The sequence below is a fragment of the Enterococcus sp. SB12 genome, from assembly GCF_030910025.2.
Classification (GTDB): Bacteria; Bacillota; Bacilli; order Lactobacillales; family Enterococcaceae; genus Enterococcus_B; species Enterococcus_B faecium.
Genome location: NZ_CP175675.1, coordinates 1,942,501 through 2,057,843 on the forward strand (window position 1 = coordinate 1,942,501; position 115,343 = coordinate 2,057,843).

The window sequence follows — 115,343 nt, forward strand, 5'->3', positions numbered from 1 at the left end:
GAGCTATTACGCACTCTTTAAATGGTGGCTGCTTCTAAGCCAACATCCTAGTTGTCTGTGCAACCCCACATCCTTTTCCACTTAACATATATTTTGGGACCTTAGCTGGTGGTCTGGGCTGTTTCCCTTTCGACTATGGATCTTATCACTCACAGTCTGACTCCCGGATATGAATGAATGGCATTCGGAGTTTATCTGAATTCGGTAACCCGAGATGGGCCCCTAGTCCAAACAGTGCTCTACCTCCATCATTCTCAATTCCGAGGCTAGCCCTAAAGCTATTTCGGAGAGAACCAGCTATCTCCAAGTTCGTTTGGAATTTCTCCGCTACCCACACCTCATCCCCGCACTTTTCAACGTACGTGGGTTCGGTCCTCCAGTGCGTTTTACCGCACCTTCAACCTGGACATGGGTAGATCACATGGTTTCGGGTCTACGACTACATACTCAAACGCCCTATTCAGACTCGCTTTCGCTGCGGCTCCGTCTCTTCAACTTAACCTCGCATGCAATCGTAACTCGCCGGTTCATTCTACAAAAGGCACGCCATCACCCATTAACGGGCTTTGACTTGTTGTAGGCACACGGTTTCAGGTTCTATTTCACTCCCCTTCCGGGGTGCTTTTCACCTTTCCCTCACGGTACTGGTTCACTATCGGTCACTAGGGAGTATTTAGCCTTGGGAGATGGTCCTCCCGGATTCCGACGGAATTTCTCGTGTTCCGCCGTACTCAGGATCCTCCTAGGTGTCTTCCACATTTCGTCTACGGGGTTTTTACCCTCTTTGACTGACTTTTCCAAGTCATTCGACTATCTGAAAGAACTACCATATTGGAGTCCTACAACCCCAACAAGCAAGCTTGCTGGTTTGGGCTTTTCCCGTTTCGCTCGCCGCTACTCAGGGAATCGAATTTTCTTTCTCTTCCTGCAGGTACTTAGATGTTTCAGTTCTCTGCGTCTACCTCGAATGTGCTATGTATTCACACAATCGTAACATCCTATTAAAGATGTTGGGTTCCCCCATTCGGAAATCTCTGGATCATAGCTTACGTACAGCTCCCCAAAGCATATCGGTGTTAGTCCCGTCCTTCATCGGCTCCTAGTGCCAAGGCATCCACCGTGCGCCCTTATTCACTTAACCTTATCAACCTTACGGTTGGGTTTTGATCCTTCTTCTAGCGATAGAAGTTAGATCAAGAAAATAAGCAATTGAACTTATTAAAAAACTCTATCCAGCTCACAAATCAGCCTGTACGGCAAAAAGATCGATCGTCTCATAAAATCAAAGATTTTATGGCCGTCCGCCTATTTTGCTTCAGGCTAAACAATTTGTTCAGCTTTCAAATTCAACGCGGTGTTCTCGGTTTGTATTACTTACATTTACTTCAAATATCCAGTTTTCAATGAACAAAAGTGTTTGAGAGTAAACCTCTCAAAACTGAACAAAGTAAAAACAAATTGTGTAGTCTCCGTAATATTCCTTAGAAAGGAGGTGATCCAGCCGCACCTTCCGATACGGCTACCTTGTTACGACTTCACCCCAATCATCTATCCCACCTTAGGCGGCTGGCTCCAAAAGGTTACCTCACCGACTTCGGGTGTTACAAACTCTCGTGGTGTGACGGGCGGTGTGTACAAGGCCCGGGAACGTATTCACCGCGGCGTGCTGATCCGCGATTACTAGCGATTCCGGCTTCATGCAGGCGAGTTGCAGCCTGCAATCCGAACTGAGAGAAGCTTTAAGAGATTAGCTTAGCCTCGCGACTTCGCAACTCGTTGTACTTCCCATTGTAGCACGTGTGTAGCCCAGGTCATAAGGGGCATGATGATTTGACGTCATCCCCACCTTCCTCCGGTTTGTCACCGGCAGTCTTGCTAGAGTGCCCAACTGAATGATGGCAACTAACAATAAGGGTTGCGCTCGTTGCGGGACTTAACCCAACATCTCACGACACGAGCTGACGACAACCATGCACCACCTGTCACTTTGCCCCCGAAGGGGAAGCTCTATCTCTAGAGTGGTCAAAGGATGTCAAGACCTGGTAAGGTTCTTCGCGTTGCTTCGAATTAAACCACATGCTCCACCGCTTGTGCGGGCCCCCGTCAATTCCTTTGAGTTTCAACCTTGCGGTCGTACTCCCCAGGCGGAGTGCTTAATGCGTTAGCTGCAGCACTGAAGGGCGGAAACCCTCCAACACTTAGCACTCATCGTTTACGGCGTGGACTACCAGGGTATCTAATCCTGTTTGCTCCCCACGCTTTCGAGCCTCAGCGTCAGTTACAGACCAGAGAGCCGCCTTCGCCACTGGTGTTCCTCCATATATCTACGCATTTCACCGCTACACATGGAATTCCACTCTCCTCTTCTGCACTCAAGTCTCCCAGTTTCCAATGACCCTCCCCGGTTGAGCCGGGGCTTTCACATCAGACTTAAGAAACCGCCTGCGCTCGCTTTACGCCCAATAAATCCGGACAACGCTTGCCACCTACGTATTACCGCGGCTGCTGGCACGTAGTTAGCCGTGGCTTTCTGGTTAGATACCGTCAAGGGATGAACAGTTACTCTCATCCTTGTTCTTCTCTAACAACAGAGTTTTACGATCCGAAAACCTTCTTCACTCACGCGGCGTTGCTCGGTCAGACTTTCGTCCATTGCCGAAGATTCCCTACTGCTGCCTCCCGTAGGAGTTTGGGCCGTGTCTCAGTCCCAATGTGGCCGATCACCCTCTCAGGTCGGCTATGCATCGTGGCCTTGGTGAGCCGTTACCTCACCAACTAGCTAATGCACCGCGGGTCCATCCATCAGCGACACCCGAAAGCGCCTTTCAAATCAAAACCATGCGGTTTTGATTGTTATACGGTATTAGCACCTGTTTCCAAGTGTTATCCCCTTCTGATGGGCAGGTTACCCACGTGTTACTCACCCGTTCGCCACTCTTCTTTTCCCGGTGGAGCAAGCTCCGGTGGAAAAAGAAGCGTTCGACTTGCATGTATTAGGCACGCCGCCAGCGTTCGTCCTGAGCCAGGATCAAACTCTCATAAAAAGTTCGAACAATCTTGCGATTGTTAAGCTCAATTTGTTTGCTAGCATATTGCTTGCTTGTTAAAAATGTTTGTTGTCTTGAATTGAATCAAGACGCCCTACACATTTGGTTTGTCTTACTTTGTTCAGTTTTCAAAGGTCTACTTCATCGGGAGTGTTTCCCGATTCGTTTTTTGCTGCCGTAGCAACTTTTATATCATATCAGAGAGACAAGTGATTGTCAACTCTTTTTTAAAAGTTTTTTCAATTTCGTTTTTCGAAATCTTTCAGCAACTCATTTATCATAACTTATCGTTTGTTATTTGTCAAGAACTTTTTTGAATTTTTTTTCAATAGAATCAAGCTTCGCAAGTGGTTCTTTTTTAACGACTCAGTTATCTTATCATGTCATTCCCAACATGTCAATAACTATTTTTTAATTTTTTTTAGAAATGTGATATAATATCCACTTCAGAATCAACGCTGTTAAATTTATCATGTATTTCTTCCTTGGTCAACTATAAATTAAGCATTACTTTGTGAAATGATTTTTCGATCAATTATTATTATTCGTTATACAACCGTTTTCTACATATTTTGAAAATAAAATGCACTAAAAAACTATCTTTAGCAGAACATTTCATTGTATTTTTTGGACCAAACAATAAAAAAAGAAGTTTGAAAAAAATTCAAACTTCTTTGTTCGCTTAATCTGTATTTTAGAAGAAAGGCACTCCCTCTACTTCGTAAGTTCCAAGAACAGAGCGCATTTGACCTGGTTCTTCCCAAATATATCCTTCGCCTAATTCTTCTCTTTGATTCTTTTGTTCAGTTTCAAAGACAAACAACGGAACATTTTCCTCTTTAATATGTGTATTTGTCAATTCCATCAAACTAATCTTGCTAACATCGATATGAACTATTTCTTTTAAGAAATTAAGTATATTCGCTAAACCAGTCTTTCCTTCAGAAAGTTCCGCTAACGCAAATTCCAACTTGTCATCAATTGAATGGACCAAAAATTTTTTAGTACCATCCTCCAAATGCAACATAATTGTACCAGCAACTCTTTTGCTTGCCAAAATTTCCACCTCGATCAACTTGTTCTATGGCTTACATAAAAATTCTAGCACATTTTCAGAAAAAATACACTTTTTATTTCTTATTTTCTTTCCGTTCTAGTTCAGATAATGCTTCTTCTATCCAAATAGGTAACTGCTCCGCAATAGTGGTAAATCCGATCTTACGATTTTTATTCGTGAAATACCTTTTTCTGCGATATGGAACAGCTGGATTTGTTTTTTCTAACGTTCTTAAAGATAAACTGATTTTTTTGGAATATTCATCAATGTCGATGATCTGAACTGTTACTGGCTGTCCGACTTTTAACAATGAATGGATATTTTTCGTATAACCGGATTGTACTTCCGAAACATGAATAAGTCCTTGCGTCTCGTTATCAAGAGAAACGAATGCGCCATAAGGCTGTATCCCTGTCACTTTTCCTTCAATTATTTGTCCAATTTTATAAGTCATCTACTTCCCTCTCTTCGCATTTATCATTATACTGTAAATAGCTCAAAAAAAGAAGCGAAGAAAATGACTGGAGGTCTTAAGATGATCGAATTTGATAAACAGATTTCAAGAAAAGATACAGAAAGTGTAAAATGGGACGCAATTGCTGAGACATATCAAATGGATGACTTACTTCCTTTGTGGGTAGCAGATATGGACTTCTTGTCTCCCGGTGGGGTAGCTAAAGCGTTTAGTGAATACATCAAACATGGAATCTTTGGTTATGCCACTCTGTCTGATAAACTATATCAGGCTATCATTCATTGGGAACGCCAACACCATGCTGTGGAGTTGACGAAAGAAAATATCGTTTTTACAAGTGGTGTGTTAACTAGTTTAGCTGCAGCAGTACAAACTTTTACAAAACCAGGCGATTCTATTTTGATTCATGACCCAGTTTATCCTCCATTTTCCTCTATTATAGAAACAAATCAACGTCACATCGTTCGAAGCTCTTTGCTAGAAAAAAATAATCATTTCATCATGGACTTGTCTGACATGGAGAAAAAAATCGAAGAAAACAATGTAAAAGCAATGATTTTATGCAATCCTCACAATCCTGGAGGGCGTGTTTGGAGCAAAGAAGAATTGAAACAGTTAAGCGAATTGTGTTTAAAACATCAAGTGATTCTGTTTAGTGACGAGATCCATCAAGATTTAACTTTACTCGATCATACATTTACTTCCATGCTAACGATTGATCCTAATTTAGATGATCTACTAGTTGCTTTTACTTCCGCAACCAAGACTTTCAATCTAGCTGCAATCAAAAATTCAATGGTATTTATCAAAAATCCAGAGATGAAAGCTGATTTTGAAAAACATTTAGTGATGAACCAACAGCACGAAATCAACACTTTTGGACTGATTGGAACCCAAGCGGCTTATGAGACGGGTGGAGAATGGTTAAGCCAACTGATTCCTTATCTAGAAAAAAATGTTCAAACAGTTAATCAGTTTTTTGAACAGTATCTTCCGAAAGTGAGAATAATGAACCCTGAAGGAACTTACTTAATGTGGTTAGATTTTACCGCCTATATTTCAGACGACCAAGAATTGGAGAACACTCTTGTTCGGAAAGGAAAAGTCGTATTAAATCCTGGCATCACGTTTGGTCCTTCCGGTCATGGGCATATGCGCTTGAATATTGCTTGTCCAGAAGAAACTTTACTGGAAGGACTTAATCGAATCAAGTATGCTTTAGAGACAATCGATTAAATCATTTATTCAAAATAAAAGGACGAGACCTTACTAGGTTTCGTCCTTTTTCATAATTACTCCGTACCATACCAAACTATTCTGAAATTTCAATTGTTTCAATCACTACATCATGTACAGGTCGGTCTTGTGGACCACGTTGTACATTTGCGATTTCATCTACTGTGTCCATCCCTTCTAGTACATGTCCAAAGACTGTATGTCGGAAATCTAGCCAAGGAGTTCCGCCACCTTTATACGCTTCAATGATTTCTGATGGGAATCCAGCACCTTCTAGTTGTCCAAGCATATTAGCTGGCACATTTGTGTTATTTACAATAAAGAATTGGCTTCCGTTTGTGTTTGGACCTGAATTTGCCATAGATAAAGCTCCGCGAAGGTTGAACAGTTCACGACTGAATTCATCTTCAAAACTTTCGCCATAAATACTTTCGCCACCCATTCCTGTTCCAGTTGGATCGCCGCCTTGGATCATGAAATCAGGAATAACGCGGTGAAAAATCACGCCATCATAATAACCTTTTTTGGAAAGTTCAATGAAATTTTGAACCGTCTTCGGTGCTAGTTCAGGGAATAATTGAACAGTAATGTCACCACGGTTTGTTTTGATAACAGCTTTTGGTCCTTTTTCACTTTTTAAATCTAGTTGTGGGAATGCCATATTGTTTCCTCCTAATATTTGCATACTTCATAATAATAATAACATAATACCTAACCTCTCGTAAAAATACTAGATTTGTTTTCTTTTATTTTTCATCACTAGATACATTCTATAACTTACCGTTTCGATTTCGAATTCAAACATTTTTGAGAAGCATTCTCAATTAAATTCTGCTATAGTGTGAAAAGGGAGGAATTTTTATGGAAATCTATGACATTACAATCATCGGTGCAGGTCCTGTAGGGATGTTTGCCGCTTTTTACGCAGGAATGCGCCAAGCTAAAACAAAAATCATTGACAGTCTACCTCAACTTGGTGGTCAATTAGCAACTTTGTATCCCGAAAAATATATTTACGATATTCCTGGGTATCCAGCAATAAAAGCAAGTGAATTAATCGATCAATTAGAAAAACAATTAACTACTTTTAACCATACATTCCATTTAAAAGAAGAAGTTCTCTCGCTTACTCGTGAAGACGAAGTTATCGAGATTACTACAAATAAAGGCATCCATTATTCCAAAGCAGTCATTTTAGCTTTAGGAAATGGTTCATTCCAGCCAAGAAAATTGAATTTAGATAATGCTGAATCATTTGAAAACCACGGATTGGATTATTTCGTGAATGATTTGATGAAGTATGCTGGAAAAAAAGTCGCTATTGCTGGAGGTGGTGATTCTGCTATCGATTGGGCGTTGATGTTAGAGCCTATTGCAAGCGAAGTTTACTTGATTCATCGTCGCCCGGAATTTCGTGCGCACAAACATAGTGTATCACGCTTGAAATCTTCATCTGTCAACTTGCTTACTCCCTATCTCATCGATGGATTATCAGGCAATAATGGGGAACTGACAGATATCCGGTTAAAAAAAGTGAAAAGTGACGAGACGATTGATTTGATGATTGATTCTCTGATCGTCAATTATGGATTCTCTTCTAATTTAGAACATCTTTCTTCTTGGGGACTTGATAGTACCAGAAATGCCATTACTGTAAAATCAGATATGTCTACTTCTATTCCAGGCGTTTATGCAGCTGGTGACATCTGTACCTATGAAGGAAAAGTGAAATTGATTGCTACTGGGCTCGGTGAAGCACCTACTGCAGTGAACAATGCTTTACACTATATTAATCCAAAAGAACGAACTCAGCCTGGTCACAGCACAAGCTTATACGATAAAAATCTTCGTCCTAGTTGATTTTTTATATCTCTTTGCATTTCAAGTTAAACCCGAAAGCAGTTTCTTGCATTTTTTTCATGTTCCGTTAACATGAAATAGAGAAAGAAAAAATAAAGGGGGAGCAATAATATGGTCGTCAAAACTGAGACTTTAGAAGAAAAGGCAAGAGAACTATTGAAGGAACGTGGCGTAACTGTAGAAGATATCGCACAACTTGTCATGTTTTTACAAAAAGACTATATTTCTGATTTGACTTTGGCGGATTGTACTGAAAGTGTCAACAGCGTGCTAACAAAGCGTGAAGTACATAACGCCATTATCACTGGAATCCAATTAGATATATTAGCAGAAAAGAAAAAATTGATGAGTCCGTTGCAACATATTATCGAAGATGACGAAGGCCTTTACGGTATCGATGAGATCCTAGCCTTGTCAATCGTGAATGTTTACGGTACGATCGGCTTTACGAATTATGGTTATATCGACAAGGTGAAACCTGGTATTTTAAAAGAACTAAACAGCCGCGATGGCGTTCATGTCCATACCTTCTTAGATGATATCGTCGGAGCGATCGCCGCTGCTGCTGCCAGTCGATTAGCACACAAAGAACCAGAAAAAAGAAGTCGCCTTACTCAATAATTCAACAAAAAAAGAAAGAAAACGTCTATTTAGACGAGTTCTTTCTTTTTTGTTTGTTTCAAGCTATTTTTTCCTAAGAAAAGAAAAACAGCAAAAAATAATTCTAATAATACAAAAAATAAGATAAAGCTATGCATGAAAAATTCTTCTGGAAGTACATTGATGATTGGATCAGTAACGGGATCGAATAACCAGTCATCGTTCTTGAAAAACGTTTCATGAAAAAGGATAAAAAAGCGATCAAATCCTACCATCATGAAAAAACCGAAAACAACTGGCAGTAACATGCCGATTTGAAACGGACGAATCAACCGCCAAAGCCGATCATTCTTTTGCAAATATTTGATAAACAAAATACTCGGGATCAAAGTGATGAAAAACACAGCATAATCCACTAAAAACAAAATTTTCACTTCATAAAAGTGATGGGCTCCGCTAGCAGAAACTGGGAAATCTGGCAAGCTTAGGATGGTTTTGAAGGGATTATTGAGATAATTCATTAGGTGATCAAAATTTTTCAGTAATGTCTCTTGATCTAAAGAAGTATAATCCAAAATTTGCAAATGTCCGATATCAAATACGTATAGTGGTCGAAAGTTGATCGTCACACCAACTGCCAGACTGATCAGTGTCAGAAATAGGCTGAACAATCCAGCATATTCCATCCACTGCCATCTCGAATTTTTCATATTAAAAGCTCCATTCATCCAGTGATTGTTTCACATAGGTAGCTGGGATAGGCAACCCAGGTACATCTTCTTCTTTTGTAAAACCTGATAAAACGAGCAAAGTATCTATATTATTGCGTATCCCAGCTTGGATATCTGTTTCATAGTTATCTCCAACCATGATTACTTCTTCTTTTTGCAGCCCTAATACTTCAACGGCTTTATCCATAATGATGGCTTCTGGTTTTCCGATGTAGATCGGCGGCGTTTGGGTTGCTGTCTCTACAAAAGAGATGACTGACCCTGCTCCAGGAAGAAGGCCGCGTTCAGTAGGTATATTCTTATCTGGGTTCGTTCCAATGAAAGTAGCACCTTTTTGAATAGCAAGTGTTGCTTTAACTACTTTTTCATAGGTCAGATAATTATCTAAGCCTACCACTACATAGTCAGGAGCCTCTTCTTCCCATGTAAATCCGGCAGCTAAAATCAAGTCAATCAATCCTGCTTCTCCGATAACATAGACTTTTTTCCCTTTTCCATCTGCTTTCATAAAATCGATTGTTGCCAAAGTAGCTGTGTAGACTGTCTCTGGAGCTACATGAATGTCAAACTCATCTGCTAGACGATTAGCTACTGTTTCTGGTGACTTAGTCGTGTTATTGGTAACAAACAAGAAAGGTAATTTTCTTTTTTGCAATTCTTCCACAAATCGTTTACCGGCTGGTATGGGTTGTGTCCCACGATAAATCGTTCCGTCTAAATCAATTAAATATCCTTTATAGTCCATTCATCCACTACTCTTCCCTTTTTCTTATCGTAAATGCTGTTTTTGTTTTTTCTACTTGTTTAGGTTGTTCTTGTTTTTTTACTTTTTCAGAGGTTTTTGCTGGCTCTGTTTTTCGATTTTTAATAACCGGTTTTTTGCGATTAGATGCGACTGGTCCTTTTTTCTCATCGATATACGCACGATTATGGTTTTTTTTCTTTTTTCGGCGCTGAGTTGTCTTTTCTTTTTTACCGCCGATTCTCTCGATGACAAAATACGCACAACCAAAATTGCAATATTCGTAAAGATAGTCTTCCAAGGAATCGATTCGCTGATCTGGATGCGCCCGTCGATTATCCGCTTGGAAAAATCCTTTTAGGCGTAGTTGTTCATAACCCCAATCTCCTACGATATAATCATATCGGGCTAGTACATCACTGTAACGTTCTCCAAGCTTTTCTGCATTAAATCCTTCACGATAATCGGACACAAGCCGATAATGTCTTTCACCTATCAAAAAATTACTGTCATCTAACAGTGTCACTAGCTCGCCTTTGACTTTTTCTGCTTTAGGCTCCTCAACGATTTCTTCCAAAGCAGCTGTCAGTTCTTCGGTGACTGTTGTTTCCTGTTCAGCTGATGATTTTTTCTTAGCAATTTCTTTTTTATGCTCAACGTTCTGCTGTTCATTTTGTTTTGCAGACATACGTTCACCACCTATCTTTTTTATTATACCTTGTTTTTATTTGATTGGGTAGTGAGCTTTCAAGTAATCTCCTACCACACTTCGGATAAATTCAGGGAACAAAAATTCATTTTTTCCAGCAATCTCAATCGTTGGAAAAAATGGAACAAACATCAAATGATCTACGGTAGTAAAAGTATAATTTTTATTCAGATCGATTGGCTTGTTCTTCCAAAAGACTTGATGGTTAATAGAATCATATGTGATTCCATTATAGACCATCTGCCCAAAAATCTTACCGCGAAATCCCATTCCCTTCATAGGATAGTTACGTAAAAAGTTACGATTTTTTTCTATTTCTAAAACTAAGCGAATCAGATCATTTCCATCCAATGTGACATTTAACAAGTGCATCGGATGTGGCAACGCAGTGTGAAGCTGATCCTGATTGACCCGCCCTTTTGGAATTTCAGTTAAAAACAGACCACTGTTTAATATTGATGCTTCCGTCTTTCCTCGTTCTTTCACCGCCTCAAGGGCGACTTGGATAAACGAATGCTCATTGAAGATATCTAGACTCAGAGAAAATGGCAAATCTGCTACTTCTTTTTCTTTTAATAATTCATGCCCACGTTCTAGATAACTATTTATTTCTTGTTCATCTTCTGTAAAAGCTGTCATTGTTTCGGTAGGGATGGCTTTGGCTGAATGCTTAAGGATTTTTTTCTCTTCATCGATGGTTAAATGGACTTCACCGACATACTGCCCGTACTTTCCAGCGGCTGCTATTTGGACATCATTGATTACGTGACCTTCTCTGAATAAATGATGGGTGTGCGATCCTAAAATAACATCAATTGCTGGTATTTCTTTTGCAATTTGGAAATCATCCTGAATCCCGAGATGACTCATCAAAACTAAAACATCCACTTGTGAACGTAAATCTTCGACTAATTCTGGCAAAATATCATAAGGATTGCGTATGTCCCAGCCATTCGGATTATAAGTAAGCGGAAATGGAGCAGTAAATGCAATTAGTCCGATTTTCGTCTGGTGTTTCGTTGTAATAATTTTATATGGTTTCGTCCATGCCGGTGGCTGGAGCGTATTTTTATCGAATAAGTTATCCAGGATGATATCAAACTCAGCATGATCGTATAAATGATTCAGCTCTTCTTTGGAATTTCCTACGCCTTCATTGTTTCCTATCGTCGCTGCATCATAACCAACTTCATTCATCAGCAAGATATTTTCCTGTCCATTCGTTGCTTCTGACAATGGATGCCAACGATCCACAAAATCACCTAGATCTACTGCAATCGTTGTCGTTTTTTCTTTCTTTTCGTTTTCTCGTTTACGTTGATCCAAAAACCTTCTGATCCTTGGCCAATTTTCTAAATGAGAATGCAGATCATTCGTATGTAAAATCACTATTTTTTCCATGTACCCTCTCGCCTCTCTTTATCTTTATCATACCATAGGCAGCTTTTTCTTCCATTGAAACAAGCTCTATTTCAGAGTTTTTCCTGCCTTGAAGCAAATTGTATAAGTACAATATTCGATAAATCAGTCTGGCTAAAAAATCAGGAACATTCATTTTTACAGTACTATAAAAATAAAAAAAACAGACCCGAAAGTCTGTTGTCGTTTCATTATAATCAGACACATGGCGGAACCTGCTTAGTGCTGCTTCCTTCCAGACCTGACACGCTTCACAAGCCCACCATTGTCCTAGCCTTTCGGCAAAGAATAGTATACCTTATTTTTCATTCGTTGACCAGTCTTTTTTTAATTTCTTTTTTCGCTGGCGGAGCTTTCGGAAAAAGTCAGTCAAAATCATCCCACATTCGTCTTCTAAAATGCCACCTTCTACATATGCTTGGTGGTTAAACCGCTCGTCCTCCAAAAGATTCATCAAGGTACCGGCTGTTCCGCCTTTTGGATCATACGCGCCGAAATAAACTTCTGCTACACGAGACAAAATCATCGCGCCGCTGCACATAGGACAAGGCTCTAAGGTAACAAAAAGCGCAGCATCTTCCAAGCGCCAGCTTCCCACTTTTTCACAGGCTTCCTTGATTGCAAGCATTTCTGCATGTGTAGTAGCATCTTGCGTGGTTTCTCTAAGGTTATATCCTCTTCCAATCACTTTTCCATCCAATACAACCACTGCTCCAATCGGAACTTCATGAAGCATTTCTGCTTTCTTTGCTTCTGCCAATGCAAGGCGCATCCATTTTTCTTTTTCTACTGCATCAAGATTTGTATTTACCAATTACCCTTCCCTGCCTTTGTTTTTTCTTGTTTTACTTTAGCATATGATAAAAAGGCTGTAACTAACTTTTTTTTCTATGGTAAAATAAATACAAGAGGTGAACAAGATGAAAATGGATAAATTACTTGCTCTTTACCCACAAGCACAGAAAAAAAACTCTCCAGCATCAGAAGCGGATATCCTTTCTTTTGCAATTGATGATGCTTTTATCTGGATCAAACAAGATTCATTATCTCAACAAGAAACCAGCCTTTTGAAAGCGTTATTCCCTGTAATCAACGATCAAAAAAAACACCCATGGTATCACTATCTTTTTAAAGATGCTTCTTGTGTTCAAGAAAAAAGTTTTCGTTTGATCCAGCTTCACGTCGAATCAAAAGGAGAATTCTTAAAAAAAGAATGGCAAGATACTATTTTGGAATTATTTCGCTATTCTGCTGATTTCTTTTTTTATACAGACACAGATGCGCTCTTAGTCGAACAAATAAACCGTGATTATCTTGATGCTACTGAAATCAACGGTATTTTTCTATCTTTAGATGCTGATTTTGATACGACAACGTCTGTATACGTTGGTTCTTTCCATTCACCTGGCACCGACCTCGTCCCTTTGTTTGCTGAAGAAAGAAAAATTTTTTTAACAGAGCAAAACAATCTTTATACTCACAGCCGTACTTTTTCTATGCAAGATGTGGCTTTACATTACTATACAAAAGATACTGTAAAAGATAGTAAGTTGATCAAAAGTTACATAGAACTGATCAAACAAAATGAAATGGAAGTGATCATTCAAGAATTATGGAATGAATTAGGCAATGTCAGCTCTGCTGCAAAAACACTGTTTCTTCATCGTAATACTCTAAAATATCGAATCGAAAAATTTCAAGAACAGACTGGTTTCAATCTAAAAAAAGCCAACGATTTACTGTTTTGCTATCTTTTATTGATTCATGAACATAATTAAAGATAGATTAAAGGGGTTGTGACAATAATTTTGTCACAACCCCTTATTTCGAATGAATAGTGTTCAAAAGCTAGTTTCTCTTACATCATTTTTTCAACAAAATGCATTAGCCGGTCTTTTACATCTTCGGTTGAATCTTTGATCGAATCACCATAAACAGAGATTTTCTTTTTTCCTGATTTGATTTTTGCTAACATTCCCATCAAAGAATCCAAGTCACTATCTGAAAGACCATCTACGATTTCTAGTAATTTTTCATTTCCATCAAATTTGTCATAGACGAATTTTTTTACTTTCGTCCGAGTAGTCATATGATGGATCTTTTCCATTACTTTTCCCGATACAACGACTGCTGTCGCTACACTGGCAGCGGCTGCTACGCTTAATCCGATTGTTACTTTTGTTGATGTTTTCATAAGTATCAGCTCCTTTTTATCTATCTCCATCATAGCATAGACAAAAAAATAAACGAACTAATCCACTCAGTGAAATCTCAATCCTTTAGGGAAAAAGTTCTTTACTGTTCCTTTTACTTGTTTCCCAAATCCGACAGGTATCTTATCTAATACTAGCAAAACCCATCCTTGATTCCCATCACGTTGAAATGTTTCTCCTGCTGTGTAAGATTGCCATTCCTTTTGAGTGATCGGCAAGCAAGGTATATTCTCTATCTTTTTTGTAGCAAGCGCTAATGCATAGCTAGGTTCAAATCGATTCTTTTTGAAATCTCCTAAATGCAAACCTGTACGTACGACTTTTAAACCATCAAGAGAAGGGGCTAACTCAGGAACTTCCCAAAGATGGTCGTTGAACACTAAAAGTCTTCCAGTAGCTTCATAATGAAAATCATTTGAAAACTCCGTCCAGAGTTTTTCCTGCTCTTTTGTCATTTGCACTTTACTTTTTTTTCGTGTCTTCTTTTCTTTATGCATCTGATTTTGTCCATGAAAAGTCAGCTTTGCAACAAAATGTCCTTCACCCTGATCTTTATGAGGCCATATACGTATTGTTTTTTCCAAACCAGCTACGCTTCCCCATTCAGACCGTCCTGAACTAACGGATTGAGTCAAAGGAATCTCCTCAATCGTTACTGGATAATTTTCTACAAGCCAGCTAATGATCTCTTCATTTTCTTCTGGTGCAAACGTACAAGTCGAATAAATCAGTTGTCCTTTATTTTTTAGCATTTTTATTGCTGAAGACAAAATCTCTTGCTGACGTTTTTGACAGTATAGCGGAGATTCTTCTGTCCACTCTTTTATTGCATTTGGATCTTTTCGGAACATTCCTTCTCCTGAACAAGGAGCATCAACCACGATCCGATCAAAAAAGCCCGAAAAATGAGGGACAAGTTCTGCGGGTGCATGATTTGTCACCAGTGCATTCGAAACTCCCCATCTTTCTATATTTTCTGATAAAATCTTCGCACGTTTCGGAAAGATCTCATTCGTCACTAATAACCCTTTCCCCTTCATTTGAGCAGCTAATTGGGTTGATTTACCACCGGGAGCCGCACACAAATCCAAAACTTTTTCGCCGGGTTTTGCTGCAGCAGCTGTTCCAACGATCATTGCACTTGGTTCTTGGCTATATTCATACCCAGCTTGATGGAGGAAAGACTTTCCATTGACAGTGCCAAGAAATCCCTCATTGTTGTAGGGAGCGGGTTGTAATTCTTCGCTATGGTAAGTTTGGACCATGTCCAATCCTGCCGGTTTTAGTGGATTCCACCGAAATCCTTTTTTCACGCTTCCTTGTTCAAGCGCAGAAAGAAAATCGGATGCTTCTTCGCCTAAAAGAAGACGATATTTTTTGATAAATTGCTGTGGTAACGTTGTCGCTTCCTCCTTCATTCCAATGTTTCGTTAGACATTTTACAATCTTTTTTACGAAAAATAAAGGTGGCTGATCTACTTTTTCATGTTGCTGCCTAAGGTGACTGTTCCTTTAAGATATTTTCCAAGTATTCATCCGTCACCTCGTTTTTATCCCAAACAGCGTTCATCATTTCAAGAAAATCTTGAGAAGAATCATCTGAGCGCAAACTTCCCAATGCATTAAGCCATACCAATTCAAGCGACTTTTCTTCTTTGATCTTCGTGTGACCTTTGACATATGAGAAAAATGGCCGCTTAAATAGCGAATCCATGTCTAAATCAGATTTTGCAATGATTTCACGAATACTTTCATGGATAGAAAAAAATCTTTCAATAAGTAGACAATGCTTAAAACATCATCGGAACTGCATTCAGCTAAGTAGTTTTCAAAATAAACAGTGATTTCTTCTAATATCTTCTCTTTTAACCCGCTGATTGAATTGAAATGTGTATAAATCGGGTATGTAGAACAACCGCAGAACTCTGCTAACTCTCTTGCAGTAATTGACTTCATTCCATATTCTTCCACGTATACCATACTTTTGAACAGCAAATATTCTTTACTATAATTTGTTACTCTCCCCATCATTCTTACCTCCATCTCTTTTCATCTACCCACAAATAAATAACATAAATAATTCTAAAAATATTATTGATAATTATCAAAATATATTTAGTTATATCCATTAAAAATCAATTTTTTCGCCTTAAAAAAGAATATCTTGACAAAATACCCTAGGAAATAAACAATAGAATAAACAAGGTAACAAAAAAATTAAATAACGTTATATAAAAAAGAAGGCGACGCTCTGTGAGAATAACACAGACTGAAATGACTTTCCACTCACAGTTTTTGTCTAACTATATACAAAAACAGAATAAAAAGGAGGTATTTATGCTAATTGAAGCAAGAAAAAAAGAGTTACTTGTTCTACAAATGGTCATTCAAAAAAATAATTGTTCTTTACAAGAATTATCCAATGACTTACATATTCCAAAACGGACAATCAAAGAACTGATCCGAAAAATAAATGTATCACTCAAGCAATTTTTATTGATTGATGAATTTATTTATTCTAATCATAAAGGAGAGATCCAAACCAAAGAAACTGATCAACCTAAAAAGTTAGCTGTTTTTTCTAAGTTAAAATTATGCTACCTAAAAGAATCCAATCGTTTTAACTATTTGATGTTACTAATCAATTATCCACAAACTGCTGTACCAAAAAAATATTTACTTGAACAACTTTATATATCGCCCTCCTATCTCGAAAAATTGACAAAACAGCTCAATCATTCCTTAAAAAAATTCCATTTACGGATCCTATCTGTAAAAAATTGCTGTACTCTTGAAGGAAATGAGTTATCTATCCGTCTCTATCTTTACTTTTTTCTTTCAGATACATTTGGAGGTAACGATTGGCCATTTTCCTCACTTGAATTAAATGCACTAAAAATGAACAGTACAGATGAGCAAATAGAAAAAATTTCAAAACAAGAAAAAAATATCTACTTGCTGTTAACTTTATTCATATTACGAAACAAACAACAGGCATATTTTCCAAAAACTTCTTCTGAAATCACTGAATTGATGGACTTATTGCAGCATACACATGATTATTCAGAATACTTTACTTCTTTTTCAGTGAGTTGTCCTTGTGAAGAGACAGAAACAGAGAGAGCCTACTTTAATTATTTTTTCTATTGTTTTTTTCCAAATCAAATCTCTTTTCGACAAAAACAGGAGATTGGTTTCTTATTTTCCACAAGCAAAAACCTTATTTGTCGACAAGTCGGTCAATTGATGACTTACTTAACTCAACAGTTTCCTCTCAACCATTTAGAAAATAAAATACCAATTTATTTTTATTTTCTTGTGTTGGCAGTTGTTTTTTTCGAACTGTTGGGTGAATCCAGCAGTAGTTTTTCTACACTTTGCTTTCCAGAAGCCACGTCCAATCATTCTAGTTCTTTTATACAGGAAAAGAAATTAAGAGAAAAAATCGATACAATTTTTTCAAAAAATGGGGAAAGAAACCAAATCAGTCAATACCTTAGTCAATTGATCCAACACTTACTACAAACAGAAACGAAAGAGCAGTTACTCGTCCATTTACAGATAACCAAACAGTTTACAGGAAATTATCATCTTCAAAGCCATTTGCAGCAGTTATTTCGCAAAGATGCTGTTAAAATTACCGCATATTCAGAACATGCTGATTTGATCATTACAGATCAGCATGAGAAAATTTCAGATGAAACGGAGACTTTCTATCTGGATAAAACGCACAATACAGTGTTATTTGGCGAGTTAATAAAAGCGGTTCATGAACTGTATATGAAAAAAGGTTATGAGAACAAAACAAAGAGGATGTGACAAAATTCTTGTCACATCCTCTTATTCCAAATAAACGGTATTCAATCAGCTAACTCTCGGTATTAGCTCAGATCAAAGCACTGATTTCACAACTTCTTTATTTTAATCTCTTCGGTTGCCGCCGAACAATAAGATCAAGCGCAACAGCTGCAGGAATGTCGAAAGTGCTGCTGCAACATAAGTCAGTGCTGCTGCAAATAATACGTGTCTTGCCATCGGTACTTCTTCTTCCGTCAGTAGTCCGCCTTCACTCAAAATTTGGATTGCTCGCCGAGACGCGTTAAATTCGACTGGTAATGTCACCAATTGGAACAGTAACGCTAAAGAAAAAGCGAAAATCCCGATATTGATTAACGTAGAGTTCCAGCTAAGCAATACACCTACCATAATCAATGGGAACGAAATCATCGAACCAAAGTTAGCTGCTGGAACAAGTGCTGCACGAATCTTCAATGGGACATAACCCGAAGCATCTTGCACCGCATGTCCGCATTCATGAGCTGCTACACCTATCGCAGCAACTGAAGTAGACTGTGCAGTTGCTTGAGACAAACTCAACATCTTATTACCTGAATTGTAGTTATCTGTGAGATCTCCGGCAATTTGTTGAACACCGACATTATTTATCTGTTGACTTTGTAATATATATTGTGCTGCTTGTGTACCAGTCACATTGTTTTTGCTTCTCACTTGATCGTATTTTCGGAAAGTACTATTGACGTACGCTGACGCAATTCCGGAAATAACTAATCCAAGAATGACCAAAAGAAATGTCGGATCTAAAAAACCATACATTCCATAACCATACATTGTCGTTTCACTCCTTTTCGTTTACTTTATTTTATCATTAGTAGCAGGAAAAGAATGTGAAAAGACCTTGAATATTCTTTAATTCTTTTTCACAAATTCCGATTTCAGTTTCATCGGTCCAAATCCTTCTACCTTGCAATCAATATTATGATCGCCTTCTACTAAACGGATGTTCTTGACTTTTGTTCCTTGTTTAATGGCACCTGACGCACCTTTTACTTTCAAGTCTTTAATCACTGTCACGCTATCGCCCTCTAACAGACGGTTTCCATTTGCATCTAATACCACTAATCCGTCTTCTATGACAGTTTCTTGTTCTTCTTTGTTCCATTCGTTCCCGCATTCTGGGCAAATCAACAAGCCTCGATCTTCATATGTGTACTCTGAGCCACATTCTGGGCAATTTGGTAATGTCATCTTCTTTCTCCTTTAAAATCTTTAGTGAGCACTATTGTAACGGAAAAAGAAGATCTTGAAAAGATACATTTGTGATTTTTACTACAAAAGGCACGTTTTCGAACGAAGTATCATTCTGTTTTTCTGCTCTTATACGATTGGCATATATCTTGGATCTCTTTATAGATTTCCTCTACTTCTGCTAAATCTTTTGCATTCGCACCACTTGCTAATGGATGGCCTCCTCCATGATGGCGTTTAGCCAATTCATTGATGATCGGCCCCTTAGAACGTAAACGTACGCGGTAATACCCTGAAGGCTGCTGAACAAAAATCCCCCAAGCCAGCACTTCATCAATCACTCCAGGAAGTGAAACGATCGAAGCTGTCTCTGAATCATCGATTCCATATTTATCAAGAATTTCTTGCGGAAGGATTATTCTTCCTGCACCATTTTCATCCACCTGGATATTTTGATAAAGATAACCGGAAAGTTTAGCGACTTTCATCGGCATTTGTTCAATCTCTCTGTTCAAAGCACTTGCATCAAATGGATAATTTCTCAATATCGAAGCAATCTCTAATGTACGGGACGTCGTGGAGGGATACAAAAAGCGCCCTGTATCTCCGACGATTCCTGCATAAAGTAACCGTGCAGCCTTAACGTTCATCTTTAAAGATTCAGGAAACATCAAAGCAAATTCTGCAATCATCTCACTACAGCTACTTGCTTTTGTATTTACCCACACAAGATCTCCATAAGGGTCATCATTGGGATGATGGTCGATTTTGATCAGTTTTTCTGCCAACTGATATCTTTGATCACTGATTCTGGGTGAATTAGCTGTATCAGTCACGATGACTAGCGCTCCTTGGTAGAAGACATCTTCAACTTCTTGCATTTCTGCTAAAAAGCGAAGCCCTTCAATCGTTTCACCTACTTGACGTATTTCTTTTTCTGGGAAACTTTCCCGTAATAGTTCGGCTAATCCTACTTGTGATCCTAATGCATCAGGATCAGGGCGCAAATGCCTGTGGATAATGATTTTATCGTATTTTTTTATTGTATCTACTATTTCTTGCTGTACTGTCATTTCACTCCTGCTTTCTAAGAACGTTCCATTACTTGACAAACAACGATTGCTTTGGAAACGATGGTGTTTTCAATAAACACTTCGATATCCAGTTTAGCGGAACGTCTGCCGATTTCCAATACACGTGGACGAATGTCTAATTCGCTTTCCAATTGGATCAGCCGCAAATAATGTAGGTTCACTTGTTCAATCAAGATATTTCGTTTTTGGTTCATCACCATTGTTTTTTGTGCGACATCAGAAATGATTTCGCTAAGTACGCCAAAAGAAATGGTTCCAACGCCATTGACCATTTGTGGTGCTACTACGAATTTGAACTTAGGGTTTTCCAAACGATTTCCTTCACGGTCAGTATCAATCGTATGGATATTTCCAGATATCTGATCCGAAATCGTATCTGCAATCTGCGGTTGTCGCTGGACAAGCTGCATCGCTTTCATTACATCTTGCCGGGTAATCAAGCCTTCCAATGTCAAGTCATCGGAAACGACCGGCATGACTTCTAGCCCATCCCAGATCATTTGATGGCTAACAGAAGCAATACTCATTGTTTTCTTTACACTGATTGGTTCTTTCGTCATCACCCGATCGATGATCTGGTTTGGCGATTTCCCTAAAACATCTTTTGCCGTAACAATCCCCATCAAACGATGATGGCGGTTGACGACTGGAAAACGCGAATGCTGCGTTTCTTCTGACAAACGCTGATAATCAGAAATCGTATCTGTCTGCTGCAAATAATGAGTCTTTTCAGCTGGCATATAGATATCACTGACAAGCATGATATCTTTTTTGATCAATTGGTCGCTTAACGCTCGGTTGATCATGGTTGCGACTGTAAATGTATCATAAGAGGTGCGTAAGATCGGCATTTCAAGATCATCAGCTAGCTTTGCAATCTCAGCAGTCGTATTGAATCCTCCTGTGATCAATACTGCGGCGCCATCTTCCAATGCTAATTTTTGGACTTCCGCCCGGTTGCCGACGATCATTAGTGATCCTGGCGTAATATAGCGTTCCATGGCATGTTTAGTCATCGCGCCGATGACGAATTTATTCAAGACCTTGTCTAATCCTGCCGCCCCGCCTAAAACGTCCCCTTCAATGATCCTGACGACCTCGCCAAATGTCAAACGTTCAATATGTTTTTTTAATTTGCGTTCGATACGGATGGTCCCTACTCGTTGAATTGTTGAAACTAGTCCGACATTTTCCGCATCTTTGATTGCACGGTACGCTGTTCCTTCACTGACATTCAATTCTTTTGCGATGCTTCTTACAGAAATTCGATTGCCAACAGGTAAACTTTCAATATATTCTAAAATCAAATCATGTTTTGTCGCCATTTTCTGCCTACACTTCCAGCGTTTCCGAGACGCTCATTATTTTTCCTTCACTATCTTCCAGTAACTCTACAAAAGATTCGGGATCTTGTTCAATGACAGGGAAAGTATTGTAATGGATTGGAACTACTTTCTTGGCACGAATTGTTTGCGCAGCCTTTGCTGCATCTTCTGGCCCCATCGTATAGTTATCGCCAATCGGCAAGAAAGCGACATCAATATCGAATTCTTCTGCAAGCAATCCTAGATCACTGAAATAAGCAGTATCCCCTGCATGATAAATCGTTTTTCCTTCTGCTTGAATAATAATTCCGCTAGGCTCGCCCATATACTGAACGATACCGTCTACTTCATAGCTTGAGCTATGCTGTGCATGTACGAATTTTACCACGCCGAATGGAAACGCATGTTTTCCACCGATATTCATACCGAATGAATCTACTCCTCTGCTGTTCGCATAATCAGCAATCTCAACAATACTGATAATTGTGGCTTGATTTTCTTTTGCAATAGGAATCATATCTCCTATGTGGTCACTATGACCATGAGTAATCAGCAACCAATCTGTCTTTACTTCTTCTGCAGTTAAGTCTGTCAATGGATTTCCTGTAATAAACGGGTCAATCATCACGCGTTGGCCATTTTCCATTTCAATTGTTAAACAGGAATGTCCATGATACGTAATTTTCATATTTTACACCTCGCGTTTTCTCTGTATCTTTTTTATTAAAAACGATTTCATCACTTGCACATCAATGAAAAAATATAGCTGCTAAATATATTTTCATTGGATTGATAGTACAGTATGTACAAAGCAATTGTAACAGATAATACAGGATGCACCAAGTACCAAGCAGATATAATCTCAAGTTTGAGGTCTCTGCTCTGCTTAGCTTCTCTTCTCGTCCCTTAACTAATTAAATCAGCGTAAATAGGATGGACGATCTTTTCTAAATCGGCTACTTTTATCCGAAGGCTTCTCCCGATTTCACCGCTTGACACAATTACTTCTTCTTTTTCTTTTAAAGAACTGTCTGCTAAAAAACAATAATCAGGATGTGCGAGTTTTATTCCAATAGGGGTGTTTGCTCCGTGGGGATATCCTGTATGCATTAATACAAAATCCATTCCAGGAAAACCAACTTTACGATCTTTCGTCACTTGTCTCGTTTTTTTGTAATCTAAGTGATCGTTCAAAGGAATCAATGCGATGATCACCCCAGTTTTGTTTCCTTTCACTACGAGAGTTTTACATATCAAAGCTGGATCAATCCCTCTTTTTTGTAGTTCTTCTGTGAAAGATTCTTCTACCACATGACTAAAATCAAGTGGTTGATAGCTGATCTTTTGTTCTTCTAAATAACGTTCGACTTTTGTTTGACTCATCATTGATTCACTCCCTTTATTCTATCGTTTATTATAAAGCGAGGGATGCTGTATTCAAAAATTATTTGTTTTTCGCAAAAAAAGAGCAAGACGAGCACTCTATAGAGAGGTTCATCTTACTCTTTTTGTTTATTTTTTATTTCGACGTTGAGTAGCTTCCATAATGACTGGCAAGATCACTGGGCGGCGTTTTGTTTGTTCAAATAAGTAACGGCCTAATTGATCTCGGATGTCTTGCTTTAATTTGCTCCACTCAAAATCATTGCTTTCTAAATGTTTCTCAACGATTGTTTCAATCATATTGCTGCTTTCTTTCATCAGATCACGGCTAGCTTTTACGTAAACGAATCCCCGTGAAGTAATTTGAGGTTTTGAAATGATTTTCTTTTCTCGCCGACTGATAGTAACAACCGCTACGAAAATCCCGTCTTCTGACAAGATTTTTCGATCACGTAAAACAATGTTTCCGATATCACCTATGCCTAATCCATCAATCATTACATTTTCTGCACTTGTAGTTCCTGCAACACTCATACGCTTGTTCTTATATTCCAGCACGTCTCCGCGTCCAGTAATATAGATATTTTTGTATGGCATCCCTACTGCATGAGCCAAATCTGCATGAGCAGCTAATTCACGATACTCTCCTTGAACTGGCACAAAATATGTTGGTTTCATCAAATTGATCATTAATTGCAAGTCATTAGGATTGGCATGGCCAGAAACGCGCATATTCTCAGAGATCAACTTCACTGTTCCACCAGCTCGATAAATGATATCTTCCGTTTTCGCCACGATGGTTTCCATCGCGATGCTTGGCGTAGTAGTGATATAAACCAAATCCCCTTCTTCAATCTTGACATTACGGTGTGTACCGTTTGCCATTTTTTGCAGAGACTTGATGGGTTCACCCATTCGGCCAGTTTCTAAAATGATCAGTTCTTCTGGATCATAGTTTTTCATGTCTTTCAACGTAACAAGCAGATCTTCACTTGGTAATTGAAGTTTTTCTAAACGCATCGCTGTGCGAATAATTCGTTCGAAATCTTGACCAGTCAAGACAACTTTTCGTTGTGCTTTTTCTGCTGCATCCAATACTTGTTGCACTCGTTGCAAATTACTTGCTACACAAGCGACGATGATACGCCCTTCCCAATATTTGATCGTATCAAATACTTCATCTGCTATTTGGGCTTCAGAAGCTACAGGCTGAGGATTTTCTGCATTTGCCGATTCACTTAGTAAGGCTAAGACTCCTTCTTTGCCGATTTCCGCCAATCGTGCATAATCTGTTTGATACATTGGGATAGCCGTTTGGTCAAATTTAAAATCTCCCGTATAAACGATACTGCCTTCTTTTGTTTTTAGATTGATACCTACTGAATCTGGTATCGTATGAGTGGTACGGAAAAAGCTCACTACTGTTTCACCAAAGTCGATTTCTGTATGCTCATCTACCACATGGAAATCCTTAAATCCTTTGGCTGCTTCATTACGACTGACATTCAATTTTGCTAACTCGATCGTCAACTCTGTTCCGAATACTGGTACAGAAATTTTTGACAACAAGTAAGGAAGTGCCCCGATCGCATCTGCATGTCCATGTGTTAAAAAGACACCAGCTACACGATCAATGTTTTCTTCTAAATACGTAAAATCAGGAATTACGACGTCGATCCCCAACAACTCATTTTCAGGATATTTTAGCCCACAATCTAAAATAAAAATATCCTCGCCCACTTCTGCGACATACATGTTTTTTCCATTTTCACGAACGCCGCCTAATGGGATAATTTTAATGGTACTCACAAACTTCACCTCTTCTTATGACATCCAAGTTTAAAGATGTCGATTTTCTTCTTTATCTAAATATATGAGCCATTCCAATGAAGCATATGCAAAATCACTATTTCTCAACTTATGGAGAATCAGCAGGAAAATTACCAGCACATCCGCGTTCTGACAGTTGGATGGGCATTTTATTTTGGATATACTTCATTAACAAAATGGATCTTTTGCGAAACGCTATAGCCAGAATACTTATATAAGTATTCAGCTGTTCCCCATTATTATACAACAAATAAACTAAATCGCTAGTATCAGCAATTGTTAGAACAACTATGCACGTAAAAATCCCTCTGTAGCATCTAGGATTTCTTTTGCTATTCCTCTTTCATTTCTTCTTCGTCGGTTTGAAACATACTTTTTTCATTTTACCACATTTTTTGCAATAACTATAGTGACTTTTTATATATACAGAACCTCATGTTGATGGTGTGCAAACAGCATAAGATTTAAGCTAGCTTTAAGATAGGTTGTCTATTATCAAATGCATCTACTAGGAGGGATGCAAAATATGAATTTTATGAAACGTGCATGGAAAAGTACAAAAGTAAAATGGGGACGTTCATTGTTATTGTTTGCCGTGTTCACAGCCATTCTTATTTTTGTGCTAGCTGGCCTTACGATTCGAAGCGCTGCAGAAGAAGCAGCGAATCAAGCACAAAAAGAAGTTGGAGCAACAGTGACTTTAAGTGCCAATCGAGAAGCTTCATTTAAAAAACAGGAACAAACTTCTTCAAGCGGTTCTACCACTGAAGAACGTCCAGATCCAGGCAGTTTTTCTCTTACACCAGTTTCCTTAACGGACGCGAAAAAAATAGCTGAATTAGATAATGTAAAGAGTTATTCCTTTGAAAGTTCCGCCTCAGCTATGGCAAAAGATGGAATAACTGCCATCACTAGTTCTGATTCAAGTGAAGACAGTTCAGAAACTACCGATGTAGGCGGTGAACCTGCCGGAGGAATGGGCGGGAATCCGCAAATGACTCAAGCAGACTTTCAAATCAGTGGTGTGTCAGCAACTGCACAAAATAGTAATTTTTCTGATGGAACAGCAAAAATCACGGATGGTGAAGGAATAGATGACAGCGACAAAGGCACAAACAATGTAGTCATTGATTCTACTCTAGCAGAAACAAATGACCTGGCAGTCGGAGATACTTTCACAATCACGAGTACTGAAGATGAAGATACCACTTATGAAATGACGATCAAAGGAATTTATGAATCCAGCGAAACAAGCAGCAGTATGGGTATGAAATTCAACTTCATGAATCCCTCGAATACACTTTACACCTCTTATACTTTTGCAAATGAACTAAATGGGACATCTGACGATAACACGATAGATTCTGCTATTTACACTCTATCTGATCCAGATAAAATGGATGAGTTTCTCAAAGAAGCTGAGAAGCTGATCGACACAGATACATTTTGCTTACAATCAAATGATTCCATGTATCAGTCAATGTTGGAACCTTTAAACAACGTGGCAAGTTTTTCTAAAAATGTTGTTTTACTAGTGGCTGTAGCCGGTATTATCATACTTACTCTGATCATTATGATTACCATACGGGAGCGTCGGCATGAGTTAGGCGTCTTGCTATCTTTAGGAGAATCCAGAAGTAAAATCATTCTCCAATTGTTTACCGAAGTGGCTATTTGTATGATTCTTGCATTAGGAGTTGCTTCGATTAGCGGAAACGTCGTCGCGAATGCCGTGGGACAGCAGCTACTTGACCAACAGACAGAAACCACGACACAAAACCAGCAAGCTCCTGGCGGTGGACAAATGCCAAGTAACAGACAAGAACAAGGCGGTCAACGCGGTGGTCAACAAGGAAACACGAATAATCCATTTGCTGTTTCTGATCAAGTCAGCGAATTGGAAATCAATGTCAAACCTGCACAATTGGGACTATTAGTCGGAGTAGCATTTGGAATCAGCCTGTTTTCTGTCTTTTTAGCTTCTATAGGGATATTAAGATTAAATCCAAGAAAAATCCTATTAAACTAAAGGAGGAATTTGATGTTACGGACAGAACAATTGGGATTTTGGTATCAAGATCCGCAAGATGCGCTTTACAAATATGTAGAACTGAATTTCGAAGCTGGAAAAATGTACGCTATTTTAGGAGCAAGTGGTTCTGGAAAAACGACTTTTCTTTCGCTTATTTCTGGACTAGATACACCAAAAGAAGGAAAGGTATACTATCAAGATCGTTCACTGAACAAAATCGGGTTAAGAAGTTATCGTAAAAATGATGTCTCGATTATTTTCCAAGCTTACAACTTGCTTCCTTATTTATCGGCTCTAGACAACGTCATAGCAGCAATGGAAATCACTAAGACCAAACAAGAGAATTATCAACAAGTTGCTTTAGATCGACTGGCTCGTGTAGGAATTGATGAAATATTAGCAAAAAAACAGGTGACCAAACTTTCGGGAGGTCAGCAGCAGCGAGTCGCTATCGTTCGTGCTATCTGCTGTGAACATCAACTAATCGTAGCGGATGAGCCTACTGGAAATCTAGATGAAACAACTTCACAAGATATCGTCAAACTTTTCCAAGAAATCGCCCATGAACAAAATCGCTGTATTATCCTCGTGACTCATGAGATTGAAGTAGCAAAAAGCTGTGATGAAGTCTTTGAACTAAAAAATAAAAAATTTCAAAAAATCGAAGTTTAAAAAACAGGATAATGATCAAATAAAAAATCCGAACCATATCTGCGAGACAGATACGGTTCGGATTTCTATTTGCTTGATTCAATTAGTAATAAGTGGTTTTTATTTTTTTTCGTCTTTTCGAGAAAACTTGTCTTTGACTTCATCGCCTAAATTTCGAGCTTTTTCTTTGATGTCAGCACCTAGTGATTGTGCTTTCCCTTCTGTTTCTTTGCTCTTATCGTCTGTTGCTTTACCGTATGCTTCTTTTCCTTCACCGACTACTTTATCTTTCATATCTTTAGAACGTCCTTTTAAATCTGCCATTGTGCTTCCTCCTCTTAGTTTGTTTATTAATCTACCTTCAGGGTAACATCAACAACAGATACAGACAAACAGAACGCTCGTTTTCTAAAAAAGATAGTTAGAGCTGTTGATTAAAAACTTTTTTCGAAAGTCCCCCATACTTTGACTTCTTTTTCTTGGACCATTATTTCTCCTTTAGCGATAACTGTATCAATATCAAGCGTTTCTTTATCCAAGATACACAGATCTGCATCAGCACCAATTTCGATTTTTCCTTTTTTATCCAATTTCAATATACGTGCTGGGTTGCAAGTTATAGCTCGTAAGGCGATTTCCAAAGGGATACTTTCTTTTTGCACAGCTTCTTTGATCCCTACTAGCAATGCCTTGGCACTTCCTACTCCTAATCCCAGGAAATGATTGTTTTCATCAAAATAAGGCAAGCTTCCTTGTCCATCTGAGGTCATCGTGAAATTATCTAAAGAAACATCTTCCTCGATCAATCGTTTCAGTGCTTTGCTGAAGCGAACTTCACCATCTGTCTTCTCCCAAAAATCAGGATCTTCGCTAGCAGTGAAGTCAATCGTGCCACCACGTTTGGCAAATGCCACGCAAGCTTCAAATAATTCTGGTGTGCGATTCGCATGAGTAGGCAAAAATTGTGTGATCGGAATTTCTGTTTCTTCTACGATTCGTGTCAATAGCTCTAGCTTTCTTTTTCCTCCGCCTAAGTGGACATTGATAATCCCAGCTTTTCCGGATAACATGCCTCCTACACGAGCATCTGCTACTGCACGAGCGAACTCTTCAAAACTTGGCTGAGAAGAACGGTGATCGGATACTGCGATTTCTCCGATTCCGATAATTTTATCAATTGTCAAAAAGTCTTTGATGATAGAATCTGTTACTGTTTTTACCGGCAATCGGTACGAACCTTCATATACATAAGTGGAGATTCCTTCTGCTTCCAGACCTTTCGCTTTGCTGATCAACGCAGTCATATCTCTACCTTCTCCGTCTGTTCCCAAACAACCGACAACTGTCGTTACACCAGCTGTAGTCAATTGGCTCAATGTGACTTCTGGCGTTCGATTTTGATAGCCGCCTTCTCCTCCTCCACCTAAAATATGGAAATGACAGTCAATGAAACCCGGGGTTAGTAATTTTCCCTCACCTGAAAGTTCTTCTACTTCCACTCCTTCGTAGCCGCCTTCTAGCTGTTCTTCTACAGCCAAAATCTTCCCACCGGCAATCAGTACATCCATTTTTCCTAAGTAATCTGGTGCAAACACTTCAATTTGTCGAATGATTTTCATACATTTTTCCTCTTTCTTTAAGTATAACTGATGATAGGATCTTAAAAAATAATCCAAACGATAGAATCTTTACTCCTTTGATTTTACCGTAAAATGACGGTTCTTGGAGTCCTTATCTACTGTTTGGATTACTTTTTTATTTACAGGTCTCCAGTACTACTGCAGACCTATCGCAATGGCAATCATGATGAAAATAGTTCCCAAAACAAAAAGGAATCCTTGCATCTTGATTTGGAATCTTGCCCATTTTGCCCATTCGATCCGTGCAACACCTAGCACACCAATCAAGCTGGCTGATACGGGTGTAAAAGCGTCCATAAAACCTGAACCAAGCTGATAAGCAAGAACTGCTACTTGTCTGGATACACCTACTAAATCTGCCAGTGGAGCCATGATCGGCATAGTCAAAGCTGCTTGTCCTGAATTTGATGTAACAACCAAGTTGAACAAACTTTGGAAGATGTACATCGCCCAAGCACCAATGACAGCTGGAACACCGGTCAACGCAGTCCCGATTCCATGCAAAATCGTATTCAAAGCTGAAGGAACAGATGCATCAGATCCTCCCAAGACAAGAAGGATTCCTTTGGCCATCCCTACTACGATTGCTGTACCAGCTAAATCAGCTGCACCAGATTGGAAAGAAGAAGCGATGTCATTGACTTTCATTCCATCTAATTTGAAAAGAACAGCAATGATTCCAGCAACTAATCCCATCACAAAGAATTGAGAAGCGATTTCTGGAATGTAATAGCCTTTTTGAGTCACGCCCCAAACGATCCAGACAAGGACAACTAACATCTCCAATAAGATCAGTTTATGCCCAAGCATGAATTTTTTATTTTCATCAGATGTCTTTTTGATATGAGAACGGAAATAATCATCTGATTTGTAAGTCAACGAACTTTCTGGTTTTTTACGGATTTTTTCTGCATATATCATCATATAACCAGCGGCTAATGCAGTAACAACTACCCACATAATCAATCGGAATGTCGCACCAGACAACACGGGGATTCCAGCAATCCCTTGAGCCACCGCTACGCTAAACGGGCTCATCCAAGAGGTCGCATTTCCGACTTGAGATGCGACATAAGTCACGGTTACTGCTACGATCGAGTCATATCCTAACGCAATGACAAATGGAACCATCACCATTGAGAATGGAATTACCTCTTCTGCCATCCCGAATGTAGCGCCACCGAATGAAAAAGCAAAGAATAATAGCGGTAAAGCTAAACGCTCCAGTCCCTTAGTTTTACTGATAAACGCATAGATACCTGCGTCGATCGCTCCGGTACGCATAATAATACCAAAAGCGCCTCCAACAACAAGGATCAATGCAGCGATTCCTACAGCAGATCCATACTTATCTCCAGATACTAGTCCTTCAAAAACAAAATTTAAGAAACCAAAGCCGCCAAAATCATCTGTTCCCCATATTTTGGCTGTTTTATGCAATTTTTTAGAAGTATCATAGATATTTTCGCCGTACTGATCGTAAAGCACATCATCTGTCAAGGAGATTTCATCTAGTTTTTCCTGCGTAAGATTTTTTTCTCCGTCAGCAATGACTTTTTCCAATCCTTTTTCCGGAACATCCAGTTTTTCACGTTCTGCTGGATGATCTTGCAGTTCTTCTAATTGATCAAACACATACGACTTATCCAGCTCGTAAGCATAACGGAAGGAATCTTGACGTAAAACAGTACGAGTACTTGTTTCGCCATTTGCATCTTTGTATTCAATATCTTGCGTGCTGAACTTTCCTGCTGGAACGACAAAAGTCAGTATCCATGCAAAGATGACTACACCAAAAATAATGACATACGTATGCGGTGTCGATAATTTAGTGAAGTCGCGTTTCGGTTTTCCTGAAGAATTTGTTTTCTTCAAATTTATTTCTTCCTTTCTTTTTTCAGTAATTTTGATGAATAAAAAATGGATAATCAAATGAATTATACAGCAAAAATGACATTTCCACATGAATAATTTATTAGAAAATCACTTTTTTCTATTTTGCTTTTTTTCTCCTATGTATGATTATTTTTTTCTCTTTCCATTTATATTAAGTATTTTATTTCTCTGTTTTTCCTTAAAATTCTTTTTTTATTTTTAGATTAGAGAAAATCTCGTCCTGTTTTTTTCATTTTACAATCATTGAAAAATTGAATTTCATTGCAAAAAAAATAATAAACACTTATAAATATCCATTATCTATCCTTCAATTTTTGTGTATTTTATTTCTATTAGAAAAAGGTATCCTGTTGGACAATTTTGTTATATCAGGTAAACTTCATTGCAATAATGATAACAAATGTACTATAATTACTTTGTAAAGAGTTTTGGGGAAGACTCTTTCATCAACGTGTATTAAGAGACAAGAAAGAATCCATATTGATTCTTTCTTGTCTCTTTTTCCACTACTTTTTATTTTTCTGACACTACATATTCTTATAACTCATTTCTCATAACTGTGAAACAACTTATAAAAATAACAAACTTTAAACAAAACAAGCTTAAAATCAAAGATGATCCATCTTAAAATAACTAAAATAAAAAAAGTAGTCGTTGTTAATCCTCATTAATAATCGTTTTCTTTTTTTCAAACGCTCCATTTTTATGTGGAACATTATTTTTTTAAGGAACTTTGTCAACATGTGGATAACTATTTTCCACTTGTGTCCTGGACTAGCTGTTTTGCTGTAAAATACAAAACTTGCTGCAGCAAAAAGATCGTTGCAAGAGAGGCTGTTCCGCAGATCGCTGGATCTAGATTTGGCAAAGTCAAGACTGCATCATGTAAATTGGCGTGGTTGTCCAAAACCAAATCAGCAAATTCAAATAATCGCAAACCACTGCTATGTTGCGATTTGATACTTCGTGACAAATCAAATCCAGTAACAATGATTAATGGATGACCATTTTCTTTGATCCACTGAGCTAGTTCGATGATTGCCGGGTTTCTTCCTTCATTCGAAAGAAGAAGAAAAATGTCTTCTGATTTGACAGAAAGCTGATCAATAATTGCCTGTCCTGCACCTTCTAGCGTTTCATAGACACCTCCGGCTGGATTTTCAATCAATATACTTGGTACAAGATCCGGGGTTTGATCCCAAAATTCAAATGCTACACCACTTTGACAGAAAGCTGATCAATAATTGCCTGTCCTGCACCTTCTAGCGTTTCATAGACACCTCCGGCTGGATTTTCAATCAATATACTTGGTACAAGATCCGGGGTTTGATCCCAAAATTCAAATGCTACACCACTTAGTGTGCGGCTAGCATATATCTGCAATCTACCACCTTGATTAATTTGTTTCGCGATCCAAGTGCCAGCTTGAAGCATCAGCGGCTCTTCTATCCTTAATTTCTCTTCCAATTGGTGATAATAGTCAAAATAACATAAACTCATTTATCTCTCCCGCCTAGCTATACTTGACATGAATAGAAACAGCTGCCTAATCTAAGGAAGTACATAAAAAAACAGTAGTTAGACAGTAACACATGTGGTCTTTGCTGTTTCAAACACAAAAAAGGCATTGAACGAATACGCCCAATACCTTGACATAGCAAATAAAACAACGTGCAGACCATGGAAAATATCTACATAGGGGTAGAATTTTCACCCTAGATTAGGTACAATAAATTAGGTCGATGCACTGCATTGACTATGGCAAAATGATCGGTCAGGGTGTATGTGTGTGACTGGTCATTCCCTGATTCTTAGCGCCAACTAAGGGTCAGGGAGCCTTTTTTTATTCAGCTGTTTCTATCTGAATTTATTGTAAGTAATCTCTTATCCAAGTGCAAGCACGAAAATACAAAAAAACATTGGTATGATTTATATATATATAAATAACATAAAAAAAGGAATGGCTTATCCCGATACAACAAGCATTCCTTTAAAAAAGATTCTTTTATATAAGTGAAAAAAGCTTTTTTCACCAATTAAATAAATCTCTCATCTCAATAGTTTATCCATTATTTTATCTTTTTTTTGCGTATACCTACTAAATATTACCGTCTTCTTCTCGTTCTCCTACTTTGTTCGAGAGAATCTGTACTAGAAAAAGTAGTTGTATGTCTACCTTTTCTGCCTATCCGAGACTTTCTTTTCATATATGGGATATAAATGATTAGATACAGTACAGCAAAAAATAAAGCAAATACGCAAGCTTCCCAACTACCTAACGCCAATTCAACCATCAAGGTAGCAACCGCAACGGATGCTGCATACCAGATAAAAATCAGAAACGTTTCTTTTTTTCTGACCATGCGAAACATGATAAATAGACTAATAAGCAATAGTGGCAACACAAATATCCAATTGCTTCCTTCCATCAGCCACTTGAGTATATCAAGCAGCGACTGTGCAACAGCGACTAATTTTCCCATAGTGAACACACACCTTTTTTTATAATTAAAAAATTCGCCTTTTTATTCTACTATGAATCTTCTGGCTTGGCTTTCATTTCTCTTATGTAATCATTTTCTTTTATACAACTTAAAAAAAATTAAACCATTAGCAGAATATTTTCTGAATCTATTCACGAAAGTCTTTTTCTATCTTTCGTTTTCCACGACTCAACTGATCTAGAGTCAAAAAACTAAAACGACAGTTGCGCAAATGACGCACAAGCTGCCGCTTTAATAACAAATAGCCTTTCATTCTCAGCAGGCCACTTATTTCCAGTTAACTTTCTGTTCTTAGCTTTTTACTCAACTGGATAATATATGCACTTAATGAAGTCCCAATTTCCGAATGTTGAAGTCCATATTCAATATTTGTCTTCATATATCCTAACTTATCGCCTACGTCGTATCTTTTTCCTTTAAACTCTCTCGCATAGACCGCCTCTGTATGGTTAAGAGTCTGAAGTGCATCCGTTAGCTGTATCTCGTTTCCTGCTCCTGGTTCTTGAGTTTCTAATATCTCAAATATTTTAGGAGTCAGTAGATAACGTCCGATAATGGCTAAATTACTTGGTGCTTTTCCCATTTCAGGTTTTTCTACAAACCCTTTTACTCTGCAACGACCCTTTTCGCTATCTGTTTTAGGATCAATAATTCCGTATTTAGATGTTTCATTTTCTGGTACACGCATGACGGCAACAGCGGAAGCTTGTGTTTCTTCATAATCCATCATCAATTGTTGAGTCAATGGGATATCATCTTTCATCAAATCATCCCCCAGCATGACGACAAACGGTTCATTTCCTATAAATGCTTTTGCTTGAAGCACGGCATCCCCCAGTCCTCTTGGATGAGATTGACGGATGAAGTGAAGATTGACTTGAGTCGTTTCTTCAACTAAAGCGAGTAATTCTGTTTTTTCCTTTTCCCGCAAATTGTTTTCCAATTCGATATTTACATCAAAGTGATCTTCAATGGGTCTTTTTTCTTTTCCCGTTACGATCAAGATATCTTCGATTCCCGAATCCAATGCTTCTTCCACAATAAACTGGATCGTTGGTTTATCCACGATTGGAAGCATTTCTTTTGCCATGGCTTTTGTTGCCGGCAAAAAACGTGTTCCTAGCCCAGCGGCAGGAATGACTGCTTTTTTGACCTTCACTTGCTGTTCCTCCTAAACGACGATTAACTATTGATCATCTATTTAACGAAGAGAAAATTCATTCTCCATTTTTCCGTCACGTAACATGATTTCTTTTGCTGCTTTTTTGATATCTTCTCCATTATACAAAACATTATAGATTGTTTGAGTAATTGGCATCTCAACACCTAGCTGTTGAGCTAGCTCTACTGCTGCTTTTGTCGTTGCCACACCCTCAACGACCATTCCCATGTTTTCTAGAACTTCTTCCAGCTTATGTCCCTGTCCTAACAAGTTACCGGCACGCCAATTGCGAGAATGAACACTTGTACAAGTAACGATCAAGTCCCCCACACCACTCAAACCGATAAATGTCAGAGGATTGGCACCCATCGCGACACCAAGACGGCTGATTTCTGCCAATCCTCGAGTCATGATTGCTGCTTTTGCATCATCTCCGAATCCTAATCCATGGATAGCGCCGGCACCAATTGCAATGATATTTTTCAGTGCTGCACCAGTTTCTACGCCAATCACATCATTATTTGTATAAATCCTGAAATAATCATTCATGAACAGTTTTTGTACATAGGCTGCTGCTTTTTGATCAATACTTGCAGCTGTAATTGTTGTGATATCATGTACTGCCACTTCCTCAGCATGGCTAGGACCAGATAATACAACAATTGCCTGTCTTTTTTCTTCTGGAATTTCTTCAGCCAAAACTTCTGAGATTCGTTTATGCGTATCTTGTTCTAGTCCTTTACTTGCATGTATAATGATTGGCTTAGTATTCATTTTACCAATAAGTTCCTGTGCGACTGAACGAATCGCTTTTGTTGGAACAACAAATAAAATAGCATCTGCGTTATCCACTGCTTCTGCCAATTCTTTATATCCGATAATCGATTCTGGGATCGTCAAATCAGGTAAAAAATGCTGATTTGTATGATACTTATTGATTTCATCAATCTGTTCAGGTACATTTCCCCAAATACGGACATCATGCCCGTTTTCTGCCAATGTTTGTGCTAAAGCAGTGCCCCAAGATCCAGGACCAAGAACTGCGATTTTTTGTTTCATGGATATTCCTCCAAATAAATAATTGATAATTTCCATTATAGTATACATTTCTTAAAGTTGGGACTAATTTCCATTGTTTTTAAGTGTTTGTTTACTTCTTTTATCGTTTTTACTTGAAATAATCAATGATATGTTACAATAGTCTACATTTTATTTTTACACTCGTTATGCTTTGCTTGTTCCTAAGAGGAAGCAGTTTTGACAATGTTACTACCAGCATTACTATTAGGAGGTTAGGAAACTTCTCCTAGTGAGTATTGATTTAAAATACATAAGAGACAGATTGAACATTTCTAAATCTGTCAGGTCCTGCAACGGACAGATTGTCTCTGTTGACGGTTGACATAGGAACTTTTTTTTTAGTCAACATTCTGGATACAAAACGCTATGTAAACTGGCGCAACTCGTTGTACTTGGACTTTTACTACGGATCCATGCAACAACAAAATAGTACTATTGCATAACAAAAAATGGTTGGCACCCACATGTCCCATTAAACAGATTATAAGTTGAACTGTAGATAATGCAAAAAATGTGTTTTATAACGTAATTGATGCCAATATTTTAAATCGTGACGTATCAGCTGACTTGGAAAATAACTAAAAAAATAAAGAGAGCAGCGATGGTGCACCCTCCGTAAGGAAGGTGCACCATTGAGGGCTTTGTATCTTAATAAAATAATAGTTTTGTTGTTTAAATGGTGTAGCCAATGGCTATGCCGTTTTTGCTGTCTGTGTGGAAGTTTCCCGTTTCTGCAAATGCTCTCCGAACAATTCTTCCATTTCCTCTGGCGTTGGCTCTCTGATAATACCTACGCCGTTGTAGTAAATATCCAAAGTCTGATGACGCTTACCGTCCACCTTATCGGGCTTGGATACCACAATTTTCTCAACAAACTCGTGTACGACTTCTGCACTTAGCTCTGTTGGCTGCGTGATACACTTGACCTTATCAATGAAACGCTGCAAGTCCTCACTCTTGTCTATTTCACTTTCAAGATAGGCTTCCCCGTCATTCAACTTTCGCTGTTCCTCCTCAAAAGCTAAAGACATTGTGGCAAAGCGTTCATCCAAGATTTTTCCGCTTGCGTTATCCTCATAAATCTTTTGGATTAGCACATCAATCTCTTTAATACGCTTTTTTACCCCCGAAAGTTCTCTGCGTTTCTCAGCAAGCTCTTTTTTCTTTTCCTCACCGAAGGACTGCATCTGCATTTGTGCAAACTGCTTTTCATAATACTGCACATACCAGAATACTCTCCGCATGCTTTCCAGTACAGCTTCTGACACCACTTTTTCTCGGATATAGTGTGCCGAGCAGACCTCGGAATTTTTGCGGTAGCTTGAGCAGAAGAAATAAGATTGCTCCCGCTTGTAGCTGTTCGTCACGCTGTAATACAGCTTTTCATTACAGTCTGCACAGTAGAGCATCCCTGAAAACATACTCACAATACCGCTTTTGGTCGGTCTGCGGCGGTGTTCCCGCAACTCCTGTACAAGTGTAAATACTTCCTCATTAACGATAGCAGGATGGGGGATGGGTATTCTTGAATACCTGCCATTCCTCCTGTGGACGGTCAAGCCTTTTCTTGTTCTTAAAGGATTTCCTTGTAGTTCGAAAGTTGACCGTATTTCCGATATACTCCTGTTTAGAAAGAATATCGGCAACAGTACTTGCACACCAGTTAAACGGTCTGACAGGAGGTTTGCCGCAATTTCTGCCGATGCTATTCCAATATTCCGTTGGCGTCATTATCTCGGTGGCTTTCAGCTTTTTTGCTATCTGCGTCGGACCTAAGCCAGATACGCACATATCAAAAATCTGCCGTACCACCTTTGCCGCTGCTCGTCAATTATCCACTCCCTTGGATCCTCAGGATTTTTCATATAGCCGTATGGCGGGTTTGTGGTAAGAGGAATGCCTGCCATTCATTTGTTGCGAAAGACATTTCGCACCTTTTGACTGGTATTCTTTGCGTGCCATTCATTGAATAAATCCTGCATTGGCACAGGGTCGCTAATCCCTTTGTCGGTGTCGATATTATCCATGATGGCGATATACCGTACAACCCATACGGTCAAAATCTTCCTCAAGAAGCTGTCCGATAACAAGGCGGTTCCGACCCAATCTGGAGTGGTCTTTGACAATAAGCGTTCCGTTTTGTCCTGCTCCGCTAAATCCATCATTTCCATAAAAGCAGGTCTTGTAAAGGTAACGCCCGAATAACCATCGTCAATAAACAGTCTGGGATTCTTAAAGCCATTTTCCTTTGCGTATTTTTCAAGTATGGACTGCTGATTTTTTATGCTGCCCGACAGTCCATCCTACTCGTCATCCCGTGATAAACGACAGTAAAGGGCTGTAATTTTATCTGACTGATTGCTCATGATTCTCCTTTCTACAGCCAGATATGATATGAATTGTAGGTACTTTAATTCATATCATATCAGCTGCAACACTTCAACGCTTTAAAGTGATAATCTTAGTCTTTGCCATGATTTTTTAGTAGAATGCGTTCCGTCTTTTCTTGTAAACTCTCAGAAGCACCTTGCTTGAAATGAGCATTAACAGTATAAATTGTACCGTCAATTTCCCTTGTGAAGCTGACAGGGTGCGGATATTGTGCCTGACGAAACCACTCTAAGCGTTCTTCCTTTGCCATTGCCGCAAGCCTGTCTGTAATATCATCAATCAGCCTGCGGATAGAAATACCCTCTGCAAATTCTTCTTCGGTAATATTATCAAAATAGCGTTCTTGCTCTGTCATCTCTCACGCTCCTCCTTTTTCTTTTTCGGGCGGTGATTTTCCTTTGCCTGTTGCTGATTGACTTCATAATCCCACCGTGACAGCTTGATAACAGGTTTTTCCTTTGGTTTCAGCAGATTGTCAATGAACTCCTTTACCTTTAGCGGAGCAGCTTTCAAGGCTTCAAGATAGGGCTTGCATTTTTCGCTCAATTCTGTAAGCTTGTATTCAAGACTACGAATACGCTCGTGCATACTGGTGACGGTGTTTTCCAAGTCGAATATCTTTTTTCGGCTGGTAATGCCTTCTTTGGCAAGCTCGGTCAGCTTGCTGTAGTCCGCCTGTGACATCTGTACTTTGCCTGTAAGAGATTTTTTGCCGATAGCCGTTCCTTCGTCTATCTCCAATTTGACAGGCTGAATTTCAGCAAATGTTTGTGTTGCCGTATCTATTTTTTCTTGAATTGCCGCAAGCCGTTCCTTATCCTTGCTAATCTGGTATTGCAGACTGGTTTGGTTTTCCTCTGTACTGCCACGCTCACCACGGTCAAAACCCGTAAATCCCGCTGTCCGCATATGTTCGAAGAACTGGTCTTGCAAAATACTGTACGAGGGAATTAATACTGGCTTCCCACGCTTGTTGAATTTTAGCTCTCCGTTCTCATTTACAGCCTGCGGTGACTTCCATTTTTTTGAATGGCTGACTTGCTGTACGGTTTCTTTGACTGTACCAACAAGTGATTTATCCTTGCAGCGTTTTGACCATTTAATCTCTTTTTCCGCTTCCTCATAAAACCGCTTTGCAAACTCATAACCTCCGTGCTTTTCAAAATAATAGGTGTTCACATCGAAAATAAGCTCATCATAAACCTTTGCGTCTTTTTTCAGCCCTCGCAAGGATACCTTACTGTCCTCTACGAGCTTGTCGAGATACTGGTTGTAGGTCAGACCACCGCAATCCCGATAATGCACATTCATTGGTGTTCGGGACAAGTCCACATTCATATTGCCATAGTGTTCATTCTTACGCTCAATATGCCGTTCAAACTTGCCGACATTGTCCCGATTGTGCTGCACCACCCTTGCTACCGAATAATTTCCATTTCCCCTTTACATCGCCCTTTCGCTATTTTGATTCATATGTAAATAGAAGATGGTACGTTCTTTGTTACGCAACTTTTTCAAAGTGCGTAACCCACTATGACACTTTCAGCCTTACGGCTACAAAGATGTCAGTGGGCTCTCCGAGGGGGTAAACTGCCTGCGGCAGTTGGGGCGTTGCCCCGCAATTTGCGAATTGCTCCCCAATGCTCATTGCCCTTTGAAAAGGGCAGCCGCATAGCTTCCCTAAACTTTGTCGTGACGGTGCGTGTCGATTGTGATGGTGTTTTTGATACCGTACCCACTCCCTAAATCATCGTCACAACCGTCACTATCGTCACAGATTTTTATATTGGATAAAACAAAAAGCCGCTACACGGCATTGCGGATAGACGGGAGATTTCTCTCGTTCTAATTTCGCAATGCTATGTAACGGCTTTGAGATTCAAAACCTTTTCACTCGCATAAAATTGTATAGGTAACGGTATGTATTCAGTTAAACTCAAAATTTAGTATTTCATATTAACACATAGAATATGGGAATGTCAAGATTTTGCATAAACTTTTTAGTATGCCCTGCGGATAATGTATTTATTCCCGCTATGAAAATTGGGTGAGAGGAATTAACCCCTCACCCAATAGCCCTTGGGAACACACAATTTATTAGATGCTATAGGATTTTTCTCAGTTTCTTTCGCAGATGGTCTAACCGTGCATAGATAGCACCCGTTGTGAGATGAACAATCGGAGCTATTTCCTTTGTTGAGTAACCTTGCATTTTCATCAGGATAATTTGCAAGGTGAGCTTGTTCGTTTCGAGCAGCACTCGAATCATTCAAGTGGCGGTAAAACCACCTGTTGGAATTGAAATCTGCTCTGTCATAAATGCGGATTTGCTCGATGGTATCTTCATCGACACCGCACTCACGCAATATCTTTTCTTCGTCTTCTTTCCAAAGCCGCCATTTCCGTTCTTCCTTGCCATAATTAAATGACATATTGTTTTCCTCCAATCTGAATTTTTTTGAGAAAATCCAGATTGGAGGGTGGAGAACGGCAACCAACGCCAGAAGCAGGCTTATCCTGCATTCTGGCAAAAAGCGACACAAAAAAATCCGCAAAGGCTGTCTTACCTAAGCGGATTACGGAAATTTTATTTCTATATTGTAGAGATTTGACTTCTACTTCGAGAGTATAAGAGTCCCATGAAGAAGCAACGATTTTTTAACAAGTTACCATCGCTAACTTGAGATGCTATGTATGTAGCCACTGCTTCTGATGAACAGCGGTGAGGTCGTTCCCCCCAACACATAAAAATACCCTCCAAACTCAAAAATAGGTCTGGAGGGTATAAATCTATCTGGACATAAGGATACCGCCCACCAAAACACCGTTTTTTTTAATTTGGTGGGCTTGTCCTACCAATTCGATATAAAGGAAAGAGCCGATGTCCTGTGATTACTCACAATTCATCGGCTCTGCGTCTGTGCGTCTGGCTCTGTAATAACTTTTATTTGTAATTGCTTTGCTCCAATCAAGCACTCCTGTTTGCATTTCGGGCAATAGAGAGGATAGTTGATTAGGACTGTGTCCTCTCGTATCTTGTCACGGGTTTTGTTGCCGCAGACAGGGCATAGTATCCATTTAACGCACATCTCTATCATCTCTCTGTTTGGTACAATAACTCCTAATGGCTTTGTTGAAATACTCTGCTAAATTATTATTGCCAAAGCGATTGATAAAAGCTGAAAAACGCTCGTCATTCACATAAAGCTCTCCTAAGTAGGTCAGCATCTGGTTATCACATTTATAGAAATGCTCTGAAATGTATTCCTGCCACTCTTTCACAACAGCTTGCACTTCGGCAGATGCAGGGCTTTTCTTCTCATACATCGCAAGCCTTTCAAAAACTTCCTGTGACTTGTTCAGCAAAGCATCAAATTCTTCCTGTTGCTTCTTGCGGCTGCGTTTTGAGAATATTTCTTCATACTCCTTGTAGCTCTCTGTATTCTCCCAACGCTGTATGATTTCTTCTCGAAACTGCTCTTGCAGGTCAAGTATCTTTGAGTTAGAAAACGCAGCAAAAGAATAATCCTTTACTCCTGCAATTTCCTTGTTTACAAGGTCAATCAAAGCAGTTATGCGTTCTCTTTTGGCTTCCAATATCTGAAGATGATTTTCTAACGCTTCTTCTCTGTTATAGTTCGGTGCTTCAAGAAGTTTTTTGATTTCCTTTAGAGCAAAGCCGACCTCACGGAAAAATAGAATCTCCTGCAAACGGCTCAAATCGCTTTGCGTGTATAGTCTGTATCTTGCATCAGTAACGATAGACGGTTTCAAAAGACCAATCTCGTCATAATAATGGAGCGTTCTGACCGTTGTTCCTGTTAGCTCTGCTACCTCATGTACAGTTAATGGCTTCTCATTCATTCCAAAAATCCTCCGTAGCATCTAAAATTTCTTTAGCAGGGAGCAGCGTAGCCTCCACAATGCTTTTACCCGTCTTATTCAAATAGTGTTTAACTAAATGATAACCGCAAGCATAGCCTGCACAATAAGGCAAACCAACGGTGGGATAGTTTTGTAAAACAGCCATTTCGTCACCGTACAAATACGCATTGAGATTTTCAAGTCCTTGTACATTCAGCCCATCGTAAATAATCGGCTTGATGCACTCGTTTAAAGTTGCTATATCTGTTTTCGTGACCCACGGACCTGCTTTATCTTCACCGTATAGATAGGTGGCAAAGTTTTCGGCAAGCCCCTCACTAACCATCATTTCACCAAGCGTAATATCGTTTCTCCACTTGATAAACTGAAAGCGGACATTGTGATTGGTTTCGTGGGCAAGGGCAACAGGCAAATGACTTATTGTATAATCATTTGGCGTAAGCCACGAAAAGATATAGCCGGGAATACCACCATCACCGCTATATCCCTCATTCAAAACGATGTATGGATTATCGGAATCAGCAAGTAAAATTGTGAATAGGTATTCCTGCACGGGCAGCTCAATACCGTCTGCTTCAAAGCAGCGTAGGGATTTTACTATGGAATTTTCACAAGCACTCCAAAGATTATCATCGGATAGCACCTCAATATTTGCTTTTTGTGTGCCGTCTACCTTTGTTGGAGCGATGTGTCCGAGCATACCGCTTGCCATAATAACATCGTAGCCATTTGGCGTTGCGGCTTTCATCGGCACATTATAGCAAGCCCATTTCTTTTCAAACGGCATCATCAGCTCATACCGATAAATATCATTTTTATTTTCGGCAGGGGCAGACATGATTTTTGCATAAACGCCGTCCGAGCGAATTGCTTTTACATTCATATCGTTTCATCCTTTCTGTTTTTCTTTATCATACACTATGACGCAACGTGAGAGTCAAGAGATGAAACGATATTTTTTTGCCGATAAATTGTGACTGGTACAAGTTCATCGGCTCTGCGTCTGTGCGTCTGGCTCTCTGATAACTTTTATTTGTAGCTGCTTTGCTCCAATCAAGCACTCCTGTTTGCATTTCGGGCAGTAGAGAGGATAGTTGATTAGGACTGTGTCCTCTCGTATCCTGTTGCGGGTTTTATTGCCGCAGACAGGGCATAGTATCCATTTGCTTTCTTTCACAATAACACCTACCCAACACCGAAGTAACGATTGAAGGTCATCTCGGTTTACCTTTCTTTTTGGCTCAACCTCTTGCAGTTTAACTCTTTCTCTGCCCATCTACACAAAACATCCATATGATGCTCGGTGTGAAACCAATGCTCCCCATTTTCCATAACAGTTAAATTGCAGTTAAATTTTTGAGAAAACCGATTTACAATATCTCGCTCTATCAGATTGTCATTCTCTCCATATAATATTTGGGTCGGTACTTCCCATTTTGTAATAGGGTGATTTGAAGCGTATTCCCAATACTCCCAAGAAAGTGTTTGCACAAAGGAAGTAGTAATAACAAGCTCTTTTTTAGACGAGCTTCTGAAACATTTGCCCACTTCATCATATTTGATATGAGCTTCTTCATATCAAGAACAGGTGAAACAAACAGACAATTTCTTAATCGTTCGTCTTTGAAACTCAACATACTAAACCACGCTCCGATACTGTTCGCAAACAATGAAATTTGCTCCCAATGACCTTTTGCGAATTTCATAATAGTATTTAACTCTGGTACAATATGCCACGGGTCAAACGAATTGCTCTCACTCTTTCTATCTCCGTGTTCGGGAAGGTCTATGCTGAGGACTTGCCAACCATTACGACAGGCTATATTAGCAAAGGCTTCTGCTTCTTCTTTGCACCCACCTTGACCATGTATATATAGATATAATCTCTTTGAAGATGTTCCCCAGATAATTGCAGGAATACTGTGTATCTGAATTGTTCTTTTTTTCGTTACCATGAAAAACTCCCATTCCATCAAACTATCTGCAATAGTTCATCAACTAATTAAATTAGTATTTTGCACAAGGAAGCTCTCTTTGTCAAGACAATGGGCGAACTTTTCTAACATAATTATTGATTCCCCTAATTGAATTAGTTAAAATAACAGAAAGAGCTTTTTGAAATGAGGTGCAGATTATGCATGTTACAAAAGCGGCGGTAATACAAACTGCTTGCGATATAGCTGATGAAAAAGGACTGAATAATGTTTCGTTAAAGGCAGTTGCAGAAAAACTGAATATTCGTACCCCCTCGTTATATAACCACATAGGTAGCATTGATGACCTTCTGAGAGAGGCTGCCCATAAAGGTATGAGGATGCACAACGAAAGAATGATGCAGGTCGCTGTTGGCAATTCTGGTGATGCTGCGATAAAATCTGTGGGTATTGAATATCTTAATTTTATGATTGAACACCCCGGAGTTTATGAAATTATTCAATGGGCTACTTGGCACGGAACAGATGAAACAGCAGAGATTTTCGGAAACTATATATCACTTTTAACAACCCTTATCCATTCGTGTCAATTCAAGACAGAAAAAACGGATGAAATACTAAACTTGCTGACAGGAGTGCTTCATGGCTATACCACTTTGCAGCTGCAATATGCGTTTACAAATCCCGATAAAGTACGAGAGGATTTTTGCAACGCTATTGATACCGTGCTGTTAGGCATTCGCCAAAAGTACAACCAATAGCCCTATATCAGTTATTCAAACAATAGAGCCGATGAATTGTGATTCCTACAATTCATCGGCTCTTTCTTAACAACACCGAGAACTTAGACCTCCACCAACCAGAAATTAAATCTCCCCTGACCAGAGATAACATATCGTTCCATAGGAACTCCCCGAAAAGGAAAAGCGATAGGGATTTTACTCCCTACCGCCAGTCTATTATCTATAAATCAAATCCGTATTGATGATTTCCTCCGCCGCATTCCGTATGTTATTCATTCTGCCTACCCATTCAAGCTGATTCTCAGCCTTTAGCCGTTCCGTTATACCCTGCCTGTCGGATAACTCTTTTACCAACCGAAAAAGCATATCCTGTGCCTGCGTGTCTATGTCGGCAAGATAGGCATTCAGCTTGCCGCTTGTGAGTAGATTGATATATGTAACCCTGCGGCATTCCCTCAAATACCACAAATGCCGCTGACCGTAAATCCCTATCGGCTTTTCTTCTTCGGCAGGTAAGGTAAGGCAGGGAACAAGATAATCACCCTGCTTTTCATATGTACCGCCCAACTGCTCAAAAATCGTCTTTGCCATTTTGTAATTCCTCCGTATGATTTAATTCCTACAACCCAATCATTCTGGCTGATTACAAAGTCCATGGGAGACAACTTCCTTACGAAGTGTCTCCCATCGCTGCTCTCTTTATTTTTTATATTCTTTTTATCCAGTCTATCCTAATAATCAAACTGACGATAGTAGCGGCGTATCTCTAATGGATGGCAGTTCAACTGCTCCACATGAGCATCGATGCGTTGTGTCACTACATGCATCAATAAGAAGGACAAAACACGTCCGCGATATTTTTCACTGATACCTTCTACTGGATAGTCTTTTGTGTCTATCAATGTATAATTGCTGCAAATTTTTGGCAAAAGTTTAGCCACACGTTCAGATAACACTCTCTGTTCATCTTCGCCTAAAAATAATGTGACTGGGGTTGTTTCTTCTACGATCTCTAACGTCCCGTGAAGAAACTCGGCAGCATGGATAGATTTCGATGGAAGCCAGCTTTGTTCTTCCCAGTAACACATGGCATATGAATAAACAGCTCCCCATTGATTCCCTGCTCCAATAAAATAATGCATGCTATCACGTCGATGTTTTTCTGCAAATGATAAGCCAAATGCATCTGCTTTTTTCTCTGCTTCCACTAACCCTGTTGGTAAATAACGTTCGAGCTGTTCATAGTATTCTGAATAATCTTCGAATTCTCCATTCAAATACATCAATCGATCTGCTGCCATAAAAAATTTGAGTTGTTCTGTTCCAGGAGCTGGATAAGTGACCACAAAATCGCATAGCTGAGACAACTTACTGTTCGCTTTATCGATAAATCCAATCAGTGTCGCTCCTACTTTCTTGATTTGTTCTACTGCTTTCACTACTTCTTGAGTTGTACCGGTAACAGAGGACAAAATAACGATAGAATCTTTTGTTAATCTTTTGTTTCCAGTAGTGTAATATTCTGCAGCATGCTGTACAAAGACAGGCAAGTTGCTTTTCCCATTCATATAAGTGACAGCTTGCATCGAGGAAGCATACGTTCCACCGATTCCTAGATAATAGACAGCGTCAAATCTTTCCGCATAAAGTTTATCGATGATTTCTTCTACTTGCGGACGTAAAGCTAGTGCGCCTTTTATTGCTTTGATTTGTTCTTCTTCATTGAATTTCAGCATGATTTCCACCTCTTATAATTTACTTTTCAAGACTGTATCAAAGTCTTCAAAAATCTTTTTGTTCAAGTCAATACCTTTAGCTACTGCGGTTTTATAAGCGAATAGTTGAAACGGAACGACAAGCGCTAATACAGACAGATATTCATCACATTCTATTGCTAATCCAAGTGTTTTCTCGTTTCTTGTTTTTTTTGTGGTAATGGTGAGAGTCTCTCCAACGTACCGACTCATATATCTTTGCAACTTTTGCGAACGTTCCTTATTTACACTTTCCCCTTCAATAAAGAATAGCAAATGCGAAGCATCTGCCTCCAGGTATGGGCCGTGCATATAAGCTTCTAACTCAAATCCTTGTGACGGAACGCGGATTGTTTCAGTCAATTTCGTCTCTGCTTCTTTAGCTGTTCCCCAGTTTGGACCATATCCAATGGTGACGAAACGCTGCGCTAAACGAAATAAACTTTGATATCCATCAAAAAATTCTTCCGTTTTTTGAATAATCGCTGGTAAATGGTTGATTATTTTGCGCAACTGTTGCATGTAGTCTTGTTCTATTTTTTTGCTGATTTTATTTTTACTTATTCCAATTCCTATCCCTAAGAGTAGTAACTGTAAAACAGTCGCAGAATAGCCTTTTGTAACGAAGCCTACTGATTCTACCCCGGCACCTAAATCAATAATTTGTGCAGCTTCTAAAGCAAGTGGACTTTGCACGTCATTTGTGATAGCAACAACAGGTAACCCTTGTTTTTGTATCATTTTTACTGCTTCAACAGTAGAAGCACTTTTCCCGCTTTGTGACACAGCAATCACAGTATCGATTGAAGGAGAAAGTTTTCCATAATGGGTAAAATAAAAAGGTTCTTGAATATCGACAGTAAGATCACCATAAGATTCCAATGCTGGCTTCGCTGCTAAACAAGCGTTATAAGATGAACCCGTTGCTAAAATCAGTAAATTCACTGTTTTTTTCATATGTTCTCTTGTCGAAAAATCATTCTTTTTCAAGATCGTACTTAGTACTTCCTTTTCTTCATAGATATAATCTTGCATCGTAAACATTTTCTCTGCTCCTTTTTTAAAAAATCCCTATCCACGAACCAAAAATTCCAAAGAAAGCTAGTCCGATCAAGATCGTTAATGGTTTCATTTCTTTCTTCAATAGATAAAACACTATGCCAAATGCTCCAAGACATAAGATATTTGGAACGATATCATCAAAAATACTTTGAACAGTCACAGCATTTTCTCCTGAACCGATTTTTAAAGGAATATTGATGGTGATCATCGTGGCAGTCATTGCTCCAACGACCATCAGCCCAATAATAGACGCGCCTAATGTCAAACTTTCCATCATACCGTTTGCCTGGATCTTTTTCAAAAAACCCGTTCCTAAGCGATATCCCCAACCTGTTGCTAGATAGCGAAACAGAATGTGCGGAATATTGAAAATCAAAATGAATAAGATATGGCCTAAAATATTTCCTTGCATGGCTAAAGAGGTACCCACACCTGTGGCAATCAATCGCAAAGTTCCCCAAAAGAAAGAATCTCCTAACCCTGCAAGAGGTCCCATCAAAGATGTTTTGATACTATCGATCGCGGTCACATCAAATTCAGGATCATCCTTATTTTCTTCCTCCATTGCAGCCGTGATTCCTAAAATCAGTGTAACGATATGTGGGGTCGTGTTGAAAAACTCTAGATGCCGTTTCAAAGCTGCTGCCATTTCTTCTTTCGACTGATATAACTTTTTCAAAATCGGGATCATTGCATAAACATAAGCCATATTCATCTGACGTTCATAATTCCAAGAAAACTCCATTTGAAAAGAACGCCAAAATACGTGATTCAGCTCTTTTTTCGTTATTTTGCTGTTTTTGATCTCAGAATTCTTCATCTTCTTCTACCTCCCCTGCAGTTGTTTGAAGTGGCAGTTGACGAACATTCATAATATTGACTACCACAACTGCTAAAATCGCACCAAAAATAGCTACTCCGGTCACAGGAATCTCTAAGTAAGAAGCTATAGCAAAACCTAAGAAAAAATATGGTGCAACTTGTTTGTTGATCAGCAAACGAGCAAGCATCGCAAAACCAAGAGCTGGAATCAACCCTGTAGCTACTGACAACCCCTTTTGAACGAAGTCAGGAATCATATTTAATAGATTTCCGATCGTATTGCTTCCCACCATATAAGAAACCATTACCACAACACCAAGCATCAAGGAAAGACCGATACCGGCAAGCAAATGCATATGCTCAACTCCTTTATAATTTCCTTCTTCTGCATAACTGTCTGCTTTGTGGTTCATAATTGGAATCAAAAGCCCTAAGTAAATATTTTTCAATATCAATGTCAACGTAGCAATCGGCAACCCTAGTAAAAGCGCGGTTTCTGTACCGGCTCCAGCTGTAATAGCAAAAGCCGTCCCTAAAATCCCACCGGTCACAACATCAGGTGGAATCGAAGCACCTACTGAGAACGATCCGATAAATGCTAACTCTAAAGTTGCGCCCATAATGATCCCAGTTTTTACATCACCTAACACGATTCCTGTAAACAGCCCCGTCACAATCGGACGAGAAAGCAACGATGTCCCTAGTGCATATTCTGATTGTGCGACAAATGCAACAATTCCTAATAAGACTGCTTGTACAATCATTGAGGTTCTTCCTTTCTTACAAAACTTCCCTTACATCCACTTTTTTATCTGCTGGTACTTGACGGATCTCTACTTCTATTTGTTTGTCAATCAATCGTTTCAATCGTTCCTCCTCTTCTGGTAAAATATTTACCGCTTTTCCGATGCTGCGAGTACCAGGTTTTGCCTTGATCCCTCCTAAGTTGATGGTTTTGATTTCTGGATACGCTTCTGCCAGCTTATATGCATCCTCAATCGATTCCACTACGATGAATAACTTATATTTATCTGTCACCCCGCTTTTCAACGCGGCAATCGAGTCATCAATTGATTTGATCACTAGTTTGACTCCTTGTGGCTTGGCTAATTTGATCGTTGTCTTTCGTATCTCATTCGTAGGTACATCATCATTAGCAATCAAAATACAGTCTGCGCCTATTGTTTGTGTCCATGAAAAAGCTACTTGTCCGTGTAATAACCGATGGTCGACTCTTGTCAATACAATCATTTTTCTTCCTCCTAAAATTCGTCTTCTTCTATTTTCTGATGGAGCCGCTCGTTACAAAACTGGATCATTTTTTTTGAATCAGTTAGCACCTGCTGGATCAAAACAGTTGTCTCTACTTCAGCGTCCAACTGAGATACTAGCTCAATCAATAGTGACAAATTCAATCCGGCAACGAGATAGACATGATCCTGATTGATATATTGTAAGAATTCGTTGTTGACACTTCCGCCAAAAAGATCCGTCAGAACAATGATTTCTTTATCTTTGTACCTCATAAAAAGCTGGCTTACTGTTTCCGCTAAATCAAAATTCTCATCAGTATAGCAATCCAATACAGTAATAGAATGATTTTTCCCATAGATCAGCTCTAATGAATCTAATATTCCTGAAGCAAATTTTCCATGGGAAGCTAAGATAATTTCTCTATCCACTTTTTCATCTCCTCTTTTCACTTACACATACTAATAAGCAAGTTGCATGCCAAAATTAGTGGCAACAACTTGCTTATGTTCAAAATTCTTCTTCTGTTGAGAGAAACTCTGTATCTTCACTCAAAATATCATAGATATAGGCAATCTCAGAATTGGGGATCATGACACTATAGTGCTCTTCAATGACACTAAAAGCAGATTTAATAGCAGATAACCCTTCTTTTTGACACTGCTTCCATTTCTCTAATCCTTGATAGGTTTCGATTGGCATTTGTCGGATCAATCGTTCAATGAGACAGCTCACATGGACATACAACGCTAATTTTTTGGGATTGCTGATGCTTCGATTCAACTGCACCTCTAATTCTCTCATAAAATGATCGATTTCTCCCATCACCTTCTCTGTATCTAGAATAGTCACGGAATCCAGTACTTTTTCCAATGAAAAATTACGAATGATGCACTGATTGAATATTTCCTTCTCTGAAGCATTCATAGTAGTGTCCAACCATTCAGCTAGTACAGACATCTTTTCCCCCGAGATGAGGTCTTCTAATGAAAGATAGTCGATATTGGTGATATCAGGATCTGTGGTGCCAATCATTCCTACGACTTCGTATATGGAAAATAATGGGTCACTGTTTTTCTTATCTTTTAATTGCTGATATTCATATGGGATGATTTTCAACTGACAAGCCGTAGGTAAGCTTTTTTCTAGCAGTTCACTTAAGTGGACCGCCGTACCGATTCCAGTGAAGCAAGTAGTAATGAGTGCTTTGGGTTTGTTTTCCTCTGGATAGAGCAGTCGCCATTCTGGCTGGATCTGTCGAACAGTCTCTTCTGCTATCTCTTCTAATGATACATTTTTTTGCAGGCATTCCCCTACTGTGATTGCTAAAGGTGTCGTCACATTATTCAAAATCAAAAGCGGTACGGATAACTTTTTTTTAAAAAACTGATGGATTTCTTTCAGAGATCCCATGTCTACTAATATGATCAATCCATTTGAAACATCGCTGTTTTCGCAATAATCAAGGATTTCTGAAGCAATCTGCTGTGGTGTGACATCTAGTGGCATATCAAATGATTCAAATAGATCCTCTTGTAATAAACGATTTACTACATTTGCCATACTGCTAGCAGTTGCATAACCGTGAGCAGCAATCATCGCTTTTGGCAGTCGTTTTTCTTTTGACCATTTCGCTTTTTTTAGATAGATCGTCAGTAAAATCCGATCCATACTTGTGTCTTCAATATCTAATTTGATCTTACTTAATTCCAGAATTCGTTGGACATAGTGATAACTAGATGGATAAGACTGAGAAACTTGTTGTTCTAATTCTTTGATTAGTTGGATAATATCATGTTCTTCCGGTAACCATTTGATAGTGCTTCGCTGATAGAGATAGTAACTCAAGGCATAGACACTGTTTCCATCGAATTTGATTTGATAGGCAGTTTCCATTTGTCGAAAGGTCTCTCGGATAGATTGTGTCCAATAAACCAGCAGCTCGTGTTTTTCTTGTCTACTGGTCTCAAACAGCAAAAAATCAAATAATTGAATCACTTCTTGCTTTAATTTTCCTTCGCAAGAATATAGCAGACAGTTATTTTTCTTGAAATCAAGTAGGATTTGCTCAAAACTTTTAACGATTCGTTGCTGTTCAGGCTGTTGCTTCTCCATTAATTGCTCTAAGGTCTGGTCTTGCGTAATATAGATTCCTTGCTGTGCTGTATTTTTAGTAATAGGCTGCGCAAGTAGTTCTTTTTGCAAATGATGGATCGTGACATGGATTTCAGGCTGTTCACGCTGTTCAGCATATGCTTTTGCTGCTGAAACTTTGACGATATTTTTCAGCTCTCCTATGTTTCCGGATAATTTCTGACTTGTTAAAAGTGACAAAGCTGGTCCACTGACTGACAAAGGGCTCCCCATTTTTCTTTGTTCTTCGAGAAAAAAAGAGTAAATCAGTTCTAGCCGTTCATTACGACTACGCTGATTAAGTGCAGGTAGTTCGATTCGGATAGGTATTCTTCGAATGAAAGTTGTTAAGAAATGACTAGTAATCTCTTCAGTCGTAGCAAAAAAGAGACGTGTTTTGATCCGGCGTGACAAATTAGGTTCTCCCATACGATAAATCACACCTTGATCAAGATAGGTGAACAGTTTTTCCTGACCTTCTGGTGTTAAGCGATGTACCTCGTCTAAAAACAAGATCCCACCCTCTGCTGCTTCAAAAGCCCCTTTTTTATTTTCTTCTGCACCAGTGTACGCTCCCTTAACATGTCCAAACAAATTGCTAGTCAAAAGTTCAGGATTATCTGCATATTGTGCACAATTAAAAGTGATGAATGGTGCAGAATCTTCTAGCAGATCATGAAGCAGACAATACTGATAGACCAAATTAACTAAATAACTTTTACCTGTGCCACTTTCGCCTGTAATCAAAAGTGGTAATCCGCCATCTGGATAGTAAAGAGCTGTTTTGATTTGTTCGATACTTTCTTTCAAACTGGCGTCGTATCCGATCATAAAAGAGAATAAGTCTTTTGGTTGCGCGAAAAAAGGCTGTTCCTCTTTGAGATCATCGATAGAAAAATAAAAATTCGTGCGTAACTTAAAAAATTGTTTTTCAAAAGCTTCTTTGTGGAAATAAATCACTGGTCGAGAATTGATTTTGACTAGTAGTTGCTCATCATTTAACTGGTTCAAATAATGACTGACTGTGTTTCTTTTTACCCCAAAATGATCAGCTAACCTTTGTGCTGTAAAGACCTCGTTCATATGTTCTAAATCGAAAAAGGCTGTCTGGTTCTCTAAGTAACATAAAATTTCCTTCTTCAACAACTTATTCACCCCTCCTCCATCATAGAAAACGGATTCATTTTGTCAATAAAATCTTTAATAAAGAATTGAAAAATATATCTTATTATAGACAGCAGCCTACTTATCCCTTATAATTTTTATTCTAAAAAACGTACAGTTCCTTCCAATTTTTATACTGGAATTTCAACATATGACAGAACAAGGAGGCTATGACTATTCAATGAAATCGGATAAATATAAAAACAGGAAACATACTTCCTGGAAAACTTTTCGAGAAATCATCGGATCTTATCTCGCTGTAGTTGTATTTTTGCCTTTGCTTTATATGGCTATGACAGAACAAACTCGTTTTATTGGCGTAGATACGCAATATATAGCCGAAACAGGATTTTTATTCATCTTTATCTTGATTTTTGCGTTCTATAAATCCTTCCATACAAAATAAGATTCACAGATTTTAACTTTCCTGTCTGTTTTTAGCTATTACAAATCCTTATATATGGTATAACAACAATTTATTGGCATAATGAGGAAAAACGAGTTATGATGCTTTCAGAGAGTAAAGAGGTACTGTTGTCACCATCCTTTTTATTGATTACGTACACCACTCTTAGTTTTTTCCCATTGATTACGAAAACAAGGCAGAAACATTGATGTTCCTACCTTGTTTTCTTTTTTTATTTTCAGATCAAAATCTCAAGTAGCTTTTGACTTGATGTCGGGAGGTTGTCTTCGTTCCATCAAACCTGATAGAATCTGCGCCAAACCATAGTTTTCTCCACTATTATTTCTTCCTCTAAGATAGTACCCACAATAAACGAATAAATATTTTTCTCATTTTCATACTCCTTCTTTGAAAATCAATTAGATTTCTCTCAACCCACTTTTTTACAAAAATTACGTAGCAAAAAAGATTGCAAGAACAAATTAAAAAAGAAGTAAATAGAGTTTCGTCTATAAACATTTACTTGATATATTTTTTATGCAGAATTCATTTATAGAAAAATTGAGTAAAATAGACGTTCCTATGAATGAAGAGACTGGCATGTTTTCTCATTTTCTTTTTTTTAAAAAAAATAGTCTATTCAATTTCTAAAGCTTCTTCATAATAAAACTTTCATTTATGAAAAGGCTTGTTCTCTTTTCATTCTAAATTTCCTAAGCTACAATGTGGTAGTACTTGTTTTTTCAATTGTGGACAAATAAATAATAGGAGGAATCATATGATTCAGTTATTACGTTATGCAAAAGACTATCGTAAGCAAATCATTTTGGGCCCGTTCTTCAAATTTCTTGAAGCTGTCTTCGAACTTGTCCTGCCTTTAATGATGGCTTCCTTGATCGATAATGGCCTAAAAATGAATGACCGAGGAAAAATCATTGAAATGGGCTTATGGATGGTCGCTATGTCTGTGATTGGTCTGATTTGTGCTATCATTTGCCAATACTATGCTTCAGTAGCTTCACAAGGATTTGGTACAGAGTTACGTAATCAGCTAATCAAAAAAATCAATACTTTCTCTCACAACGAGTTGAATCATTTTGGAACAGATACCTTGATCACCCGAATGACAAACGACATCAATCAGCTTCAGCTAGCTTTAGCAATGGTCATTCGTTTATTGATCAGAGCACCGTTTTTAAGCATCGGGTCAGTGGTCATGGCTTTTGTGATCGACTGGGAAATAGGTCTGTTTTTCTTAGCATTATTGCCTATTTTCTCAATCATTTTATTTTTTATCATCAAAAAAACCGTTCCTCTCTACCAAAAAGTGCAAGAAAAACTAGATCAGCTCAATGAACACGTTAGTCAGAATCTTAGCGGTGTTCGTGTCATCCGCGCATTTGCGCAGACAAAAAAAGAAACAGAGAAGTTCGATAAAAGCACAAATGATCTAGCGAACAATTATTTACGTGTTTCCAATATCTCTGCTCTATTATCACCTGCTACAACCTTGATCATGAATGTCGGAATCATCTGTTTGCTGACAGTTGGCGGGATCAAAGTAAATATCGGTAGCTTGCAACAAGGACAAGTTCTTGCTTTGATCAATTATATGAATCAAATGCTTTTGGCACTGATCGTTGTTTCAAACCTCGTCGTGATCTTCACACGTGCCGAAGCTTCAGGAAATCGGGTGAAAGAGGTGCTAGACACAGAAAATTCGATTCTTGAAGCTGAGGTCAGTACTACTCCCGATTTTTCTTCTGAAGCGATTCTCACTTTTGATCATGTTGACTTCCGTTATACTCCTGATTCTGGGCTTTCTCTTCAAGGGATTACATTTCAGCTGAAGCGAAATACAGTCCTTGGAATCATTGGTCCAACCGGAAGCGGGAAAACGACTTTGACACAATTGATTCCGCGTTTCTATGATGTCAGTTCCGGTACAGTCATAATGGACGGAATGGATGTTCGTTCTTGGCAGCTGGATCATCTCCGTCAGCAAATTGCTCTTGTTCCCCAAACTTCTGTACTATTTACCGGGACTATTCGTGAAAACCTTCAATGGGGTAAGAAAGACGCCACAGAAAAAGAATGTTGGGAAGCTCTGAAAATCGCTCAGGCAGAAGAATTTGTCCGTCAGCTTCCAAATGGTTTAGATACAAAAGTCATGGAAAATGGGAAAAATTTCTCTGGCGGACAAAAACAGCGACTGACGATTGCAAGAGCTTTGATTGCCAAGCCAGCATTACTGATTTTAGATGACTCTTTAAGTGCGTTGGATTATCAAACAGACTTGGATTTGCGTAAGGCGCTACAGACTTATCTTGGCAGTACAGTGATTATTATCTCCCAACGTGTCCGCTCTATTCAAGAAGCACATCATATCTTAGTGATGGATCAAGGTAAGATTGCTGCTCAGGGTACCCATGAAGAATTACTTGCTCAATCAGCAGAATATCAGGAAATCGTCGCATCACAGGAGGAAGAATAGTTATGAAAGTAAAAAAATTAACCTTGCAGACGCTCCGCCGATTCATTCCTTACCTTACTGCCTATGCAAAAGACATTTGGCTAGCTGTGCTACTAGGAATCATCAATGGGATTGCAACAGTTGTGATGACGTTACAAATTGGCCAAAGTATCGATCAAATGATTGGAGAAGGACAGGTCCGCTTCAATCGACTGTTCCATTTACTTATTCTATTCGGTGGTATCGTTTTAATCAACGTAGTCAGTCAATGGCTCATCCAAGTGTTAAGCAATCGGTTAGCTTACTTATCCGTTGCAAAATTAAGAAAAGATGCATTTGCTCATCTGAATCGATTGCCACTTCGTTATTATGATCAAAACTCCCACGGAAATATCGTCAGTCGATTTACAAATGATATGGACAATATTTCCATTGCAATTTCTGCGGCCTTCAATCAATTATTTTCTGGAGTGGCAATCATCATTCTTTCGTTTATTTTTATGATGCGTCTGAGTCCACTGCTAACACTGGTCGTTCTTTGTTCCACACCGATTATTTTCCTTGTGAGTTGGATCGTTGCTCGCGCTTCGCAAACAAATTTCGATAGACAGCAAAGGATTATTGGGGATATCTCGGGCTTTGTGACCGAACGAATCGGTAACCAGAAAATCGTGAAAGCTTTTCAGCAAGAAGAAGCTAGTCAACAGCAATTTGAACTGCTAAATGCTGATCTATACGAAAAAGGACAACGGGCACAATTTTCTTCTTCCTTGACAAACCCGTCTTCTCGTTTTGTAGATCACCTTGCTTATTTATCGATTGGTTTAGTTGGCGGCCTATTGGCATTGAAGAGTGGTTCGTCAATCACTGTTGGTGTGATTTCCAGCTTTACGATCTACTCAAGTCAGTTTTCTAAACCATTTATCGAACTTTCTGGAATCACGACACAACTGCAAACCGCTTTTTCTGGTCTAGAACGAGCATTTGATTTGATCGATCAGCCAGAAGAAAAGCCTGATTTGCCAGATGCCTATGCCTTGGAACCCAAACATATCAAAGGAAAAGTCTCTTTTGATCATGTTTCTTTTTCTTATGACCCCAAACAGCGTTTGATCGAAGATTTCAATTTTACTGCTTATCCAGGTCAAACCATTGCTATAGTAGGAAAAACAGGGGCCGGAAAATCCACACTTGTTAATTTGCTGATGCGTTTTTATGACACAACAAAAGGAACAATTACAGTCGATGACCATGACATCCGCTCTATCCAACGTGATACATTACGTAAAAGTTTTGGAATGGTGTTACAAGATACTTGGCTATTTGACAGTACATTGCGAGAAAATCTTCGTTTTGGGAATCCGGAAGCAAGTGACGCAGAAATCAATAATGCCCTAAAAGCCTCTTATATGTATAAATTTGTAGAACGTTTGCCGGAAAAATTAGATACTAAGATTGGCGGTCAAGGGTTAAAGATATCAGATGGACAACGCCAACTGTTGACGATTGCTCGAACGATGATCAGTAATCCGCCTATGTTGATCTTAGATGAAGCTACCAGCTCAGTCGATACATTGACAGAGAAAAAAATCCAACAAGCCTTCTTAGCAATGATGGAAGGAAAAACCAGTTTTGTGATTGCCCATCGCCTGTCCACAATCAAAAATGCGGACCAGATATTAGTGATGGATCAGGGAGCTATTGTCGAAATGGGCACCCATGATGAGCTGCTTCAAAAAGATGGTTATTACCGACGGCTCTATCAAGCACAATTCACAGCACAATAAAAACAAGCAGTCTTCTGGGATGGGAAGACTGCTTGTTTTTTATTTAGCGTGGATCGCTAAACTTCTTAAAATTTTTTTGTAAGGAATACTACGTCCTACGTAATAAATGGCAATTGATTGAATCGGTAACCATATTACTGTTTTTAACAGGCGGGGCGCCCAAACGACCCAGCTGAACAATGGCACATGGTACATCAACGCAAGCCATAATGGTGTCAAAAATAAGTTGATGATCAGCGTGACACTAAGCGTAGCCAGAATGGCATTTTTCCAAGTGATCTCTTTTCGATAGAAAAAGAATCCGTAGATTGCTCCTTCAATAAATGCATTCAATGTAAATCCAATAAAGAATGCAGATTTCGAGAAGAGGGCCATTCCTACTAAATCAGCTAAAACTGCGCCTATCCCTGACCAAAAAGGACCAAAAAGAATGCCCATGATCACTTGTGGAATAAATGTGACACTGATTTTAATAAATGGGGTCTCGATTGCTACCAGTCGGGACAAAGTGACCATCAATGCAATCAATAAGCCCATAATAGCAATCATACGTGCGTCTAACCGGTGTTTCTTCATTTTTAGCATCTCCTTTAAGAGCTGCTACATCGTATCATGCAGCGAATGCGAAAATAAAACCGCGAACATTACGTCCTTCGTCCAAGAGGCAACATCCCATCCTCTTAGCACTTAACGCTTTATTTTCTACTCTGTATTATTTTTGGGATCTTTTCCCACAGAAACTATAGCATATTTTCACATTTACTGCAAATACGAAAAACTAATATTATTGTTTATATTATCCAATACGTTCGTATTATATCAGTTTGTTTAGCTTTTATAGCTACATATAGGCGAACATTAAACGTTATTTTTCCATACGCTTATCCATCAAAATGAAAGTGGACGCTTGTCTATTTCATGGACGATTCTTCGAAAATCTAGGAAGCCGGCTTCCAGTCCTCTTAGTAGCACCTCAGCTGTTCCGATATTCGTAGCTAACGGAATCTCATAGACATCAGATAAACGGATAAGTGCTGTTACATCTGGTTCATGGGGCTGTGCAGCCAGCGGGTCTCGAAGAAAAATCACCAAATCTAACTGATCCTCCGAAATCATGGCTCCAATTTGCTGATCCCCGCCTAACGGTCCGGATTTAAACCGATGGATCGGCAAGCCGGTTGCTTCCGTGATCCTCTGCCCAGTCGTCCCGGTAGCAAAAAGTTCATGTTTTTCCAATATTGTTTTATACGCTGTTGCTAATTTCACCATCATAGGTTTTTTTCGGTCATGAGCGATCAAAGCGATTTTCATAAGAGACACTCCTTTTGATATTGTTAACATACTTATTTACTCCAGTGTATCAGTTTTTATTTCTTATGGATATTTATTAAAGCTTAAAACTAGCACATTGACAAAAAAAAGAAAAAATTCTTGTTCAACATGACATTGAGGTTAGTTAACGCTTTCATTTATACTTTAAATAGTTAATAAAACTAAAAAAGAAAGTGTGGAACGTATTATGGTAGAAATGGCTCTGAAAAACGTATATAAAAAATATGACAATGCAGAAAATTATTCTGTAACTGATTTTAATCTATCAATCAAAGACCGTGAATTTATCGTTTTTGTTGGTCCTTCCGGTTGTGGAAAGTCAACTACTTTGCGAATGATCGCGGGACTGGAAGATATCTCTGAAGGAGAACTAAATATCGGCGGAAAAGTCATGAATGACGTGGCACCTAAAGACCGTGATATTGCCATGGTTTTCCAAAACTACGCATTGTATCCTCATATGACTGTTTTTGATAATATGGCTTTTGGCTTGAAATTACGTAAATATGATAAAGCAGACATCAAAAAACGTGTGGACAATGCAGCAGAGATCTTAGGTCTGACAGAATACTTGAAACGAAAACCAGCTGCTTTATCTGGTGGACAACGCCAACGTGTGGCATTGGGACGGGCAATCGTTCGGGATGCAAAAGTCTTCTTAATGGATGAGCCATTATCAAATTTAGATGCTAAATTACGTGTAGCCATGCGTGCTGAGATTGCCAAACTTCACCAGCGTCTTGAAACAACGACCATCTATGTTACTCACGATCAGACAGAAGCAATGACTATGGCTGACCGAATCGTTATCATGAAAGACGGATTTATCCAACAAATCGGTACACCGAAAGAAGTTTATGATACACCCGTCAATATGTTCGTTGCCGGCTTTATTGGATCTCCTGCCATGAATTTCTTTAATGTGACATTGAAAAATGGTGTTATCACAGATGGACATGGGCTTAAGCTTCGTATTCCTGAAGGGAAAAACAAAGTATTAGTTGAAAAAGGTTATGAAGGAAAAGAAGTTATCTTCGGTATTCGTCCAGAAGACATCCACAGTGAACAAGTAGCCCTTGAAGCTTCACCTGAAGCCGTAGTGAAATCAGAAGTTGTCGTTTCCGAATTACTTGGAGCTGAAACGATGCTTTACACAAAAACTGGTTCTACTGAGTTCATCTCAAAAGTAGATGCAAGAGATTTCCATAAACCAGGCGAAATAGTCGATCTTGCCTTCAACATCAGCAAAGGCCACTTCTTTGATAAAGAAACAGAACAAGTCATCAAACTTCCATAAATTGCCCCCTGTTAGAGCTGTGCCAGAAGATGTTGGTGCAGCTCTTTTTAGGACAAAAAACTCTCATCTTAAAGGATTTATTATCCATTACTAGATGAGAGTTTTTTTTTGAGAGATCATGTCTAATATGTCGTTTTCTTCGCGTACCCTTGAATCGACTCTTTCCGATTTTCTTTTTTTGCTGCCGTAAATACGGGGATATCAAAATATTTGCTGAGTGTTCCTGCTATAAAATAAGCAATATTATAATCAACTAAACTGTGGATGAGCCCACCAATCCCCATCAAGATGAATACTGTATAAAAATATCCTTGAGAATAATATGTTTCAGGCATATTACCAATAAAGTAAAAGATGCTGACTACTAGCATTTCTGCTAAAGAATGAACCACACCGATCACAAAATTGAACCCTTGGAAACGCCAATTAGCAAAAGTAAACTGTCCATTTTTTAAAACGATACTCGGATGCTTTTGCAAGTACCAAGCCCCAATCAACGCAAACACAAGATGTGACAATGCTCGCAATGCGATGATAACCGGCGTTGTTAAAAAGAAACCAAATGTCGTACCTAGCGCAACAGCCACTGCAACTCCTGGTGTAAAAAACATCGCAATAAATAATGGCACATGAGACGCCAAAGTAAAGGAAGCTGGTGGAATCATGATTTTAGGCATGACCATTGGGATAATGACCCCCATCCCAATCAATAAAGCAGAAATCGTTAGTTTTCGAACTGAATTTTTTCTCATTTTTTCTCTCTCCTAATATGTCTTGACACATAAATGTCGACTTAGTATAACTCACTTACTAATAACTGTCAAGACACATATTATTTTCTAAATCCATACAAAATGAGTGTGAGTATCAAGTATAAGAATTTTTTGATCAAGAAACAAAAATAGGAGATGTGACAAAATTTGTGTCACATCTCCTTGTTCGGCATAATAGTGGTCAAAAGCTTGCATCAAGTAATAAGACCAACTAACTCAAAAACATGAGAAGCTGTTTTTTGAAATTGTTCCTTGTGACTTAGATTTAAACGGCAGGCCCACAACCTCTTTCTTAAACGGTGTTCAAAAGCTTGCATCTGCGGTAATAAGCCCAAACAAACGAAAAACATGAGGAACTATTTTTGTTTGGCTGTTCTTATTACTTGATGCAGGACAGCTTTTTCACAACTTCTGTCATAACCTCTTTTTTTACTGCATATTTTCTGACATCGCATTGCTTAATGCGGCGAATTCTTGTAATGACAAAGTCTCCCCACGACGTTTTGGATCGATTCCAGCTGTTCCCAAGCTTTTTGCTAACCATGCTTTTGTCTGGTCATCTTTGCCATAAGAATGCTGCAAGTTATTCCAAAGCGTTTTTCTTCTTTGCTGAAATGCCGCTTTTGTCAATCGGAAAAATGCTTTTTCATCTGTCACTTCGACTGCCGGTATATCTCTTCTTGTCAGTTTCAAAATCGCTGAATCTACATTTGGCTGAGGGACAAATACTGTTTTTGGTACGATGAATGCTAAACTGGCTTCCATATAATATTGAACAGCAATCGATAATGAACCATAAGCTTTCGTTCCTGGTTCAGCAGAGATACGATCAGCTACTTCTTTTTGCATCATGACGACTAGTTCATCCACAACCAAATTTGATTCAAGAAAATGCATCATGATCGGTGTCGTAATATAGTAAGGTAAATTCGCTACGACTTTTAACGGAAGCTCCTCATGAAATGTTTCTCTAACAGCTGTTGACAAATCGGTCTTTAAAATATCTTGATGTACAATAGTCACATTGTCATAGGGTTGCATCGTATCAGCCAATACAGGGATCAAACGATCATCGATCTCAAATGCTACGACTTGTTTTGCATGCTTGGCTAATTGTTCCGTCAATGCACCGATTCCTGGTCCAACTTCGATCACGTTCGTATGTTCATCTATTTGCGCAGTTTCTACGATTTTCCTTAAAATATTTGGTTCAGTCAGAAAATTTTGTCCTAAACTTTTTTTAAATGAAAAACCATGTTTCAATAAAATCTCTTTTGTTCTAGAGGGTGTCGCAATTTCACGATATTCACTCATGTTGTTCCTCCACTATTTTCATTGCTTGGGCGAGTTCTTTCGGCGTAATACGAAACATCTTCAAACGTTTTTCCAATTGTTTGCCGTTCGTGTAACCGATGCGCAACTCGTCACCTAGTTTTTCTCGTTTTTCTTTTGCTTGTGCCCCAGCTATTAAACCATAGTCTAAAAGGTCTTGTCTAGTGATTTCAGAAACAGCCGTTTGGGAAATGTTTGGCGTCACGACCTTTTTCAATGCTTCTAAAATAGCAGCATCACTTGCATGCTCGACACCAAGGCTTCCCTTTTTCTTTGGTTTAGCTTGTGTGCGCGGCAAAAAAGCATGTTTTGCCTGAGGAACAGCTTCCATAATGATTTTTCTTATTTTTTCTCCTGAAAAATCAGGATCGGTAAAAACGATCACCCCACGAGTCTCTTGGGCATGTTCAATTTGCATCAGGATCTCTTCATTGATTGCAGACCCTATTGTTTCTATCGTATCTGCATCAACTACTTCCCGCAGCCTTCTTGTATCGTCTTTTCCTTCAACGACTATAATCTCTTGGATCTTCATCTTATCCATGTTCGCTTAGACCAAATAATCGGTGCGCATTTGTCCATGTTTGGGCAGCCACTTCTTCTGTCGGAAGATTCCTAAGTTCAGCAATCTTTTCTACTGTATAACGAGTATAGCCTGGTTCATTCCGCTTTCCTCTAAAAGGAACTGGTGCCAGATAAGGGGCATCTGTTTCCACAAGTAATCGTTCGATTGGTACATTTGCTGCAGCCTCTTTGACGTCTAATGCTTTTTTGAAAGTGACGACACCGCTAAATGAAATATGCATCCCTAAGTCAAGAAATCGTTTTGCCCATTCATAATCACCACTGAAACTATGCATGATTCCACCGATATCTCGAACATCTTCTTCTTTTAGAATTTGATACGTGTCTTCAAGTGCTTCTCTAGTATGAATACTGATTGGTAGGTTCATTTCTTTTGCGATAGCAATCTGTCTACGAAATACTTTATCTTGGACTTCTTTCGGGTCTTCCATCCAATGATAATCCAAGCCAATTTCCCCTAATGCTACAACCTTTGGTAAAGTCAATTGTTCTTGTAATTTATTTTCGATTTCTTTCGTATAACTGCCAGCCTCTGTCGGATGCCAGCCGATAATACTGTATATATTTGGATAGTCATGGCTTAATTGCAAAGACTTTTCAATCGTTGGCGTATCGAAGCCCACGACCGCCATTTTCGTTACCCCCATTTCTTGTGCTCGCTGAATCGTTTCTGGAATATCTTCATTGAACTGTTCAGCATTTAAATGGGTATGAGAATCAAATATCATGTTTATCTCTCCTTTTCATTCTTACTTTAGCACATAAGCACTACTTGCAGAAGTAGCAAAAATCAAAATAGAAGAACTTGTTTTATTGAAATAGAAAAAGCACGAAGATCTAGAGGACCTAGTTCGTACTTTTTCTGTCTGTTGTTGAAATATTTTACTCTTCTGAGCGTTTTTTCTTTTTTTGATAATAGACTGGGATACCTATCAAGGTAACACCTATACCGATCAATGCTAATTTCGTTTGCGTCATCATCGTCATACCTAAAATGAAAATAGCGCCGAGAATCGCAATAATCGGAACGATTGGATAAAGTGGTACTTTATATGGACGTGGCAATTCCGGCGCTTTTTTTCTTAAAATAAAGACACCGATAAAAATCAGTAAACTGAATAGCCACATCACAAAAATCAACATGTCTGTTAAAAAGTCGAAAGAACCAAGGCTCATCATAATACAAGCTACTGCTAACTGGAAAATCGCAGGAACATAAGGAACCGTAAACTTCTTTGAAAGCTTTGTCAGCTGTTTACTGAAAGGTAGCTCGTCTTCTAAAGCCATCGCATAAGGCACACGGATCCCAGTTAGTGTATAACCGTTCAATGCACCGTATACCGAGATCAAGATCCCAATAGTGACCAGCTTTCCACCGATTCCCCCAAAAATTACGTCTGATGCTTCAGAAGCTGCATTCAAATTACCGGCAAGATGATCAATCGGCAAAGTTTTCAAAAAAACAAAATTGATCAATAAATAAACGACTGTTACAAAACTCAAACCAAGAATAATTGCTTTAGGCAAATCTTTTTCCGGCCGTTTCATTTCCCCTGCCATTGCACCGACACCTAACCAGCCGTCATAAGCAAACAACGTTGCTAACAACGCACTGCTCAATCCTTCGACAAAAGTAACATCTTTTCCAGCTTCGATTGGAAATAACTGGACAGTTCCTTGTCCTGGGGTCAATAATCCCCATATGACAATCACAGCAATTGGTATTAATTTAACAATCAACGTCACTGATTGTACAGAAGCACCGACTTTTGTCCCTAACAAATTCAACCCTGTCACAGAAACAGCGGTGATCACTGCAATCAACAAAAGATAATCGGTAGATAATTGTAATAAGTTCGTCAATTGTGTCGCAAAGATAATCGATAATGCAGCAATATTAGCAGGAAAGTAAATCAAGCTTTGCGCCCATCCTAATAAAAAGCTGGGCAATTTTCCATACGCAGCTTCAATATATTTTACAGCTCCACCAGTTTCCGGGATTGCTGTAGCTAATTCAGCCACTGTCAATCCAGCACAGATCGTTAAGAAACCACCCAAAAGCCAAGCTAGCAATGTCAAACTTGTAGACTGAGTACTAGCAGTAACAGCAGCAGTTTTGAAGAAGACGCCTGCACCGATCACGGTTCCCATAACGGTAGCTAATGCGCCAAACAGATTGATTTCTCGTTTTAGTTTGCCTTTCATTCCCATCCTCTTTCTTCTTTGAAATTTGGTATAATTTTCAGTATAACTGAGAATATTTTAATTTACCATTCTTTTTTCTCCACTTTCAGTGAAAAACTCCCTCTTAAGACGGATGTATTTCTTTTTTATTTTTCGTATACTAAACCTACCTTTTCCACGAAGGAGGAACAGTTTATGGATTTTAAGCGTTCTTATCCGAAATTAGCAGATTATTTATCCAACCGGGTCGATTTTTCCCGTAAAGAACAACAGCAGTCCCGTTGGCATTGGTTCACATTAATTTTATTTGGATTAATGACTGTTGCAACGTTATCACAAAAACTAATATTGCTGACTGTGTTCATCGCAATCGTTGCATTGATCAAAGGTCCTGTGATGATCTTGTGGGGGATGTTGTATTCCTTTTTGGTTGGGCTTTTTCCGCCTATCGGTATTTTGCTTTCAGCGATTTTCTTTTTATTGAATATCGGAACATTTACAAAGAACTGGCGGATGACCTTAGTTGGGATCTATTTTTATTTCTATCCTTTTGGAGTGATGGCACTTAGTGAAGTCATGCATTGGGATAATCATTGGTTTATAGCTGGCTCCTTGCTTTTAGGGTTGATCTTGTTACACGTGATGTTGACAAAGCTCTATCAACATTATGGTATCGGACGTACGATTTTCTGGTATGTCTTTTCGATCCCATTTGCACTGCTTACTGCTCTCTTACCAAGCCGTTTGAAGACAAAAATAAAAGGTTACCATAAAATCAAGTGATAGGATTTTTACAAAATAAAGAAAACAATCATCAAAGTCAAAACCGATGATTGTTTTTTTATCTATATTTTCAATCACACATATAAGAACACAAACTAATTGAACATAAAGTGATAGAACTTAGAATTAACACATCAACGCTACTGTTAGATATAAATATAGATGTAACAAAGTCATTGCATTCAAACTTTATGAATGTAAGGATAATAAAAAAGAGTACCAGATGAATCAATTAAAATCTGCCCGACCCTTTATCATTATGCTTTTTTTCTGTTTTTACGATTCCTATCCTATTAGTATTATTCTAAATTAACAAAAATCAGCGAAGCTCGTACTTCTTTTTCTAGGATTTATTTTGGATAGTTCTCTGTTTCTGTATTATATGATTGGCTTCGAGTAATAAGAAGGAATTTACGAAAATTGCTTCTCAAATTTCGGAAAAAGGGGGTATGACACAACTAGTGTCATACCCCCTTTGAATTTCTATGCGATTTCTGAGCCATTTGGCATGGATTTTGGTGCTTCGATCACTTGTAAAGAGCCATCTGGTGCTTCTGCAGAAAGGATCATTCCTTGACTGATTTGTCCACGCATCTTTCGTGGTTTCAGATTTGCTACAATGACGACTTTTTTCCCGATCAATTCGCTTGGATCAGGATAAAATTCAGCGATTCCTGACAAGATTTGACGGTCTTGGCTGTCTCCAGCATCTAGTCGGAATTGCAGCAACTTATCTGCCCCTTCTACTTTTTGACAGTTGATGACTTCTGCTACTTTTAGTTCTACTTTTTCAAATACATCAAATTTGATTTGTTTTTCTTTCGTTGAAACAAGTTCTGTTTCTTCTGGATCCCATTTGACTGTATCTTCGTTTGTTTGAGTACCTTCAGACATTTTTTCTTGAATAAAAGCAACTTCTTCTTCCATATCTAAACGTGGGAAGATTGGTGTACCTTTTGCAACTACTTTTGTTCCTGAAGGAAATTCGCCAAAGTGTAATCCTTCAAGATTCATTGTTTCAGAGTCCAATCCTAGTTGATTGAAGATCTTCTCTGGCGTTTCTGTCATGATTGGCTGAAGTAATATCGCTGCGATACGCAAAGATTCAGCTAAATGGATCATGACACTATTCAATTCAGCTTTCTTTTCTTCGTCTTTTGCTAATACCCATGGTTCTGTTTCATCAATGTATTTATTTGCACGAGAAATCAGCACCCAGATTTCAGCCAACGCTGTATTGAATTCCATTTTTTCCATTGCATCATGGTAACGTCCGACAACGTTAGCAGCCGTCGTAGACAGTTCACTGTCAAATGGAGTGACAAGTGAGGCATAGTCAGGAACGAGTCCATCACAATATTTGTTGATCATAGCAATCGTTCGATTCAATAAGTTCCCTAGATCATTTGCCAGATCATAATTGACACGGGAAACAAAATCTTCTGGCGTAAAGACACCATCTGACCCAAACGGAACAGCACGAAGCAAATAATAACGAAGTGCATCTAAACCATAACGTTCCACAAGCATTTCAGGATAAACGACATTTCCTTTTGATTTAGACATTTTTCCGTCTTTCATCAATAGCCAGCCATGCCCAAATACTTTTTTAGGTAGAGGCAAATCAAGAGCCATCAACATGATTGGCCAATAGATCGTATGGAAGCGAACGATTTCTTTACCGACCATCTGAACATCTGCAGGCCAGTATTTTTCGAATAGACTTTCATCTTCGGAGCCATATCCTAGTGCAGTAATATAATTGGATAATGCATCGATCCATACATACACCACATGTTTCGGATCACTCTTGACTGGTACCCCCCAAGTAAAGGTTGTTCTTGAAACTGCAAGATCTTCTAATCCTGGTTTGATAAAGTTGTTGATCATTTCGTTTTTACGAGATTCTGGCTGGATGAATTCGGGATGTTCTTCATAGTATTCCAACAGACGGTCTGCGTATTTGCTCATGCGGAAGAAGTATGATTCTTCTTTTACCAATTCTACTTCGTGTCCACTTGGCGCTTTACCACCGATCACATTACCTTCGTCATCTTTGTACACTTCTGCAAGTTGTGTTTCTGTAAAGAATTCTTCGTCAGAAACAGAGTACCAGCCTTCATATTCACCTAAGTAAATATCTCCCTGTTCTAATAAACGATCAAATATTTTTTGAACAGCTGCTTTATGGTAATCATCTGTCGTTCGAATGAATTTATCATAACTTATATCAAGCGTTTTCCATAATTTCTTGACATCAGCCGCCATTTTATCTACATATTCTTGCGGTTTTACACCTAGTTCTTCTGCTTTTGTTTCGATTTTTTGACCATGTTCATCCACTCCAGTAAGATAAAACACATCAAAGCCCATCAACCGTTTATAACGAGCAATTGCGTCACATGCAATCGTAGTATACGAGTTGCCGATATGAAGTTTGCCGCTTGGATAATAGATTGGCGTAGTGATATAAAAAGTTTCCTTTTCTGCCACGGGGCTCTTCCTCCTTTATCGCATGATGCGAATTCGTTTCCTTGCTAGTATACCATAAAAAAAGCATGCTGTTAGCTTTTTTTCAAAATGAAAAAGACTGGATAAACGACTTCTATCTACGTTCAATCTATCCTTTAAAAGGATGAATAGGTTGAATAAATGCAGGTTTTTGTTTTGTTTCATATCTAGTAAAAAACGGCTTTTTATTTCTCCTCTCACACATGGTATAATAAAGACTATCTATCTTAGTAAGGGACTGGAACAATCATGCAGAAGAAACATCTTTTTTTTACACTTAGTATTGCTTTTCTTTCATTAGCACATTTAATATTCAGCTATTTTTATATTCGTATGTATGGTTATTTTAACCTCCATGGGCATTTGAACAGTTTTATGACAGCAGCTTGGATTTTGCGTTTTATCATTGACGTATATATTGTTATTTGTGGCTTCTTTGCCATTCGTGAAGAGCGGTATAAAGTATTGCCGTTTTATCTGCTTTTCTTTTTATTCAATCTCATACTTCCATTTATTTTTCATATTTAAATGATAACCTAGATTTTCCAAGTAAATCCTTGGTTTTTTTTCAGAGTCTGCTACAATAAGGTAAAAAGTACTTTTACTGTCAATGGAGGTGGTCAGATGAACCGTTTTGCTTCTAAAGAAGAAGAAAAATTATATTATGAACATGAAGCTAGTGAAGAAGAATTTCTTAACTGGTATCAAAAACAGGAACGTCCAGAATATGACAAGCCCTCTTTGACTGTCGATATCGTACTGATGTGCTATAACAAAGAAGAAGATCAGCTGAAAGTTTTGTTGATCCAAAGAAAAGGGCATCCTTATCGAAATTCATGGGCATTGCCTGGTGGCTTTGTCCAAAAGGATGAGTCAACTGGAGAAAGCGTCTTAAGAGAAACAAAGGAAGAAACTGGTGTGGTTATTTCAAAAGAAAATATTGAGCAACTGCATACATTCAGTACGCCTAATCGAGATCCGCGAGGCTGGGTCGTCACAGTCAGCTACTTAGCCTTTATTGGAGAAGAACCGCTAATCGCCGGAGATGATGCCAAGGAAGTACGCTGGTTCACACTAGAACGTCATAGTAACAAGATCCATTTATCTAGCGGAGAAGTGGCTATCTCGCTTGATTTAGTCACTGGAGAGTCTTCTGGCAAAGATACTTTGGCTTTTGACCATAGTCAAATCATCTTGAAAGCATTCAACCGTGTAGTCAATAAAATGGAACACGAGCCGCAAGTTCTACAAGTTTTAGGTAAAGATTTCACGATTACGGAAGCTCGAAAAGTATTTGCTAAATTCTTAGGGATCGATTATAAAACGATCGATCATTCCAATTTTAAGAAAGCTATGCTCCAATATTTCGATGAGATCGGTGAACGTCCTGTAGGAATCGGCCGTCCTTCAAAAATCTATCAGCTCAAGCCGGGGCACCATGAATAAGGTTGTGAACAAAAGATTCAGACCTAATCATTCAAGAAAAAACGCAAAAACAACTCTTTGCGAGTTACGTTTTTTGTTTCAGAATTTCGATGTATTCGTAAACTTTCTGAATAAAAAATTAAGGCTCTTTGTCAAATGATGTTGGTAAAGAGAAATCTTAGAATAATTGGAGATCAAGTGGATCAGTTCCTCTTGATCTTTTTTAGTTGAAAATCAATGCGTTGCCATGACGAATCATGATGCGCAATTTGAAATTATAAAAGCTACGAAAGCCATATGCATTTCGTTTTAACACTTTGATATGGTTGTTCAGACATTCAAGTGGGCCATTTGAATAACTTTGTTGTAAAGCATTTTTGATTTGTGGCAGAAATTTCTGGAACGTTCTCAAGGTCGTCTGATAGCCTTCGGGAAGCATGATATTATTGGTAAGTAGTTCTTCAAACGATACGTAGTCTCGTTCCTTTACAGCGTAAAGAAAGTCTTGATATAACTGATAGCCTACACGCAAAGCAGGGCTCCCTTTCAGTAAGCGATCCACAATATCGGTCTCTGTTAAATGAGCTTTGAAGCCAGGTCGCCAAAGGCGTCGAGTATAATCAAGCTTGCGTTCATCTTTTTGAAGAAGTTTCCAGTATCTTTTTAATTGCTTACCTAATTGATAGTGTTTTTGTTCTTTGCTTTTTAATAGTTGGTTCGTTTCTTTGATTCGATGATTGCGAAAGGTACGACCAATATGTTGGACGATGTGAAACCGGTCAATAATCAGCTGTGCTTTTGGAAACAGCTTTTTAACGAGCGATACATAAGGAGCGTACATATCAATCACGATCCATTCGACCGCTTCACGAATTTCTCGTGAAAAATGACTAAAATAACGTTTTAAAAAGGCAGTTGTCGGTTCTCGACAATGTCCAATAAGCGCTGTGTTTGTCCATCCATCATGATGAAACTCATAGCACCTGAAACACCCCGAACTGATTTGAATTCATCAAAACAAAGTACCTTAGGTAACGGTGTCCGAAAAGGATTCAACGGACGATAAAATCGCTTCATAATACGGTAAACAGAAGAGACCGATAGATTTTTCTGAGCGGCGATCTCTGTCATTGAGGTATTTTTTTCAGACGAGTCACGACAGACCAGCGGACTTTCTCACTGATGAAACAATGTTTTTTCGCAACAGAAGTATCTGCGACAAAGGTCCGCTGACAAGCTTTGCATTTGAAGCGTTGCTTTTTCAATTCGAGGTAGGTACGGTATTCAGAAACATCGTTCATTAACAACCGGACGGTTGTTGTACCCCAACGCACAATATCTGAAGCAATCTGGTGTTTACAGTGGATGCATTCTTGGGCTGTATAAATCAAGTTTCCACGATAAATATGACAGATTTGCCCTTTGTATTTTTCTTTTGTGAGACAATTTTCGTTAAAAGTAACTGATAAGTCTAGAATATCTAATGTTTCTTTGATAAGGTGAGTGTAAGACATCTTGATTCCTCCTTTTGGGTTGGTTCGCCAAATTAATTCTAAAGGATTTCAAGGTGTCTTTTCTATATGTTTTGGAAAATAAAAAAGATGCTGGTGTCATCCACCAACATCAAAAAGTATAGAGCCAAAATTAACAATAGCAGAAAAAGCTCGTACGAACTTTTTCTGCTATTGTTTTATTGGTTTGTCATAATTAGTGAGCTTTTCTTCAAAAGAAAAATTCCTAGAAACAAAAGTCATTAAGACTTTTTATTAACAAGGCGAACCCTAACGCTCCTATCAGTTTCATTCATTTTTTATCCCTTGATAACCGAATGTCTGCCCATTTCTTCTACTACTTGGCTCTTTCTTACGGAATTGCTTTCTTCTGCTCCGTCGGTATTGATCAAAAGAAATTTTTTATTATACCATTGGGACTTATAACGCAATTTTGTTATTAATTTATGCCAGTCATGAATAGAAAAATCAGCATGTGCTTCTTCTTTTGGAAAAGATTCTACAAATAAGTAGTCATATTGTTTGACCAATTTCCCAGATAATTGTTCAAGATAATCTTCTCGCTGGTTCTTTTGTTTCAGATAAAGATCCATTACTTTTCTCTTTTGTTTCTGATAATTGCTTGCCTGATCTAACCTGATCTTTCTATGGTGAGCGGAGCGGACTTTCACATTCAATTTCCGCTGTGCATGTTGCAGCTTTTCTTCTGTCTGGTGAAATTTTGGTAAAGTTACTTCTAGAGGACGAGATGTTTGGATCAATGTCTTCGGATGATAGGCGATCCCGATCCATTTAGCTAAAGATTCTTTTTTTACTGACGAAACATCACAAAGTAGTGCGACATAAAATTCTTCATTATATCGAGCAGAAATCGTAGCGGAGCGAATCGATCCTTCAACTGGCCGATGCTGATTTATTTTGATTAGTTCTTTTTGTTTTGGTAACTTTAAGTAGCCATTTTCCAGATAGATCGTACGGGTTTGGTTGTTGGTCGTATAAGATTGCCACATACTTTTTTTCGTTTTAAGCTTTGGGAAGCTGGCACGTCCCTTGAAATAATTGCGAAAAGCCCGATCCAAATTAAGCTGTGCATTTGCTAAAGCAAGACTGTCTACTTCTTTTAAGAATGGGTATTCTTTTTTTAATGTAGCGGGTGTAAGCGAAAAATTGGCTACTCCTGTTTGTTGCCAACTTTTCTGCCGCTTTTTCAGCAAATGGTTATAGGTAAATCGAGCACATCCAAAAGTACGAATCAATTGCTGTTTTTGTTCTTCTGTCGGATACATACGGAATTTAAAAGCTTTTAGCATCTATGTCCCTCCTAGTTAGCAACCAGAAGAGATTCCTTTTGTCGTTTTAGTTTTTTTGCGTAATATGGGACTTCCTGCTCAGTTGCATAGACAAAATGTTCTGGTGCGATTTCACGAAGTTGACGTACTTGTCCGTCATCTGGTTCAGGTTGATATTTGATTCTTCTGCGTTTTCTCTCATGGTCTGGATCTGGTAGAGGAATAGCAGATAACAAACTTTCTGTATAAGGATGGACACCGTGATTATAGATTTCATCACTTGTTCCCATCTCTAATAACAAGCCGTTATGCATTACACCGATTCGGTCACTAATATGTTTAACCATCGACAAATCATGTGCAATAAATAGATAGGTCAATTGATGTTCTTTTTGGAGATCTTGTAACAAATTGACCACTTGGGCTTGGATCGACACATCTAGTGCAGAAATTGGTTCATCACAAATGATAAAACGCGGTTTTACTGCCAATGCTCGTGCAATACCAATACGCTGGCGTTGCCCACCTGAAAATTCATGAGGATAACGAGTACCGTGGCTTGGATTCAATCCAACAGTTCTCAATAGATCATCGACTTTTTTTGCACGCTCTTCAGATGATTTAGCTAGTCCATTAACATCAATTCCTTCGGCGATAATATCTCTGACTTTCATCCGAGGATTCAACGAAGCATATGGATCTTGGAAAATCATCTGAACATCATGCCGGAATTTCGTCAAACCTTTTTTATCTTTGATCTTCGTTATATCTTGACCGTCGAATAATATCTCACCATCAGTAGGTTCATTCAAGCGAATGATCGTACGGCCAGTAGTGGATTTTCCGCTTCCAGATTCTCCAACTAAACCGAATGTTTCTCCTTCATAGATGTGAAAGCTGATGTCATTTACAGCATGTACTTCATTCTTTTTTCCTACATTGAAATACTGTTTTAATCCTTTAACTTCAAGTAGTTTATTTGGCATCAGCAATTCCTCCTTGACCGTAAGTATGTTTTTGTTTCTCTTTAAAGATAGCCCAGCGACGTTGGATTTCTTCTGGCGGTGTCACTTTGGGTGCCTGCGGAGCAAGTAGCCAAGTTGCTGCCTTGTGTGTTTTTGATAGTTCAAAAAATGGTGGTTCTTGTTCTGCATCGATTTTCATCGCGAATTCATTTCTTGGATAGAATGCGTCTCCTTTTGGCGGGTTCAATAAATCCGGTGGAGAACCAGGAATAGCATACAATCGATCGTTCGCACTATCTAATGTCGGCATTGAACCAAGCAGTCCCCAAGTATAGGGATGTTGCGGGTTGTAGAAAATTTCTTCCGATGTTCCAACTTCAACGATTCTTCCTCCATACATGACAGCGACACGATCAGCGACATTCGCTACTACACCAAGGTCATGAGTGATAAAGATAATTGATGTATCGATTTTTGTCTGAATTTCTTTCAGCAGCTCCAAAATCTGTGCTTGAATAGTCACATCAAGCGCTGTTGTAGGTTCATCAGCAATCAGGATTTCCGGATAACATACCAGTGCAATCGCGATCACGATCCGTTGACGCTGACCTCCTGAGAACTGATGTGGATAACTGTTGATACGTTTCTCAGCTTCGGGTATTCCAACTAATTTAAGCAATTCTAATGCAGCTTTTTGTCCCTCTTTTTTTGAAACTTTATTATGCTTTCTAAGGGACTCAGCGACTTGCTTCCCAATGGGCATCGTCGGATCTAAAGAGGTCATTGGATCTTGGAAAATCATCGCTATTTCTTTACCACGGATTTTTTGCATCTCTCTTTCTGATTTTCCAACGATATCGTTACCTTTAAAGAGGATTTGACCAGCATCTATATTGGCGTTGCTTGACAGCAAGCGCATGATGCTTCTGGTCGTCACTGATTTTCCACTTCCAGATTCCCCAACGATCGCCAATGTTTCTCCTTTATTCAAATGAAAATTGACACCGCGAATCGCTCGTACCTTTCCAGCATACGTATCAAAAGAGATTTCTAAGTCTTTCACTTCTAAAATTTTCGTCATCGTCTTCACTCTTTCATTTTAGGATCAAAGGCATCACGCAATCCATCAGCAAGTAAGTTAAAGCCAATCATGATAACCGATAAAGTTACTGCCGGAATCCATAATAGATAAGGCAGATACAGGAATGTCTTGTACCCTTCGCTCAACATCGTTCCTAATGAAGCTGACGGAGGCGTAAGACCTAAACCGATAAAGCTTAAAAAGGCTTCGAAGAAAATAGCAGATGGAATACTAAACATCATTTGAATAATAATGACACTAGAGATATTCGGCAAAATATGTTTGAATGCAATTTTCATTCTTGATTCACCTAATGTCAATCCAGCTAAAACATATTCTTGATCTTTTAATTTCATTGTTTGTGCACGAACGATACGTGCCATTGGTATCCAGTTTGTGATGGCCATAGCAGCCACGATTGAAAAAATTCCTGGTTCAAAAACGACCAACATCAAAATCATGACAACGAGGTTTGGAATTCCTGATAAGATTTCCAAAAAACGTTGCATCACGTTATCGACACGTCCGCCTAACAAACCAGAAACCAACCCGTAAGCTACACCAATCGTTACATCTAGTAATGCAGCAATAAATGCGATCAGCAACGAGATTCTCGTTCCCATAAATAAGCGGCTTAATACATCACGTCCCAAACCATCTGTTCCTAAAAAGAAATTTACGTTTGAAGGGACGTTTGCTTGAGCATATTTATCAACAAGTTCACCACCGACCATTGCTTTTCCATTCAATCCATCGATATTGATTCCCGGAATACGAGGAGGCAAATTGATATAAGCCACGTTTTGGGCAGTTGGATCATGAGGAGAAACAAAGATTGTGATCACAGAGATCAAAATGATGACCAATAGTAAAACCATTGAAATAACGGCAGCTTTGTTTTTCTTTAAACGGCGCCATGAATCTTGGATAAAATTCAAAGAAGGTGCAGTAATCTGTTCACGTTCTTCTTCGGTATTTTTTTGTAATGGAAGAAACTCATCCGCAGGGATATCTGCGACTGTTTCATAACGCTTTGGTATCATTTCCATTTATCCTCGGCTCCCTTCTGAAACACGAATTCTTGGATCAACTAGACCGTACAACAGATCTACGATCAAAATAACAAAGATCAGCATAAATGAGTAAAGGATCGTTACAGCCATGATCGTAGGATAATCATTTGTTGTGATTGACTTAACGAATTGTTCCCCGATACCAGGAATAGCAAAGATATTTTCTACCACCAGTGATCCGGTCATCAATGCTACAGCTAACGGTCCTAATAAAGTCATCAATGGAATCAAACTATTTCGAAGACCATGTTTAAAGGCGATTTCCCAACGGCTCAATCCTTTTGCTTTTGCTAATTCCACATAATCACTATGCAGTACTTCCACCATTTCCGTACGGATAAACCGAGCAGAGTCAGCAAGCGGCGACATGGCCAACGCAATTGTTGGTAAGATTGTGTACACAAAGCCATCCCATTTTGCGATTGGCAAAACTTGTAATTTGATTGCAAAGATATATTGTAATAAAACAGCAAATACAAAGTTTGGAATGGAACGACCTAATATCGCTACGAGTGTAGAAGATGTATCTGCCCATGTATTTTGCTTCATGGCAGAGATCGTTCCTAAAATCGTTCCTAGGACTGTTCCAAAGATAATTGCCTGTAAACCTAACTGCAAGGATGGTCCGATTCTTCCAGCTAACAAATGTGCGACTGGCTGGTTTTTAAATTGGAAGGAAATTCCAAAATCTCCTTGAAGCAAATTAGAAAGATAAATCCCATATTGTACGATAACTGGTTTATCCAAACCGACTTGTTTATTTAGCATCTCAATTGTTTCAGGACTCAAACGTTCCTGATTCGTATATGGCGTGCCCGGCAGCAATTGCATCAAGAAAAAGGTGATTGTTGCAATTAACCAAAGCGTGATGATCATGAAAAAGACACGTTTTAATACATATTTGATATAACTATTCACTAATGTTTCCCCCTAGCTTTTGACTTCTGACAGATGTTTCGCTACATTATTAGATAATGAACCAAAAATAAAGGAGCAATCAAATGAAAAAAAAATCTATCCCCTACGCAGTAGCTTTTCTACTGATTCTGGTTATTTTAATAAAAAATCTCATCAACCATTCCTTTACACTCATTCAATTATCTAATGATCTATTCTTATGGTCATTGCCGTTTCTGATTATCGGCGGTTTTTTATGGGTCTTTTCTTCGGGTTTCTTCGATCATTTTCAGCGATCGGTCCATCTTGCACGAACAAGGAACCGAAAGAAAAAACCAGAATTTTCCTCGCTCTCGTCTGCCAGCTACGGTATGTACAGCTTTTGGCTGATCATTGCCGGAATACTAATTGCTCTTTCTGCTATTTTCATGCTTTTTTCTTTGTTAGGATAAGTGAATATGAGAACGAGGTTGCGACATTTGCCGCAGCCTCGTTTTTTCTCATGCTCACGGTATTAACGATTATTCTTCAACGTATGTCCATTTGTAATCCCATGAAGCGCCTGCCGCATGGTGAACGATACCTTTGATTTTTTCATTCACTAGGTGCCCTTCTGCTTTTTGGTACACCGGAACGACACCCATATCATCAGAGATGATCTTGATTGCTTTTTGGAAATCATCCCAACGGGCTTGTTCATCGCCAGCGTCTGTTGATGAAGCTGCTTTAACTGCTTCGTCATATTCTGCATTGCTCCAGCGACCACGGTTGTATGAATTACCTGTGACAAACAAATCAGTAAAGCTGCTTGGGTCTGCATAGTCAGCAGCCCATCCGCCTAGTACTGCGTCAAAATCACCCGAAGTTGAGCGGTCAAGACGTACAGAGAATGGAACAGGTGTTGGTTTGACTGTTACGCCATCCAAGTTTTCTTGGATTGAGTTTTGAACATATTCGATTACTTTTTTCGATGAATCATCATCAGAAGCCATCAAATCAAATTCTAAAGAATCAACGCCCAATTCTTTTTTCGCTTTTTCCCAATATTCTTTTGCTTTATCTTTGTCATAAGAAACTAATTTTCCAGCTTCTTTTGCAAAGTCTTCGTTCGTTGTTGGACTTTTTACCATATCTGATGGGATCAATCCTGTAGAGACAACTGATCCGTCACCTAGTACTTGTTTTACTAAAGCTTCACGATCGATAGAATAAGAAATAGCTTTTCTTAGGTTCACATTGTTGAATGGTGAATTCTTTTCACGTTGATTGAATTCGATATAGCTTGTCCGCGCTTCTTTAACAGAAGTATAAGCTGGATCGTTTGCGTTTTGCTGTGCTAACTCACCAGACAAGATCACGTCATCTGCTTGGCCATCTTTGAATAAGTTCAATGCAGTAGAAGATTCTTTTACTACACTGACTTTGATTTCAGAAAGTTTTACTGTATCTTTGTCCCAGTAATGGTCATTTTTCTTATAAGTCCATTCTGTATCTGTTCCTGGTCCATCAAAATCTTCTAATGTGAATGGTCCATTATAAACAGCTTTATCACTTGCAGATGCATAGGCATCCCCATTTTCTTCCACTACGGATTGTTTTTGTGGGAAAAATGATGGGAAAGCAAGCAGATATTGGAAATATGGTGTTTGTTTCGTCAATTTGATTTCTAATTCATAGTCACCAACTGCTTTGATCCCTAGTTCTGATTTATCTTTCTTTCCAGCTGTGATGTCTTCTGCATTTTCAACTGGCGCATACAGGTAAGCATATTCAGAAGCTGTAGCTGGGTCTACTGTTCGTTGCCAGCCATAAACGTAATCCGCTGCTGTAACAGGATCACCATTTGACCATTTTGCGTCTTCTCGTAATTTGATTTTGTAAGTTAATCCGTCTTCACTGACTTCTGCCAACTCGCTAGCTCCTGCCGGCTGTGGTTTGCTGTCTTCATCAAGACGGTAAATTCCTTCATAAACGTTATTCAATGCTGTAAAACTGATTGTATCTGTTGCAACTGATAAGTCAGCTGTAGGCATTTCTTGAGGCACGACTAAGTTAAATACGCCTCCTCCATCTGCTGAACCGCTTTTTGCTGAACTACTGTTGCTTGTGGCTGAACTGCCGCCATAACATCCAGCAAGTACAAGGCCGCATACCGCAACCAAACCAAATGTAAATTTCTTTTTCATTTTACGTACCCCTTTATTGGAATTTTCAGAATAATTAATATTTTCTGAAGTTGTTTAAGAGTTTAATGAATAATTATTAAAAAATCAACACTTTTTTTTGTCTTTTTCATAAAATAATGATTTTTTCGTGAGGTTTCAAGGAATTTTTCAGAAAAAATAGCTTTGTACAAGGTTTTCCATGGTCTTCCAAAAGCCATTAAATAATTTTCGTTATATTGTCTATTATTGCCATACAAAGATAAAAAAGAATAAATAAAAAGAAACTGTGACAAAAGTCTTGTCACAGTCCCTTATTCCGAATAAACGGTGTTCAAAAGCTTGCATCTGCGGTAATAAGCCCAACCAAACGAAAAATAGGAGGAGCTATTTTTGTTTGGCTGTTCTTATTACTTGATGCAGGACAGCTTTTTCACAACCTCTGGTACACGGTGTTCCAAAAGTAGCTTCTTCGGAAATGAGTTGGAATTTCACAAAAATTCAAGAAGTAATTTTCGTAAATTCCTTCTTATTTCTTGAAGCTGATTACTTCTGTCACAACCTCTTTTTATTATTGAGAATCTGGTCGAGGAATAATCGTTTTTGCCATCCAAATATCCGGTTTGTCCCAGCCATTTGCATTTGGTAAGACACCTACGATTTTATAACCTAATTTTTCATAGAATTCATACGGATGTTCACGAAGGTTCTGGATGGAAGCCACTTTATCAAATGTATGCTCATACAGGTCCGTTTGACTTAACGTTGTTCCATGGTCTAAATCATCCGTACCTAAATAAATCGTGATTCCTCCTCTGGAAGCTACTTCTTTTTCTAAGTAATTGACTAATCGAGTACCTATTTGGTTCTTTCGTCGGGAGCTTTCTACAACTAATGGATGCAATTCCCAACCTGTGATACCGTATTGAGGGATTGCACCAATAAATCCTACTAACTCATCTTGGTCTACCGCTGCTACCGCGATTCGTTCTGGATTCATCATTTCTTCTACTTCTTCTGCCGAGCTGTCTCCATATTCTTCCGGCCAAGTCAGTCTCAGTAAATCAGAAAGCTGATCTTTCAATACTGGATTATTACGGTCAAATTCACTGATTATCATACGTCTTCCCCCTTGTTCTTGCTTATTCTAACAGTCCTTTTGAAAAAACGAAATGTTCTCGCTCAAAAATCTTTAGCTACCAATCAGTATCTCTATTCTTTCATTATTTATCTTACTTATAAAATAAAAAAATTATACAGAAACACTTTATTCAAAATAGGAAAGATCAGGAAAGCCATCAATTGGAGGAAAAAACTCTGTTTGTTCATCATGATATAGATTATCTTTTGCTTTAAAAAAAACCAATTATGAATTGACAAATAAAACCTGTTTTCATATAATAATCTTAATTTTTAGAATTTTTAGATAATTACAAAAAAGCAAAGGGAATCGGTAGAAATACTAAGAGGAACAAAAAACATTATTGTCGTTTTCAATGTTTTTGTACTTGTTCGTTTTTAGGATACTTATTGATGATTTCAAGGTGTTCATGCCACCTTATTCATCACTTATCCTCTCTTAGGTTCACCTCTACTCCATCTACAGCCGCAGTCAGATCGATCACTCTTTAAAATTTTAACCCGTTTCAACGAAGAAAGAAGGAAATGAATATGAGTCAAAGTGTTTTCTTACCAAATTATACCATTGGAACAGATGCGTATGAAAAAGCAAATGGAATCGTCAAAGAATATGGGACAAAAGTAGTGCTGATTGGAGGGAAGACTGCACTTTCAAAGGCAGAAAACAAAATAAAAGTAGCTTTGACACAGGAAATAGAGGTTGTCGCCAGTCTCTGGTACGGGGGTAATTCAACTTATGGAAATATTGAACAGTTGATCCAGCATGAAAGTGTCCAAAAAGCAGATGTCCTGTTTGCAGTCGGTGGTGGCCGTGCTTGCGATACTGTAAAAGTCATTGGTGAAAAACTAGCTAAACCAGTCTTCACCTTTCCCACTATTGGTTCGAACTGTTCGCCCGTCACTGCGGTATGTGTCATCTATAACGAAGAAGGCGTAATGGACGGACTCTTCTTTCCTTCAAAACCACCTGTACACACCTTCATTGATACAGCAATTATTGCCGAAGCACCTGATAAATACTTATGGGCAGGTATTGGCGATGCTTTATCCAAAGAAGTCGAATCTACTTTTTCTGCTCGTGGCGATGATCTAGGCTACACGGATAGATTAGGAATCCAAATCGGAAAAATGTGCATTGATCGTCTCTTGACTTATGGTACGCAAGCATTGAAAGATAGTGCCGACGATCGTCCCTCATATGCAATTGAACAAGTCGTTTCGGATATCATTGTTACTACCGGATTGGTTTCTGTTTTAGTTAACAATAACTATAATTCTGCTATGGCACACTCATTCTATTACGGTACGACTGTTCTAGAAAAAATGGAGGGATACCTTCACGGAGCATCTGTCAGTTATGGTGTACTGACCTTATTGATGATGGATCAGCAGTTCGATTTGTTTGATAAAATCTATGTGTTTATGAAAAAGAACCAACTTCCAGTATCGTTAACCGACATGAATCTCAATGTCACGACCGATTTAGAAGCAATCTTAGATAAAGCCATGGCAACAAATGATATTAAACATGTGCCTTATGAAATCACCCGAGAAAAATTTAAACAGGCCATTCTTGACGTAGAAACTTATCATGCTACACAAGAAAGCCAGCAAGGATATAAGAAAATCAGTTAAATAATTGCTAAAACCCCCATCAAGCAGGCTGTCATCAAATTGAGGACATTTCTTTGCTTGATGAGGGTTTTTCTTGTCAAAAAAAGCTTTATAGCTTTCGCTATAGAATCTTTTCTCTTATTTAAGTTGAACAGTTCCTTAATTAAGAAAACTGCTCCTTTTATGGTAATTGAAAAAACGAGTAGGCTACGATTATTTGGCAACTGTTTTTTTCATTTGCTTGCTTCGCAATTGTCCGCAAGCTGCATCAATATCTGTACCATGTTCTTTACGTATCACACAGTTTACGCCGTTTTTCTTCAATACATCATAAAATCTCAATACATCAGCTTTTGGACAGCGAGAATATTGATCATGTTCACTGACTGGATTATATGGAATCAAGTTGACATATGCTAATTTTTTCTTATCTTTTAATAGATCTGCTAATTGTTGTGCATGCTCTGGTCTATCATTTACTTGATTCAACATGATATATTCAAACGTGATTCGACGGTTTGTTTTCTCTAAATACTCATCCACAGCTTCCATCAATTTCTCAATTGGGAAACTTCGGTTGATCCGCATGATCGATGTTCGCACCTCATTATTCGGCGCGTGCAAGGAAATAGCCAGATTGACTTGCAAGCCGTTATTAGCGAATTCCTTGATTTTGTGTGCTAATCCACTAGTGGAAACTGTAATGTGCCGAGCACCAATTGCCAATCCTTTGGCATCATTGATGATATGCAAAAAGTCCATTACATCGTCGTAATTATCAAATGGCTCACCGATCCCCATTACAACGACATGTGAAACGCGTTCGCCAAGATTGCGCTCATCAAAATAATGTTGGACCATCATGATCTGCGCAACAATTTCTCCAGCAGTCAGATCACGGTTCTTTTTGAGCAGCCCGCTTGCACAAAATGTACAGCCGATATTACATCCTACTTGTGTCGTCACACAAACTGACAAGCCATATTCTTGTCTCATCAGTACAGTCTCAATCATGTTTTTATCAGGGAGTTCAAACAAATATTTTACTGTACCGTCCGAAGCTTCTTGGACGACCATCTGTTTTAGAGGATTGATGATAAAATGCTCCGATAATTTTTCGATCAATTGTTTCGATAGATTCGTCATTTCTGTGAAATTACTTACACGTTTTTGATACAACCATTCCCAAACTTGGGCAGCTCGGAATTTTTTCTCGCCGTTTTCTATAAACCAATTGATTAATTCTTCATTCGTCAAGCCATAAATGGACTGTTTTTCCAAAGTATTTTCCCTCTTTTTCTCAAAGTTTCGCTACATACTATACATGATTCATTTCCTTAATGCAATACTTCACAAATAAATCGAATAGAACTTTAATCTCACAAAAACTAAAAAGACAAGACATCATACCGTATTAGAAAAGATGGAAAAAAACCATTTTTTCTTTTGGTATCATCATGCCTTGTCTTTTTATTGGTTATTCGTTTTTCAACCCTTCATCACACAAGTTTTACATGTCATTATCGTCCGGCAACGTTTCTGATGTTTCTTCCTGCTCAATGAATACTTTCCGAGGCTTGCTTCCTTCTGACGGGCCAACAACTCCATGAGCTTCCAGTTCATCTACTAAACGTGCTGCTCGGTTGTAACCGATCCGAAATCTTCTTTGGAGAAGGGAAATACTTGCCGTTTGCATTTCAATGACAAGTGCTTTTGCTTCTTCAAACAGCTCATCTTGTGGCTGTTCTGGAGCACCTGTCGTTTCAACTTCATCTGTCGGCATCATTTTCTCTTCATAATGAGCTTCTTGCTGATCTGTAACAAATTGAACGACCCGTTCTACTTCGTGGTCAGAAATGAATGCTCCTTGCACACGGATCGGTTTATTCTCACCCATTGGCAAGAATAGCATATCTCCTCGCCCTAAGAGCTTTTCTGCCCCATTAGAATCAATGATCGTCCGAGAATCTGTACCGCTTGATACCGCAAATGCCATTCTGGAAGGTACATTTGCTTTGATGATTCCTGTGATAACATCCACACTTGGACGTTGAGTAGCTAGGATCATATGAATCCCCGCTGCCCGAGCCATTTGCGCTAAACGAATAATCGCATCTTCAACTTCATTGCTGGCTACCATCATCAAATCAGCTAATTCATCTACGATCACTACGATGAATGGTAAGGTTGGATGTTTCGTTCCGTTTTCCAAGTTTTTCTGTTGAACAAATTCATTGTAACCAGAAATATTTCTTACTCCGGTTGCCGCGAATTTTTCATATCGTTCTTCCATTTCTTGTACTACTTTTTGTAAGGCTTGTGCTGCTTTTCTAGGGTTCGTCACGACCGGCGTCAACAGATGAGGTATGCCGTTGTACATATTCAATTCAACCATTTTCGGATCGATCATCATCAGTTTTACTTCATGGGGCTTAGCACGCATTAATATACTTGTGATGATCCCATTAATTGCTACTGACTTCCCACTACCAGTCGAACCAGCCACGAGTAAGTGAGGCATCTTCGAAAGATCAGCCGTTTGTACCCGTCCAGAAACATCACGTCCTAAAGGTACTTCTAGTAATTTATCTGGGTGGTTTGGTTGTGCTTCGATGATTTCTCTAAAGGAAACCATACTGATCTTTCCATTTGGTACTTCAATACCAATCAGTGATTTACCTGGAATCGGTGCTTCCATCCGGACATCTTTCGCCGCTAAAGCAAGCGCGATATCATCTGTTAAGTTCACAATTTTACTTACTTTTACCCCTACAGCCGGCTGGACTTCGAATTTTGTGACGGATGGTCCTAAGCTGGCTTTGACGACCTTGGCATCGACACCGAAACTTTGGAAAGTTTGTTCTAATACGCCGATATTTTTTTCAATTTTTTTATACTCATCACTTTGATCCACAGTTGGTATAGAATCAAGCAAATCAACTGTCGGTAATTCATAGTCTTGGTTTTCCTGTTCTGCTTCAATCTCAAATTCTAATGAGGTACCGTCATCCTCTGGCAACTCATCTGAAAAACCTTCTGCTGTATTGGTCTGTTTTGGTGTATCTGGTACTGGTTTCTCTAGATTCGCAGGATGGATATTTTCTTGAAAACTGTCGATTGGAACAAAACTTAGCTGCTCCGGCTCTGTATTTTCTGGTTCCTGCCATTCATCAGCAGTATTTTCCCTTTGCTGGCTCACCGCTTTTTTCTTCTCATATTCTGCAGCTTCTTTTTCTGCAGCTTCTTTTGCAGCTAAGCGCCTTGCTTCTTTCGCTTCTGCGCGCTGTTTCATCCTCTCTTCCTTTGCCGCTTGCTTTCGAGCTTGCTTGGCAGGATCACCTTCCAATAATCCCTGTACTCGTTCTCCAATTGATTGGATACTATTTAACAGCTGATAGCCTTCCAGATTACTGAACAGGAATGCTCCTCCTGCCAGTAATAGCACTGCTGCTAAATAACTTCCAGGCTGTGCAATCAAGAAGTAAGTAAAATGATAAAGGATTGCTCCAATCATCCCACCACCAACGTTATTGTCTACTTGACTTTGTTTTATATCACTGGCTAACAAATCCCATGTCGTCCCCATGATATTTGGTTCCCCAGTATGGAGTTTGCCAAATAAACGGGCATGTAACAATAATAAGATACCGAAATAAAAGAGTATGCCGCCAAACCAGCGTCGGTTTTTACCAATTGAAAACTCTGTATTCTTAATGACAATCCAAAATCCTAAGACGGCTAATAAAAGACAGAGGATTTGGTAAGTATTTCCTGCAATGATCCGAAAGCCGTTTGCAATCAATATTCCTAAAAAACCTAATTTTAAAAAGCCGAAGACAGCAAATAAAATCAAGGTAAACCCAACACCAATCGTCAGCATTTGTTCCTGCTGCTGTTTTTGCTTTTTCGTTTTTTTCGTCTTTTTCCTTTTTTTAGTAGGCCGTTTCTTTTGTGCCATTTATTATCCCTCATTTCATCAAGTTTCATTATACAAAAAAAAGCAAGGGAACTAAAGTTTTGTTTGAAAGAACTGACGCTTTCTTTCATTTTTCAGCTTGTTTTACAGTTTTTCTTAATTTCTAAACGATTTTATCAAAAAAAGGCACGGCCATATCCAGCCGTACCTTCTTGTTTTAAGTATGTGAACTAAAGGTTCTCTCCATTTTCTTCAATCAGTTTTTGGTACCAGTAATAACTGTCTTTCTTATATCGTTCCAAAGATCCTTCTTGTGTTTCATCTTGATCAACATATACAAATCCATATCGCTTTTGATAACCGTTCAGCCAGCTAAGCAAATCTGTATAAGACCAGGTGCAATAGCCTAGGACTTCTGCTCCATCCGAAATTGCTTCTTTGATGGCTTTGACGTGGCTTTGTAAGTAATTGATTCGATAGTCGTCATGGATTTGTTTATCTTCTGTCAACTTGTCATACTCTCCTAAGCCATTTTCCGTAATCAGTACCGGCATGCGGTAACGGCTTGTGATACGACGCAGTCCGATCCTTAATCCTTCTGGGTCAATCTCCCAGTCCCAATTTGTTCGTTCGACAAATGGATTCTCAACTTTTTTATACATTCCAGGAACTCCAGTTTCTTCTGATGAACCTTTTTTTCCTGTCGTATTCATTTTTCCTGCACCAACTCCGTTTAATGGATTGAATGCATTCGTCGCCGTTTGATAGTAATTTATCCCAAGAAAATCTGGTTTAGCAGATTCTAGCAATTCTGCATCGCCAGCTTCAATCGTTGGTGCCCATCCTTTTTCTTCTAAGAACCTCATGGCAGCAATCGGATATTTTCCCCACATATAGACATCCATCCAATAATTGGCCATCAGGTCTTCAGCATTTTCAGCAGCCAGAACATTTTCAGGATTACTGTCAATTGGATAATTTGGCGTATACGCAAAGCTTGGTCCGATTTTCCCAGGCATTTCTAACTCGTGAAATTTATTGATGACAGATGCATTTGCTAAATTAGCAATATGGTTAACTTCATACATTCGTTTCGGGTCTGTCACACCTGGCGGATGTGCTGCTAACAAATAACCTAATGAAGTGAAGATATTTTGTTCATTCAAACTAATCCAGTAATGGACTTTCCCTCGGAATGCCTCAAATAATGTTTCTGCATAATGAGTGAAATCTTCAATGATCTGACGTGATTCCCAACCATTATATTCATCTTGCAATGCTTGTGGAAGATCCCAATGATATAAAGTCAACATAGGTTCGATATCGTTTTCAATCAATTCGTCGATCAATCTCTCATAAAAAGCGAGCCCAGCTTGATTGACTTCTCCTCGTCCATTAGGAAAAATCCGTGTCCAAGCTACAGAGAAGCGGTAAGCTTTCAGACCTTGTTCTTTCATTAAAGCAATATCTTCTTTATAACGATGATAGTGGTCTACTGCCAAATCACCGTTCGTTCCTTTAAATGTCTTTCCTGGAATCCGAACAAATCGATCCCAGACTGATTCTCCTTTCCCATCTTCTTGCCAAGCTCCTTCTACTTGATACGCTGCAGAAGCAGAGCCCCACAGAAAATCTTTTGGAAATGAGGTAAGTTCTTTGTGTTCCATTCATCTCTTCCTTTCCTATAACCTTCAATCGTTCCTCTTTTAGAATAACACGAAACCCCTTCCACAACAAAATAAAATTATGTAAAGGAGGTTGTGACAGAAGTGGTCAGCTTCAAGAAACAAGAAGTAATGTACGAAAATTGCTTCTCAAAGTTTTGTAAAATTTCGGCTTATTTTTCGAAGAAGCTACTTCTGGAACACCGTGTATAAGAGGTTGTGAAAAAGCTGCCCTGCATCAAGTAATAAGAACAGCCAAGTAAAAACAGCTTCTTATGTTTTTACTTGGCTGGATTTATTACCGCAGATGCAAGCTTTTGAACACCGTTTACCAAGAGGTTGTGAAAAAGTCGCTTAGTTTCGAGTAGTAAGAAAAATTTTGTGAAAATGGCTTTCTACATTTTTGCATAAATTTGGCTTAATACCGAGAAACTGGCTTTTGAACACCGTTTACCAAGAGGTTGTGAGCCTGCCATTCAGCTCCGAGTCACAAGGAGTTGGCAGGAGAACACTGTTTATTCGGAAAAAGGGACTGTGACACGTCTTTTGTCACAGTCCCCTATTTGTTAATTTCTCGGCGTAACATCTTCGCCAAACCATTTATCGGATATTTTTTGGAATTCACCTGTTTTCTCTAGTTGATCTAGGGCTTCATTGATTTTTTTCACTAATGTACTATCTGACTTGCGTGCACCAACTGCAAAATCCTCACTTTCATAAGAACCTTTTGTTATGTTGAAGTCTTCTAGTTCGTTTCTTTGTTTCAAATAATAGTCTGCGTATACTTTATCCATCAGCAGACCATCGACCCGTCTGCTTTTCAGATCGATCAATGCTTCATTAAAACTATCATACAAAACAGCATCTTGGTTTTTGACTATCTCTTTTAATACTTCTGGTTGTTTCGTAAATACATCATAACCAGATGACCCATTTTGCGCACCTAATCTCTTATTATTCATTTGTCCAAAGTTTGTGATTCCTGATTCTTTAGGTGTGATCAGCACTTGATCGTTTTCCATATAAGGTTTTGTAAATTGCACTTTCTTTTCTCTTGCCGGCGTTTTGGAATAGCCGTTCCATATCAAATCGATCGTTCCATTGTTCAGTTCAAATTCCTTCATTGACCAGTCAATGGGCTGAAAGTCTACCGTAATCCCATATTGTTCAAAGACTGCTTTGGCTAAATCAATATCAAATCCTGTGAGCTTCCCGTCTTTATCTCTAAATCCCATAGGAACAAATGTATCGTCTAAACCTATAACGATTTTTTTCTCTTCGTTGATAGTCGCCCAATTATCTGCTGAAGTTTTTTTGTTCGAACAGCCTGCAAAAAGAAGAAGACCTGCGATCAAAGCGAATAGAAAACTGTTTTTTTTCATCTCTATCTTCTCCTTTCTTAATGAATTGGGGAAACTTTTAGTAATTGATCACCGACATTTTCTGCAAATACTAAATCATGGGTGACAATAATTTGGGTTACCCCATCTTCTTTCAATGATAGGATCAAACGCTCGACTTGCTGGCGTAATTCAGGATCTAAAGCACTTGTTGGTTCATCATAAGCCAATACCCGTGGATTCATAGCCAATGCTCTGGCAATCGCTACCCGCTGTTTTTGTCCGCCAGAAAGCTGATAAGGATAGTTATTCAATAAATCACTAATCCCTAATGAAGCCGCTAATTCTTCTGCTTTTTTGGTGTATTCTTCTTTTGTCTGTTTCAATACCATTTTTGGTGCTAAGGTAATGTTTTCAAAAATATTCAGATGTGGAAATAGCTGGAAGTCTTGGAATACGACTCCTACAACTTGTTCTTTCATTTTAAGCTCGAATGGGTTGAACGGTACACCATCTAAATAAAATTCTCCGCTGTCAGAACTTTCTAAGCCAGCCAAGATACGTAAAAGCGTGGTTTTACCGCCACCGGAAGGACCTACGATAGCTAATGTTTTCCCATCTGGAATGATCAGATTCAAATCTTTGATTATTTTTTTTTCACCAAATGCTTTGTTCACTTTCTTCAATTCAATCATATTTCTTCCTCCTATCAGTTAGCGGTAATAATTTAATTTTCCTTCAACTTGTTTCATTACGATTGTTAGAATACCAGTCAATGTAAGATAGATGATTGCCACGCCTAGCAAAGGCAGTAAAGTCGCGTCGCGTTCCATCGCGATTTTCCCAGCACGCATTACGTCACCTAAACCTAATATATAGATCAAGGAAGAATCTTTGACCAAGTTGATAACTTCATTCCCTACAGAAGGTAAAACAATCTTTGTCACTTGTGGGATGACGATTTTCGTCACCGTTTGAAAGGGACTTAATTGCAAAACTTGCGCTGCTTCATATTGACCTTGAGGAATCGATTGTATCCCTCCACGAAAGATCTCTGCAAAATAAGCTGCATAGTTTAAGATAAAGGCAATGAGTGCTGCTTCGAAACGATCAAAAACGATCCCAATCGTCGGCAACCCATAAAAAATAAAAATCAGTTGCAACAACAGCGGTGTTCCCCGCATAACCCATACATATGTTTGAAGCAAGTAGCGTAGCGGCTTAAAATGCAAAGACAATCCTAATGCTAAAACAATCCCTAATGGTAATGAGCCAATCAAGGTAAATAAAAATAATTTCAATGTTGTGAGTGCTCCTACTAATAATTGCGGCATAACTTCAATCAAATACTCCATCTTCTTTTCCTCCTTTAAAATAAAAAAATCCTCTTGGCAAATGCCAAGAGGACGTATTATACGTGGTTCCACCTCTGTTTATTTTTTCCTTGCAGAAAAAACCTCACACAGTCGTTGCCGTTCAGATGAAAACAAAAAGTCCTTTGATCCGAAGATCAAAGGACGTTAATCACGTGGTTCCACCTTTTTTTACCGGCTCCTCACGGAAAAGCCAGCCTTATCTGGTCATCTAGCAACGACCGCAGCTGTAACGGGCTCCCCGGATTTTCCTACTATACGCTTCAGAAAATCGACTCCAAGATGTGTTTCACGGTTAACTGCTGCCTCTTTCCACCAACCAGAGACTCTCTAAAAACACCTAACGGCTACTCTTCTTTTCGATGTCATTTGTTTTAACTTTACGTGTAATTTACATGATTATTTTTCATTTGTCAACTCTTTTTTATGATACACTAATAAAAAAAGGAGGGTGATGCGCGATGAGTCGTGCAACCGAACAAGAAGCTTATGAACTACTAAAAAAACTGGGTATCTCTTTTCAAAAAGTCGATCATCCTGCGATTACGTCAGTCAAAAATGTCCTTTTTTCCCTACCTGGTCCGCAAGTAAAAAATCTATTATTGAAATCAAGAAAAGGAAAACAAATCTATCTTGTCATCTTGCCTGATGAAAAGCATGCCGATTTAAAAGAACTAGCTGAACAATTAAAAGAAAACCGCTTATCTTTTGTTTCTGAAGAACAGCTTCCTGACCTCCTAGGCGTTCCAGCAGGTACAGTGACTCCATTAGCATTGACGCACGACAAAGAGAAAAAAATCCAAGTCGTGATCGATGCTGCTATTGATCGTCAAGATACCGTAGGCTTTCATCCAAATATCAATACCACTACGTTGATCATGGATTTTTCCGACTTTGAAAAGATACTTGTTTACTTAGAACATCTGCCAGTTTATGAAAATTTGTAATGATAGAGTAGTTTTCTTATTTCCCAATTCAAGCGTCTTTTTCTTTATTTAGCACAAAATATATCAGAAATTCTTTTGGCCAATCAAACAATGTAACAACTAGTATGAACGCTGAAAACTAATACGAGTATTCTTCCATAGTTAGCCAAATCCATATTTATTGATTCTACGAAAAAAGAAGCATATATAAAAATGCTTCTTTTTTCGATTATAAATCGGAATTTTATTCTTTTGATTTCAGTCATATTTAACAAAAAATATTATATTCTAACTAAACTTTTTTATATTTTTGTAAGAATATCCCAGCACAGATAGTTACTATCAATAAACCAATGATTACAGCAAAACTAGATTTTTTACTACTTGTTTTAGGAAGAATGCTTTTTGATTTATTTGTTATCTGTTTAGGTACAGCTCTCTTACTAATATAATTGGTTCTTTGTTCGCTGGATTCTCCTGTATGAGCAAATATTTGCAATTTTTGAGAGAATAGATTTCTAATTTTCTCTCTCTCTGTCTTCTCTGGAAAATTTTTCCACGGTGTTATATGGCTACCTGGTATAGATATATTTGTTTTTTCCGGTGTATAACTGTTTTTGATGTTATACCCGTCAATCGTCGTACTGTATTCGGGCACGTTGTCTTCCGTTACAGTATAGATGATTTCTTGCCCGTCTCTGTATTTTGGCAGATTTGTGAAACGATAGCGCCAATCATCTTTTTCACTTACTTCTTTGTGTTGGATCGGTTGACCGTCGGCTAATAGATTTACTGTGATCGTCGTCGGTCGTTTGCCGTCTTGGTTCTCATTGTCTTCCCATGTTTTTTGTCCTGAGACTGAAATGACTTCTTTATTCTCATTTGTAACGACTAGCCCGTTTTCAATTTTTTGATAACCTGAAGGGACATAATCATTTCCGTTTTGATCTACTTCTTGCACTTTAAACGTATATTCGTTTCCACTATCATCATACTGTTGGATATCTTCCCAAGTCACTGAAGTTATTCCATTGTCTAATCGTTTTGTTTCTGCATCAGGAACTGGTTCCCAATTGTTTGTACTTGCTCTGAATAATTAAAAAATAAATACTCGGTCTTGGAGTGGTTCCACCGTTCCAAATTTTAGTTGCTGTGATGTTCGTAACCTTTTTCTTGTTATAAATAGGTAAACTGACTCCCTCTGTATCATTTTCGTTTATGGAGAATTTGAGTTCATTTGAACTTAGTGGATCAAAATCAATCCAATTGGGTGCTTCTTTTTCTTTTACAACATAGTCTCCTACTTGCAGGCCTTTGATACTAGCTTCTCCCTGTTCATTCGAAGTCAACAGGATACTAGACTGTCCTTGAATAGGCTGTTCATCTGCTCGTCTTAATTCGAAAGTCACATTTGGGATACCAATCTCTGTGTCATTAATATATTTGAAAATCTTCAATTCGCCTCTAACTGTACCGTTGACTCCACCAGAAGCTGAAATATTTTTAACTGTATGATTGAAACTTTCTCCATCAACAGCAGGTTTATTAAATTCTTTAAACCAAGCTTCCGAATGATTCTCAAAATTTATTTGTTCTGGGTTTTCTATGATCGTCTTATAACTCACCATTATTTTCCTAAGATTGACAAAGTTTTTTGGTATAGTTATTTCAATGTAATTATCAGTTACTGAAAAATTAAATGTAGCGCCGGGGAAATCTTGTAAAAATTGTTGGATTCCCTCTTCTCCTCTATAAACCTTCTGTTCACCTAAGTGTATTTGATTAATTTCAAACGTACTTGGATCTAATCTTTGTCCACTTTGGATTTCATCACTGATTTTAACTGGTTGTTCAACATAAGTGCCGTTATTGTTAATATTCAAAAACCATCGAATGTGCTTAGTATCTTCAGGTAGCATGTCTCCTGTTTTATAATAAAAAACGCTAGAAGAAGAACCAGAAGCTGGCTTTGTCACATTATAGTAGCTGTTTTATCACCGCTCGTCACGGTGAATGGTCCCGTATTTTCTTCACCGGTATCGGTTACGTTTCTGGCCTGTATCTCAAATTGCCCCCAACCTTCTACTGAGTCTAGGTTTTTAATATTTTCATTAAACACAACCTGCGCAGAATCTTTTCTGACCGTTAAAGTTCCAACATTTTTATTTTCAATCATTAGTGGGATTTCTTTTTGGAATCCTTCACCGCGAATATTTCCTTCACTTGACCAATTGATCCAAAGATAATCACCTGGCTGGATATTTTGTTTTTTTTCGTCAAACGAGAATTTTATTTTTATGTTTCCTCCATCTGTAATATTTGTTGGATCCACGGTCAACGAAGTGACATTACTGCTGATATCTCTACCTGCATCCGCATAGACATGAACAGGAATCAGTGATGTTATATTAGTAATAATAAATAACAATGATAAAATAATATTTCTACACTTTTTCATTTTTTCTATCTCCCCTATTTTAACTAAAAATAATCCATACTATATTAGTACTCAAAAACCCTTGTTCTCAAATCCTCTATGTTCACTTTATTTTACTTATTGCTTTCATTTTTTCAAGCTATATTTCCAATTCTTGGCTTACAAAAATGCAACATTAATAAATAACGATAGTTTCATAAAATACACTTTTAATTAACATTATTATTTTATAATAGCTGTTTTTATGTTAAACAAAGGATAAAACACAATATAAAAACAGTTGTTTCTTTATTTAAGAATTAAAAAATACAGACTCCGTTCAAATAAATGAACCTAGCCTGCATTATGTGATTGACTCTACTTTTTAATTCATTGAGATGAATAACCCGTTTTTATAAATGCCCAAAAGTAATCGGTGCCGAAGCCATTCCTCGACCTAATTCTTTTTCAAATTTTCCTATTGTTGATATCTCCATATAAAACGGTGATACTGGTTTAGACAATTCTCCCCTGATTGCTAACGGACGTAAACTACGTTCCAAATTATTTATGACTTTAGGATAATACTGACCTTTTTCTAAGCATGTCTTTGCGTCTATCAAAAGTATACGTTCCTTTTCTTTGATCTCTGGATTTAAAACGAGATCATATAATTTTAGTACCATGTTTTCTATTTCTTCACTTTTAGACATCACAATTTCCTCCCAAAAATATATTTCTTCCCACTACATTCTATAAACAAAGTATACGCTACATCTAGATTTTTTTAAATCATTACTGATTTGTTAAAACCTTTCAATACACTGTTATGGCAACGATTTTTATTTTAAAAACATTCTAAATTAAATCAGTAAAAATTTTTATTCTAAGATTTTTATTAGAATTACGCCTAATTTGTGTCTCTCAGGGCAATTCTAAGAACGTTTCAAGAGATAGCGACACTATCGTTATCGAAAAAGGCGAAAACCTATCTCATTTTCTGCTAATGTAAGTTGGTTTAGCTTTTGTTAATATGAATTTATGAAAATGGAGGTAATTAAATATGATTTTTCCTAAAGTTAATGACGCAAGCGTGAATAAAGGATCCTTTTTCCATATCTATGAAAACGAAGATTTTGAACTGTATAATATCCTTTCACAAAAAGAGGTCATCGAAAACCAAATAATCTGCCATCCAATTATTTACAAATCTATTTTCAAGCATGCATTTTTTGCTTCCAATGATTTTCAAAGAATGGAGATTACCGACTGTATATTCGAAAACTGTGATTTTTCAGGCTGTATATTGACAAAAAGCATGTTGCATCGCGTGAAATTTGTCAATTGTAAATTAACAGGTACTAAATTGATGGAAAGTTATATTGGGAACACGTTATTCGAGAATTGTAAAATGGACTATGTAAATTTATCTGGTTCAAACATAAAAGAAAGTAACTTTGAGCACTCTGTCTTATCAAGCGCAGATTTTGTAGACTGTTCCCTCACTAAAACAATGTTTTATACTAATGATCTAGAAAATACTAGCTTTTTTGATACTGATTTAAAAAATATTGATTTAAGTAACAACTCCTTTGAAATGATTGAAGTACGCCCGGAACATCTAAAAAATTGTACGCTTAATCAGTTGCAAGCACTTGGTTTTGCTAGAAAATTTTTACAATTTGATTTGTCAAATTAAGCTAGACAAAATATCTTCATTCATGTAACTCATAAATACTTCCAGGGGTGTTTGATAATCCAAGGACTTTCGTGGAATATTGTTTCTCTTATTCGCCACTGAAGAGATAAAAGCTTGGTCGACTTGATTAAAATCCATGTTTTTTGGCAGACCATCTTTTCGCAGCAAGCCATTGGAATTTTCATTCAGTGCTCGTTGCGAAGGAGTCCCTGGATCAGCGAAATAAATAGCGATGTCATGTTGGTTACTTAAAGCCTTCCAATTAGAGAATTCTTTCCCACAATCAAAGGTAATGGATTTAAATAAATGTCTGGGAATCGATCCAAACCAGTGGTTCAGAGTATTCTCAATATCGATCGCCTTGCGCCCCTCGGGCTTCAAGGTGATGATGATTTTCGATAGACGTTCTACCAAAGTTATGACAGCACTCTTATGATGAATGCCTACAATGGTATCGCCTTCGATATGGCCGAACTCTTCTTTAAATGTCGGGTAATCAGTTTCTCTTTCAACGATATTCCGTTTAAAAGCCTGTTTTCCTCGGCGTTCTTGATGTCCATTTGGTTTCCGCTTACCCTTCATGGGCAAAGTCGATTCATCGAACACCTTTTCCTTGAACTGGCGATAAAGGGTTCTTACGGAACAGCTGATTGGTTTCTCTTTACGCCCAATGATAACGTCTGGCGTCCAGCCTTGGGCAATTTTTTCTTTAATGTAGGACTGTTGTTTCTTTGGCAAGACGATGTTTCGTCTGCCACACCGTTTCTTATTTTCTTTATACTGTTGGTAGTATTCAAGGGCCGTATGGCCTTCTTTCAAGAAATTAATGACGTTATAAATCGGTGTTCGAGATCGTTTCAGGTACTCAGCAATTTTCACAATTTTGATGTTTTGGTGGTAGTAAGACTCTATCATCACCAGTTCATCCGTGGTAAGATGGGTGTAGGTCATTCGTGATCACTCCTATGTTTTCTTTAGTCGGAATTACATTTTGAGTGTAGCACGAATGGCTTATTTATTTGTCTAGCTTAATTTTACAATCGGCGCAAATAAAAGTAGTATAATCAAAATGAATATATAAAATAAATTTTTAGCAATACAAATATTCATAAAAAAACATTGCCTATTTTAACTCTTCATGTATACTGACTCTATCTTCAAAAACTGAATAGTAGGAGTTATTATCATGAATAACATTTTAGGAAAAAAATAGAACTAAAAAAAGGGATATTGGGCACTATTGTCGTTGTACTCGGTTTGTTAGGGTTGCTATTTGCGCCATCCATCATTAGCATTTTTTCTTTAACTATCACTGGATTTATAGCATTTATACTTGTTTTTGGTAAAAAAGATACGAAAAATATGTTCTCGAAACCTGTCGCTCCTGTCAAAAATATAGCCAAATATTTTTTTATCAATGTAGTAATCAGTGCCGCAGTCTCGGTATTTTTGCAACAAATTTTGAAATGGGGTTTAACAGGCAATCCAATAAATGAGGCTTTCAGCCCGTTATTATTTATTATTTTGCCTATCATGATACTTGGAGAAGAATTGTTCTCAGTGGATTTTCTCGCTATTTTTTCTAGTAAGTTCAGCATTCCTGTCGCTAGTTTCTTGTCAGCAATCATCTTTGGATTTATCCATTACAGTACTTATGATAATGGAAATATTTTACACACTGTAGCACACATCCTTTTGATACAAGGGGTGGCAAGATTGTTATTCAATCAAGCTGCCATTAAAAGCAACTCGATCATTACAAGTTGGGCAGTTCATGTGATATTTGATTTCACAGCTATATTGCTAGTCGTTTTATTCTCCTAAATTTTTATAGAAATAATACATGTTCTATTGCTAAGAAAGCATACTTTATTTCCTTTAAACAAAAAGACAGATGTATCAATGGATTAAAAATCCTTGATACATCTGTCTTCTCTTTTAATGCCAGCTATAGGGATCGAACCTACGACCTACGCGTTACGAGTGCGTTGCTCTACCAACTGAGCTAAGCTGGCCTTATCCAAAAGAAATTATATACTCTATTTGGCTGATTGTAAAGAGTCCGATGGAAAATTAGTTTAATTTCATGATATTTTTCATAAAACGTGGTATAATTGATGTGAAAGGCAGGTTTTATGAAAATGGCAACTTTTGGAAAATTTGATACAACTATCGTACCATCGGAAATTGGTGAAAAATTCAAGATCAATACTCACGTAATGTTCACAATTCACGGCAAGTCGCAAACTGGAACGATTTCAAAGCAATTGAAAAATTCCGCTGTTGTTGAGATTGATGAAACTGCAGAAAATGCGAACTTGATGACGCAAAGTAAGGGTGTAGTAATCGTTAACTACAAAGAACTAAAAAAGATTTGAATTTGACCATCTCTGCATTTTTGGGATGGTTTTTTTATATGCAAACGAAAGCTGTGAAAAAGCTGTTCTGCATCAAACATTAAAAATGACCAAAAAAGGATGTGACAAAAGCTGTGTCACACCCTTTTTCGTATTTACTTATTTTGTACCAAACAAACGGTCACCCGCATCCCCTAGTCCAGGAACGATATAACCATGTTCATTCAATTTTTCATCTAGAGAAGCTGTATAGATGTCAATATCAGGATGCGCTTCTTGCAAAGCTTTTACTCCCTCAGGTGCTGCTACCAAACAAACAAATTTGATGTTCGACGCGCCACGTTCTTTCAATGCATCGATTGCCATGATTGCTGATCCGCCTGTTGCCAACATTGGATCTACTACAAACAACTGACGTGCATCAATGTCTTCTGGAAGTTTGACGAAATATTCATGTGGTTCCAATGTTTCTTCATCTCGATAAAGACCGATATGTCCCACTTTAGCAGCTGGAATCAATTCCAAGATACCGTCAACCATTCCAATACCTGCGCGCAAGATTGGAATAATCGCTACTTTTTTACCAGACAACGTTTTTTGTGTTGTTTCAGTGATCGGTGTTTCGATCACGATGTCTTCCAATGGCATATCCCGTGATACTTCATATGCCATCAACATAGCGATTTCATCGACTACTTCACGAAAAACCTTTGTTCCGCAGTTTTTGTCCCGAATAATAGTTAGTTTGTGTTGAATCAATGGATGATCGATCACTTGAAATTTGCCCATTTTTTAAGCTCTCCTTTGTTCTGTCGTTTCTTTTTAATTGTAAAACAAAATCAAGTGATTGACTAGTCAAACTCGCCATTTTTCCTAAGAAAATCCGTTTTTGAAAAGAAGTTTTCCTGCGGACAAGCAAAGCTTATTCTTTTTTCTTGATCCAAGAAGTAGATAATGCCATTGCTGCACGCGTTGCCTTTGTCTGATCCATAGCATTTACCATGACAAAATCATGGATGATTCCTTGGAAGCGTACTTGTGTAACAGGAACCCCTGCATCACGAAGTTTGCGCGCATAAGCCTCACCTTCATCTCTTATAATACATCCGCTTCTCCCGTTAAAATCATTGCTGGAGGAAGATCATTTAGTTCATTTATATTTGCTCTCAAAGGCGAAGCTGTGATTTCAGCACGCTCTTCTTCATTCGTCGTATATTGGTCCCAAAACCACATCATTCCTTCTCTTGTCAAAAAATAGTTTTCTCCGAATTCATGATAGGAATCTGTATCAAAATCAGCGTTTGTGACTGGATAATACAGCAATTGCTTGGATATTGGGAGGCCCTTTCGTTCTTTTGTTAAGATCGTCATGACTGTAGCCATGTTACCACCTACTGAATCTCCTGCAACGATTAGATTCTCGAGATCCAGATTTTTTGACTTGGCTAATTTATTCAGCTGTTGCAACACAGCATAATTTTGTTCAATTGCTGTTGGATATTTTGCTTCTGGTGATCGACTATATTCTGGATAGACAACGACGGAATTCGTACGAACCGCAAGTTCTCTGATCAATTTATCATGGGTTTGAGCACTGCCAAAAACCCAGCCTGCTCCATGAATATAAAAAATAACTGGTAATTTATTCATATTCCCTTCTGGTCGTACGAGACGAATATTGAGTTTTCCCCATTCGCCAGTATCCACCATCAAGTCTTCAATATCGACGGAATATTTGTTCACAGGTGATTCTTGTACTTCTTCTAGTAAAGCTCTTCCTTCTTCCGGTGCTAGTTCATAGATACGCGGATGAGGCGCATTTGCATCACTGAATGCTACTGCTTCCTTTTCTAACGAGATACGATCAGTCATGACTTTTCCTCCCTGAGATTTAGTGTGAAGACTAAAATTACACCTCATATACTAGAGAGCATCACCGATATTGTCAAAGAATCCGTTTTCCCAAAAAATAAACAGAAAAAAACAGAAAAGCCCAACATTGAACTTTTCTGTTTACTAATGGAATTTAAATTTTTATTTTTTATGCAACGGAAATTTTTCAGTTAATTCGCGTACACCTGTTTTGACTTCGTCTAGTTGAGCGTTATCATCTTTTGCTTGTAATGCTTTGACAACTAGTTCAGCCACTTTTACAGCATCTTCTTCTTTGAACCCGCGAGTAGTGATTGCTGGCGTGCCGATTCGAATACCGCTTGTTTTGAATGGACTTAGTGTTTCAAAAGGAATCGAGTTTTTATTTACCGTGATATTCACACTGTCCAAAATGCTCTCTGCTTCTTTTCCATTTATACCTAACTCGCGAACATCGATCAACATCAGATGATTATCTGTCGCCCCTGAAATGACTCTGGTTCCAATTGCTTGATTGAACACTTTGACCATTGCTTTTGCATTGGCGATGATTTGTTCACTATATTCTTTAAATGCAGGATCTAATGCTTCTTTGAATGCTACTGCTTTACCTGCAATCACATGCTCTAGAGGGCCGCCTTGAATACCAGGAAATACCGCACTATTTATTTTTTTTGCTAATGCTTCATCGTTTGTCAAAATCATGCCGCCTCGAGGGCCACGCAATGTTTTATGAGTGGTAGTCGTTGTGATATCTGCATAAGGAACTGGATTAGGATGAAGTCCTGCTGCTACTAATCCTGCGATATGTGCCATATCTACCATCAGTTTTGCGCCTACTTCATCTGCGATTTCTCTGAATTTCGCAAAGTCGATCGTTCGTCCGTAAGCACTGGCACCTGCTACGATCAATTTTGGTTGATGTTTTCTAGCTAAAATACGTACCACATTATAATCAATAACTTCTGTTGTCGGATCAACACCGTAAGCAACAAAGTGATAGGTTTTGCCACTGAAGTTGACTGGTGATCCATGTGTTAGATGTCCGCCTGCGGAAAGATCCATTCCTAAGATCGTGTCCCCTGGTTCTACCAAAGCGAGATAAGCAGCCGTGTTGGCTTGAGAGCCGGAGTGAGGCTGGACGTTCGCAAATTTCGCTCCGAATAATTCTTTTGCACGGTCAATCGCTAAATTTTCAACGATATCGACAAATTCACACCCACCATAATAGCGATGCCCTGGATAACCTTCTGCGTATTTATTTGTCAAGATACTTCCTTGTGCAGCCATCACTGCTTCGGAGACAAAGTTTTCAGAGGCAATCAGCTCCAAATTATGTTCTTGTCTTTCTTCTTCTTTGGCGATCGCAGCCCAAAGATCAGGATCAAACGTTTTGTAATCTACCACAAACAACAGCTCCTTTTTATTTTCCTACAATTTTATTTTTCCCATCAAAAACAAATTGCCAAATATTCGTATCTCTTCTATTACGATTAGTTACGCTTAGTTTTTCGTTCACTGATAGAAGATTTACTTGATAGCATTGTATCATACTAAAAGAATGCGACAATAACCAATTGATCATTTTTCAAAATAATTTTGTCCTGCTGCTTTTTTCAAGCGATTCATATAAGCATTCCCCAATCCAGTTTCTGGATATACTTGTACAAAAATCAAATCTAATCCAAGTGTTGGTTCATCTAATCCTCTTAGACCTGCAAACAATCCTTTAGCCGCCGCTTCTACTGAGTTGTCGTTATACATATAAACAGCTGCAGTATCTGTCCGCACTTGATCCGCAATTTCGGGGCTTGCTATGACACCTGCACGGATCTTCTTATTTTTTGCCCATTGAACTGCAGTTGACCAATCGCCATCTCTGACCATCAGAACACGTGTATCGGGTGAGTAGTGTTTGTATTTCATCCCAGGCGCTTTTGGTGTTTCATTTTCTTTTACAAGATGCTGATCAATAGCAACAGGAGATTCGATGACTGCTTCGATTTGTTCTTTCGTTACTGCACCTGGTCGTAAAATCATAGGCATGGCTGTTGGATCACTTAAATCAAGAACAGTGGATTCTACACCAATTCGCGTAGCTCCATCATCAATAATCCCGGTAATTTTTCCTTGTAGATCATGATATACATGATCTGCAGTCGTTGGACTTGGTTTTCCCGACGTATTTGCACTTGGACCGACAAGCGGAACACCGGAAAGTTCGATTACTTCTAGTGTTTTTTTGTTATCCGGCATACGAAATGCAGCTGTGGATAATCCTCCCGTCACAACTGAGGGCAAAGTGTCTTTTTTGATCTTAAATATCAAAGTTAGTGGTCCAGGCCAGAAGTTCTTCACAATCTTCTCTGCTGCCGGATGAAAGTTGTCCACATACTCTTTTACTTGTTCAAAAGAGGCGACATGGACGATTAATGGATTATCTTGCGGTCTCCCTTTTACAGAAAACACTTTCTTGACAGCGTTTGGTAAAAGAGCGTTGGCGCCCAATCCGTATACTGTTTCGGTAGGAAAAGCAACAAGTTCTCCTTCTTTCAGTGCTTCGGCTGCCTCTTGCAATTCTGTTTCATCATATCGTTTCGTTTCCACAGTTTATCCACAACCCCTTTTTCATACATTCTTATTTTGTCTGAGTTTATCCTCAAGTTTTCCACTGTTTGTGGATAATCTATTTGTCAATAGTGGATAAACTTGTTGATAAACCAAAAAGTCGTTTACATCCTTGTCAAATAAGTGTTTTTTTATAATAAAAAAACAAATAAAAAATTTTTCATCCACAACTTCAACCATAAACTTGGATCATTCGTTCATTGCCAAAAAGATCCTTTTTTATCGCCACTTTTTTATCTGGAAATGCTTGCTGAAATATTTTTTTTACTGCTTCACCTTGGCGAAATCCGATTTCTAAAAAAATCTTTCCATTTGATTTTAGTACGCTTGGTGCTTCAACTGCTATTTTTTCATAAATAGCTAATCCATCGTTCTCAGCAAAAAGGGCTATTTTAGGTTCGAATGACCGGACACTTTCATCCATCAGTTCCCATTCATTCCGACTGATGTACGGCGGATTAGAAATAATCACATCAAATTGCTGATCCATTACTGGTCCTAATGTATCTCCATGATAAAAACTGATTTTCGTTCCTTCTTTCTGAGCATTTTCTTTCGCTACTTCTAATGCTTCTTCTGAAAGATCCACAGCAGATACATGCCAATTTCTTCTTGCTGCTTTCAAACTAATAGCAATTGCTCCAGTCCCTGTCCCAATATCTATCACTTCTAACGGTACATCAGGCGTCTCGTCTAAACACCATTCGACTAACTCCTCTGTTTCTGGTCGAGGGATCAGTGTTGCTTCAGTTACCTTTAACCGATGATCATAAAAATCTGCATATCCTAGCAAATACTGAGGTGGATGATCTGCAAGCAGAAGTCGTAGATCGGTTTCGATCAACCGCTGTTCTTCTTCTGAAATCTCTTCGTTCATATGAAGGAGCCAATCAAGTTTTTTCCATTGTTTTCGTTCCAAAAATAAAAATTGGATACTATATGCTTCTTTCCCATGATCCTCTAAAAAAGAAGAAGCCCGTGACAGGACTTCTCGATAGGTCATTTTACCCATTTTGCATAGCTTCCAGTTTTGATGTTTGATCATACATGATCAATGCATCAACGATCTCATCTAATTTCCCTGCTAAAATCTGATCTAATTTTTGGATAGTTAATCCGATACGATGATCAGTCACACGATTTTGCGGGAAATTATACGTCCGGATCCGTTCTGAACGATCCCCAGTTCCGACTGCTGATTTTCGATTGGCATCATACTCGCTTTGTGCTTCTTGCTGGATCTTATCGTACACACGAGCACGCAAGATTTTCATTGCTTTTTCACGGTTCTTGATTTGAGAACGTTCATCTTGCATAGCAACAACGATCCCTGTTGGTAAGTGAGTCAAACGTACAGCAGATGCTGTTTTATTGACGTGCTGTCCGCCAGCACCTGAAGCATGATAGATATCTGTACGGATATCTTTGTCTTCAATATCGATCTCTACTTCTTCAGCTTCTGGCATCACGACAACTGTTGCGGTGGAAGTATGGATACGCCCTTGCGATTCAGTTGAAGGAACACGCTGGACGCGGTGCGCACCACTTTCATATTTTAATTTCGAATATACGTTGTCTCCGGTGATCATCATGATCACTTCTTTATATCCACCGATTCCGGTAACGTTAGCTTCCATCACTTCTGTTTTCCAGCCTTGTGCTTCAGCATACTTTTGGTACATATTGAAAAGATCGCCAGCGAATAATGCTGCTTCGTCTCCGCCTGCTGCTCCACGGATTTCCATGATGATATTTTTATCGTCATTTGGATCTTTTGGTAAAAGCAAGATCTTGATTTTTTCTTCTAAGACTTCTTTTTCTTTTTTTAATTCAGATAATTCTTCTTTTGCTAGTTCAGCCATTTCATCATCCAGTTTTTCACCAAGCAGTTCTTCTGTATCGGTGATTCCTTGTACTACTTCTTTATAACGACGATAAACTTCGACTGTTTCGCGCGTGTTTGCTTCTTCTTTTGAAAGCTGCATAAAACGCTTTGTATCAGAAATCACTTCTGGGTCACTTAAAAGTTCTCCAAGCTCTTCATAACGGTCTTCAATTGCTTGTAATTGATCGTACATGCTTATTCTCCTTCTGTAATCATTGATGGGTGAAAGTAATGTTTTCGACAAACGGGGTAATAAGCTTCATTTCCGCCAATTTGCACTTGATCGCCTTCATAAACAGGGTTTCCATCAATATAATGTAAATTCATGATTGCTTTTTTGTGGCAGAACCAACAGATTGTTTTCATTTCTTCGATTTTGTCTGCATAAAGCAATAAATATTTTGATCCTTCAAATAACTCGTTTCGAAAATCATTTTTCAAACCAAATGCCATAACCGGAATATCCAATTCGTCCACAATTCTCGTAAAAGCAATGACATGTTTCTTTTTTAAGAATTGCGCTTCATCGATCAGCACACAATAGGGTTTGCTTTCCATTTTCTGAATTACGTCAAATACGTCTGTTTCTTCAAATATCGGCATCGCATTACGTTTCAGTCCGATTCGGCTTGAAACAACGCCTAAACCATCTCTTGTATCAATACCGCTTGTCATTAAGACAACTGGCTTATTTTGTTCTTCATAATTATGTGCGACTTTTAGGATCTCGATCGTCTTGCCGCTATTCATTGCGCCATACTTAAAAAATAGTTGTGCCATGCTCTTTTTCACCTTCCAGTTTGTTCCTATGGTATTATACTTGATTTTCAGCATTTTTTACAGTGAGAATTTTCATCAAGCACAGATTAGTATTAAATCTATTGCTCACTTTTGTTCCAATTTTTTGACAAGAACTAAACATGGGTTCTATTCATCCCATAAATTTGGAAAAACTTCCAACCTTGAAAATCCTAATGATTCGTAGAAACAAATAGTTTGATCATATATAGAGTAGTGCCCCTCGTCTACAGTCTTCACTTGCAAATATTTGTAATGTTTTGCTGCGTAACCTTCTGCTTCTTTAAAAAGTTTTGTTCCTAATCCTTGGTGATGATAGTCTTTTTTTATTCCCATACAATAGATTTCGGCAGTATCTTCACTTGTCTGTGAAAGAGTGATAAAGCCTAAATATTCTTCTTTTCTTTTTTCACACCATAAAGGTAGTTTACTTGATTCCTCGATATATTTTTCCGTTGATTCAGGAAGCCCAAACCACTCAGGCAAGTCTAGTAATATTTCTCGGACACACTTTCCTTTTTCCTCTCTATCTTTTACAAACGATATCGGCATATTCTTTCTAGATTCTCCCTTTTTGAATTGAGTATAGCATGCTTTCTTTCTTTTCACGTGCTATAATAAGTTAAAATTTCAAAGTTTTACGTAAGGAGCTATTTGATGACAAAAAATATTTTTGATTCCATCGCTAACAATTATGATTCCCCTGACCGTCAAGCATTAGCCAAGATTATTCGCGAAGAACTAACTACTTATCTACCGCGCGACAGCCACCAAAAAGTCCTGCTGGATTACGGAGGCGGAACTGGGCTTGTTAGTTTACCGCTTGCGGAAAGATTCGAAGAACTGATCATTGCCGATGCTTCGGAAACTATGCTGAAAATGGCAGAAGAAAAGATCCAAGCAGCAGATCTGAAAAATGTCCGAACGATCCACGCTGATGCTTCTGTCGAATTTCCTGCTGTCCAAGCTAATCTCATCCTTCTATCACTTGTACTTTTACACATTCCTGATACGGAGAATATTCTTACAAAACTTTATGAAATTTTAGCTCCTGGCGGTCAATTGATCATCGTAGACTTTGACAAGAATGAACAAATTAGTCATCCGAAAGTCCATAATGGCTTTAGCCAAGAAGAATTGAATAATCGATTGGAAAAAACGGGCTTTGTCTCTGCTACTAGTCATACCTTCCATCGTGGGGAAAAGCTATTTATGAACAAAAACGCTTCGCTTTTCTTATCCATCAGCCAAAAAGCTTAAAATGAGATTGCAAAAAAAGTGAGCAACTCCAAGAAATAAGAAGGAATTTTCGGAAAAAGAAGCTGTGACAAAAAACATGTCACAGCTTCTTTTTATTTTTTTATCACATGATTTTGATTTCTGAAAGAGGCCAATAACGGAAAACAACTTTTCCTTGGATCATATCTTTGTCGACTAACCCAAACATTCGGCTGTCTTTTGAAATCAAGCGGTTATCGCCTAGAACAAGATACTTTCCTTTTGGCACAGTATATTCAAAGTCACTCGTAAAGGTGGATGAACTTTCTGCTTGTGCTTGGAATCCTGAGCTATAAGCATATTCTCCTTGTAACTTATCTTCTGAAAATTCTTTTTTGAACTCATCCAGATAAGGTTCATCATACTTTTTGCCATTAATGGTCAACTGGTCATTTTCCATCTTGACTGTATCTCCAGGCATACCGATGATCCGTTTAACAATCATCCGTTCTTCATCCCCCGGTTCCTTTGTAGTAATAATATCCATTCGTTCATAGTTTGAGATCTTAGATGAAATCAATCGTTGTCCATCACTTAATGTAGGGTCCATCGAATGCCCGTTTACAGTAACTGGTGTAAACACGTACACTCTAGCTAATAAAATAGCCGCTAATACAAGGATCAAAATCCCCCAATTTTTCAAAAATTCTTTCACAGCTTACCTCCTACTTGTATTTTCCTCGTTATTTATTACGTTTTTTCACAATACTTCGTTGTACTTTCTTTATTCTACAATGTTTATAAATGAAAGGAAAGAATAAGTGATGTGTTCGTCTTATCTTTCTCGTTATATAAAAAAGGAACGTGACAAAAGACGTGTCACATCCCCCTTATTCCGAATAAACGTTTTTATCGCAACCACTGATACACGGCGTTTCATCACATTATGAATGTCTTCTTCTTTGGCTACGACTATAAACCACTGGTTCTTCCTGCGACTGTGCCTTTTTTGCAATCAGTTTCAGACGATAAGGCTCATGATAGCGTAACCCGTCTTTGACAAAATCACCGCCGACGATGAACAATCCTACAGGTTCCAATGTGTCTTCTGTTGAGTCAAGTCGAATGGTCCCTACTTTTTCCATGTCCGAGTAGCTTCGTCCAATATTTAGAACATACTCTTTCTCTCCTGTTTTCTTGACATAGTAATAAGGATACAATGTATTTCTGTCGACCAGAAATCCATCCATGCGACCGAGTTCATTTGTTTTGATCTCACCATTTCCAATCAAATACCGCATATTCTCGGCTAATTTCAATTGATAATCTTCGTCATAAGAAACCATGACCTCTTGTGTATTCACTTTATCGATCGAATTTCCATTATCTATCGATTCTTCTGTCTGGATGTTGAACGCTTCATCAGGTAAATACTTCACAAAAAGCTGAGTGACATCGGCTTTCGTGTTTTTATCTAAAAAGTAATAAAATACATTTAAAACAGTAAAATAAACAAGCACTAGAAATGCAAGTCCATATAAGAAAAATTGAAGATAGTTTTGGTTTTGCCAAAGTCCATAAACAATTCTCAATAAATAAAGCGTGGGAATCACACTTAAAATCGTATATCCACGGTTAAGATATTTAGGACTGATGTCTAAATAGCCAAGGAATTTATGCACCCCGTTGATAAGGTCTAGTAAAAATGTCATTGAGAATCACCTGCTTGCTGGTTATACGTTTGTGTATTTCCTGAATCTTGGTTTTGCTGTGCTGTACGTGCTGCATCATCATTTTGCGTGTTATCATCTACAGTCGTACTGCTTGGTATCGTTTCGGAGCTAGCACTTGTATCCGGACTTGTACTTGGATTGGTTGAATCCGATGGAGTGCCATCTGGTACCGTATTACTTGTTTCGCTTGAGCTGTCAGTTGTATATGTCTCATCATACGACGAACTAGTTGTTGTATCGTCCCATGTACTTGTCGTAGTGGTTTCATTCAAACTTTCCGTTGTTGTTGGTTCAGATGTCGAGACTGAAGTAGTTGGTGTTGTTTCTTCTACAGTACTAGAACTTGAACTTGGTGCACGGTAGCTGGAACTATTCACAATACCTGTAGTAGTCGCGACAATCGTCGAGATTGTTAATACAGCGATTGGCTTCAAAATAGGTGCTACTTTTCGCATCTTATCTCTTCCTTCATTGAAATTTATTCTTGTTTCCTTACTTTACTACGGACAAATTATACAGTCTACCTTATTTCTACCATAAATTCTTTATTTTTTTCTTACGTTTTTCCGAAAGATTTCTTTAATTTTCCTCAAAAACTACGGTTGATGTTTTTAAGTAAGCTTTTGCTTCCCGATTGATTTCTTTCAGATCGCATCCTTGCTGCTTGGCAGCGAACACGCAACCACAATAACATTGGCGATAAATATCATACTCTTTGCACATTTGCAAAGAGCGTTCATAGCCTTTGTTTTTCTTGAAATCACTTGGCAAGTATTGTGTCCCGTAAATCTTTTGGATATCCATTCCGATCTGATTGATCAAAGCTGCATTTTTCTTTGGCGAGATGGTCAGGGCACTTCCAAAGTAATCGTATCCTAGTTCTTGCGCTTTTTGCGCAACAAGATCTAATCGCATATTGAAGCATGCACTGCAGCGAGCACCACCTTCTTTTTCGTTTTCAAGATGGTTTGTTAAAACCATTTTGGTGAATTCATTTGGACGGTATTCATCAACGATTAGCGCAACATGATGGTCAGTTTTCTCATTAAATTGGTCTACAAATCGTTTTTGTTCATGTAATCTTCGCAAATACTCACTTTTAGGATGAATATTCGAATTTGAAAAAAATAACGTAATCTCTGCATATTGAGACATGAATTCCAATGTGTGCGTACTGCAAGGAGCACAGCATGTATGTATTAATATCTTAGGCTTTACTTCTTCTTTCTCCCATTGCATGATCATTTTTTTCAGAACTGTATCATAATTTATTTTTTGATTTTTCATTTTCTCTACGATTTGTTGAGCATTAATCAATTTGTTATTCCTCCTCCTTCTTTTTTCTAGGATTTGCCTTATTATAAGCCATTTCTATTTTAATCGAAAGCTGTATTGTTATCTGTTTAATAATTTCTTTGAGTATTCCTAATTCCCCTTGTATACTGGTAGAAACGACTATTGTCAGGAGGATAGTACTGTGCATGTTGATTTATTCTTTCGAAGGCTGCAGCGGCGAGGACAGAAGTTTGCTGCCAATCATTTCTCATCGATCCAAATCATCGTTTTTTATTATATATTGATGACGGTCTTATCACTCGTTCTATTTTATATGCCGATTTTTCGCGAACCAGATAGCCATGTTTCTTTTGTGGACATGCTGTTCATGGCAATCAGTACAGTGAGTGTGACTGGACTATCGACTTTTGATATCAATTCTGTGTTCAATGATAACGGTATTATACTGCTGGAAATATTATTTCAAGTTGGTGGTTTGGGGATCATGATGATTTCTACTGCTTTTGTCATTTTTTCTAAACGACGAATCACACTGAAACAGCGACAGCTGATCATGACGGATATGAATCAACCGCGTTTGTCTGGTATCGTCCGACTGATTCGGATCACTTTTGCTATTTTAATCTGGTTTCAATTACTTTTTGGGACATTCTTTTCTATTTATTTTTATTACAGAGGCTATTTTGATCGTTGGCGTGATGCCGTTTTTTACGGTTTTTATCAGGCGATATCGGCTGTCACGAACTCTGGGTTTGACGTCACTGGGGATTCCATCAAGCCCTTTGCACATGACTATTTTTTCTTGATCCTGATCATGTTTTTGATTTTTGTCGGAGGAATTGGTTTTCCTGTATTGATGGAGTGCCGGGAATGGCTATTATACAAACGTTCCAATGCGAAGCTTCCGTTTCGTTTTTCCTTGTTTACCAAATTAGCTGTGTTAGCTTTTGTTATCTTGTTTGTTTGGGGAACTGTCTTGATTTATCTATTGGAAAAGGACCATTTATTCCAAGATTCCAATATGAGTGTCAAATGGATCAATTCGATGTTTTATTCGATTACGACTCGTAATGCTGGTCTGCAGATTCACGATTTGGGTGATTTTCAAATCACAACACTGATCATTTTTTCTTTACTGATGTTTATCGGATGCAGTCCTAGTTCTGTAGGTGGCGGGATTCGAACAACTACTGTAGCAATCATCGGTTTGTATCTATATTCCTTCCTCAAAAGTGAAGATAACATCAATATTTTTGGACGGAGAATCGATCAAGATGATGTGCGAAAATCAGTCGTTGTCTTTATGCTTTCTCTTGGTATGTGTTTCTTTTGTATCGTTTTTTTATCTGCTACAGAGGAACAAACGCTAATCTCGATCATCATCGAAGTAACTTCTGCTTTTGGAACAACTGGTTTATCTTTAGGGATTACCGGAGACTTGTCTGTTGTGGGCAAAATCACGATTGCTGCACTGATGTTTATTGGGCGGATCGGAATGCTATATACATTGATGTTATTCGTACCAAAAGAAACACGAGATCTAGGCTATGAATATCCAAGCGAGAAAATTATTATCGGTTAAAATGGGAATATAGGTAAGAGGGAATAATAAAATCACAGCAGCTTAAAACAATCATTTTGTTTCAAGCTGTTTTTTTGTTAAATCATGCGATTTTGTCCGATTTCATGCACTTTCAGCCGTAACCTTTTCTTAAGAATAAGAAAAGCAATTTAACCTTTTTTTCAACATATGGTATGATTAGTTGAATTTATTCGTCAGCAAATCGTTTTTGGAGGTTACATAATGGGAATACGCAGTCATTTTGCGATTGCAGTTGGAAAAACGTCGCAATGGGCATTAAAAACTTTTTTTAAAGGCGGATCAAGTTTACCAGGTAAACTAGCGCTGAAAGTCGATCCACATATACTAGATAGTTTGGCAAAAGACTACCAAGTCGTCGTTGTCACCGGAACAAACGGTAAAACATTGACTACCGCTTTAACAGTCAATATTTTGCGCCAGCAATTCGATGAAGTTCTAACCAACCCTACTGGTGCGAATATGGTACAGGGAATTGTATCGACTTTCTTGCAGGCAAAACCAAAAAAAGGACAGAAAAAGTTTGCTGTCCTAGAAATAGATGAAGCAAGTTTGAGCAAAGTCACAGAATATATGAAACCAAAACTGTTCTTATTTACAAATATTTTCCGTGATCAAATGGATCGGTATGGAGAAATCTATACGACCTATAAAATGATTGTAGACGGTGCCGCAAAGTCACCAAATGCAACGATTATCAGTAACGGTGATTCACCAATCTTCAATTCTATCGAAACAGTCAATCCTAGAAAATATTATGGCTTTGACCATGAAGAAGATCGTGAACAAATGGCTCATTACAATACAGACGGTGTCTTATGTCCAAATTGTCATCACATCTTGCATTATAAAATGATCACTTATGCAAACTTAGGGAAATATTACTGTCCAAATTGTGACTTCAAACGTCCTGAATTGGATTATCGATTAACTGATATGGTACGGATGGACAATGTGTCAGCAGATTTCGTGATCGATGGTCATGAACACGGAATCGAAGTTGGCGGTATGTATAATGTCTACAATGCTTTAGCAGCTACTGCAGTGGCAGAGTACTTCAATGTCGATCCTGATAAAATCAAACAAGGTTTAGGATATGACGAGAAAGTGTTCGGCCGACAAGAAGTCATCAATATCAATGGGAAAAAATGTACATTAGTACTTGTCAAAAATCCTGTAGGTATCAATCAAGTAATCGATATGATTGGTCTAGCTCCTTATCCATTTTCTTTAGTGGCTTTATTAAATGCCAATTACGCAGACGGAATCGATGTCAGCTGGATTTGGGATGGTAATTTTGAAAACTTTGCTGATATGGATATCCCAGCTGTTATTTCTGGAGGAGACCGTCATACAGATATGACTTTACGTCTAAAAGTTGCCGGGATTCCAGAAAATAAATTGACAGAAACAAAAGAATTACCAGAAGTAATCGAAAAAATCAAAGAATTGCCAACTGAGCATGTCTATATTTTAGCTACTTACACTGCTGTATTGCAGCTTCGTAAAGAACTAGCTGCTCAAGGATTTATCAAAGGAGGAATGAACCGTGGCTAATTATGAACTCAATATCGCCCACCTTTATGGAAATTTGATGAACACATATGGTGATAACGGAAACCTTTTGATGTTGAAATATATAGCAGAAAAAATGGGGGTTTCTTGCCATACGGAGATCGTTAGTATACATGAACCTTTTGATGCTGATAAATATGACTTGGTTTTCTTTGGCGGTGGTCAAGACTTTGAGCAATTAATCATTTCAAAAGACATCCAGAAAAAGAAAGATTCTTTGATCAACTATATCGAAAATGATGGCGTCATGTTAGCCATTTGTGGTGGCTACCAATTGCTAGGTCACTACTACATGGGAGCTAATGGAGAAAAGATCCAAGGAATCAGTGCACTGGATCACTACACGTTAAGTCAGGAAAATAACCGGTTTATCGGTGATATCGTTATCCATAACGAAGAATTCAATGAAACTTATTATGGATTTGAAAACCACAATGGTCGGACTTTCTTAGGTGAAGGTGAACGACCTTTGGGGAAAGTGGTACAAGGTCAAGGAAATAATGGTGAAGACCAATCTGAAGGTGTCATTTACCGAAATGTCTTCGGTTCTTATTTCCATGGACCTATCCTTGCAAGAAATGAGAACCTGGCAGCTCGCTTGATCCGCCTAGCTTTAGAACAACGTTACGGTAAAGAGTTGGACCTGCCCTATCTTGAAGGACAAACAGCCTAGTTATTCGAAAAAGGGGAATGTGACAAAATTTGCGTCACATTCCCCTTTTTCGTATCCTATTTTAAGCGACTTGCTTGGCATAACGGTTCACGTTTTGCTTGATATTCCCGATTGTTTTCGGATCATTGATTCCTGTGACTTCTTGGATCAATTGTTCTAAGTTTTCATGGATTTTCATTTCATGCAGTTGACGGCTTTGTTCATCTTCAGGATCATAGTAATTAAAAATAATACCCATTGTTGCCGTTAAATGTGGACAAGTCAAGTTATGTTCTTGTAGTTCTCTCACTGGCCGTGTAAACCGTTCTTGATAACCTAACTTACGTAATGGTGTCCGAGCGACACGTGTGATCGCATCAGAGATATTTTTGTTTTGGAAGCGATGAATGATTTTTTCAATATACGCATGATGCTGCTCTGCATCAAACCCCCATTTGGCAATCAGCAAACTTCCTGTTTCCTGCAGAACTGATTTTAATTGTGCCACAACTAACGCATCTTGCATTGCTTCATCAATGGTCTGATAACCTAATAAGGTACCTGTATAAGCGACAGTCGCATGACCAGTATTGACACTAAATAGTTTGCGTTCGATATATGGTTCTAGATCATCTACATATAAAACCCCTTTTAATTGGATTTCTTTATTTTTTCTTTGGCTATCGTCAATGACCCATTCCTTGAAAGGTTCTACTTGGACGAATAAAGGATCTTCATGGTGTTGTAATGGGACGATTCGATCGACTGCTGCATTTGGAAAGCCGATATATTTGTCAGTAAATGATGTTTCTGGAAGATATTTATACACTTCTTTTTCTAGAAATGCTGAACCGCCAATCATGTTTTCACAGGCAATGACATCTAAAGGTGTTGTGTTTCCTTCCATTTCTCTTTCTTGGATACCTTTTGCAATCAACTCGGCAATAAAAGGTAAGATATTCGGGCCAATGGCGGTAGTGACTAAATCTGCTTCAGCGATTTCTTGGATTACTTTTTCTGGATTTGTTTGATTGTTGATTCCTTTGACATTTTTTACAGTGATTCTTTCTTTTGATTCATCTGCTAATTCGATTTCGTATTCTTTTCTTTCATTTAAAGCATCAATGATCGTGTGATTCACATCTACGAAAGTAATCTCAAATCCATTAGCTGCCAAAATTTCTCCAATAAATCCTCGACCGATATTTCCTGCACCAAAATGTACTGCTCTCCTTTTTCTCTCTCCTTAAGCAATTGCTAGATTTTCCGTTACTTCTTCTTTGCTGAGCGCGTCTGCTAGTTGGACAACATTGTCCATATCACTGCAATAAAGTGCGATTTGCTGTACAAGTTGCAGATGCTCATCGCCGACTCCTGCTATACCGAACAAAACAGTCGCAATCTTTTCTTCTTCTTCCGTACCAAAATTGACACCGTCTGGCACCTGTACGACACAAATGCCGGATTTTTTCACATATTTTTTTGCTTCATCTGTTCCATGAGGAATCGCGATAAAATTCCCCATGTAAACAGATAACATGTTGTCTCTTTCTACCATGGCATCGATATATTCCTCATCAACGCATCCTGCTTCTACAAGCTTTTGACCGCAATAGCGGATCGCTTCTTCTTTGGTTTTAAATGATCGATTGAGCTCGATCATGTCGAATGGCAAATTTTGCATGCTGTTTTCCTCCCTTAAGCTGTCTGTTTCAAATATTGTGCAATCGATTCGTATTTTTGCGGATTGACCATGCTGTTGACTGATAAATGAATGGATTGAGGCGCAGCCATCTGTACTTTTTCCGCTAAACTTTCTTTGGCTACGATCAGTGAATCAGGCTCCCTTTTTAACTCCTGGATGTTGACTTTTCGTAACGGGATAGTTAAATGGTTCTTGTCTAATATATCTTTGAGCACGGTCATCCCCATTGTGGCTGATCCCGAACGATCATCGTGGACAAGTAGAATCTCTTTAATTTGTTTGATGTTTGCTGAAAGAAACTCTTCTGTTGGCTCGTTCTTGATTTCAGAAACTGATGGTTCCTGTTTGCTGCTCAATTCTTGAATGATTTCATCATATCGAGGTGAATTCAAAAAGTTTTCTACTGAGACAAAACGCGCGTTCGGTGCTTTTTGTTTTGCTCTTTCTTGTAGTTCGACTTGAGTAACGATCAATGTATTCGAGTCATCTGTCAGTTGGCTGATTGCTTGGTTAGTCACCGTTTGAGGCAAGTCTGCTTCCTGTACTTTTTTTCTCAAGATCGAAGCGCCCATCGCACTTGATCCCATCCCTGCATCACAAGCAAAAATGATTTTTTGTACGCCAGATAGCGCAGTTCCTTGAGGAATACCTTGGGCACCTTTAGATGCTTGTTTAGCTGCTTTTGTCTCTTGCACAGACTTTTCAAAGTCTTCATTTGTATCTTTCGCATCCGCTTTCAAAATTACTGCAGAAATACCAAACGAAACAGCTGCGGCAACAATCACGCCCAAAATAACAGGAAGGTAAGAATTGAACGGTGTCATCGCTAGAATCTCAATGATCGACCCTGGAGAAGCTGGCGCTCTTAGTCCAGCATCCATCAATTGGAAAATGAAACTTCCTGACATTCCTCCGCCTATAACTGATAAGAATAATAACGGTTTCATCATAACGTAAGGAAAATAGATTTCATGGATCCCGCCTAAAAAGTGAATGATCATGGCTCCTGGTGCTGAAGATTTTGCTGCTCCTTTGCCAAACAAAGTAAAAGCAAGTAATACGCCAAGTCCTGGACCAGGATTTGCTTCAAGCAAGAATAGAATAGATTTTCCAGCCTCTGCTACTTGTTCAGTTCCCAATGGTGTTAAAATCCCATGGTTGATTGCATTATTCAAAAATAAGATTTTTGCTGGTTCAAT

At 38.4% G+C, this 115,343-nt stretch carries 103 protein-coding genes, 1 tRNA gene, 2 rRNA genes, 1 other RNA gene, 11 pseudogenes, 1 riboswitch and 1 other annotated feature (2 of these 120 only partly in view); of the genes and pseudogenes, 26 read left to right on the top strand and 92 right to left on the bottom strand.

Annotated features, from left to right (window positions below):
* The 4 genes from RBL01_RS09585 to RBL01_RS09600 all read right to left on the bottom strand — a co-directional run.
* A 23S ribosomal RNA gene (locus RBL01_RS09585) occupies positions 1-1,141 on the bottom strand (it extends 1,774 nt beyond the left edge of the window).
* A gap of 344 nt (positions 1,142-1,485) precedes the next feature.
* Positions 1,486-3,044: ribosomal RNA gene (locus RBL01_RS09590) — 16S ribosomal RNA — on the bottom strand.
* The 16S and 23S rRNA genes sit together here, the layout of an rRNA operon.
* Before the next feature lie 697 nt (positions 3,045-3,741).
* On the bottom strand, positions 3,742-4,104 hold the full coding sequence (locus RBL01_RS09595) for a hypothetical protein (RefSeq protein ID WP_002287172.1): 363 nt from the start codon (positions 4,102-4,104) through the stop codon (positions 3,742-3,744).
* Positions 4,105-4,177: 73 nt separating this feature from the next.
* Positions 4,178-4,558, bottom strand: coding sequence for a CvfD/Ygs/GSP13 family RNA-binding post-transcriptional regulator (locus RBL01_RS09600; RefSeq protein ID WP_002287231.1), 381 nt, complete (start codon positions 4,556-4,558; stop codon positions 4,178-4,180).
* A gap of 81 nt (positions 4,559-4,639) precedes the next feature.
* On the opposite strand from RBL01_RS09600, the gene RBL01_RS09605 reads away from it, so the two are divergent.
* Positions 4,640-5,815, top strand: coding sequence for a MalY/PatB family protein (locus RBL01_RS09605; protein ID WP_307780826.1), 1,176 nt, complete (start codon positions 4,640-4,642; stop codon positions 5,813-5,815).
* A gap of 76 nt (positions 5,816-5,891) precedes the next feature.
* On the opposite strand, the gene RBL01_RS09610 is transcribed toward RBL01_RS09605, so the two are convergent.
* Positions 5,892-6,476 (bottom strand): peptidylprolyl isomerase, encoded by a 585-nt coding sequence (locus tag RBL01_RS09610; protein ID WP_002287167.1) that lies wholly within the window; start codon positions 6,474-6,476, stop codon positions 5,892-5,894.
* A gap of 200 nt (positions 6,477-6,676) precedes the next feature.
* Between RBL01_RS09610 and RBL01_RS09615 the strand changes: the two genes are divergently transcribed.
* Both RBL01_RS09615 and RBL01_RS09620 read left to right on the top strand, forming a co-directional pair.
* Positions 6,677-7,675, top strand: a complete 999-nt coding sequence (locus tag RBL01_RS09615; protein WP_307780827.1) for an NAD(P)/FAD-dependent oxidoreductase — start codon at positions 6,677-6,679, stop codon at positions 7,673-7,675.
* Positions 7,676-7,786: 111 nt separating this feature from the next.
* A complete protein-coding gene (locus RBL01_RS09620; RefSeq protein ID WP_002327208.1) occupies positions 7,787-8,296 on the top strand; it encodes a phosphatidylglycerophosphatase A in 510 nt (169 codons plus the stop codon).
* A 29-nt stretch (positions 8,297-8,325) separates the two neighbouring features.
* On the opposite strand, the gene RBL01_RS09625 is transcribed toward RBL01_RS09620, so the two are convergent.
* From RBL01_RS09625 to tadA, 6 genes are all read right to left on the bottom strand, one after another.
* Positions 8,326-8,985, bottom strand: a complete 660-nt coding sequence (locus tag RBL01_RS09625) for a TIGR01906 family membrane protein (protein WP_002327209.1) — start codon at positions 8,983-8,985, stop codon at positions 8,326-8,328.
* Position 8,986: 1 nt separating this feature from the next.
* Positions 8,987-9,751 (bottom strand): TIGR01457 family HAD-type hydrolase, encoded by a 765-nt coding sequence (locus RBL01_RS09630; protein WP_002287159.1) that lies wholly within the window; start codon positions 9,749-9,751, stop codon positions 8,987-8,989.
* A gap of 7 nt (positions 9,752-9,758) precedes the next feature.
* Entirely contained in the window at positions 9,759-10,436 is a 678-nt protein-coding gene (locus tag RBL01_RS09635; RefSeq protein ID WP_002327210.1) for a YutD family protein, read from the bottom strand.
* A gap of 36 nt (positions 10,437-10,472) precedes the next feature.
* A complete protein-coding gene (locus tag RBL01_RS09640) occupies positions 10,473-11,858 on the bottom strand; it encodes a bifunctional metallophosphatase/5'-nucleotidase (protein ID WP_002327211.1) in 1,386 nt (461 codons plus the stop codon).
* A 209-nt stretch (positions 11,859-12,067) separates the two neighbouring features.
* Positions 12,068-12,152, bottom strand: an RNA gene (ffs, locus tag RBL01_RS09645) — signal recognition particle sRNA small type.
* A 22-nt stretch (positions 12,153-12,174) separates the two neighbouring features.
* On the bottom strand, positions 12,175-12,690 hold the full coding sequence (gene tadA / locus RBL01_RS09650; protein WP_002287154.1) for a tRNA adenosine(34) deaminase TadA: 516 nt from the start codon (positions 12,688-12,690) through the stop codon (positions 12,175-12,177).
* Between the two features lie 106 nt (positions 12,691-12,796).
* Between tadA and RBL01_RS09655 the strand changes: the two genes are divergently transcribed.
* Positions 12,797-13,654 (top strand): helix-turn-helix domain-containing protein, encoded by an 858-nt coding sequence (locus RBL01_RS09655; RefSeq protein ID WP_002327212.1) that lies wholly within the window; start codon positions 12,797-12,799, stop codon positions 13,652-13,654.
* An 80-nt stretch (positions 13,655-13,734) separates the two neighbouring features.
* On the opposite strand, the gene RBL01_RS09660 is transcribed toward RBL01_RS09655, so the two are convergent.
* From RBL01_RS09660 to RBL01_RS09670, 3 genes and pseudogenes are all read right to left on the bottom strand, one after another.
* Complete coding sequence (locus RBL01_RS09660; protein ID WP_002287147.1) at positions 13,735-14,070, bottom strand: hypothetical protein; 336 nt, start codon at positions 14,068-14,070, stop codon at positions 13,735-13,737.
* Between the two features lie 66 nt (positions 14,071-14,136).
* Positions 14,137-15,507, bottom strand: coding sequence for an RsmF rRNA methyltransferase first C-terminal domain-containing protein (locus RBL01_RS09665; protein WP_002327213.1), 1,371 nt, complete (start codon positions 15,505-15,507; stop codon positions 14,137-14,139).
* 77 nt (positions 15,508-15,584) lie between these two features.
* Positions 15,585-16,120: pseudogene (locus RBL01_RS09670) on the bottom strand (TetR/AcrR family transcriptional regulator).
* A gap of 306 nt (positions 16,121-16,426) precedes the next feature.
* On the opposite strand from RBL01_RS09670, the gene RBL01_RS09675 reads away from it, so the two are divergent.
* The gene (locus RBL01_RS09675; protein WP_058128633.1) at positions 16,427-17,908 is read left to right on the top strand and encodes a helix-turn-helix domain-containing protein; all 1,482 of its coding nucleotides are present in this window, start codon (positions 16,427-16,429) and stop codon (positions 17,906-17,908) included.
* Between the two features lie 102 nt (positions 17,909-18,010).
* Here RBL01_RS09675 and RBL01_RS09680 read toward each other — a convergent pair whose 3' ends face one another.
* The 7 genes from RBL01_RS09680 to RBL01_RS09710 all read right to left on the bottom strand — a co-directional run bounded on the left by RBL01_RS09680 (position 18,011) and on the right by RBL01_RS09710 (position 24,746).
* Positions 18,011-18,718, bottom strand: coding sequence for a zinc metallopeptidase (locus RBL01_RS09680; protein WP_002287139.1), 708 nt, complete (start codon positions 18,716-18,718; stop codon positions 18,011-18,013).
* A gap of 78 nt (positions 18,719-18,796) precedes the next feature.
* Positions 18,797-19,135: a zinc ribbon domain-containing protein YjdM gene (locus RBL01_RS09685; protein ID WP_002287137.1), complete on the bottom strand. Its 339-nt coding sequence runs from the start codon at positions 19,133-19,135 to the stop codon at positions 18,797-18,799.
* A 110-nt stretch (positions 19,136-19,245) separates the two neighbouring features.
* Positions 19,246-20,208 carry a DHH family phosphoesterase gene (locus tag RBL01_RS09690; RefSeq protein WP_002287135.1) on the bottom strand — a complete coding sequence of 321 codons (963 nt, stop codon included), beginning with the start codon at positions 20,206-20,208 and terminating at the stop codon, positions 19,246-19,248.
* A gap of 14 nt (positions 20,209-20,222) precedes the next feature.
* The gene (locus tag RBL01_RS09695; RefSeq protein WP_002287134.1) at positions 20,223-21,554 is read right to left on the bottom strand and encodes a DRTGG domain-containing protein; all 1,332 of its coding nucleotides are present in this window, start codon (positions 21,552-21,554) and stop codon (positions 20,223-20,225) included.
* 7 nt (positions 21,555-21,561) lie between these two features.
* Entirely contained in the window at positions 21,562-22,242 is a 681-nt protein-coding gene (locus RBL01_RS09700; RefSeq protein ID WP_002287133.1) for a metal-dependent hydrolase, read from the bottom strand.
* A 218-nt stretch (positions 22,243-22,460) separates the two neighbouring features.
* Positions 22,461-22,940, bottom strand: coding sequence for an aminoacyl-tRNA deacylase (locus RBL01_RS09705; RefSeq protein WP_002287132.1), 480 nt, complete (start codon positions 22,938-22,940; stop codon positions 22,461-22,463).
* Between the two features lie 126 nt (positions 22,941-23,066).
* Positions 23,067-24,746, bottom strand: coding sequence for a ribonuclease J (locus RBL01_RS09710; RefSeq protein ID WP_002287130.1), 1,680 nt, complete (start codon positions 24,744-24,746; stop codon positions 23,067-23,069).
* Positions 24,747-25,293: 547 nt separating this feature from the next.
* On the opposite strand from RBL01_RS09710, the gene RBL01_RS09715 reads away from it, so the two are divergent.
* Positions 25,294-26,796, top strand: coding sequence for an ABC transporter permease (locus tag RBL01_RS09715; protein ID WP_307780828.1), 1,503 nt, complete (start codon positions 25,294-25,296; stop codon positions 26,794-26,796).
* A 12-nt stretch (positions 26,797-26,808) separates the two neighbouring features.
* Complete coding sequence (locus RBL01_RS09720; protein WP_307780829.1) at positions 26,809-27,471, top strand: ABC transporter ATP-binding protein; 663 nt, start codon at positions 26,809-26,811, stop codon at positions 27,469-27,471.
* Between the two features lie 99 nt (positions 27,472-27,570).
* Here RBL01_RS09720 and RBL01_RS09725 read toward each other — a convergent pair whose 3' ends face one another.
* From RBL01_RS09725 to RBL01_RS09820, 20 genes and pseudogenes are all read right to left on the bottom strand, one after another.
* Positions 27,571-27,774, bottom strand: coding sequence for a CsbD family protein (locus RBL01_RS09725; RefSeq protein WP_002287127.1), 204 nt, complete (start codon positions 27,772-27,774; stop codon positions 27,571-27,573).
* A gap of 110 nt (positions 27,775-27,884) precedes the next feature.
* On the bottom strand, positions 27,885-29,069 hold the full coding sequence (iadA, locus tag RBL01_RS09730; protein ID WP_002327221.1) for a beta-aspartyl-peptidase: 1,185 nt from the start codon (positions 29,067-29,069) through the stop codon (positions 27,885-27,887).
* A gap of 156 nt (positions 29,070-29,225) precedes the next feature.
* Complete coding sequence (gene yfcC, locus RBL01_RS09735; protein WP_002294022.1) at positions 29,226-30,965, bottom strand: putative basic amino acid antiporter YfcC; 1,740 nt, start codon at positions 30,963-30,965, stop codon at positions 29,226-29,228.
* 772 nt (positions 30,966-31,737) lie between these two features.
* A pseudogene (locus RBL01_RS09740) lies at positions 31,738-32,208 on the bottom strand (SIS domain-containing protein); the annotation flags it as partial.
* 134 nt (positions 32,209-32,342) lie between these two features.
* Positions 32,343-32,486 (bottom strand): annotated as a pseudogene (locus RBL01_RS09745) (sugar isomerase); the annotation flags it as partial.
* Positions 32,487-33,091: 605 nt separating this feature from the next.
* On the bottom strand, positions 33,092-33,469 hold the full coding sequence (locus tag RBL01_RS09750; RefSeq protein ID WP_002298948.1) for a hypothetical protein: 378 nt from the start codon (positions 33,467-33,469) through the stop codon (positions 33,092-33,094).
* A 298-nt stretch (positions 33,470-33,767) separates the two neighbouring features.
* Complete coding sequence (galU, locus tag RBL01_RS09755) at positions 33,768-34,649, bottom strand: UTP--glucose-1-phosphate uridylyltransferase GalU (protein WP_002328180.1); 882 nt, start codon at positions 34,647-34,649, stop codon at positions 33,768-33,770.
* Positions 34,650-34,691: 42 nt separating this feature from the next.
* Positions 34,692-35,711 (bottom strand): NAD(P)H-dependent glycerol-3-phosphate dehydrogenase, encoded by a 1,020-nt coding sequence (locus RBL01_RS09760; protein ID WP_002287121.1) that lies wholly within the window; start codon positions 35,709-35,711, stop codon positions 34,692-34,694.
* Positions 35,712-36,424: 713 nt separating this feature from the next.
* Entirely contained in the window at positions 36,425-37,153 is a 729-nt protein-coding gene (locus tag RBL01_RS09765; protein WP_099119700.1) for a DUF4368 domain-containing protein, read from the bottom strand.
* A 73-nt stretch (positions 37,154-37,226) separates the two neighbouring features.
* On the bottom strand, positions 37,227-37,523 hold the full coding sequence (locus RBL01_RS09770) for a recombinase family protein (RefSeq protein ID WP_025478945.1): 297 nt from the start codon (positions 37,521-37,523) through the stop codon (positions 37,227-37,229).
* 116 nt (positions 37,524-37,639) lie between these two features.
* Positions 37,640-38,029: a recombinase family protein gene (locus RBL01_RS09775; RefSeq protein ID WP_080115230.1), complete on the bottom strand. Its 390-nt coding sequence runs from the start codon at positions 38,027-38,029 to the stop codon at positions 37,640-37,642.
* A 164-nt stretch (positions 38,030-38,193) separates the two neighbouring features.
* Entirely contained in the window at positions 38,194-38,478 is a 285-nt protein-coding gene (locus RBL01_RS09780) for a transposon-encoded TnpW family protein (RefSeq protein WP_002327225.1), read from the bottom strand.
* A pseudogene (locus RBL01_RS09785) lies at positions 38,475-39,542 on the bottom strand (plasmid recombination protein); the annotation flags it as partial. The gene RBL01_RS09780 and the pseudogene RBL01_RS09785, both read right to left, overlap by 4 nt.
* A gap of 685 nt (positions 39,543-40,227) precedes the next feature.
* Positions 40,228-40,555 (bottom strand): annotated as a pseudogene (locus RBL01_RS09790) (sigma-70 family RNA polymerase sigma factor).
* Between the two features lie 471 nt (positions 40,556-41,026).
* Positions 41,027-41,221: a cysteine-rich KTR domain-containing protein gene (locus RBL01_RS09795; protein WP_197081800.1), complete on the bottom strand. Its 195-nt coding sequence runs from the start codon at positions 41,219-41,221 to the stop codon at positions 41,027-41,029.
* Positions 41,202-41,987, bottom strand: coding sequence for a MerR family transcriptional regulator (locus RBL01_RS09800; protein WP_002327228.1), 786 nt, complete (start codon positions 41,985-41,987; stop codon positions 41,202-41,204). The genes RBL01_RS09795 and RBL01_RS09800 overlap by 20 nt, the downstream gene beginning before the upstream one ends.
* Complete coding sequence (locus RBL01_RS09805; RefSeq protein ID WP_002327229.1) at positions 41,980-42,891, bottom strand: DUF2268 domain-containing protein; 912 nt, start codon at positions 42,889-42,891, stop codon at positions 41,980-41,982. Before RBL01_RS09805 ends, RBL01_RS09800 begins: the two co-directional genes overlap by 8 nt.
* Before the next feature lie 105 nt (positions 42,892-42,996).
* Positions 42,997-43,185 (bottom strand): cysteine-rich KTR domain-containing protein, encoded by a 189-nt coding sequence (locus tag RBL01_RS09810; RefSeq protein WP_025478959.1) that lies wholly within the window; start codon positions 43,183-43,185, stop codon positions 42,997-42,999.
* 47 nt (positions 43,186-43,232) lie between these two features.
* The gene (locus RBL01_RS09815) at positions 43,233-43,499 is read right to left on the bottom strand and encodes an alpha/beta fold hydrolase (protein WP_353516212.1); all 267 of its coding nucleotides are present in this window, start codon (positions 43,497-43,499) and stop codon (positions 43,233-43,235) included.
* Positions 43,397-43,963, bottom strand: a complete 567-nt coding sequence (locus RBL01_RS09820; protein WP_058128896.1) for an alpha/beta hydrolase — start codon at positions 43,961-43,963, stop codon at positions 43,397-43,399. Before RBL01_RS09820 ends, RBL01_RS09815 begins: the two co-directional genes overlap by 103 nt.
* A gap of 179 nt (positions 43,964-44,142) precedes the next feature.
* Between RBL01_RS09820 and RBL01_RS09825 the strand changes: the two genes are divergently transcribed.
* Positions 44,143-44,703: a TetR/AcrR family transcriptional regulator gene (locus RBL01_RS09825; protein WP_058128895.1), complete on the top strand. Its 561-nt coding sequence runs from the start codon at positions 44,143-44,145 to the stop codon at positions 44,701-44,703.
* A gap of 198 nt (positions 44,704-44,901) precedes the next feature.
* Here the strand turns inward: RBL01_RS09825 and RBL01_RS09830 are convergent, their stop codons facing one another.
* From RBL01_RS09830 to RBL01_RS09865, 8 genes are all read right to left on the bottom strand, one after another.
* The gene (locus tag RBL01_RS09830) at positions 44,902-45,276 is read right to left on the bottom strand and encodes a TnpV protein (RefSeq protein ID WP_058128894.1); all 375 of its coding nucleotides are present in this window, start codon (positions 45,274-45,276) and stop codon (positions 44,902-44,904) included.
* A 140-nt stretch (positions 45,277-45,416) separates the two neighbouring features.
* Positions 45,417-46,421, bottom strand: coding sequence for an SIS domain-containing protein (locus RBL01_RS09835; RefSeq protein WP_002327233.1), 1,005 nt, complete (start codon positions 46,419-46,421; stop codon positions 45,417-45,419).
* A gap of 12 nt (positions 46,422-46,433) precedes the next feature.
* Entirely contained in the window at positions 46,434-47,483 is a 1,050-nt protein-coding gene (locus RBL01_RS09840; protein ID WP_002327234.1) for an SIS domain-containing protein, read from the bottom strand.
* A 16-nt stretch (positions 47,484-47,499) separates the two neighbouring features.
* Positions 47,500-48,321 carry a PTS system mannose/fructose/sorbose family transporter subunit IID gene (locus tag RBL01_RS09845; RefSeq protein WP_307780831.1) on the bottom strand — a complete coding sequence of 274 codons (822 nt, stop codon included), beginning with the start codon at positions 48,319-48,321 and terminating at the stop codon, positions 47,500-47,502.
* The gene (locus RBL01_RS09850) at positions 48,308-49,087 is read right to left on the bottom strand and encodes a PTS mannose/fructose/sorbose/N-acetylgalactosamine transporter subunit IIC (protein WP_002299096.1); all 780 of its coding nucleotides are present in this window, start codon (positions 49,085-49,087) and stop codon (positions 48,308-48,310) included. Before RBL01_RS09850 ends, RBL01_RS09845 begins: the two co-directional genes overlap by 14 nt.
* A 16-nt stretch (positions 49,088-49,103) precedes the next feature.
* Positions 49,104-49,574 (bottom strand): PTS sugar transporter subunit IIB, encoded by a 471-nt coding sequence (locus RBL01_RS09855; RefSeq protein WP_002287114.1) that lies wholly within the window; start codon positions 49,572-49,574, stop codon positions 49,104-49,106.
* Positions 49,575-49,585: 11 nt separating this feature from the next.
* Positions 49,586-50,005: a PTS sugar transporter subunit IIA gene (locus RBL01_RS09860; RefSeq protein WP_002327236.1), complete on the bottom strand. Its 420-nt coding sequence runs from the start codon at positions 50,003-50,005 to the stop codon at positions 49,586-49,588.
* 79 nt (positions 50,006-50,084) lie between these two features.
* A complete protein-coding gene (locus tag RBL01_RS09865; RefSeq protein ID WP_073460754.1) occupies positions 50,085-52,862 on the bottom strand; it encodes a sigma 54-interacting transcriptional regulator in 2,778 nt (925 codons plus the stop codon).
* 190 nt (positions 52,863-53,052) lie between these two features.
* Between RBL01_RS09865 and RBL01_RS09870 the strand changes: the two genes are divergently transcribed.
* From RBL01_RS09870 to RBL01_RS09880, 3 genes are all read left to right on the top strand, one after another.
* On the top strand, positions 53,053-53,277 hold the full coding sequence (locus tag RBL01_RS09870; protein WP_002294014.1) for a hypothetical protein: 225 nt from the start codon (positions 53,053-53,055) through the stop codon (positions 53,275-53,277).
* A gap of 778 nt (positions 53,278-54,055) precedes the next feature.
* Positions 54,056-55,771, top strand: a complete 1,716-nt coding sequence (locus RBL01_RS09875) for an ABC transporter ATP-binding protein (protein ID WP_073470537.1) — start codon at positions 54,056-54,058, stop codon at positions 55,769-55,771.
* 2 nt (positions 55,772-55,773) lie between these two features.
* Complete coding sequence (locus tag RBL01_RS09880; protein ID WP_002327240.1) at positions 55,774-57,537, top strand: ABC transporter ATP-binding protein; 1,764 nt, start codon at positions 55,774-55,776, stop codon at positions 57,535-57,537.
* 39 nt (positions 57,538-57,576) lie between these two features.
* Here RBL01_RS09880 and RBL01_RS09885 read toward each other — a convergent pair whose 3' ends face one another.
* Together RBL01_RS09885 and mgsA are read right to left on the bottom strand one after the other, a co-directional pair.
* The gene (locus RBL01_RS09885) at positions 57,577-58,113 is read right to left on the bottom strand and encodes a folate family ECF transporter S component (protein ID WP_002289509.1); all 537 of its coding nucleotides are present in this window, start codon (positions 58,111-58,113) and stop codon (positions 57,577-57,579) included.
* A gap of 37 nt (positions 58,114-58,150) precedes the next feature.
* Positions 58,151-58,249: riboswitch (THF riboswitch) on the bottom strand.
* 176 nt (positions 58,250-58,425) lie between these two features.
* Positions 58,426-58,848 (bottom strand): methylglyoxal synthase, encoded by a 423-nt coding sequence (gene mgsA, locus RBL01_RS09890; protein ID WP_002291069.1) that lies wholly within the window; start codon positions 58,846-58,848, stop codon positions 58,426-58,428.
* A 208-nt stretch (positions 58,849-59,056) separates the two neighbouring features.
* Between mgsA and RBL01_RS09895 the strand changes: the two genes are divergently transcribed.
* A complete protein-coding gene (locus RBL01_RS09895) occupies positions 59,057-60,166 on the top strand; it encodes an ABC transporter ATP-binding protein (RefSeq protein ID WP_002289507.1) in 1,110 nt (369 codons plus the stop codon).
* A gap of 122 nt (positions 60,167-60,288) precedes the next feature.
* Here RBL01_RS09895 and RBL01_RS09900 read toward each other — a convergent pair whose 3' ends face one another.
* The 5 genes from RBL01_RS09900 to RBL01_RS09920 form a co-directional block, all read right to left on the bottom strand.
* Entirely contained in the window at positions 60,289-60,918 is a 630-nt protein-coding gene (locus RBL01_RS09900; protein WP_002319013.1) for a hypothetical protein, read from the bottom strand.
* A 450-nt stretch (positions 60,919-61,368) separates the two neighbouring features.
* Positions 61,369-62,253: a 16S rRNA (adenine(1518)-N(6)/adenine(1519)-N(6))-dimethyltransferase RsmA gene (gene rsmA / locus RBL01_RS09905; RefSeq protein WP_002319650.1), complete on the bottom strand. Its 885-nt coding sequence runs from the start codon at positions 62,251-62,253 to the stop codon at positions 61,369-61,371.
* Positions 62,246-62,815, bottom strand: coding sequence for a ribonuclease M5 (rnmV, locus tag RBL01_RS09910; RefSeq protein WP_002339751.1), 570 nt, complete (start codon positions 62,813-62,815; stop codon positions 62,246-62,248). The genes rsmA and rnmV overlap by 8 nt, the downstream gene beginning before the upstream one ends.
* Positions 62,808-63,584 (bottom strand): TatD family hydrolase, encoded by a 777-nt coding sequence (locus tag RBL01_RS09915; RefSeq protein ID WP_307780832.1) that lies wholly within the window; start codon positions 63,582-63,584, stop codon positions 62,808-62,810. The genes rnmV and RBL01_RS09915 overlap by 8 nt, the downstream gene beginning before the upstream one ends.
* Before the next feature lie 154 nt (positions 63,585-63,738).
* Positions 63,739-65,061, bottom strand: a complete 1,323-nt coding sequence (locus RBL01_RS09920; RefSeq protein ID WP_002319648.1) for an APC family permease — start codon at positions 65,059-65,061, stop codon at positions 63,739-63,741.
* Between the two features lie 174 nt (positions 65,062-65,235).
* Between RBL01_RS09920 and RBL01_RS09925 the strand changes: the two genes are divergently transcribed.
* Positions 65,236-65,823, top strand: a complete 588-nt coding sequence (locus RBL01_RS09925) for a hypothetical protein (protein ID WP_002307249.1) — start codon at positions 65,236-65,238, stop codon at positions 65,821-65,823.
* A 483-nt stretch (positions 65,824-66,306) separates the two neighbouring features.
* Here the strand turns inward: RBL01_RS09925 and metG are convergent, their stop codons facing one another.
* Positions 66,307-68,316, bottom strand: coding sequence for a methionine--tRNA ligase (gene metG, locus RBL01_RS09930; RefSeq protein WP_002289325.1), 2,010 nt, complete (start codon positions 68,314-68,316; stop codon positions 66,307-66,309).
* Positions 68,317-68,583: 267 nt separating this feature from the next.
* Between metG and RBL01_RS09935 the strand changes: the two genes are divergently transcribed.
* Complete coding sequence (locus tag RBL01_RS09935; protein ID WP_002289337.1) at positions 68,584-68,862, top strand: hypothetical protein; 279 nt, start codon at positions 68,584-68,586, stop codon at positions 68,860-68,862.
* A gap of 96 nt (positions 68,863-68,958) precedes the next feature.
* Positions 68,959-69,780, top strand: a complete 822-nt coding sequence (locus tag RBL01_RS09940; RefSeq protein WP_002293995.1) for an NUDIX domain-containing protein — start codon at positions 68,959-68,961, stop codon at positions 69,778-69,780.
* 202 nt (positions 69,781-69,982) lie between these two features.
* On the opposite strand, the pseudogene RBL01_RS09945 reads toward RBL01_RS09940, so the two are convergent.
* From RBL01_RS09945 to opp3b, 6 genes and pseudogenes are all read right to left on the bottom strand, one after another.
* A pseudogene (locus RBL01_RS09945) lies at positions 69,983-71,273 on the bottom strand (ISL3 family transposase).
* A 296-nt stretch (positions 71,274-71,569) separates the two neighbouring features.
* Positions 71,570-72,580, bottom strand: a complete 1,011-nt coding sequence (locus tag RBL01_RS09950) for an RNA-guided endonuclease TnpB family protein (protein WP_002319647.1) — start codon at positions 72,578-72,580, stop codon at positions 71,570-71,572.
* An 11-nt stretch (positions 72,581-72,591) separates the two neighbouring features.
* A complete protein-coding gene (locus RBL01_RS09955) occupies positions 72,592-73,545 on the bottom strand; it encodes an ABC transporter ATP-binding protein (RefSeq protein WP_002289330.1) in 954 nt (317 codons plus the stop codon).
* Entirely contained in the window at positions 73,535-74,605 is a 1,071-nt protein-coding gene (locus RBL01_RS09960; RefSeq protein ID WP_002289332.1) for an ABC transporter ATP-binding protein, read from the bottom strand. The genes RBL01_RS09955 and RBL01_RS09960 overlap by 11 nt, the downstream gene beginning before the upstream one ends.
* Positions 74,606-74,610: 5 nt before the next feature.
* Positions 74,611-75,654, bottom strand: a complete 1,044-nt coding sequence (locus tag RBL01_RS09965) for an ABC transporter permease (protein ID WP_002293994.1) — start codon at positions 75,652-75,654, stop codon at positions 74,611-74,613.
* Positions 75,655-76,596: an oligopeptide ABC transporter permease gene (gene opp3b, locus RBL01_RS09970; RefSeq protein WP_002293573.1), complete on the bottom strand. Its 942-nt coding sequence runs from the start codon at positions 76,594-76,596 to the stop codon at positions 75,655-75,657.
* Between the two features lie 83 nt (positions 76,597-76,679).
* On the opposite strand from opp3b, the gene RBL01_RS09975 reads away from it, so the two are divergent.
* Complete coding sequence (locus RBL01_RS09975) at positions 76,680-77,027, top strand: DUF3899 domain-containing protein (protein WP_002293992.1); 348 nt, start codon at positions 76,680-76,682, stop codon at positions 77,025-77,027.
* A gap of 69 nt (positions 77,028-77,096) precedes the next feature.
* Here the strand turns inward: RBL01_RS09975 and RBL01_RS09980 are convergent, their stop codons facing one another.
* Entirely contained in the window at positions 77,097-78,761 is a 1,665-nt protein-coding gene (locus tag RBL01_RS09980) for a peptide ABC transporter substrate-binding protein (protein WP_002299119.1), read from the bottom strand.
* 178 nt (positions 78,762-78,939) lie between these two features.
* Between RBL01_RS09980 and RBL01_RS09985 the strand changes: the two are divergent.
* A pseudogene (locus tag RBL01_RS09985) lies at positions 78,940-79,014 on the top strand (ribonuclease P); the annotation flags it as partial.
* 294 nt (positions 79,015-79,308) lie between these two features.
* On the opposite strand, the gene aac(6') reads toward RBL01_RS09985, so the two are convergent.
* Positions 79,309-79,857 carry an aminoglycoside N-acetyltransferase AAC(6')-Ii gene (gene aac(6'), locus RBL01_RS09990; protein ID WP_002293989.1) on the bottom strand — a complete coding sequence of 183 codons (549 nt, stop codon included), beginning with the start codon at positions 79,855-79,857 and terminating at the stop codon, positions 79,309-79,311.
* Positions 79,858-80,408: 551 nt separating this feature from the next.
* On the opposite strand from aac(6'), the gene RBL01_RS09995 reads away from it, so the two are divergent.
* Entirely contained in the window at positions 80,409-81,512 is a 1,104-nt protein-coding gene (locus RBL01_RS09995; protein ID WP_002303623.1) for an iron-containing alcohol dehydrogenase family protein, read from the top strand.
* On the opposite strand, the gene RBL01_RS10000 is transcribed toward RBL01_RS09995, so the two are convergent.
* From RBL01_RS10000 to RBL01_RS10030, 7 genes are all read right to left on the bottom strand, one after another.
* Positions 81,509-81,715: a hypothetical protein gene (locus RBL01_RS10000; RefSeq protein WP_002307236.1), complete on the bottom strand. Its 207-nt coding sequence runs from the start codon at positions 81,713-81,715 to the stop codon at positions 81,509-81,511. The genes RBL01_RS09995 and RBL01_RS10000 overlap by 4 nt on opposite strands.
* Positions 81,705-82,772, bottom strand: coding sequence for a 23S rRNA (adenine(2503)-C(2))-methyltransferase RlmN (gene rlmN / locus RBL01_RS10005; protein ID WP_307780874.1), 1,068 nt, complete (start codon positions 82,770-82,772; stop codon positions 81,705-81,707). The genes RBL01_RS10000 and rlmN overlap by 11 nt, the downstream gene beginning before the upstream one ends.
* Positions 82,773-83,001: 229 nt before the next feature.
* Entirely contained in the window at positions 83,002-85,449 is a 2,448-nt protein-coding gene (locus tag RBL01_RS10010; protein ID WP_002319644.1) for a DNA translocase FtsK, read from the bottom strand.
* Between the two features lie 188 nt (positions 85,450-85,637).
* Positions 85,638-87,074 (bottom strand): glycoside hydrolase family 1 protein, encoded by a 1,437-nt coding sequence (locus RBL01_RS10015; RefSeq protein ID WP_002289243.1) that lies wholly within the window; start codon positions 87,072-87,074, stop codon positions 85,638-85,640.
* A 563-nt stretch (positions 87,075-87,637) separates the two neighbouring features.
* The gene (locus tag RBL01_RS10020) at positions 87,638-88,453 is read right to left on the bottom strand and encodes an amino acid ABC transporter substrate-binding protein (protein ID WP_002318672.1); all 816 of its coding nucleotides are present in this window, start codon (positions 88,451-88,453) and stop codon (positions 87,638-87,640) included.
* 17 nt (positions 88,454-88,470) lie between these two features.
* Complete coding sequence (locus RBL01_RS10025; protein ID WP_002299692.1) at positions 88,471-89,106, bottom strand: amino acid ABC transporter ATP-binding protein; 636 nt, start codon at positions 89,104-89,106, stop codon at positions 88,471-88,473.
* 18 nt (positions 89,107-89,124) lie between these two features.
* Positions 89,125-89,766 carry an amino acid ABC transporter permease gene (locus tag RBL01_RS10030; RefSeq protein ID WP_002289240.1) on the bottom strand — a complete coding sequence of 214 codons (642 nt, stop codon included), beginning with the start codon at positions 89,764-89,766 and terminating at the stop codon, positions 89,125-89,127.
* 44 nt (positions 89,767-89,810) lie between these two features.
* Positions 89,811-90,156 (bottom strand) — a binding site (T-box leader).
* An 89-nt stretch (positions 90,157-90,245) separates the two neighbouring features.
* Between RBL01_RS10030 and RBL01_RS10035 the strand changes: the two genes are divergently transcribed.
* On the top strand, positions 90,246-90,731 hold the full coding sequence (locus RBL01_RS10035; RefSeq protein ID WP_307780873.1) for a prolyl-tRNA synthetase associated domain-containing protein: 486 nt from the start codon (positions 90,246-90,248) through the stop codon (positions 90,729-90,731).
* A 271-nt stretch (positions 90,732-91,002) separates the two neighbouring features.
* On the opposite strand, the pseudogene acm reads toward RBL01_RS10035, so the two are convergent.
* Together acm and RBL01_RS10045 are read right to left on the bottom strand one after the other, a co-directional pair.
* A pseudogene (acm, locus tag RBL01_RS10040) lies at positions 91,003-93,168 on the bottom strand (collagen-binding MSCRAMM adhesin Acm).
* Between the two features lie 371 nt (positions 93,169-93,539).
* Positions 93,540-93,839 (bottom strand): bacteriocin immunity protein, encoded by a 300-nt coding sequence (locus RBL01_RS10045; RefSeq protein ID WP_002318667.1) that lies wholly within the window; start codon positions 93,837-93,839, stop codon positions 93,540-93,542.
* A gap of 350 nt (positions 93,840-94,189) precedes the next feature.
* Here RBL01_RS10045 and RBL01_RS10050 point away from each other — a divergent pair, with 350 nt between their 5' ends.
* A complete protein-coding gene (locus tag RBL01_RS10050; RefSeq protein ID WP_307780872.1) occupies positions 94,190-94,825 on the top strand; it encodes a pentapeptide repeat-containing protein in 636 nt (211 codons plus the stop codon).
* Here RBL01_RS10050 and RBL01_RS10055 read toward each other — a convergent pair.
* On the bottom strand, positions 94,817-95,776 hold the full coding sequence (locus RBL01_RS10055; RefSeq protein ID WP_000222577.1) for an IS30-like element IS1252 family transposase: 960 nt from the start codon (positions 95,774-95,776) through the stop codon (positions 94,817-94,819). The two genes, RBL01_RS10050 and RBL01_RS10055, sit on opposite strands and share 9 nt — an antisense overlap.
* Before the next feature lie 235 nt (positions 95,777-96,011).
* Here RBL01_RS10055 and RBL01_RS10060 point away from each other — a divergent pair.
* Positions 96,012-96,649, top strand: a pseudogene (locus RBL01_RS10060) (type II CAAX prenyl endopeptidase Rce1 family protein).
* 118 nt (positions 96,650-96,767) lie between these two features.
* Here RBL01_RS10060 and RBL01_RS10065 read toward each other — a convergent pair.
* Positions 96,768-96,840: transfer RNA gene (locus tag RBL01_RS10065), tRNA-Thr, on the bottom strand.
* A 120-nt stretch (positions 96,841-96,960) separates the two neighbouring features.
* On the opposite strand from RBL01_RS10065, the gene RBL01_RS10070 reads away from it, so the two are divergent.
* The gene (locus RBL01_RS10070) at positions 96,961-97,203 is read left to right on the top strand and encodes a hypothetical protein (RefSeq protein ID WP_002294094.1); all 243 of its coding nucleotides are present in this window, start codon (positions 96,961-96,963) and stop codon (positions 97,201-97,203) included.
* Positions 97,204-97,341: 138 nt separating this feature from the next.
* Here the strand turns inward: RBL01_RS10070 and upp are convergent, their stop codons facing one another.
* The 9 genes and pseudogenes from upp to RBL01_RS10115 all read right to left on the bottom strand — a co-directional run bounded on the left by upp (position 97,342) and on the right by RBL01_RS10115 (position 104,917).
* Positions 97,342-97,971, bottom strand: a complete 630-nt coding sequence (upp, locus tag RBL01_RS10075) for a uracil phosphoribosyltransferase (protein ID WP_002294095.1) — start codon at positions 97,969-97,971, stop codon at positions 97,342-97,344.
* A gap of 133 nt (positions 97,972-98,104) precedes the next feature.
* A pseudogene (locus RBL01_RS10080) lies at positions 98,105-99,054 on the bottom strand (alpha/beta hydrolase fold domain-containing protein).
* A gap of 162 nt (positions 99,055-99,216) precedes the next feature.
* A complete protein-coding gene (gene glyA, locus RBL01_RS10085; RefSeq protein ID WP_002294099.1) occupies positions 99,217-100,461 on the bottom strand; it encodes a serine hydroxymethyltransferase in 1,245 nt (414 codons plus the stop codon).
* A 174-nt stretch (positions 100,462-100,635) separates the two neighbouring features.
* Entirely contained in the window at positions 100,636-101,661 is a 1,026-nt protein-coding gene (locus RBL01_RS10090) for an L-threonylcarbamoyladenylate synthase (protein WP_002318664.1), read from the bottom strand.
* A 21-nt stretch (positions 101,662-101,682) separates the two neighbouring features.
* Positions 101,683-101,862 (bottom strand): hypothetical protein, encoded by a 180-nt coding sequence (locus tag RBL01_RS10095; RefSeq protein WP_002300130.1) that lies wholly within the window; start codon positions 101,860-101,862, stop codon positions 101,683-101,685.
* The gene (gene prmC, locus RBL01_RS10100; protein ID WP_002318663.1) at positions 101,855-102,694 is read right to left on the bottom strand and encodes a peptide chain release factor N(5)-glutamine methyltransferase; all 840 of its coding nucleotides are present in this window, start codon (positions 102,692-102,694) and stop codon (positions 101,855-101,857) included. The genes RBL01_RS10095 and prmC overlap by 8 nt, the downstream gene beginning before the upstream one ends.
* On the bottom strand, positions 102,687-103,760 hold the full coding sequence (prfA, locus tag RBL01_RS10105) for a peptide chain release factor 1 (protein ID WP_002289676.1): 1,074 nt from the start codon (positions 103,758-103,760) through the stop codon (positions 102,687-102,689). The genes prmC and prfA overlap by 8 nt, the downstream gene beginning before the upstream one ends.
* A 2-nt stretch (positions 103,761-103,762) precedes the next feature.
* Complete coding sequence (locus RBL01_RS10110; RefSeq protein WP_002289675.1) at positions 103,763-104,347, bottom strand: thymidine kinase; 585 nt, start codon at positions 104,345-104,347, stop codon at positions 103,763-103,765.
* Positions 104,348-104,494: 147 nt separating this feature from the next.
* Entirely contained in the window at positions 104,495-104,917 is a 423-nt protein-coding gene (locus RBL01_RS10115; RefSeq protein WP_002318662.1) for a GNAT family N-acetyltransferase, read from the bottom strand.
* Positions 104,918-105,022: 105 nt separating this feature from the next.
* On the opposite strand from RBL01_RS10115, the gene RBL01_RS10120 reads away from it, so the two are divergent.
* Positions 105,023-105,625, top strand: a complete 603-nt coding sequence (locus RBL01_RS10120; RefSeq protein WP_002318661.1) for a class I SAM-dependent methyltransferase — start codon at positions 105,023-105,025, stop codon at positions 105,623-105,625.
* A 103-nt stretch (positions 105,626-105,728) separates the two neighbouring features.
* Here the strand turns inward: RBL01_RS10120 and lepB are convergent, their stop codons facing one another.
* The 4 genes from lepB to RBL01_RS10140 all read right to left on the bottom strand — a co-directional run bounded on the left by lepB (position 105,729) and on the right by RBL01_RS10140 (position 108,633).
* Entirely contained in the window at positions 105,729-106,298 is a 570-nt protein-coding gene (gene lepB, locus RBL01_RS10125) for a signal peptidase I (protein ID WP_002294105.1), read from the bottom strand.
* A gap of 229 nt (positions 106,299-106,527) precedes the next feature.
* A complete protein-coding gene (locus RBL01_RS10130; RefSeq protein ID WP_002302142.1) occupies positions 106,528-107,295 on the bottom strand; it encodes a DUF6681 family protein in 768 nt (255 codons plus the stop codon).
* Positions 107,292-107,771 carry a hypothetical protein gene (locus RBL01_RS10135; protein WP_002294107.1) on the bottom strand — a complete coding sequence of 160 codons (480 nt, stop codon included), beginning with the start codon at positions 107,769-107,771 and terminating at the stop codon, positions 107,292-107,294. The genes RBL01_RS10130 and RBL01_RS10135 overlap by 4 nt, the downstream gene beginning before the upstream one ends.
* A 124-nt stretch (positions 107,772-107,895) precedes the next feature.
* Positions 107,896-108,633 (bottom strand): epoxyqueuosine reductase QueH, encoded by a 738-nt coding sequence (locus tag RBL01_RS10140; RefSeq protein WP_002287242.1) that lies wholly within the window; start codon positions 108,631-108,633, stop codon positions 107,896-107,898.
* A 160-nt stretch (positions 108,634-108,793) separates the two neighbouring features.
* On the opposite strand from RBL01_RS10140, the gene RBL01_RS10145 reads away from it, so the two are divergent.
* The 3 genes from RBL01_RS10145 to RBL01_RS10155 all read left to right on the top strand — a co-directional run bounded on the left by RBL01_RS10145 (position 108,794) and on the right by RBL01_RS10155 (position 112,460).
* Complete coding sequence (locus RBL01_RS10145; RefSeq protein WP_002318660.1) at positions 108,794-110,194, top strand: TrkH family potassium uptake protein; 1,401 nt, start codon at positions 108,794-108,796, stop codon at positions 110,192-110,194.
* Between the two features lie 222 nt (positions 110,195-110,416).
* Complete coding sequence (locus tag RBL01_RS10150) at positions 110,417-111,769, top strand: Mur ligase family protein (RefSeq protein WP_307781006.1); 1,353 nt, start codon at positions 110,417-110,419, stop codon at positions 111,767-111,769.
* The gene (locus RBL01_RS10155; RefSeq protein ID WP_002287245.1) at positions 111,762-112,460 is read left to right on the top strand and encodes a type 1 glutamine amidotransferase; all 699 of its coding nucleotides are present in this window, start codon (positions 111,762-111,764) and stop codon (positions 112,458-112,460) included. Before RBL01_RS10150 ends, RBL01_RS10155 begins: the two co-directional genes overlap by 8 nt.
* A gap of 61 nt (positions 112,461-112,521) precedes the next feature.
* On the opposite strand, the pseudogene RBL01_RS10160 reads toward RBL01_RS10155, so the two are convergent.
* The 3 genes and pseudogenes from RBL01_RS10160 to RBL01_RS10170 form a co-directional block, all read right to left on the bottom strand.
* A pseudogene (locus RBL01_RS10160) lies at positions 112,522-113,670 on the bottom strand (mannitol-1-phosphate 5-dehydrogenase); the annotation flags it as partial.
* 15 nt (positions 113,671-113,685) lie between these two features.
* Entirely contained in the window at positions 113,686-114,123 is a 438-nt protein-coding gene (locus tag RBL01_RS10165) for a PTS sugar transporter subunit IIA (protein WP_002318657.1), read from the bottom strand.
* Between the two features lie 14 nt (positions 114,124-114,137).
* On the bottom strand, positions 114,138-115,343 hold the 3' portion of the coding sequence (locus tag RBL01_RS10170; protein ID WP_038809233.1) for a PTS mannitol-specific transporter subunit IIBC. Its footprint extends 561 nt past the window's final position; the window shows 1,206 of its 1,767 coding nt (coding positions 562-1,767); its start codon lies beyond the right edge, outside the window; its stop codon occupies positions 114,138-114,140.

Coding starts and splice junctions, on each gene's coding strand:
- RBL01_RS09950 (WP_002319647.1), bottom strand. CDS start 72,580: ATGCTAAAAGCTTTTAAATTCCGTATGTATCCGACAGAAGAACAAAAA.
- RBL01_RS09935 (WP_002289337.1), top strand. CDS start 68,584: ATGCAGAAGAAACATCTTTTTTTTACACTTAGTATTGCTTTTCTTTCA.
- RBL01_RS09770 (WP_025478945.1), bottom strand. CDS start 37,523: ATGTGCGTATCTGGCTTAGGTCCGACGCAGATAGCAAAAAAGCTGAAA.
- RBL01_RS09925 (WP_002307249.1), top strand. CDS start 65,236: ATGGATTTTAAGCGTTCTTATCCGAAATTAGCAGATTATTTATCCAAC.
- RBL01_RS09980 (WP_002299119.1), bottom strand. CDS start 78,761: ATGAAAAAGAAATTTACATTTGGTTTGGTTGCGGTATGCGGCCTTGTA.
- prfA (WP_002289676.1), bottom strand. CDS start 103,760: ATGTACGATCAATTACAAGCAATTGAAGACCGTTATGAAGAGCTTGGA.
- RBL01_RS09625 (WP_002327209.1), bottom strand. CDS start 8,985: ATGAAAAATTCGAGATGGCAGTGGATGGAATATGCTGGATTGTTCAGC.
- RBL01_RS09680 (WP_002287139.1), bottom strand. CDS start 18,718: ATGTATGGTTATGGAATGTATGGTTTTTTAGATCCGACATTTCTTTTG.
- RBL01_RS10165 (WP_002318657.1), bottom strand. CDS start 114,123: ATGCAAAATTTGCCATTCGACATGATCGAGCTCAATCGATCATTTAAA.
- upp (WP_002294095.1), bottom strand. CDS start 97,971: ATGGGCAAATTTCAAGTGATCGATCATCCATTGATTCAACACAAACTA.
- RBL01_RS09805 (WP_002327229.1), bottom strand. CDS start 42,891: ATGAATGTAAAAGCAATTCGCTCGGACGGCGTTTATGCAAAAATCATG.
- rnmV (WP_002339751.1), bottom strand. CDS start 62,815: ATGGATAAGATGAAGATCCAAGAGATTATAGTCGTTGAAGGAAAAGAC.
- RBL01_RS10020 (WP_002318672.1), bottom strand. CDS start 88,453: ATGAAAAAAAACAGTTTTCTATTCGCTTTGATCGCAGGTCTTCTTCTT.
- RBL01_RS09750 (WP_002298948.1), bottom strand. CDS start 33,469: ATGGGAAAATTAGTCGCTGTTGCACAGTCGCTGCTTGATATACTCAAG.
- RBL01_RS09870 (WP_002294014.1), top strand. CDS start 53,053: ATGAAATCGGATAAATATAAAAACAGGAAACATACTTCCTGGAAAACT.
- RBL01_RS10045 (WP_002318667.1), bottom strand. CDS start 93,839: ATGTCTAAAAGTGAAGAAATAGAAAACATGGTACTAAAATTATATGAT.
- RBL01_RS09685 (WP_002287137.1), bottom strand. CDS start 19,135: ATGACATTACCAAATTGCCCAGAATGTGGCTCAGAGTACACATATGAA.
- RBL01_RS09675 (WP_058128633.1), top strand. CDS start 16,427: ATGCTAATTGAAGCAAGAAAAAAAGAGTTACTTGTTCTACAAATGGTC.
- rsmA (WP_002319650.1), bottom strand. CDS start 62,253: ATGAGTGAATATCGTGAAATTGCGACACCCTCTAGAACAAAAGAGATT.
- RBL01_RS09605 (WP_307780826.1), top strand. CDS start 4,640: ATGATCGAATTTGATAAACAGATTTCAAGAAAAGATACAGAAAGTGTA.
- RBL01_RS10070 (WP_002294094.1), top strand. CDS start 96,961: ATGAAAATGGCAACTTTTGGAAAATTTGATACAACTATCGTACCATCG.
- RBL01_RS09615 (WP_307780827.1), top strand. CDS start 6,677: ATGGAAATCTATGACATTACAATCATCGGTGCAGGTCCTGTAGGGATG.
- RBL01_RS09610 (WP_002287167.1), bottom strand. CDS start 6,476: ATGGCATTCCCACAACTAGATTTAAAAAGTGAAAAAGGACCAAAAGCT.
- RBL01_RS09800 (WP_002327228.1), bottom strand. CDS start 41,987: ATGAATGAGAAGCCATTAACTGTACATGAGGTAGCAGAGCTAACAGGA.
- RBL01_RS09960 (WP_002289332.1), bottom strand. CDS start 74,605: ATGACGAAAATTTTAGAAGTGAAAGACTTAGAAATCTCTTTTGATACG.
- RBL01_RS10025 (WP_002299692.1), bottom strand. CDS start 89,106: ATGATTGAATTGAAGAAAGTGAACAAAGCATTTGGTGAAAAAAAAATA.
- RBL01_RS09885 (WP_002289509.1), bottom strand. CDS start 58,113: ATGAAGAAACACCGGTTAGACGCACGTATGATTGCTATTATGGGCTTA.
- RBL01_RS10120 (WP_002318661.1), top strand. CDS start 105,023: ATGACAAAAAATATTTTTGATTCCATCGCTAACAATTATGATTCCCCT.
- RBL01_RS09900 (WP_002319013.1), bottom strand. CDS start 60,918: ATGAGAAAAAATTCAGTTCGAAAACTAACGATTTCTGCTTTATTGATT.
- RBL01_RS09955 (WP_002289330.1), bottom strand. CDS start 73,545: ATGCCAAATAAACTACTTGAAGTTAAAGGATTAAAACAGTATTTCAAT.
- RBL01_RS09880 (WP_002327240.1), top strand. CDS start 55,774: ATGAAAGTAAAAAAATTAACCTTGCAGACGCTCCGCCGATTCATTCCT.
- RBL01_RS09855 (WP_002287114.1), bottom strand. CDS start 49,574: ATGATTGTATTGACAAGAGTCGACCATCGGTTATTACACGGACAAGTA.
- RBL01_RS09655 (WP_002327212.1), top strand. CDS start 12,797: ATGAAAATGGATAAATTACTTGCTCTTTACCCACAAGCACAGAAAAAA.
- RBL01_RS10030 (WP_002289240.1), bottom strand. CDS start 89,766: ATGGAGTATTTGATTGAAGTTATGCCGCAATTATTAGTAGGAGCACTC.
- mgsA (WP_002291069.1), bottom strand. CDS start 58,848: ATGAAAATCGCTTTGATCGCTCATGACCGAAAAAAACCTATGATGGTG.
- RBL01_RS09620 (WP_002327208.1), top strand. CDS start 7,787: ATGGTCGTCAAAACTGAGACTTTAGAAGAAAAGGCAAGAGAACTATTG.
- RBL01_RS09835 (WP_002327233.1), bottom strand. CDS start 46,421: ATGCTGAAATTCAATGAAGAAGAACAAATCAAAGCAATAAAAGGCGCA.
- RBL01_RS10015 (WP_002289243.1), bottom strand. CDS start 87,074: ATGGAACACAAAGAACTTACCTCATTTCCAAAAGATTTTCTGTGGGGC.
- RBL01_RS09830 (WP_058128894.1), bottom strand. CDS start 45,276: ATGGCAAAGACGATTTTTGAGCAGTTGGGCGGTACATATGAAAAGCAG.
- RBL01_RS10010 (WP_002319644.1), bottom strand. CDS start 85,449: ATGGCACAAAAGAAACGGCCTACTAAAAAAAGGAAAAAGACGAAAAAA.
- RBL01_RS09975 (WP_002293992.1), top strand. CDS start 76,680: ATGAAAAAAAAATCTATCCCCTACGCAGTAGCTTTTCTACTGATTCTG.
- RBL01_RS10130 (WP_002302142.1), bottom strand. CDS start 107,295: ATGACATTTTTACTAGACCTTATCAACGGGGTGCATAAATTCCTTGGC.
- RBL01_RS09895 (WP_002289507.1), top strand. CDS start 59,057: ATGGTAGAAATGGCTCTGAAAAACGTATATAAAAAATATGACAATGCA.
- RBL01_RS09690 (WP_002287135.1), bottom strand. CDS start 20,208: ATGACAGTACAGCAAGAAATAGTAGATACAATAAAAAAATACGATAAA.
- RBL01_RS09995 (WP_002303623.1), top strand. CDS start 80,409: ATGAGTCAAAGTGTTTTCTTACCAAATTATACCATTGGAACAGATGCG.
- prmC (WP_002318663.1), bottom strand. CDS start 102,694: ATGGGTAAAATGACCTATCGAGAAGTCCTGTCACGGGCTTCTTCTTTT.
- RBL01_RS10095 (WP_002300130.1), bottom strand. CDS start 101,862: ATGGTTGAAGTTGTGGATGAAAAATTTTTTATTTGTTTTTTTATTATA.
- RBL01_RS09715 (WP_307780828.1), top strand. CDS start 25,294: ATGAATTTTATGAAACGTGCATGGAAAAGTACAAAAGTAAAATGGGGA.
- RBL01_RS09840 (WP_002327234.1), bottom strand. CDS start 47,483: ATGTTTACGATGCAAGATTATATCTATGAAGAAAAGGAAGTACTAAGT.
- RBL01_RS09700 (WP_002287133.1), bottom strand. CDS start 22,242: ATGAAAATTACGTATCATGGACATTCCTGTTTAACAATTGAAATGGAA.
- RBL01_RS09705 (WP_002287132.1), bottom strand. CDS start 22,940: ATGATGAGTCAAACAAAAGTCGAACGTTATTTAGAAGAACAAAAGATC.
- RBL01_RS09720 (WP_307780829.1), top strand. CDS start 26,809: ATGTTACGGACAGAACAATTGGGATTTTGGTATCAAGATCCGCAAGAT.
- RBL01_RS09940 (WP_002293995.1), top strand. CDS start 68,959: ATGAACCGTTTTGCTTCTAAAGAAGAAGAAAAATTATATTATGAACAT.
- RBL01_RS10035 (WP_307780873.1), top strand. CDS start 90,246: ATGAGTCGTGCAACCGAACAAGAAGCTTATGAACTACTAAAAAAACTG.
- RBL01_RS10050 (WP_307780872.1), top strand. CDS start 94,190: ATGATTTTTCCTAAAGTTAATGACGCAAGCGTGAATAAAGGATCCTTT.
- RBL01_RS09660 (WP_002287147.1), bottom strand. CDS start 14,070: ATGAAAACATCAACAAAAGTAACAATCGGATTAAGCGTAGCAGCCGCT.
- iadA (WP_002327221.1), bottom strand. CDS start 29,069: ATGAAAATCATTCGACAAATTGAAGTGTTTGCACCAGATTACTTAGGA.
- RBL01_RS10115 (WP_002318662.1), bottom strand. CDS start 104,917: ATGCCGATATCGTTTGTAAAAGATAGAGAGGAAAAAGGAAAGTGTGTC.
- RBL01_RS10135 (WP_002294107.1), bottom strand. CDS start 107,771: ATGCGAAAAGTAGCACCTATTTTGAAGCCAATCGCTGTATTAACAATC.
- RBL01_RS09845 (WP_307780831.1), bottom strand. CDS start 48,321: ATGAAGAATTCTGAGATCAAAAACAGCAAAATAACGAAAAAAGAGCTG.
- RBL01_RS09965 (WP_002293994.1), bottom strand. CDS start 75,654: ATGGAAATGATACCAAAGCGTTATGAAACAGTCGCAGATATCCCTGCG.
- RBL01_RS09760 (WP_002287121.1), bottom strand. CDS start 35,711: ATGAAACAAAAAATCGCAGTTCTTGGTCCTGGATCTTGGGGCACTGCT.
- RBL01_RS09795 (WP_197081800.1), bottom strand. CDS start 41,221: ATGATAGAGATGTGCGTTAAATGGATACTATGCCCTGTCTGCGGCAAC.
- RBL01_RS10055 (WP_000222577.1), bottom strand. CDS start 95,776: ATGACCTACACCCATCTTACCACGGATGAACTGGTGATGATAGAGTCT.
- RBL01_RS09915 (WP_307780832.1), bottom strand. CDS start 63,584: ATGATATTTGATTCTCATACCCATTTAAATGCTGAACAGTTCAATGAA.
- RBL01_RS09695 (WP_002287134.1), bottom strand. CDS start 21,554: ATGGCGACAAAACATGATTTGATTTTAGAATATATTGAAAGTTTACCT.
- RBL01_RS09850 (WP_002299096.1), bottom strand. CDS start 49,087: ATGATTGTACAAGCAGTCTTATTAGGAATTGTTGCATTTGTCGCACAA.
- RBL01_RS09765 (WP_099119700.1), bottom strand. CDS start 37,153: ATGTTTTCAGGGATGCTCTACTGTGCAGACTGTAATGAAAAGCTGTAT.
- RBL01_RS09820 (WP_058128896.1), bottom strand. CDS start 43,963: ATGGTAACGAAAAAAAGAACAATTCAGATACACAGTATTCCTGCAATT.
- RBL01_RS09780 (WP_002327225.1), bottom strand. CDS start 38,478: ATGACAGAGCAAGAACGCTATTTTGATAATATTACCGAAGAAGAATTT.
- RBL01_RS09920 (WP_002319648.1), bottom strand. CDS start 65,061: ATGAAAGGCAAACTAAAACGAGAAATCAATCTGTTTGGCGCATTAGCT.
- RBL01_RS09640 (WP_002327211.1), bottom strand. CDS start 11,858: ATGGAAAAAATAGTGATTTTACATACGAATGATCTGCATTCTCATTTA.
- RBL01_RS10110 (WP_002289675.1), bottom strand. CDS start 104,347: ATGGCACAACTATTTTTTAAGTATGGCGCAATGAATAGCGGCAAGACG.
- RBL01_RS10150 (WP_307781006.1), top strand. CDS start 110,417: ATGGGAATACGCAGTCATTTTGCGATTGCAGTTGGAAAAACGTCGCAA.
- RBL01_RS09665 (WP_002327213.1), bottom strand. CDS start 15,507: ATGAAGGAGGAAGCGACAACGTTACCACAGCAATTTATCAAAAAATAT.
- RBL01_RS09875 (WP_073470537.1), top strand. CDS start 54,056: ATGATTCAGTTATTACGTTATGCAAAAGACTATCGTAAGCAAATCATT.
- RBL01_RS09600 (WP_002287231.1), bottom strand. CDS start 4,558: ATGACTTATAAAATTGGACAAATAATTGAAGGAAAAGTGACAGGGATA.
- RBL01_RS09825 (WP_058128895.1), top strand. CDS start 44,143: ATGCATGTTACAAAAGCGGCGGTAATACAAACTGCTTGCGATATAGCT.
- RBL01_RS09635 (WP_002327210.1), bottom strand. CDS start 10,436: ATGTCTGCAAAACAAAATGAACAGCAGAACGTTGAGCATAAAAAAGAA.
- RBL01_RS09630 (WP_002287159.1), bottom strand. CDS start 9,751: ATGGACTATAAAGGATATTTAATTGATTTAGACGGAACGATTTATCGT.
- RBL01_RS09725 (WP_002287127.1), bottom strand. CDS start 27,774: ATGGCAGATTTAAAAGGACGTTCTAAAGATATGAAAGATAAAGTAGTC.